At 59.3% G+C, this 113796-nt stretch carries 107 protein-coding genes and 1 tRNA gene (1 of these 108 cut by a window edge); 65 read left to right on the forward strand and 43 right to left on the reverse strand.

Features of this window, described 5'->3' with window-relative positions; genetic code table 11:
• The 3 genes from FOY56_RS14125 to FOY56_RS14135 form a co-directional block, all read right to left on the reverse strand.
• A protein-coding gene (locus FOY56_RS14125) for an ABC transporter permease (protein ID WP_146346507.1) crosses the window boundary here: on the reverse strand, nt 1-219 show its 5' end (the start). 543 nt of this gene lie to the left of the window's left edge; the window shows 219 of its 762 coding nt (coding positions 1-219); it begins with the start codon at nt 217-219; its stop codon lies beyond the left edge, outside the window.
• Nucleotides 216-1145, reverse strand: a complete 930-nt coding sequence (locus tag FOY56_RS14130) for an ABC transporter ATP-binding protein (protein WP_146346508.1) — start codon at nt 1143-1145, stop codon at nt 216-218. The genes FOY56_RS14125 and FOY56_RS14130 overlap by 4 nt, the downstream gene beginning before the upstream one ends.
• A 92-nt stretch (nt 1146-1237) precedes the next feature.
• Nucleotides 1238-1753, reverse strand: a complete 516-nt coding sequence (locus FOY56_RS14135; protein WP_146346509.1) for an SRPBCC family protein — start codon at nt 1751-1753, stop codon at nt 1238-1240.
• Between the two features lie 176 nt (nt 1754-1929).
• On the opposite strand from FOY56_RS14135, the gene FOY56_RS14140 reads away from it, so the two are divergent.
• Nucleotides 1930-2910 (forward strand): DMT family transporter, encoded by a 981-nt coding sequence (locus FOY56_RS14140; protein ID WP_146346510.1) that lies wholly within the window; start codon nt 1930-1932, stop codon nt 2908-2910.
• Here the strand turns inward: FOY56_RS14140 and FOY56_RS14145 are convergent.
• The 3 genes from FOY56_RS14145 to FOY56_RS14155 form a co-directional block, all read right to left on the reverse strand.
• The gene (locus FOY56_RS14145) at nt 2894-4210 is read right to left on the reverse strand and encodes a TAXI family TRAP transporter solute-binding subunit (protein WP_146346511.1); all 1317 of its coding nucleotides are present in this window, start codon (nt 4208-4210) and stop codon (nt 2894-2896) included. The two genes, FOY56_RS14140 and FOY56_RS14145, sit on opposite strands and share 17 nt — an antisense overlap.
• Nucleotides 4211-4322: 112 nt before the next feature.
• On the reverse strand, nt 4323-5183 hold the full coding sequence (locus FOY56_RS14150; RefSeq protein ID WP_146346512.1) for a crotonase/enoyl-CoA hydratase family protein: 861 nt from the start codon (nt 5181-5183) through the stop codon (nt 4323-4325).
• 63 nt (nt 5184-5246) lie between these two features.
• Complete coding sequence (locus FOY56_RS14155) at nt 5247-5894, reverse strand: scavenger receptor class F, member 2 (protein ID WP_246139499.1); 648 nt, start codon at nt 5892-5894, stop codon at nt 5247-5249.
• Between the two features lie 75 nt (nt 5895-5969).
• Here FOY56_RS14155 and FOY56_RS14160 point away from each other — a divergent pair, with 75 nt between their 5' ends.
• The 6 genes from FOY56_RS14160 (at nt 5970) to FOY56_RS14185 (ending at nt 13474) form a co-directional block, all read left to right on the forward strand.
• On the forward strand, nt 5970-6746 hold the full coding sequence (locus FOY56_RS14160; protein ID WP_146346513.1) for a uracil-DNA glycosylase: 777 nt from the start codon (nt 5970-5972) through the stop codon (nt 6744-6746).
• Entirely contained in the window at nt 6743-7342 is a 600-nt protein-coding gene (locus FOY56_RS14165; RefSeq protein ID WP_146346514.1) for a metallophosphoesterase family protein, read from the forward strand. The genes FOY56_RS14160 and FOY56_RS14165 overlap by 4 nt, the downstream gene beginning before the upstream one ends.
• Nucleotides 7339-7956 (forward strand): LysE family translocator, encoded by a 618-nt coding sequence (locus FOY56_RS14170; RefSeq protein WP_146346515.1) that lies wholly within the window; start codon nt 7339-7341, stop codon nt 7954-7956. Before FOY56_RS14165 ends, FOY56_RS14170 begins: the two co-directional genes overlap by 4 nt.
• 3 nt (nt 7957-7959) lie before the next feature.
• On the forward strand, nt 7960-8502 hold the full coding sequence (gene moaB / locus FOY56_RS14175; RefSeq protein ID WP_146346516.1) for a molybdenum cofactor biosynthesis protein B: 543 nt from the start codon (nt 7960-7962) through the stop codon (nt 8500-8502).
• Between the two features lie 106 nt (nt 8503-8608).
• Nucleotides 8609-10066, forward strand: a complete 1458-nt coding sequence (locus FOY56_RS14180) for an efflux RND transporter periplasmic adaptor subunit (protein ID WP_146346517.1) — start codon at nt 8609-8611, stop codon at nt 10064-10066.
• A 6-nt stretch (nt 10067-10072) separates the two neighbouring features.
• Nucleotides 10073-13474 carry an efflux RND transporter permease subunit gene (locus tag FOY56_RS14185; RefSeq protein ID WP_146346518.1) on the forward strand — a complete coding sequence of 1134 codons (3402 nt, stop codon included), beginning with the start codon at nt 10073-10075 and terminating at the stop codon, nt 13472-13474.
• On the opposite strand, the gene FOY56_RS14190 is transcribed toward FOY56_RS14185, so the two are convergent.
• Both FOY56_RS14190 and FOY56_RS14195 read right to left on the reverse strand, forming a co-directional pair.
• Nucleotides 13444-13890, reverse strand: coding sequence for an NUDIX hydrolase (locus FOY56_RS14190; protein ID WP_146346519.1), 447 nt, complete (start codon nt 13888-13890; stop codon nt 13444-13446). The two genes, FOY56_RS14185 and FOY56_RS14190, sit on opposite strands and share 31 nt — an antisense overlap.
• Before the next feature lie 6 nt (nt 13891-13896).
• Nucleotides 13897-14712, reverse strand: a complete 816-nt coding sequence (locus tag FOY56_RS14195) for a protein-disulfide reductase DsbD domain-containing protein (protein ID WP_146346520.1) — start codon at nt 14710-14712, stop codon at nt 13897-13899.
• Nucleotides 14713-14853: 141 nt separating this feature from the next.
• On the opposite strand from FOY56_RS14195, the gene FOY56_RS14200 reads away from it, so the two are divergent.
• Nucleotides 14854-15411, forward strand: coding sequence for a YqgE/AlgH family protein (locus FOY56_RS14200; RefSeq protein WP_146346521.1), 558 nt, complete (start codon nt 14854-14856; stop codon nt 15409-15411).
• On the opposite strand, the gene FOY56_RS14205 is transcribed toward FOY56_RS14200, so the two are convergent.
• The gene (locus FOY56_RS14205; RefSeq protein WP_146346522.1) at nt 15388-16365 is read right to left on the reverse strand and encodes an L-threonylcarbamoyladenylate synthase; all 978 of its coding nucleotides are present in this window, start codon (nt 16363-16365) and stop codon (nt 15388-15390) included. The two genes, FOY56_RS14200 and FOY56_RS14205, sit on opposite strands and share 24 nt — an antisense overlap.
• A 137-nt stretch (nt 16366-16502) precedes the next feature.
• On the opposite strand from FOY56_RS14205, the gene FOY56_RS14210 reads away from it, so the two are divergent.
• The 7 genes from FOY56_RS14210 (at nt 16503) to FOY56_RS14240 (ending at nt 23079) form a co-directional block, all read left to right on the forward strand.
• Nucleotides 16503-18206 carry an acyl-CoA dehydrogenase gene (locus FOY56_RS14210; RefSeq protein ID WP_146346523.1) on the forward strand — a complete coding sequence of 568 codons (1704 nt, stop codon included), beginning with the start codon at nt 16503-16505 and terminating at the stop codon, nt 18204-18206.
• Between the two features lie 3 nt (nt 18207-18209).
• Entirely contained in the window at nt 18210-19256 is a 1047-nt protein-coding gene (locus FOY56_RS14215; protein ID WP_146346524.1) for an MBL fold metallo-hydrolase, read from the forward strand.
• A 4-nt stretch (nt 19257-19260) separates the two neighbouring features.
• Entirely contained in the window at nt 19261-19713 is a 453-nt protein-coding gene (locus tag FOY56_RS14220; RefSeq protein ID WP_146346525.1) for a DUF6173 family protein, read from the forward strand.
• An 87-nt stretch (nt 19714-19800) separates the two neighbouring features.
• On the forward strand, nt 19801-21648 hold the full coding sequence (locus FOY56_RS14225) for a glycerophosphodiester phosphodiesterase family protein (RefSeq protein WP_146346526.1): 1848 nt from the start codon (nt 19801-19803) through the stop codon (nt 21646-21648).
• A complete protein-coding gene (locus FOY56_RS14230) occupies nt 21617-22204 on the forward strand; it encodes a hypothetical protein (protein ID WP_246139491.1) in 588 nt (195 codons plus the stop codon). The genes FOY56_RS14225 and FOY56_RS14230 overlap by 32 nt, the downstream gene beginning before the upstream one ends.
• Before the next feature lie 86 nt (nt 22205-22290).
• A complete protein-coding gene (locus FOY56_RS14235; RefSeq protein ID WP_146346527.1) occupies nt 22291-22425 on the forward strand; it encodes an aa3-type cytochrome c oxidase subunit IV in 135 nt (44 codons plus the stop codon).
• A 30-nt stretch (nt 22426-22455) separates the two neighbouring features.
• Nucleotides 22456-23079: a hypothetical protein gene (locus FOY56_RS14240; protein WP_146346528.1), complete on the forward strand. Its 624-nt coding sequence runs from the start codon at nt 22456-22458 to the stop codon at nt 23077-23079.
• Here the strand turns inward: FOY56_RS14240 and FOY56_RS14245 are convergent.
• The 3 genes from FOY56_RS14245 to FOY56_RS14255 all read right to left on the reverse strand — a co-directional run bounded on the left by FOY56_RS14245 (nt 23076) and on the right by FOY56_RS14255 (nt 24618).
• A complete protein-coding gene (locus FOY56_RS14245) occupies nt 23076-23405 on the reverse strand; it encodes an AzlD domain-containing protein (RefSeq protein ID WP_146346529.1) in 330 nt (109 codons plus the stop codon). The genes FOY56_RS14240 and FOY56_RS14245 overlap by 4 nt on opposite strands.
• Nucleotides 23395-24117, reverse strand: a complete 723-nt coding sequence (locus FOY56_RS14250; protein WP_146346530.1) for an AzlC family ABC transporter permease — start codon at nt 24115-24117, stop codon at nt 23395-23397. The genes FOY56_RS14245 and FOY56_RS14250 overlap by 11 nt, the downstream gene beginning before the upstream one ends.
• Before the next feature lie 84 nt (nt 24118-24201).
• Nucleotides 24202-24618 carry an acyl-CoA thioesterase gene (locus tag FOY56_RS14255; RefSeq protein WP_146346531.1) on the reverse strand — a complete coding sequence of 139 codons (417 nt, stop codon included), beginning with the start codon at nt 24616-24618 and terminating at the stop codon, nt 24202-24204.
• 248 nt (nt 24619-24866) lie between these two features.
• Here FOY56_RS14255 and FOY56_RS14260 point away from each other — a divergent pair, with 248 nt between their 5' ends.
• From FOY56_RS14260 to FOY56_RS14285, 6 genes are all read left to right on the forward strand, one after another.
• Nucleotides 24867-26048 carry an ABC transporter substrate-binding protein gene (locus FOY56_RS14260; protein ID WP_146346532.1) on the forward strand — a complete coding sequence of 394 codons (1182 nt, stop codon included), beginning with the start codon at nt 24867-24869 and terminating at the stop codon, nt 26046-26048.
• A gap of 69 nt (nt 26049-26117) precedes the next feature.
• Nucleotides 26118-27041 carry a branched-chain amino acid ABC transporter permease gene (locus tag FOY56_RS14265; protein ID WP_146346533.1) on the forward strand — a complete coding sequence of 308 codons (924 nt, stop codon included), beginning with the start codon at nt 26118-26120 and terminating at the stop codon, nt 27039-27041.
• Nucleotides 27041-28012, forward strand: coding sequence for a branched-chain amino acid ABC transporter permease (locus FOY56_RS14270; protein WP_146346534.1), 972 nt, complete (start codon nt 27041-27043; stop codon nt 28010-28012). Before FOY56_RS14265 ends, FOY56_RS14270 begins: the two co-directional genes overlap by 1 nt.
• A gap of 1 nt (nt 28013) precedes the next feature.
• Nucleotides 28014-28757 carry an ABC transporter ATP-binding protein gene (locus FOY56_RS14275; RefSeq protein WP_246139492.1) on the forward strand — a complete coding sequence of 248 codons (744 nt, stop codon included), beginning with the start codon at nt 28014-28016 and terminating at the stop codon, nt 28755-28757.
• A gap of 3 nt (nt 28758-28760) precedes the next feature.
• Nucleotides 28761-29462, forward strand: coding sequence for an ABC transporter ATP-binding protein (locus FOY56_RS14280; protein WP_146346536.1), 702 nt, complete (start codon nt 28761-28763; stop codon nt 29460-29462).
• A gap of 83 nt (nt 29463-29545) precedes the next feature.
• Nucleotides 29546-30700 (forward strand): acyl-CoA dehydrogenase family protein, encoded by a 1155-nt coding sequence (locus FOY56_RS14285; RefSeq protein WP_146346537.1) that lies wholly within the window; start codon nt 29546-29548, stop codon nt 30698-30700.
• A 21-nt stretch (nt 30701-30721) separates the two neighbouring features.
• On the opposite strand, the gene FOY56_RS14290 is transcribed toward FOY56_RS14285, so the two are convergent.
• The 8 genes from FOY56_RS14290 to cysG all read right to left on the reverse strand — a co-directional run bounded on the left by FOY56_RS14290 (nt 30722) and on the right by cysG (nt 39833).
• Complete coding sequence (locus FOY56_RS14290; RefSeq protein ID WP_186766335.1) at nt 30722-31621, reverse strand: glycosyltransferase family 2 protein; 900 nt, start codon at nt 31619-31621, stop codon at nt 30722-30724.
• Nucleotides 31611-32165 (reverse strand): dTDP-4-dehydrorhamnose 3,5-epimerase family protein, encoded by a 555-nt coding sequence (locus tag FOY56_RS14295; RefSeq protein ID WP_146346539.1) that lies wholly within the window; start codon nt 32163-32165, stop codon nt 31611-31613. Before FOY56_RS14295 ends, FOY56_RS14290 begins: the two co-directional genes overlap by 11 nt.
• 174 nt (nt 32166-32339) lie before the next feature.
• Entirely contained in the window at nt 32340-33119 is a 780-nt protein-coding gene (locus tag FOY56_RS14300) for an enoyl-CoA hydratase/isomerase family protein (RefSeq protein WP_146346540.1), read from the reverse strand.
• 12 nt (nt 33120-33131) lie between these two features.
• Entirely contained in the window at nt 33132-34259 is a 1128-nt protein-coding gene (locus FOY56_RS14305) for a CaiB/BaiF CoA transferase family protein (RefSeq protein ID WP_146346541.1), read from the reverse strand.
• A complete protein-coding gene (locus FOY56_RS14310) occupies nt 34256-36403 on the reverse strand; it encodes a 3-hydroxyacyl-CoA dehydrogenase NAD-binding domain-containing protein (protein WP_146346542.1) in 2148 nt (715 codons plus the stop codon). The genes FOY56_RS14305 and FOY56_RS14310 overlap by 4 nt, the downstream gene beginning before the upstream one ends.
• 12 nt (nt 36404-36415) lie before the next feature.
• Entirely contained in the window at nt 36416-37624 is a 1209-nt protein-coding gene (locus FOY56_RS14315; protein ID WP_146346543.1) for an acetyl-CoA C-acetyltransferase, read from the reverse strand.
• Nucleotides 37625-37662: 38 nt separating this feature from the next.
• Complete coding sequence (locus FOY56_RS14320) at nt 37663-38283, reverse strand: TetR/AcrR family transcriptional regulator (protein ID WP_146346544.1); 621 nt, start codon at nt 38281-38283, stop codon at nt 37663-37665.
• 113 nt (nt 38284-38396) lie between these two features.
• Nucleotides 38397-39833 carry a siroheme synthase CysG gene (gene cysG, locus FOY56_RS14325; RefSeq protein WP_146346545.1) on the reverse strand — a complete coding sequence of 479 codons (1437 nt, stop codon included), beginning with the start codon at nt 39831-39833 and terminating at the stop codon, nt 38397-38399.
• Nucleotides 39834-40007: 174 nt separating this feature from the next.
• Here cysG and FOY56_RS14330 point away from each other — a divergent pair, with 174 nt between their 5' ends.
• The 8 genes from FOY56_RS14330 (at nt 40008) to FOY56_RS14365 (ending at nt 46888) form a co-directional block, all read left to right on the forward strand.
• Entirely contained in the window at nt 40008-40670 is a 663-nt protein-coding gene (locus FOY56_RS14330) for a TetR/AcrR family transcriptional regulator (RefSeq protein WP_222434990.1), read from the forward strand.
• A gap of 34 nt (nt 40671-40704) precedes the next feature.
• Complete coding sequence (locus tag FOY56_RS14335) at nt 40705-41766, forward strand: C4-dicarboxylate TRAP transporter substrate-binding protein (protein WP_146346546.1); 1062 nt, start codon at nt 40705-40707, stop codon at nt 41764-41766.
• A 77-nt stretch (nt 41767-41843) separates the two neighbouring features.
• On the forward strand, nt 41844-42410 hold the full coding sequence (locus tag FOY56_RS14340) for a TRAP transporter small permease subunit (protein ID WP_146346547.1): 567 nt from the start codon (nt 41844-41846) through the stop codon (nt 42408-42410).
• The gene (locus FOY56_RS14345) at nt 42407-43714 is read left to right on the forward strand and encodes a TRAP transporter large permease (protein WP_146346548.1); all 1308 of its coding nucleotides are present in this window, start codon (nt 42407-42409) and stop codon (nt 43712-43714) included. The genes FOY56_RS14340 and FOY56_RS14345 overlap by 4 nt, the downstream gene beginning before the upstream one ends.
• Nucleotides 43715-43728: 14 nt before the next feature.
• Nucleotides 43729-44514 carry a cyclase family protein gene (locus FOY56_RS14350; protein WP_146346549.1) on the forward strand — a complete coding sequence of 262 codons (786 nt, stop codon included), beginning with the start codon at nt 43729-43731 and terminating at the stop codon, nt 44512-44514.
• Nucleotides 44511-45428, forward strand: coding sequence for a fumarylacetoacetate hydrolase family protein (locus tag FOY56_RS14355; protein ID WP_146346550.1), 918 nt, complete (start codon nt 44511-44513; stop codon nt 45426-45428). Before FOY56_RS14350 ends, FOY56_RS14355 begins: the two co-directional genes overlap by 4 nt.
• 91 nt (nt 45429-45519) lie before the next feature.
• A complete protein-coding gene (locus FOY56_RS14360; protein WP_146346551.1) occupies nt 45520-46029 on the forward strand; it encodes an OsmC family protein in 510 nt (169 codons plus the stop codon).
• 85 nt (nt 46030-46114) lie between these two features.
• A complete protein-coding gene (locus FOY56_RS14365) occupies nt 46115-46888 on the forward strand; it encodes an MOSC domain-containing protein (protein ID WP_146346552.1) in 774 nt (257 codons plus the stop codon).
• A gap of 7 nt (nt 46889-46895) precedes the next feature.
• Here FOY56_RS14365 and FOY56_RS14370 read toward each other — a convergent pair whose 3' ends face one another.
• Nucleotides 46896-50312 carry an indolepyruvate ferredoxin oxidoreductase family protein gene (locus FOY56_RS14370; protein ID WP_146346553.1) on the reverse strand — a complete coding sequence of 1139 codons (3417 nt, stop codon included), beginning with the start codon at nt 50310-50312 and terminating at the stop codon, nt 46896-46898.
• 123 nt (nt 50313-50435) lie between these two features.
• On the opposite strand from FOY56_RS14370, the gene FOY56_RS14375 reads away from it, so the two are divergent.
• From FOY56_RS14375 to FOY56_RS14385, 3 genes are all read left to right on the forward strand, one after another.
• Nucleotides 50436-50876, forward strand: a complete 441-nt coding sequence (locus FOY56_RS14375) for an Lrp/AsnC family transcriptional regulator (protein ID WP_146346554.1) — start codon at nt 50436-50438, stop codon at nt 50874-50876.
• Between the two features lie 90 nt (nt 50877-50966).
• Nucleotides 50967-51725, forward strand: a complete 759-nt coding sequence (locus tag FOY56_RS14380) for a transposase-like zinc-binding domain-containing protein (protein WP_146346555.1) — start codon at nt 50967-50969, stop codon at nt 51723-51725.
• Nucleotides 51722-52462: a hypothetical protein gene (locus tag FOY56_RS14385; protein WP_146346556.1), complete on the forward strand. Its 741-nt coding sequence runs from the start codon at nt 51722-51724 to the stop codon at nt 52460-52462. Before FOY56_RS14380 ends, FOY56_RS14385 begins: the two co-directional genes overlap by 4 nt.
• A gap of 128 nt (nt 52463-52590) precedes the next feature.
• Here FOY56_RS14385 and FOY56_RS14390 read toward each other — a convergent pair whose 3' ends face one another.
• Together FOY56_RS14390 and paaZ are read right to left on the reverse strand one after the other, a co-directional pair.
• On the reverse strand, nt 52591-54261 hold the full coding sequence (locus FOY56_RS14390; RefSeq protein WP_146346557.1) for a sulfatase-like hydrolase/transferase: 1671 nt from the start codon (nt 54259-54261) through the stop codon (nt 52591-52593).
• A gap of 169 nt (nt 54262-54430) precedes the next feature.
• A complete protein-coding gene (paaZ, locus tag FOY56_RS14395) occupies nt 54431-56461 on the reverse strand; it encodes a phenylacetic acid degradation bifunctional protein PaaZ (RefSeq protein ID WP_146346558.1) in 2031 nt (676 codons plus the stop codon).
• Between the two features lie 122 nt (nt 56462-56583).
• Between paaZ and paaG the strand changes: the two genes are divergently transcribed.
• From paaG to FOY56_RS14415, 4 genes are read left to right on the forward strand one after another with little or no spacing between them, the layout of a single operon-like run.
• Entirely contained in the window at nt 56584-57369 is a 786-nt protein-coding gene (gene paaG / locus FOY56_RS14400; RefSeq protein WP_146346559.1) for a 2-(1,2-epoxy-1,2-dihydrophenyl)acetyl-CoA isomerase PaaG, read from the forward strand.
• A 2-nt stretch (nt 57370-57371) separates the two neighbouring features.
• Entirely contained in the window at nt 57372-57821 is a 450-nt protein-coding gene (paaI, locus tag FOY56_RS14405; RefSeq protein WP_146346560.1) for a hydroxyphenylacetyl-CoA thioesterase PaaI, read from the forward strand.
• Nucleotides 57818-59128 (forward strand): phenylacetate--CoA ligase PaaK, encoded by a 1311-nt coding sequence (paaK, locus tag FOY56_RS14410; protein ID WP_146346561.1) that lies wholly within the window; start codon nt 57818-57820, stop codon nt 59126-59128. Before paaI ends, paaK begins: the two co-directional genes overlap by 4 nt.
• A 3-nt stretch (nt 59129-59131) precedes the next feature.
• Nucleotides 59132-59731, forward strand: a complete 600-nt coding sequence (locus FOY56_RS14415; protein WP_146346562.1) for a TetR/AcrR family transcriptional regulator — start codon at nt 59132-59134, stop codon at nt 59729-59731.
• A gap of 75 nt (nt 59732-59806) precedes the next feature.
• Here the strand turns inward: FOY56_RS14415 and FOY56_RS14420 are convergent, their stop codons facing one another.
• A complete protein-coding gene (locus FOY56_RS14420; protein WP_146346563.1) occupies nt 59807-60568 on the reverse strand; it encodes an SDR family NAD(P)-dependent oxidoreductase in 762 nt (253 codons plus the stop codon).
• 204 nt (nt 60569-60772) lie between these two features.
• Between FOY56_RS14420 and FOY56_RS14425 the strand changes: the two genes are divergently transcribed.
• From FOY56_RS14425 to FOY56_RS14435, 3 genes are read left to right on the forward strand one after another with little or no spacing between them, the layout of a single operon-like run.
• Nucleotides 60773-61519, forward strand: coding sequence for a 5-oxoprolinase subunit B family protein (locus FOY56_RS14425; protein ID WP_146346564.1), 747 nt, complete (start codon nt 60773-60775; stop codon nt 61517-61519).
• Complete coding sequence (locus FOY56_RS14430) at nt 61516-62538, forward strand: 5-oxoprolinase subunit C family protein (protein ID WP_146346565.1); 1023 nt, start codon at nt 61516-61518, stop codon at nt 62536-62538. The genes FOY56_RS14425 and FOY56_RS14430 overlap by 4 nt, the downstream gene beginning before the upstream one ends.
• Entirely contained in the window at nt 62535-63302 is a 768-nt protein-coding gene (locus FOY56_RS14435) for a LamB/YcsF family protein (RefSeq protein WP_146346566.1), read from the forward strand. The genes FOY56_RS14430 and FOY56_RS14435 overlap by 4 nt, the downstream gene beginning before the upstream one ends.
• A 119-nt stretch (nt 63303-63421) precedes the next feature.
• Here FOY56_RS14435 and FOY56_RS14440 read toward each other — a convergent pair whose 3' ends face one another.
• The 3 genes from FOY56_RS14440 to FOY56_RS14450 form a co-directional block, all read right to left on the reverse strand.
• Nucleotides 63422-65161 (reverse strand): hydantoinase B/oxoprolinase family protein, encoded by a 1740-nt coding sequence (locus tag FOY56_RS14440; RefSeq protein WP_146346567.1) that lies wholly within the window; start codon nt 65159-65161, stop codon nt 63422-63424.
• Nucleotides 65158-67215: a hydantoinase/oxoprolinase family protein gene (locus tag FOY56_RS14445; RefSeq protein WP_146346568.1), complete on the reverse strand. Its 2058-nt coding sequence runs from the start codon at nt 67213-67215 to the stop codon at nt 65158-65160. The genes FOY56_RS14440 and FOY56_RS14445 overlap by 4 nt, the downstream gene beginning before the upstream one ends.
• Before the next feature lie 63 nt (nt 67216-67278).
• On the reverse strand, nt 67279-68112 hold the full coding sequence (locus FOY56_RS14450) for a copper chaperone PCu(A)C domain-containing protein (RefSeq protein ID WP_146346569.1): 834 nt from the start codon (nt 68110-68112) through the stop codon (nt 67279-67281).
• A gap of 39 nt (nt 68113-68151) precedes the next feature.
• Here FOY56_RS14450 and FOY56_RS14455 point away from each other — a divergent pair, with 39 nt between their 5' ends.
• The 6 genes from FOY56_RS14455 to FOY56_RS14480 all read left to right on the forward strand — a co-directional run bounded on the left by FOY56_RS14455 (nt 68152) and on the right by FOY56_RS14480 (nt 74288).
• The gene (locus FOY56_RS14455) at nt 68152-69504 is read left to right on the forward strand and encodes a hypothetical protein (RefSeq protein WP_246139494.1); all 1353 of its coding nucleotides are present in this window, start codon (nt 68152-68154) and stop codon (nt 69502-69504) included.
• 101 nt (nt 69505-69605) lie between these two features.
• Nucleotides 69606-70913: an ABC transporter substrate-binding protein gene (locus FOY56_RS14460; protein ID WP_146346570.1), complete on the forward strand. Its 1308-nt coding sequence runs from the start codon at nt 69606-69608 to the stop codon at nt 70911-70913.
• 105 nt (nt 70914-71018) lie between these two features.
• The gene (locus FOY56_RS14465) at nt 71019-71945 is read left to right on the forward strand and encodes a branched-chain amino acid ABC transporter permease (protein ID WP_146346571.1); all 927 of its coding nucleotides are present in this window, start codon (nt 71019-71021) and stop codon (nt 71943-71945) included.
• Nucleotides 71942-72886 (forward strand): branched-chain amino acid ABC transporter permease, encoded by a 945-nt coding sequence (locus tag FOY56_RS14470; RefSeq protein WP_146346572.1) that lies wholly within the window; start codon nt 71942-71944, stop codon nt 72884-72886. The genes FOY56_RS14465 and FOY56_RS14470 overlap by 4 nt, the downstream gene beginning before the upstream one ends.
• The gene (locus FOY56_RS14475; protein WP_146346573.1) at nt 72883-73593 is read left to right on the forward strand and encodes an ABC transporter ATP-binding protein; all 711 of its coding nucleotides are present in this window, start codon (nt 72883-72885) and stop codon (nt 73591-73593) included. The genes FOY56_RS14470 and FOY56_RS14475 overlap by 4 nt, the downstream gene beginning before the upstream one ends.
• On the forward strand, nt 73593-74288 hold the full coding sequence (locus FOY56_RS14480; RefSeq protein WP_146346574.1) for an ABC transporter ATP-binding protein: 696 nt from the start codon (nt 73593-73595) through the stop codon (nt 74286-74288). Before FOY56_RS14475 ends, FOY56_RS14480 begins: the two co-directional genes overlap by 1 nt.
• Here FOY56_RS14480 and FOY56_RS14485 read toward each other — a convergent pair whose 3' ends face one another.
• Both FOY56_RS14485 and FOY56_RS14490 read right to left on the reverse strand, forming a co-directional pair.
• Entirely contained in the window at nt 74289-74690 is a 402-nt protein-coding gene (locus FOY56_RS14485) for a VOC family protein (RefSeq protein ID WP_146346575.1), read from the reverse strand.
• A gap of 14 nt (nt 74691-74704) precedes the next feature.
• The gene (locus FOY56_RS14490) at nt 74705-75136 is read right to left on the reverse strand and encodes a MarR family winged helix-turn-helix transcriptional regulator (RefSeq protein WP_146346576.1); all 432 of its coding nucleotides are present in this window, start codon (nt 75134-75136) and stop codon (nt 74705-74707) included.
• A gap of 106 nt (nt 75137-75242) precedes the next feature.
• Here FOY56_RS14490 and FOY56_RS14495 point away from each other — a divergent pair, with 106 nt between their 5' ends.
• The 9 genes from FOY56_RS14495 to FOY56_RS14535 all read left to right on the forward strand — a co-directional run bounded on the left by FOY56_RS14495 (nt 75243) and on the right by FOY56_RS14535 (nt 89237).
• Entirely contained in the window at nt 75243-76085 is an 843-nt protein-coding gene (locus tag FOY56_RS14495; RefSeq protein WP_146346577.1) for an FAD binding domain-containing protein, read from the forward strand.
• The gene (locus tag FOY56_RS14500) at nt 76082-78802 is read left to right on the forward strand and encodes a molybdopterin-dependent oxidoreductase (protein ID WP_146346578.1); all 2721 of its coding nucleotides are present in this window, start codon (nt 76082-76084) and stop codon (nt 78800-78802) included. Before FOY56_RS14495 ends, FOY56_RS14500 begins: the two co-directional genes overlap by 4 nt.
• 156 nt (nt 78803-78958) lie before the next feature.
• Nucleotides 78959-80413, forward strand: coding sequence for a 6-hydroxynicotinate reductase (locus FOY56_RS14505; protein WP_146346579.1), 1455 nt, complete (start codon nt 78959-78961; stop codon nt 80411-80413).
• A gap of 1 nt (nt 80414) precedes the next feature.
• On the forward strand, nt 80415-81257 hold the full coding sequence (locus FOY56_RS14510; protein WP_146346580.1) for a UPF0280 family protein: 843 nt from the start codon (nt 80415-80417) through the stop codon (nt 81255-81257).
• Nucleotides 81250-81831 carry an amino acid synthesis family protein gene (locus FOY56_RS14515; RefSeq protein WP_146346581.1) on the forward strand — a complete coding sequence of 194 codons (582 nt, stop codon included), beginning with the start codon at nt 81250-81252 and terminating at the stop codon, nt 81829-81831. The genes FOY56_RS14510 and FOY56_RS14515 overlap by 8 nt, the downstream gene beginning before the upstream one ends.
• Before the next feature lie 199 nt (nt 81832-82030).
• The gene (locus tag FOY56_RS14520; RefSeq protein WP_146346582.1) at nt 82031-83182 is read left to right on the forward strand and encodes an efflux RND transporter periplasmic adaptor subunit; all 1152 of its coding nucleotides are present in this window, start codon (nt 82031-82033) and stop codon (nt 83180-83182) included.
• A 3-nt stretch (nt 83183-83185) separates the two neighbouring features.
• Nucleotides 83186-86320 carry an efflux RND transporter permease subunit gene (locus FOY56_RS14525; protein WP_146346583.1) on the forward strand — a complete coding sequence of 1045 codons (3135 nt, stop codon included), beginning with the start codon at nt 83186-83188 and terminating at the stop codon, nt 86318-86320.
• A 242-nt stretch (nt 86321-86562) separates the two neighbouring features.
• Nucleotides 86563-88080: a phytoene desaturase family protein gene (locus FOY56_RS14530; protein ID WP_146346584.1), complete on the forward strand. Its 1518-nt coding sequence runs from the start codon at nt 86563-86565 to the stop codon at nt 88078-88080.
• A complete protein-coding gene (locus FOY56_RS14535; protein WP_146346585.1) occupies nt 88077-89237 on the forward strand; it encodes an FAD-binding oxidoreductase in 1161 nt (386 codons plus the stop codon). The genes FOY56_RS14530 and FOY56_RS14535 overlap by 4 nt, the downstream gene beginning before the upstream one ends.
• Here FOY56_RS14535 and FOY56_RS14540 read toward each other — a convergent pair.
• The 3 genes from FOY56_RS14540 to FOY56_RS14550 are packed head-to-tail and all read right to left on the reverse strand — an operon-like array spanning nt 89234 to nt 91581.
• Complete coding sequence (locus tag FOY56_RS14540) at nt 89234-89944, reverse strand: SGNH/GDSL hydrolase family protein (RefSeq protein ID WP_146346586.1); 711 nt, start codon at nt 89942-89944, stop codon at nt 89234-89236. The genes FOY56_RS14535 and FOY56_RS14540 overlap by 4 nt on opposite strands.
• On the reverse strand, nt 89941-90570 hold the full coding sequence (locus FOY56_RS14545; protein ID WP_186766336.1) for a TetR/AcrR family transcriptional regulator: 630 nt from the start codon (nt 90568-90570) through the stop codon (nt 89941-89943). Before FOY56_RS14545 ends, FOY56_RS14540 begins: the two co-directional genes overlap by 4 nt.
• Nucleotides 90571-90630: 60 nt before the next feature.
• Nucleotides 90631-91581, reverse strand: coding sequence for a formylglycine-generating enzyme family protein (locus FOY56_RS14550; protein WP_146346588.1), 951 nt, complete (start codon nt 91579-91581; stop codon nt 90631-90633).
• Nucleotides 91582-91989: 408 nt separating this feature from the next.
• Between FOY56_RS14550 and FOY56_RS23585 the strand changes: the two genes are divergently transcribed.
• The 5 genes from FOY56_RS23585 (at nt 91990) to FOY56_RS14570 (ending at nt 97982) form a co-directional block, all read left to right on the forward strand.
• Nucleotides 91990-92154 carry a hypothetical protein gene (locus FOY56_RS23585; RefSeq protein ID WP_186766337.1) on the forward strand — a complete coding sequence of 55 codons (165 nt, stop codon included), beginning with the start codon at nt 91990-91992 and terminating at the stop codon, nt 92152-92154.
• A 37-nt stretch (nt 92155-92191) separates the two neighbouring features.
• Nucleotides 92192-94102 (forward strand): SGNH/GDSL hydrolase family protein, encoded by a 1911-nt coding sequence (locus FOY56_RS14555; RefSeq protein WP_146346589.1) that lies wholly within the window; start codon nt 92192-92194, stop codon nt 94100-94102.
• Nucleotides 94099-95415 (forward strand): aromatic ring-hydroxylating dioxygenase subunit alpha, encoded by a 1317-nt coding sequence (locus FOY56_RS14560; protein WP_146346590.1) that lies wholly within the window; start codon nt 94099-94101, stop codon nt 95413-95415. Before FOY56_RS14555 ends, FOY56_RS14560 begins: the two co-directional genes overlap by 4 nt.
• A gap of 13 nt (nt 95416-95428) precedes the next feature.
• The gene (locus FOY56_RS14565; RefSeq protein WP_146346591.1) at nt 95429-96265 is read left to right on the forward strand and encodes a class I SAM-dependent methyltransferase; all 837 of its coding nucleotides are present in this window, start codon (nt 95429-95431) and stop codon (nt 96263-96265) included.
• Nucleotides 96266-96347: 82 nt separating this feature from the next.
• The gene (locus FOY56_RS14570) at nt 96348-97982 is read left to right on the forward strand and encodes a L,D-transpeptidase family protein (RefSeq protein WP_146346592.1); all 1635 of its coding nucleotides are present in this window, start codon (nt 96348-96350) and stop codon (nt 97980-97982) included.
• A gap of 12 nt (nt 97983-97994) precedes the next feature.
• On the opposite strand, the gene FOY56_RS14575 is transcribed toward FOY56_RS14570, so the two are convergent.
• On the reverse strand, nt 97995-98855 hold the full coding sequence (locus FOY56_RS14575; protein ID WP_146346593.1) for an NUDIX hydrolase: 861 nt from the start codon (nt 98853-98855) through the stop codon (nt 97995-97997).
• 33 nt (nt 98856-98888) lie between these two features.
• On the reverse strand, nt 98889-100076 hold the full coding sequence (locus tag FOY56_RS14580) for a GAK system CofD-like protein (protein ID WP_146346594.1): 1188 nt from the start codon (nt 100074-100076) through the stop codon (nt 98889-98891).
• A gap of 225 nt (nt 100077-100301) precedes the next feature.
• On the opposite strand from FOY56_RS14580, the gene FOY56_RS14585 reads away from it, so the two are divergent.
• The 4 genes from FOY56_RS14585 (at nt 100302) to FOY56_RS14600 (ending at nt 104267) form a co-directional block, all read left to right on the forward strand.
• Nucleotides 100302-101933, forward strand: a complete 1632-nt coding sequence (locus FOY56_RS14585) for a phosphotransferase (RefSeq protein ID WP_146346595.1) — start codon at nt 100302-100304, stop codon at nt 101931-101933.
• On the forward strand, nt 101926-102810 hold the full coding sequence (locus FOY56_RS14590; protein WP_146346596.1) for a GAK system ATP-grasp enzyme: 885 nt from the start codon (nt 101926-101928) through the stop codon (nt 102808-102810). The genes FOY56_RS14585 and FOY56_RS14590 overlap by 8 nt, the downstream gene beginning before the upstream one ends.
• Nucleotides 102807-103892, forward strand: a complete 1086-nt coding sequence (locus FOY56_RS14595) for an HprK-related kinase B (protein WP_186766338.1) — start codon at nt 102807-102809, stop codon at nt 103890-103892. Before FOY56_RS14590 ends, FOY56_RS14595 begins: the two co-directional genes overlap by 4 nt.
• Before the next feature lie 105 nt (nt 103893-103997).
• Nucleotides 103998-104267, forward strand: coding sequence for an amphi-Trp domain-containing protein (locus FOY56_RS14600; RefSeq protein WP_146346598.1), 270 nt, complete (start codon nt 103998-104000; stop codon nt 104265-104267).
• Nucleotides 104268-104283: 16 nt separating this feature from the next.
• Here FOY56_RS14600 and FOY56_RS14605 read toward each other — a convergent pair whose 3' ends face one another.
• From FOY56_RS14605 to FOY56_RS14630, 7 genes are all read right to left on the reverse strand, one after another.
• Nucleotides 104284-105384, reverse strand: coding sequence for an SGNH/GDSL hydrolase family protein (locus FOY56_RS14605; RefSeq protein ID WP_146346599.1), 1101 nt, complete (start codon nt 105382-105384; stop codon nt 104284-104286).
• Between the two features lie 3 nt (nt 105385-105387).
• On the reverse strand, nt 105388-106647 hold the full coding sequence (locus FOY56_RS14610; RefSeq protein WP_146346600.1) for an alginate O-acetyltransferase AlgX-related protein: 1260 nt from the start codon (nt 106645-106647) through the stop codon (nt 105388-105390).
• Nucleotides 106634-108478, reverse strand: coding sequence for a carbamoyltransferase family protein (locus FOY56_RS14615; protein WP_146346601.1), 1845 nt, complete (start codon nt 108476-108478; stop codon nt 106634-106636). The genes FOY56_RS14610 and FOY56_RS14615 overlap by 14 nt, the downstream gene beginning before the upstream one ends.
• Before the next feature lies 1 nt (nt 108479).
• A complete protein-coding gene (locus FOY56_RS23590; RefSeq protein ID WP_186766339.1) occupies nt 108480-108629 on the reverse strand; it encodes a DUF5989 family protein in 150 nt (49 codons plus the stop codon).
• A gap of 45 nt (nt 108630-108674) precedes the next feature.
• Nucleotides 108675-109088, reverse strand: a complete 414-nt coding sequence (locus tag FOY56_RS14620; RefSeq protein WP_146346602.1) for an SxtJ family membrane protein — start codon at nt 109086-109088, stop codon at nt 108675-108677.
• Between the two features lie 416 nt (nt 109089-109504).
• A tRNA-Ala gene (locus FOY56_RS14625) sits at nt 109505-109580 on the reverse strand.
• A 136-nt stretch (nt 109581-109716) separates the two neighbouring features.
• On the reverse strand, nt 109717-110046 hold the full coding sequence (locus FOY56_RS14630; RefSeq protein WP_146346603.1) for a TIGR02300 family protein: 330 nt from the start codon (nt 110044-110046) through the stop codon (nt 109717-109719).
• Nucleotides 110047-110147: 101 nt separating this feature from the next.
• On the opposite strand from FOY56_RS14630, the gene FOY56_RS14635 reads away from it, so the two are divergent.
• Together FOY56_RS14635 and FOY56_RS14640 are read left to right on the forward strand one after the other, a co-directional pair.
• Nucleotides 110148-110831 (forward strand): M48 family metallopeptidase, encoded by a 684-nt coding sequence (locus FOY56_RS14635; RefSeq protein ID WP_146346604.1) that lies wholly within the window; start codon nt 110148-110150, stop codon nt 110829-110831.
• A 58-nt stretch (nt 110832-110889) separates the two neighbouring features.
• A complete protein-coding gene (locus tag FOY56_RS14640; protein WP_146346605.1) occupies nt 110890-111537 on the forward strand; it encodes a GntR family transcriptional regulator in 648 nt (215 codons plus the stop codon).
• On the opposite strand, the gene FOY56_RS14645 is transcribed toward FOY56_RS14640, so the two are convergent.
• Entirely contained in the window at nt 111534-112505 is a 972-nt protein-coding gene (locus FOY56_RS14645; protein ID WP_146346606.1) for an SO2930 family diheme c-type cytochrome, read from the reverse strand. The genes FOY56_RS14640 and FOY56_RS14645 overlap by 4 nt on opposite strands.
• 11 nt (nt 112506-112516) lie before the next feature.
• On the reverse strand, nt 112517-113770 hold the full coding sequence (locus FOY56_RS14650) for a parallel beta-helix domain-containing protein (RefSeq protein WP_146346607.1): 1254 nt from the start codon (nt 113768-113770) through the stop codon (nt 112517-112519).
• Nucleotides 113771-113796 lie beyond the last annotated feature (26 nt).

The following is a 113796-nucleotide window of genomic DNA, read 5'->3' on the forward strand; positions in this document are numbered from 1 at the left end:
AATCGACTGGGTGATCACCGACAGCATGACCAGACCCGGCACGATGAAGGCGCCATAGCTGACCCCTTCGACCTGATCGATGCGGCTGCCGATGGCGGCGCCAAAGACGACGAAGTACAGCGATGTCGACAGAACCGGCGACAGGAAGCTTTGCATGAGCGTGCGGAAAAAACGCGCCATTTCGAAACGATAGATTGCGGCAACGGCTGTCCAGTTCATGGCTTACCCTCTGATACCAGTCCGACGAAAATATCCTCAAGACTGCTTTGCTGCGTATTCACATCGGTCAAAACCAGTCCCGACTGGGCGACATCGTTCAGCAGGCGCGTGATCCCTGTACGTTCGGCCCGAATATCATATGTATAGATCAGGCTGCGCCCGTCCTTGCCCAGGTCAAGATTGTAATCGGCCAGAGCAGCCGGGACAGCGTCCAAAGCCGCGCTCAGGTGCACTTCCAGTTGTTTCTGCCCCATCCGGCCCATCAGCGCGTCTTTGTCTTCGACCAGCAGCAATTCACCGTTGTTGATCACGCCGACGCGGTCGGCAATGGCTTCAGCCTCTTCGATGTAGTGCGTGGTCAGGATGATCGTGACGCCGTCTTTTTTCAGCTCGTCGACGATGTCCCACATGTCCTTTCGCAGTTCGACATCGACGCCAGCGGTAGGTTCATCAAGAAACAGAACACGGGGTTCATGGGCCAGCGCCTTGGCGATCAGCACGCGGCGTTTCATCCCGCCCGACAATTCCTTTATCGAGCTGTCCTTCTTGTCCCACAAAGACAGGCGGCGCAGAATGTTTTCGACGAGTGCATCATCAGTTGGTTTGCCGAACAGCCCGCGCGAAAAGCGCACGGTATTGCGCACCTTTTCAAAGGGCTCCAGTGCGACTTCCTGCGGCACCAGACCAATCAGGCTTCGGGCTGCACGAAAATCTGTCAGGATGTCATGCCCGCCGACAGTCACCGTGCCCGCGCTTGGGGTGGTAATGCCGCAAATGGTCGAGATCAGGGTTGTCTTGCCTGCGCCATTAGGCCCGAGAAGGGCAAGAATTTCGCCCTCCTCAATATCGAGTGAGACACCTTTGAGTGCCTCGAACCCGCCCGCATAGACTTTGCGCAGGTCCTGAATGGACAGGATCGCCGTCATGTTGTGCCCCCTTGAGATTTCGGGACACTAGATCACGACGCCAGCAAGGGCCACAGCACAGGTGCACATATGCCTGCGCAATGATGCAGGGATCAGGCGTTGCCCGTCAGCTTCTTGAACCAGCCTTTTTTCTCGCCCTGTTCCGACGCTTCGCCCTCTTCGGACGGGCCTTCGATCTGTTCCTGAAGGTTGGTAAAGAACTGATCGGCCATCTTTTTGGCAAAGCCGTCGATCAGGCGGCTGCCCAGTTGCGCCAGCTTGCCACCGACCTTTGCGTCAACCTCGTAACTCAGGGTTGTGCCACCGCCATCGGCAGGGGCAAGAGACACGATTGCGCCGCCCTTGGCAAAGCCTGCAGCACCGCCTTTGCCTTCGCCGGTAATGGTCAGCTTTTCGTTCTCGACCAGATCGGACATCACGACCTGACCTTTGAACGTGGCCTTAACAGGGCCGACCTTCTGGGTGACCGTTGCGGTGTATCCGTCTTGCGGATTGCCTTCGACGGACTGGGCGCCAGGAACGCAGGCTTTAAGGACTTCCGGGTCCAGAATGGCTGCATAGACCGTCGCAGGGTCGGCCTGAATAACGCGCTGATCGCTCATATGCATAGCAAGGACTCCTCGTCTCATTTTCAGTCGGTGTAATCGATCACAGAATGGGGGCACAGGTACATACGACCATTTGGTGAAAAGACTACGACCAAATGGCTATGTCGCAAACAGTCATTGCTCAGGCCCCTTACCGTGATACGGCTGAAGAATGCACCACGAGGGAGGGCAGCCACATGCAAAACAGCGCGACCGCCCGGCCCGGTGCCGGGATCATCTTTGTGCTTGTCGGGATGTTGTCGATCTCGGTCAACGATATGCTGATCAAGCAATTGTCCGGTGGCTATCCGCTGCATCAGGTGGTGTTCACCCGCTCGGCCATCGGGATCATGTTCGGCCTGTGCATGGTGCAGTTTGAAGGCGGCTGGTCGATTTTGAGAACCAAACAGCCGCTGTTGCATACTTTGCGCGGGCTGACGGTCGTGATCTCGAACATGACATTCTTCGTGGCGCTGGCTGTGTTGCCGCTGGCGGACGCCACCGCCTTGTTCTTTGCGGCCCCCTTGTTCATCACCCTGCTGTCGATCCCGATACTGGGCGAAAAGGTCGGCCCGCTTCGGATGGGGGCCGTCATTGTCGGGTTTATCGGTGTCGTCATCATGCAGCGCCCATGGGAAAGCGGCGAAGCCCTGCAGGTCAGCCGGGTTGTCCTGATGCTGCCTTTGCTGTCCGCTTTGACCTATGCGTTGCTGCAATTGATGACCCGCAAACTGGGTGCGACGACCAAGGCGTCAGCAATGTCGGTCTACATTCAGGCGGTGTTCATCGTGGTGTCGGTGGGGTTCTTTGTGGTTGCTGGTGACGGGCGGTTTGCCGAAGGGTCAGACAGCGCAAGTGTTCAGTTCCTGCTCAGGGCCTGGGTATGGCCTGCCTCAGGCGACTGGCCATACATGATCGGATTGGGTCTGAACTCGGCCATCATCGGATACTGCCTCAGCCAAGCTTACCGGCTGTCGGATGCGGCGACCATTGCACCGTTCGAGTATGTTGGTCTGCCCTTTGCCGTGTTCTGGGGCTGGCTGATCTGGGCCGACCTGCCGGATTGGGAGGTCTGGACCGGCATGGCCCTTATCATGGCGGCCGGGTTGTTCGTTTTCCTGCGCGAGGGTCAGAAAGCCCGCCGCATCGCGCGGGCCGAGGTCAAGGCCCGGTATTGATCGGCACGACGTTTGAATCGGTTTCGACAGGCAACCCGTTTTGCATCGCGCTGATGCGGGCGCGGACAAGGTCGATATGCAAACGCGCATCATATTGGTTGTGCCGGTAGGCGGGCGGCAGTTTGAGTTTGGCCAGACTATCGTCAAGGTTTGCCAATCTGTCCTCCATGTCAGCAAGGGCCGCCATCGACGGAGACTGTGTGAGCGTTTCTTCGATCTTTCGAATTTCAGGGTAGTGCTGCCAGACCCGCCTGCGCATCAGATAGGCAAAGGCCTGTGGCAGCGCGCGCAACAACGGCAGAACAATGAAAATGAACGGCAAAAGCAGCAACAGCATCCGGTTGACCTGCGCCGCCATCCAATACGGCAGCCAGTCATGCCATGCGGAGGGACCATTCAGGATAAGGTTTCGGGCCGAGTTGTTGACGGGCAAGCCCGTACCTTCGACAGATGGGAACGTATTTGAGTCTGCGATGATCCCGCGCCGGCCATGCAACTCTATCGCGGCCATGGTCAACCGGTTGATCAGCGCCGGGTGCAGGTTTGAATTGACCACCAGCCGGGCTTCCAAAGCCAAAAGCGTGTGTGCGTCCGGGGGCTGAACCGGGTCAAGCGACATGGCGCCTGCCGGAATGGTCACTGTATTGGCATGGGCCAGACGCCGCGACACAGCTTCGACATAGTCCAGTTCAAGATACATGACGGCAGGTTCGTTCTGGATATCGTCCAGATACGGCGCATCAACGGGCGCTACAAAAACAGCAATGTCAATCGTGCCATCTATCAGGGCGTCCACAGCGTCTTCGTACTTCAGGGACAAGCGCGTGTTGTCGGCGTCGGTCAGCCCGACGGCCCGTTGGAAACCGTCGAAGACCGTTGCCGTACCCGACCCGTCCTGACCTGCGCTGATCCGTAGTCCCCGCCACAGGGCCGGGTTTCTTGAGGCGGTCAAATCGGACCGGGCAATAAAAAACATCGGTTCGAAAAACAGCGTTCCGATGGCTTCGATCGTGTCGCTCGAAACGGGGATGCCGCCCTGCAGGATCGCTGCATCGACGTCCTGCGCCACCATCAGGTCGGCGTTGTCCTGCGACCCGGCGGTCTCGCGAACCGTCAGCCGGATCCCGTCGCGGGCCAGAATGCGGCGATAGTCTTCGGCGATTTCAGCATAGGCGCCGCCGTCGGGGCCCGCTGCCATTACGATCTGTTTGGGCGGGTGTAGGCGTATCAGAATGATTGCCAGTCCGGCCAGAACAACAAATGCTCCGAACAAGACCCAGGCCCGCATTAGATTTTGCACGACGACAATCCACCTGAATCCCAATTTCCGCAAGACATGCTAGACGACGATTGCCATATGGCGCAAGCGGCAGCCGGACTCTGTCGTGGTCCTTTCAGAACAACCTGCGATGTCACCGATTGCGGCGCGGCAGTTCTTCGTTTGCAGTCCAATCCCAGGTGCCCTGATCGCGTTCAGACACGGCCTGCTTCCATCCGACCTCTTCCGAGCGGGTCTTGAAGTTGATGCCTTCGGGTGAATGCCGCGTGATCCCATCGAAAATGGTCGCCAGCCGCTGTGTTTGCATGATGCCGGTTTGTTCGATGGCCTGATTAATCACCAGTTTCTGCATCGCCAGTTGGTTGATCGGCACGCCAGCCATCCGCGCGGCCAGCTCTTCGACGCGGTCATCCAGTTGATCGGTGGGCACGGCTTCCAGAACAAGCCCCATATCGGCCGCCTCGCGCCCGGTGATCTTGTCGCCGGTGAACAGCATCCGCTTGGCCTTTTCTGCGCCCAGCCGATAGACCCACATTGCCGTGGTCGGGCAGCCCCAGACGCGTGCGGGCATGTATCCGATCCGGGCATCCTCGGCCATGATCGTCAGGTCGGCGCATAGCGCGATGTCCGATCCTCCGGCGACCGCAAAACCATGCACCTTGCAGATCACCGGTTTCACTGCCCGCCAGAGCGACATGAAATGCTGGGTGTTCTGCCACATGAACCGATAATCCTTGATCGGATCCCAGGGCATCTCCTGAGTCACCTCACCCGTGCCGTTGCCTTCGGCGTAAAACGTCAGATCATAGCCTGCGCAAAACGCAGGACCATTGCCGGACAGGACAATAACATGGACATCGTCATCCGCATCCGCCCGCGCCACTGCGTTGGCCAGATCGACTGGCATCTCGTCATTGATGGCATTCATGACTTCGGGCCGGTTCAGCGTCACCCGCGCGATCCGGCCATCCCGTTCATAGCTTACTGTTGTCATGTTCTGGTCTCCCTTAAGGTGAGCAGATCATGCGCCACGCGGAACGCAAAGCACAACGCGCCGTCATTCCGGGTCGGGGGTCGGTTCGCAGGCGCCTTCAGCGGTGCAGCGAAAGCCGGGATCGCAAATTGCACCGCCATTGCATCGGGTCGCACCGGGGACAGAACACGCCCCACCCTCAAGGCATAACTCATTTGGGCGGCACCAGCGCCCCATCCCGCAATCGGCAGCATTCTGAGGCACGCAGCCCCGGATCAGTGAACATTTGAACCCGGGACGGCATTGCGATCCGGTTTCACACAAGAACCATCCGAGGCGGGAACATCCGCCCGTTGGCAGGCAGGTGGTGCCCGCCGGGCAGGTACGACCAACGCCACACAGGGTTTCTCCAAGCCCCACGCAGGTTCCGCGTTCGCATCGGGTGCCAGAGGGGCAGGTCTTGCCACCGGGGCAGAGTGTTTCGCCAGCGGCAAGGCAGGTCAGACCGTTGTTGACGCAACGCTGCCCAAGCGGGCAGGTTCGCCCGCCGCCGCAATACGTGACTCCCAAGCCGATGCAATATCCATCCCATGTACATTGCTGCCCGGCGCTGCAACACGAGGTGAAGCCGCATTTCTGGCTGCCGATGGGGCACGTGTCGCGTACACCCTGCGCGGTGGCAGGGACGGCCATTAAAAGGCACAGCATCAGGGCGGTCAGGCGCAGTATCATGGGCACAGGGTCGCGCCCTGCGCGCTTCGACGCAAGGGCGCTTTCCCTCGCTGACCGGAAGAGTAGAGTAGGCGCATGGATTCGGGGCTGGATTATCATACTGCACGTGCGCTGCTGGAGTGGCAGGTTGAACTTGGCGTGACCGAGACAATCGGTGAGACGCCACTCAACCGGTATGACTTGCCCGACAAGCAGAAAAAAGTGACGCCGGGGCCCGGTCCGACTGCGGTTCCGCAAGCTGTGAAACCGAAAAAGGATGAAGATCCGGTCGAGATCGCCCGCATATCTGCCAGCGCCGCGCGCACGCTTGAGGATCTGAAAACCGCCTTGGCCGGGTTTGATTTGTGCGACCTGAAGAAAGGCGCGCGCAACCTTGTTTTTGCAGATGGCGTTCCGGACTCTCGCGTCATGATCATCGGCGAAGCGCCGGGGCGCGAGGAAGACCAGCAGGGGCGCCCCTTTGTCGGGCGCGCAGGCCACTTGCTGGACCGCATGCTTGAGGCGATCGGCCTGAGCCGTGCTGAAAATGTCTATATCACCAATGTCTTGCCGTGGCGGCCACCGCAGAACCGCGACCCCAAGCCGGACGAGATCGCAATGATGAAGCCGTTTCTGGAACGCCATGTGGCGCTGGCCAAGCCGGACGTGCTGGTGTTGATGGGCAATATCAGTTGCCAGACGGTGCTGGGGCGCCGCGGAATCACCCGGATGCGCGGCAAATGGGATCAGGCTTGGGATCTGCCCGTGATGCCGATGCTGCACCCCGCCTATCTGTTGCGCCAACCACAGGCCAAACGGGAGACCTGGGCTGATCTTCTGGACCTCAACGCACGTCTGCGGGAGAAAATATGAAAATTCTTGCCTTCTCTGATGTTCACATGGCGCGCTCACGGGCCGCCGATCTGGTCGCCGCCAGCGCCGAGGCGGATCTGGTGATCGGCGCAGGTGATTTTTGCAACATGCGCCAAGGTCTGACCGAGGCGATGGAGATGTTCGCCGGGGTCACCGCGCCGATGATCGTCGTACCGGGCAACGCCGAAAGCCATGATGAACTGGCCAAGGCCGCCAACCCGAATATGACCGTTTTGCACGGCAGTGGTTGTAAGGTGTTGGGGCTCGAAATCTTCGGTCTGGGCTATGCCGTCCCGGAAACGCCGTTCGGCGGCTGGTCTTGTGATTTGTCCGAGGACGAGGCCGAGAGGATGTTGGCCAAATGCGAAAACGCCGACATCATGGTGGTCCATTCACCCCCCAAAGGTGTGGCTGATGTGACGTCGGCCGGTCTGTCCATCGGATCGGTTGCGATCCACGCGGCGATCGAGCGGGTTCAGCCAAAACTGGCGCTGTGCGGCCACATCCATGACTGCTGGGGGCGCAGTGGCAAGATCGGTGAAACGCTGGTCTGCAATCTTGGCCCGACAGTCACCTGGTTCGAGATTGACCCATGATCGACCCGCTTGTTCTTCTGACGTTCATTCCCGCAGCGCTGGCTTTGAACCTGACACCGGGGGCGGATATGATGTTCTGTCTGGGGCAGGGACTGCGGTCGGGGCACCGCCCGGCCATGGCTGCCAGTGCCGGGATTGCGGTGGGCGGGATGGTGCATGTGACGCTGGCCGGGCTTGGCTTGGGGGCAGCCGTGGCCGCGATGCCATGGGTTTTGGACGTCTTGCGCTGGGTCGGGGTGGCCTATCTGCTTTACCTCGCATGGGTGGCTGTGGCAGGCCGCGCGCCTGCGCCGGACACACCGCAAATTCCGGCCAGCCGCGCCTTCCGGTCGGGGCTGTTTGTGAATCTCGCCAATCCCAAGGTGATCCTGTTTGTGTTGGCCTTTATCCCACAGTTTCTGGACGATACGCAGCCGCTCCTGGCGCAGTTCCTGATTTTCGGGGCCATCTTGTCGCTGGGCGGGTTCGTCATCAACGGGCTGGTTGGCGTCTTTGCCAGCAGGGCAGGTCGTCGGCTGGTCCGCAATGCGCGCGCCACCCGCATTCTGGGCTGGATCAGTGGCGGGATTTTTGCCGCACTGGCGTTTCGTCTGGCCATCATGGAAAGGGCATAATCGATGTCGCGTATTGATGAGAGCAAAGATTTCATTCCGATCCGCATCGCGGTTCTGACCGTTTCGGACAGCAGATCGCTGGACGAAGACCGGTCGGGTCAGGTGCTGGTCGACCGGATCGCGGCGGCAGGGCATACTCTGGCCGACCGCAAGATTGTTCGCGATGAACGTGGCGATATCTCGGACCAATTGCGCAGGTGGATTGCTGATAGCTCTGTGGACGTGATCATATCGACAGGTGGCACCGGGCTGACCGGACGTGATGTGACTGTCGAAGCGCACCGGGATGTCTATGAAAAAGAGATCGATGCCTTCGGAACCGTGTTCACCATGGTGTCGATGCAAAAGATCGGCACCAGCGCGGTTCAGTCACGTGCGACCGGCGGCGTTGCGGGCGGAACCTATCTTTTTGCGCTGCCCGGCAGTCCAGGTGCCTGCAAGGATGCGTGGGACGAAATCCTGTCGCTCCAGCTGGACTACCGGCATCGGCCCTGCAATTTTGTCGAAATAATGCCGCGCTTGGACGAACATATGCGACGGAAATAGGCACTTGGTGCGTTTCAACCGTGTAACTTGATTGTGGTTTGGCATTTTTCTTTCGACCGCTAGTTCAATATAAGGCTGGTTGAATGTGATCTTGGAGTGATTGCGGATGCGTTTTTTGCGTCAAAGTCTGGTTGGGGTGTTTCTGGCGTCGCTGACAGTGGCGCTGCTGGTCTATGCCGGCCAGATGGTCATGTCCGCCGTTCAGGATCGCATGGCCGATGATCGCAGCCCTCCAAAAGCGCGGGAACGTGTCTTTGCCGTCAATGTCAAAACGGCCAATTTCGAGACCGTTACCCCGATTTTAGAAGCGTTCGGGCAGGTTCAAAGCCGCCGGACGCTGGAATTGCGGGCAGCGACCGGTGGACGGGTGATCTGGCTGTCGGAAAGCTTTGAAGAGGGCGGAGTCGTTGAAAAGGGCGATGTTCTGCTGGAAATTGATCCGGCGGATGCGCAATCCGCTTTTGACCGGGTGGCAAGTGATCAACTGGATGCGCAGGCAGAGGTGCGCGAGGCGGAACGTTCATTGCTGCTGGCGCGCGACGAACTGGCCGCCGCGCAGGATCAGGCCGACTTGCGGGAACGCGCCTTTAATCGCCAGAAAGATCTGCTGGCCCGGGGTGTTGGAACCGCCACTGCGGTGGAAGAGTCCGAACTGGTCGCGGCTTCGGCTCGCCAATCGGTTCTGACCCGCCGGATCGCACTGGCAGGTGCCGAGGCCCGTGTGGATCAGGCCGCGACCCGGCTGGCGCGGGCTGGCATTGCTTTGGCTGAAGCCCAACGGGATATGGAAGATACCACTGTGACCGCTGAATTTAGCGGCACACTGGATGGCGTAACTTTGGTTCAGGGTCGACTTGTGTCGGCCAATGAAAAACTGGCCGAACTGATCGATCCGAATGCGCTGGAAGTCGCATTTCGGGTGTCGACGGCACAATATGCCCGGCTTCTGGATGATACGGGGCACCTGATCAAAGCGCCCGTCACCGCCATGCTGGATGTGACCGGCGTAGAGCTTAAAGCCACAGGCCGGATCAGCCGTGACAGTGCCGCTGCGGGCGAAGGCCAATCGGGTCGGATGATCTTTGCCCGACTGGACAAAGCGCCCGGGTTCAAGCCCGGCGATTTCATTACAGTGGCAGTCGAAGAACCGCCTCTGGACAATGTCGCCCGTCTGCCGGCCTCTTCCCTGGATGCGGCCCGCACTGTGCTGGTGCTTGACCCCGAAGACAGGTTGGAATCGTTGCCGGTGGTGCTGGTTCGGCGTCAGGGCGATGACGTGCTTTTGCGTGGCGAGGGATTGGCCGGGCGTGAAGTCGTTCTGGGTCGCACTCCGCTGTTGGGGGCCGGTATCCGGGTGCGACCGCTCAGGGATGGCCCGGCGGCAACACCTGCCGAACCGGAAACGACAGAACTGTCCCAGGAACGCCGCGACAGGCTGATCGCATTTGTCGAAGCCAACAACAAGATGCCTGACGAGATCAAGACTCGAATTCTCACCGCGCTGGGCAATGATCAGGTGCCCAAGCGTCTTGTCGACAGGCTCGAATCCCGGATGGGAGGGTAAGCTGCCATGGCGCGCAACATCCCCGGCGCTGCTAGCGGTCTGCTAAGCTATTTCACGCGCCACCGCACGGCAGCGAACTTGCTTCTGGTGGTCCTTGTGGTCCTGGGTGCGGCGTCGATCCCGAATATGCGCGCACAGTTTTTCCCGGACGTGATCGTGGCGAATGTCACGGTCAGCGTGACCTGGGATGGCGCCGGTCCCGAGGATGTGGACGGTGCGATTGTTCAGATTCTGGAACCTGCATTGTTGGCCGTCGAAGGTGTCGAAAGCTCGGCCTCGGTATCGCGCGAAGGCAGGGCCTCGATCACGCTGGATTTCGAACCCGGCTGGGATATGGCCCGCGCGGCGGATGATGTTCAAACCTCAGTCGATGCAATCACAACCCTTCCGGATGAGGCAGACGACCCTGTTGTGCGGCGGGGGGCCTGGCGCGATCGGGTGACGGACGTGGTCGTGACCGGCCCCGTTGCGCCTGAACAGCTGGGGTTGTTCGCTGACGAATTCGTTACGCGATTGTTTGCTGTCGGTGTAACGCGCACAACGATCCGCGGGATCGCCGCACCGCAGACGATTGTTAAAGTGCCGACCGCCAAACTGATCGCCAACGATATCAGCATGGCTGAAATTGCCAGCGCCATTGCAGCCGAGGTCGACGCCGATCCGGCTGGTGATGTAAGCGGGGCCAATGCCCGCGTGCGGACCGGGGTCGAAAAGCGGACAGCCGAAGAAATCTCGGATATCGTGCTGCGGTCCAACGCTGACGGCTCAAAGCTGCTGATATCGGATGTCGCAACCATTCTGGTCGAAGGTGTGGATCGCAACCGCACCTATTACGTCGGACCTGACCCGGCGGTTTCAATCCGCATCGACCGGTCGGATCAGGGCGATGCGATCAAGATCCAGCACACGGTGGAAGAAGTCGCCGCAGAGATGCAACTCAGCCTGCCGCAGGGCGTGACGCTGGAGCTGATCCGAACACGGGCTGCAGCGATCACTGATCGTCTGAACATTCTGGTCGACAATGCGCTGGTCGGGTTGGTGCTGGTGGTTTGCCTGCTGTTTCTGTTCCTGAACGCCCGCACAGCCTTCTGGGTGGCGGCAGGTATCCCGGCCTCGCTTCTGGCCGCCATCGCGCTGATGTATGCCTTTGGTCTGACGATCAACATGGTCAGCCTGTTTGGATTGATCATCACATTGGGCATCGTGGTGGATGACGCCATTGTTGTTGGTGAACATGCCGATTATCGCGCCCGACGGCTTGGTGAACACCCCGTGGTCGCCGCAGAAAACGCCGCCCGTCGCATGTTCATGCCGGTGCTTGCAGCGACGCTGACCACTGTGATCGCGTTTTTTGGCCTGACTGCCATTGGCGGTCGGTTCGGAGATCTTATCAAGGATATTCCGTTCACCGTGATCGTGGTTCTGATCGCGTCGCTGGTCGAATGCTTCCTGATCCTGCCTAACCACATGTCGCATGCCATCGCGCATTCGGCCAAGGAACACTGGTATGACTTCCCGAACCGCATCGTGAACAGAGGCTTTCGGTGGGTGCGCGATACCGTGTTCCGACCGTTCATGGGTTGGATCGTCTGGGGACGCTATGTCGTACTGGCCAGCGCAATCGTGATTCTGGCCAGCCAGATTACCGTCTTTATCAGCGGCGAAGTGCAATGGCGGTTCTTCAATGCGCCCGAACGCGGGTCGGTCACCGGGAACTTCGCCATGGTCGAAGGCGCGACCCGCTCTGACACGCTGGAAATGATGCGCGAAATGCAGCGCGCCACCGATGCATTGGGCAAGGAATACGAAGAGCGTTATGGCCGCAATCCTCTTGACTATGTGATGGCTGAAATTGGCGGCAACGCAGGGCGCGGGCTGGCTGGGGCCGACACTAAGGATGCCGATCAACTGGGTGGGATCAGTATCGAACTGATCGATGCGGATCTGCGTCCCGAGTATTCCAGTTTCGCCTTTGTGGGTGAGCTTCAGGACAAGGTGAACCGTCACCCGATGGTCGAAACCATCAGTTTCAGGGGCTGGCGTTCGGGGCCGGGTGGCGATGCGTTGGACGTACAGTTTTATGGCGCCGGTGTGGACGAGCTTAAGGGGGCCAGCCTGGATTTGCAGACCGCGCTTGCCCAATATCCCGAAGTTTCCGCCATCGAAGACAATCTGGCCTATGACAAGGAAGAGCTGATCCTTGATCTGACCGCGCAGGGGCAGGCGCTGGGCTTTACCATCGACACACTGGGTCGTGCCTTGCGCGACCGGCTTAACGGGATCGAGGCTGCCACCTATCCCGACGGTCCGCGCAGTGCTGCGATCCGGGTGGAACTGCCAGAGGGCGAACTGACGGCCGATTTCCTTGAACGCACGCTGATGCGGGCACCGCAGGGAATCTATGTTCCGTTGGCCGACATCGTGAGCGTCGCGCAGCGCACCGGGTTTTCGACCGTGCGGCGCGAAAACGGCGTCCGGCTGATCAGTGTGACCGGAGATATTTCGGAAGACGACCCAACCCGCGCAACTGAAATCGAAGAGGCGCTGAAAAACGAAATCCTCCCGAAAATCGCCAGTGAACGTCAGGTTGAGTGGCGGCTTTCCGGGTTGAGCGAACAGGAAGACGACTTTCTGAACGATGCGCGTACAGGCCTGATCCTGTGTCTGACCGGGATCTACCTTGTTCTAGCGTGGGTGTTTGCAAGTTGGACGCGACCCCTTGTGGTAATGGCGGTCATTCCCTTTGGTCTGGTCGGCACGATCTATGGCCACAATGTCTGGGATGTGCCGCTCAGCATATTCACCGTGGTTGGTCTTTTGGGCATGACCGGCATCATCATCAACGACTCTATCGTTCTGGTATCGACCATTGATGAGTATGCCGAGGACCGTGGGTTGATTCCGTCGATTGTCGACGGCGCGGCGGACCGGCTGAGGCCAGTGATGCTGACGACGCTGACCACGGTTCTGGGTCTGGCGCCGCTGCTCTACGAAACCTCGCAACAGGCGCAGTTCCTGAAACCCACCGTGATTACTCTGGTCTATGGGTTGGGCTTTGGCATGTTCCTGGTGTTGCTTGTGGTTCCGGCTTTGGTGGCGATGCAGCGCGACTTCTCGCGCCCTCTGACGGCGTTGCGCCGGGCGCTGCACAGCCCCAATCGCGGTATGCGCGGTGTTGTTGTCGTCTCGGGGGTTTTGATTTTGGGCTGGCTGGCCGCCACAATGGGATGGACCCTTGTCAACGGTGCTTTGCCGGTCGAATTCACCACCGCGTTGCCAGCCCTAGGGGCCATTGCACCGCTGCGCGCCGCATTGATGCTGTTCGTGTCCGGCACGATGGGTATCATCCTGGTGGTGTATTTGTTCGCAGCGCTGCTTTACGGACGCGCGATGGCGCGGCGGGCCTGAACCCGGGCCAAGGCCAGATCCATGACCTCCAGCACGCTGTCGCTTAGGTCATAGTGGCCCGACCGCAGATCTGCGAAGGCGATCCACTTCGCGTCCAGCGCGTCGTCATCCGCCACCGGTGACCCGCTGTGATAGTCACACAGAACGGCAGCAAGAAGAAAATGTGCGGTGACGCTGCCGTTGTCGTCGTGCCGCAAGACGTCAATGTTTGTCAAATAGCCAACCGCTTCGGCCCGAACGCCGGTTTCTTCGTGCAGTTCGCGAACGGCGGCCTGCAGCGCGGTTTCACCCAGCTCCACATGACCGCCGGGGAACCCCCACAACCCCGCGTCCGGGTCTTTGCTGCGCTGAACCAGCAGAACATCTGTATCGCGAACCAGAACAGCAATCGCGGCAAGATGGGGGCGCTGAGTCACTACGTTTTACCCGGCTGAACAGCCGCGGATGTCGACCGAATGGCTTTTGCCAAGAACTGTGATGCGGATTTGCGACCGGTCGATGGCAAAGCTGCCGCCGGTATCCCGGATCAGTTCGGTTGAGGTGACCAGCACGTTGCCCGCGCGGTGTGTCGCGCTTTCGGCCGCCCATAGCCGTGGGTCGCCTGGTTCGATCACCGCGATCTCGGTGCCGCCAGCAGATGGCATGGTGATCCGTGCTTCGACCCGCATCCCATCGGGGGTCGGTGATAATGTGCAGGTGGTCGATTTCACACCCGCCTCCGAGGCCGTATAGGGCCGTTGTGCCATGGCTGCGACAATGGCCGGGTTGCGCCCGGCACCAGCGTCAAGCCGATGGTCAAAATCAACAGAACCGGGGATGCAGACGTCACTACACAGTCCAATATCCATACGGCCTTTCAACCGCACAGGGGTGCCGTCTTTGGATGGCGTAACCTCGACCGGTAAGACCAATTCATTCGAATACCCGATGGTGCGCAGCCCGTTTGTCAAGAATACTTCTGGTTCTGGCCAGGTGATCGCCACGGCACCGACGTTGCGCGAGCCGCGCCAGTTGAAGCTGGGCGGAATACCTGCATCACCCGGGGCACGCCAATAGGTCTTCCACCCTTGCGACAACGTCAGACGCAGCGCGGTCATATAGGTGCCGTCGCGGGTCATCCCGCCATCCAGCACTTCGACCTGCACAAGGCCGTCCAGTTCAGACCCCGCTCGAACGTCAGTCGAAGGGAAAACAAGGGCGGCGCAGGCAGCAAGGGTAAAGGCAATTGATTTCAGCATGCATCTTAGATGCGCATTTCGGGATGAAATGCCAAGTCACGTTCCGGTCAACATATTGCAATCTTCGCAGATACCGGTTCAGCCCTTGCACGGCCGCAGATGCAGCGCCATGTTTAAGAGATGGAAAAGCTGGACTGCACAATGAACCTGACCGGGAAACTTCTGATCGCAATGCCGAACATGGGCGATGTCCGGTTCGAACACTCGGTCGTGTTTCTATGCAGTCACGGCGCAGAGGGGGCGATGGGGTTGATCGTGAACAAGCCCGCCGCCGATCTGGTCCTGTCTGATCTTCTCAAACAACTGGACATAGGGCTGCAACGCCCTGACCGGGGACGGATGCCGATCCATTTTGGCGGGCCGGTTGAAACCTCGCGCGGGTTTGTTCTGCATTCGACCGATTATGACGCAAATCTGCATTCGATGAAGGTGTCCGACGGGTTCAGCATGACAGCCACGCTGGATGTGCTTGAGGATCTGGCGTCAGGGCAGGGACCGGACAGCGCCCTGTTGATGCTGGGATATGCAGGCTGGGGGCCGGGGCAACTGGAGTCCGAGATTGCCATGAATGGCTGGTTGACGGCGGATGCTGACCCGGACCTGATTTTTAGGTCGCCCGACGGACAGAAGTGGGAAGTTGCCCTGCAGCAACTCGGTATCAGCCCGCTAGCCCTGTCAGCAAGCGCTGGCCACGCCTGAGGGCGGCGACTGTCTGGGCGCGGCGGCGCGGCGCAGGCGATCATTGATTGCAGCGCCAAGCCCGTGGTCTGGGATCGGGGCAATGGCAATCGGGCGTTTCAGACTGTCCAGTTGGTGAAAAAACCCAAACAGATTAGCCGCTGCTTCGGCCAGATCACCGGATGGCGACAGGTTCAGGTCGCATGCCATGTCGCCAAACCCCAGCAGAACCTCATCCACCCTGGCAGTCACGGCGTTCAGCCGGACGGCAGCAGAGGGCGCATAGTGACTAAGCAACTGGCCGGGCGCAGTAAGCGGGTCGCCCGACGCAAGGCGGGCCAAAGATGTTCCCAATCGGGCTTCGATCGCTTCGGCGGGTACGCCGCCGGGGCGCAAAAGGGTCGGTTCGCCCGCCAGGCCGACGATGGTGGATTCGACCCCGACGCTGCAGGGGCCCGCATCCACGACAGCAGCGATTTTGCCATCCAGACCGGCCAACACATGGTCTGCCGTGGTCGGGCTGATCCGGCCTGACGGATTTGCAGATGGCGCAGCGACCGGGCCGTCAAACAATTCAAGCAACCGATGTGCCACCGGATGCGCCGGAACCCGAACAGCCAGCGTCTCAAGCCCCGCCGTCACCAGCGACGAAATTCCATGCCCTGATTTCAGCGGCAAAACCAATGTCAGCGGTCCCGGCCAAAAGGCGTGCGCCAGCAGATCGGCCTGCGGGGACCAAACCACATAACGCTGCGCGGCTTGCGTTGATGCGACGTGCACGATCAGCGGATTGAAACTGGGCCGACCCTTGGCCTCATACACCCGCGCCACGGCGTCACCATTGCGCGCATCGGCGCCCAACCCATAGACAGTTTCGGTCGGCAACGACACGACGTCACCGGCGCGCAACAGCGCTGCGGCCCGCGTCAGATCGGCTTGGCTGGTCCCAAGATGAAGGGTCGTCGGGGCATTCATGGCTATGACGCGGCGTTTTGGTTGCTTGTTTGGTGGGCGACGATAGGTAATCTTCCCAAGCTAATTCCATACCGGTGCCTGAGGCCGATGCCAAGTCTGGCGCGCACCGGACCGCTCAAGACAAAACGAGGAATGTCATGACATACCGTGCCCCCGTTCCAGATTATGAATTCCTGCTGCGCGAAGTGGTGGGGTTTGACCAGGTCGCTGCGACAGACCGCTTTGCCGAGGCAGACGGTGATCTGGTGACCGCCATCCTGACCGAAGCCGGCAAGATGTGCGAAGAAGTGATGGCCCCGCTGCAGCGCAACGGCGACCTGCACCCGGCCAAGCTTGAAAACGGCGTGGTCCGGACCTCGCCCGGCTATGCCGACGGGTTCAAGGCCGTGGCCGAAGGTGGCTGGATCGCGATGAGCGGGAACCCCGAATATGGCGGCATGGGTCTGCCCATGGCGCTGACCACATCCGTGAACGAAATGATGAGCGCGGCCTGCCTGTCACTGCAACTGGCCCCGCTGATGAGCCAGGGCCAGATCGAGGCGATGGAACATCACGCCAGCGATGCGCTGAAAGACCTCTACCTGCCCAAACTGATGAGCGGTGAGTGGACCGGCACCATGAACCTGACCGAACCGCAGGCCGGATCGGATGTTGGCGCGCTGACCTCCAAGGCCGTGCCAAATGGCGACGGAACTTACGCGGTGTCTGGTCAGAAGATCTATATCTCGTGGGGCGACAACGATTTTGCGGGCAATATCTGCCATCTTGTGCTGGCACGCCTGCCCGATGGCGTTCCCGGAACCAAAGGCATCAGCCTGTTTCTGGTGCCGAAGTACATTCCCGATGAAAACGGCAACCCCGGTGTCGCGAACGATCTGAAGGTCGTGTCGCTGGAACACAAGATGGGCCTGCATGGCTCACCCACCTGCGTGATGGAATATGCCGGGGCCAAAGGCTGGCTGATCGGTGAAGAAAACGGCGGCATGGCTGCAATGTTCACCATGATGAACAACGCCCGTCTGGGTGTTGGCGGTCAGGGCGTTGGCGCTGCCGAAGGTGCCTATCAACACGCGCTGGCCTATGCGATGGAGCGCAAGCAGGGCAAAACCCCTTCGGGCACAATTGTCGATCACGCAGATGTGCGCCGGATGCTGGCGACAATGAAAGCCGATGTGTTCGCATCACGCGCGATCCTGTTGGCCTGCGCGGTTGCCATCGACATGCAGACCGCAACCGGGTCCGCCGAATGGAAATCCCGCGCGGCGTTCCTGACCCCGATCGCCAAGGCGTTCGGTACCGAAACCGGCATTGAAGTGTCCGAAGTTGGTGTGCAGGTGCACGGCGGCATGGGCTTTATCGAAGAAACCGGCGCGGCACAGTATTATCGCGATGTGCGCGTGACGGCGATCTATGAAGGCACCAACGGCATTCAGGCGATGGATCTTGTCGCCCGCAAGATGATGGACGGTGGCGAAGCTGCCGCGCGTCTGCTGGATGAAATCGAAGATCAGGCAGAACGCGCCCGTGTGCAGTATCCGGACATGGCCGAAGCGGTCTGGCAAGCGACCGAGTCACTGCGTGAAACGACCGAGTGGCTGGTATCGCAGACGGATCTGAACGACCGGTTTGCCGGGGCCGTTCCGTACCTCAAGGCGTTTGCGCGGGTGCTGGGCGGGCACTATCATCTGGCCGCGGCAATGGCCGATCCGGGCAGCGCCCGTGAAAAACTGGCGCGGTTCTATATCGAAAGCCTGTTGCCGGAAACGTCGTCGCTGCTTGCGCAGGCTCAGACGGGTGCCGGAACTCTGTTTGCGCTTAGCTCTGACGATTTGGCGGCCTGATTCATGGATGGAGAAGCAGCCCTGACGATGCGCTACCCTTGGGAGGATGCTCCGGCCCACGGCGAAGCTATCGAAATCGCCGAAGGTGTGCTGTGGCTGCGCTTTCCGTTGCCGATGAAACTGGACCATGTCAACGTTTATGCCTTGGATGACGGCGACGGCTGGACGGTGATCGACACCGGGTTCAACTCTGAAAAGATGCGGGATTTGTGGCGCACGGTCATGGACGGTCCGCTCAAGGGCAAGCCCGTGAAACGGGTTGTTGTCACGCACCACCATCCTGACCATGTCGGGCTGGCGGGATGGCTACAGTCCGAATTCGGAGCGCAACTGATCACCACGCGAACCTCGTGGTTGTTTGCGCGGATGCTGACGCTGGACGTTCAGACCGAAATGACTCAGGAAAACATCGCCTTTTACCGGTCGGCGGGGATGGATCCTGACATTTTGGCTGAACGCATCGCCGAACGTCCCTTCAACTTTGCCGACATCGTCTATCCGATGCCCTCGGGGTACACTCGGATCAAGCAGGGCGACGTGTTCCGCATGGGCGGACGCGACTGGGACGTGCATATCGGCAATGGCCATGCCCCTGAACAGGCGACATTCTGGAGCCGGGATGACAATCTGGTCCTGAGCGGAGACCAGATCCTGTCGTCGATCAGCCCGAACATCGGCGTCTACCCGACCGAACCCGAGGCAGATCCGCTTGCCGACTGGCTGGAAAGCTGTGAACGGCTGGCGACACTGGCGCGGTCCGATCATCTGGCGCTGGGCGGACACAAGTTGCCGTTTGTCGGTCTGCCACTGCGTATGCGGCAACTGGCCGACAATCATCACAGCGCCTTGGACCGGATGCTTGATCATCTGAAAACGCCCGGAACGGCTGCGGATTGCTTTCTGGCAGTCTTCAAACGCCAGATCGGCAAGTCCGAATACGGGATGGCCCTGGTTGAAGCCGTGGCGCATGTGAACCATCTTTACCTGACGGGTGCCGTGACCCGCACCCGACGCGAGGACGGCGCCTGGCTGTATCAAAGCAAGGCCTAGCATCATGGATGACAAGATCAGAACAGCGGCGGAAGCGTCAGAAACAGACGCTATCCCGCGGGTTCACGAGGTCCACGCGAATCCCGACGCTGTGCCCAAGATGCGCGAAATTCCGGATCCGCTGAAACAACCGGTGTCCAAGAAAAGCCCGGCAAGATGGGCGTATGAGCGCCTGATCCTATACATTCGTAATTTCGAAGAACAGCTCGACAGTTCGCATGAGATCGCCATGGGCTTCACCGGCGGCGACGCCGGTGTTCTCAGGATCGAAGGTATGGGGTATTATGACCCCGATATCGTGACCTTTTATGGCAGTGATGCGAGCGGCGCGAAGACGCAGTTGATCCAGCATGTAAGTCAGCTGAACGTCATGCTGCGGGCTTTGCCAAAGCCGCAGGCAGAAACTCCGGCAAAGCGTATCGGGTTCCGGCTGGCAGCAGATCTGGAAGAACACTGACGCAGGTAGCTGCGTCAACTTGTCCCGAATTGGCTTGCGCTCGACCGCTCGGTTAGGTTGAATGGCTGAAAGTTTGGGAGGTCGCGTGTGTCCTATTTCGGCGCCGTCATTCGGTCATTTGAAGACGCCTGGTCCCGGCGCGGTTTCATCTTCTCCATCTATGTTGCCCTGCAAATTGCTGCCTATGCTGTAATCGCACCGGCGGTCAGCGCGGTGATCAATCTGGCGGTTTCCTTGTCGAATCAAAGCGCTCTGACGGATCAGGACATCGCGTTGTCGATTCTGTCACCCGGTGGATTTGTCGTGGCGCTGGCCGTGGTAAGTGTCCTCCTGTTGGCGGAAGTTGTCGGGTTTACCTTCATAGCGGCGGTTCTGCGGCAAGACAGCACCGGTCTACAGGCGGCCCGAACGGCGCTGGCCCTTGTGCTGTACAAGTCGCGGGCGCTTTTGACCTTTGCGGTGATATTCGTCGCCCGGGTTCTGGCCCTGGCTCTGCCGTTTCTGTTGGCCGCATTGCTGGTGGCGATGTGGTACCTGACCGAATTCGACATCAACTATTACCTGACCTTCAAACCACCCGAATTCAAATGGGCCGTTGCGATCATCGCCGTGATCATGATCGCGATGATCGCAGGCTTGCTGGTACGTCTGACAAGTTGGGCAATGGCGCTGCATCTGGTGTTGTTCTCAGATCTGGCGCCAATGAAGGCCTTTGCCGCCAGCACCGAGCAGATGCAGGGGCGCAAAGGGCGATTGCAGATCGAACTCGTGATCTGGTTGCTGATCCGCGTTGCCGCCACCCTGTTGGTCGGCGCTTTGGCAGGTTTCGTCTTGAACCTGATCCCGTTGCACTCCGGGTCGGGGTTGAAATTTGCGTTGTTGATCACCGCGTTGGCGGGGTTAAGCTGGATGATCGCGGGCATCTTGATCTCGGCTATTGCGCTTGGCGCGCTGGCGGCGCTTTTGGATACGTTCTTTGACGGACCGCGAAAACCACTGCCAGAAAATGCTCTGCCACCTGAAGGGTCACTGCGCAAAAAGCTGATCCTGACGGCAGCCGGGATCAGTGTAGTCGCTGTCGCAGGGTTCTGGTCCGGGGCCGCGCTTCTGGATCAGGTCAGGACCGAGGATCAGGTCGAGATTATCGGCCACCGCGGCGCTGCCGGGTTGAAGCCGGAAAACACCATGGCGTCGATTTTGCAGGCGATCGAGGATGGGGCTGACTGGGTCGAGATTGACGTTCAGGAAACCGCAGACGGCGAAATCGTGGTCATGCATGACAGCGACTTCATGAAGCTGGCACAGGTCAATCTGAAAATCTGGGACGCGACCATGGCGGATATCGCAGATATCGATATCGGAAGCTGGTTCGACCCCGCCTATGCCGACCAGCGCGCCCCGCTTTTGCGTGATGTTCTGGCCGCTGCCAAAGGAACGCCGTCACGGGTTCTGATCGAGCTCAAGTATTACGGTCATGACGTAGATCTGGAAAACCGGGTCATCGCCATTGTCGAGGATATGGGGATGGCGGATCGTATCGCCACCATGTCCCTGAAATACCCGGCTGTCCTGAAAATGCAGCAACTGCGCCCGGATTGGCGGGTTGGCGTTCTGGCGGCGACAGCGGTTGGCGATCTGGCGGGGCTGCAGGCCGATTTCGTTGCCGTGAATACCGGTATCGCCCGGGCCCCCGTGATCAACTCGGTCGGATCGGCGGGCAAGGATCTGTATGTCTGGACGGTGAATGACCCGCTTGAGATGTCGCGCATGATGTCACGCGGCGTCAATGGCCTGATCACCGACGAACCGGCTTTGGCGCGGCAAGTTCTGGCAATCCGCGCCGAGCTTAGCACGCCCGAGCGGTTGATCTTGTGGGTGTCACAGGTGCTGGGTCTGGATCTGAATGGAAAAACGTATCGCGATGAAAGTCCTTAAGGTTGCAAGAGTGATCGCTGTGTTAGCTGTTGGTCCGGCAACGGCTCAGGACAATGCTTTGGGGCGGACGATCGAAATACCGGCACACCAGGCGCTGTTTGCGGTGATAGATGGTGGGGCGGATCTGGCCCCGTTTGCGACCGACGGATGCAGCGGCGGGCTGTCCGAAAGCTGGGCACTGGTTGCGGATTGGTTTCCCGAATTCGCCGAAGCCCATGATCAGAAACCGCCGTGGGAAGCGTGCTGTGTGACCCATGATCACGCCTATCACAACGTCGGAGGGGCCGATTCTCCCGAAGACAGCTTTGCGGCAAGACTGGCAGCAGATGAAACCCTGCGCGCTTGCGTCAGGGCGACGGGGCAGGACCGGCAGGATGAAATCATCGACCTTTATGATGTCAGTGCCGGGCAAGTTACGGCGGCTTATGACGCGATAGCGGGGTCAATGTATCTGGCTGTGCGATTCGGCGGAGGGCCGTGTTCGGGGCTTCCATGGCGCTGGGGGTACGGGTATCCACAGTGCTCTGTGTTCACCACTCCGACAAAAACCGACTGATGCGACCCTCTGCCCGCGATTGACGTGGTGACAGATCGTCCGCTATTCGGTATCAAATCAGCGAAATGCGAATAGGAAGAACACTCATGGCTGAACATAAGCACGGCGAAATGGATACCTCGGTCCAGACGGCAACCTTTGACGGTTTCATCAAATTTGTGACCTGGTCGGTGATCGTGATCCTGGTCTTGGTTGTCCTGATGGCCATCTTCATCTCCTGATATCTGATGGTCTGATCGGAGTTTCTTGCCGTGCGACGACTGCTGTATCTCTGTGCAATTTTGCTGGCTGTTGTCGGCTGCGCCAGTCCGTCGCCGTTCGCGGATGATGCTAGCATTGCGGCTGTGTCGTATCGCGACCCGGGAACGTCATCTTTGACGCTCTATACGATGGTGAACAACCGGACCGGTGCGGGTGGGCATTCTGCGCTGCTGATCAACGCGTCCGAACAGGTGATCTTTGATCCCGCCGGGTCGTTTTATGCCGATATCGTGCCGGAACGGAACGATGTGTTGTTTGGGATCACCCCGGGCATTGAGCGGGCTTATCGCAGCGCCCATGCCCGCAGCACGCACCACGTCGTCTCTCAGACCGTTCAGGTCACTGCGGCACAGGCCGAAATCGCTTATCAGCTGGCGCTTACTGCGGGGCCTGTTCCCGGCGCAATGTGTGCTCAGTCAATTTCGTCTTTGCTCCGGAAGGTTCCGGGGTTCGAGCCGATCAATACGACGTATTATCCCGTCAAACTGCAAGAACAGTTCGAAACGATACCGGGCGTGCAGACCGAAAAGCTGGTCGAGGAAGATGAGCCGGATTTGAACGCAGCCCTGAAAAAGGCCAACGCCAAGCTGAATACAGCGCCGTCGCCGAACTAACCCAGCAGATAGAACAATCCGTAAAGGGTTCCGGCGCCGCTGAAGATGGCGGCGAACAAGTTCTTTGTAACGTATCCGACAACAACGGTCACCGCCGCGGCCATCAGGCGCGCCAAATCAGGCGTGCCGCCGGTGGCTGCGGGCCAGACCGTGGCCGGGGCAACCATCGCGGGGATGATCGCTACGGCCGTGTAACGCAGGTGACGCAAAAGCCAGTCGGGCATTGGCCGATCGCCGATCAACCCAAGAAACACAAACCGCAGTGTAAAGCTGCCGATGGCAAGGCCGACGATGATAATCCAAAGCTGTACAGTGTCACCGTTCATCCCAAAGCCCCTTTTCCCGAAGCATGACTTCGACACGGGCACCGGCCATCATGCCGGAAATCCCGCCCACGATCAGGCCCAGGTTAAAGGGCAACCCGGCAGCCAATAGTGCCACTGCGACGGCAACAAAAGCCGCCGCAACATGGGCCAAGGTGCGCAGCATCGGCGCAGCAATGGCCAGAAACGTGATGGGAAGCGCAAAATCCAAGGCCCAGCTTTCAGGGATCTGTGCACCTAGAACCGCACCTGCCAGCGAAGAGGCGTACCATGCGGGCACAATCGGGGTCATTGTTCCAAAGAAGAAACGGATCCGGGCAGCCAATGACATCTCCGGGCTGGTTTCGTAGTGCGCGATCGACAGGGCATAAGACTGATCGACGGTGAAATAGGCGATAAACGCACGTTGCCACAACGGTGCCGCGCCCAGATAGGGCGTCAACGACGCTGAATACATTGCCATCCGCAGGTTCACAGCCAACGCAGACGCCAGTGCCACCGCAGTTGGCGCCCCTTCGTTCAGCATTTGGATCGCGGTCAGCTGCGCAGCACCCGCGAACACGGTCATCGAAAATGTCATGGTCTCAAAAACCTGCAACCCGGCTTCGGTCGCAAGCACGCCAAACAAGGCCCCGAACGGCGCAACGATCAGAAGAAACGGCAAACCTTTGCGAAATCCGTCCCAATAGGCAGACGAAAGGGGAGAACGGGCCATCGGCTTTTCCTATGCAGACACCGTCGCTGTATCGCTGTGTTCTGGCCGGTGCAATCGCAGATCCGGATAGCGCAGCGGATCGGCTTATCCGGCAACTTCCAAACGTTCGCGCAGCGGCGCGGTGTCGCCTGCGCGCATCCGCCCGTTTTTCTGAACAAAGACGGCACGCACTTCGAACCCGGTCAGAACCGTGCGTTCGCCAACCCGCCCTTTGTATGCCAGGCGCAAAGTGCGGCTGGTCCAGTCTTCGATTCGCAGCTCAAGCGTCAGCACATCGTTTGCCGTCGCAGGCGTCAGGAATTGCGCGCCGACATCGACCAGGCCCAGCCCGTGGGCGCCGATTTCTTCACACAGCGCCAGATGACCGCCTGCACGCTTTAGTACGAAAGCGTGAAAGCAATGATCGAACCACCGGAAGTAGTTGGGGTAAAAAACGATCTGGGCGGGATCGCAGTGTCCGAAGCTGATCGGTACATCCATCGTGAAATCGGGTTGGGACATTGGTTGAAATCCAGTTTGGAAATAAGTGTCTGTGCCTGCAACTGACCTTAACCATCCGCAGGAGGCAACGCCGGATTTTGCCGCAGGAGCTGCCGATACGCTGCTGAACCGATGAACAGGAACAGACTGTTGCCCGGCACCAATCGAAAAATATCGGCATAATTCGTTGCGCTTGGCGCGCTCTCTGGGCAAGGTTAACGAGCAAAATCAAGAATGCTGGAACCAATACCGGCGATAGGGAGAATAACATGAAGAAATTTACCACACTGGCTTTGGCTGCCAGCCTGATGGCCTCGACCGCATTTGCTGAACCGGTCAAGATTGGCTTCGTTACAACGCTAACCACGGGTGCTGCCGTGATCGGCAAAGAGATGCAGCAAGCTGCCAATCTGGCAATGGATCACTTGGGCGGCATGGCTGGCGATACCAAGCTTGAAATCATCTATGCAGATGACGGGTTCGCCCCTGAGACCGGCAAGCAGGCCACCGACAAGCTGGTCAAACAGGACGATGTAGATTTCATCACCGGCTTTATCTGGAGTCATGTTCTGCTCGCGTCGCGCAAATCAGCGCTGGATGGCGGCAAATTCCTGATTTCGGCCAACGCCGGCCCCAGCCAGATTGCGGGCAAGCTGTGCGACAAGAACTTCTTCTCGACCTCTTGGCAGAACGACCAGACGCCGATGGCTATGGGCGAAGTGCTGAATCAGGTCGGTGTCAAATCGCTGTACATCATGGCGCCGAACTATGCGGCGGGTAAAAACATGGTGGCGGGCGTCGAACGCACGTTCTCGGGTGAGATCAAAGGCAAGGACCTGACCAAATGGGGCGCTGACGCCCAACTGGATTTCTCGGCTGAATTAGCCAAGGCAAAAGCATCCGGCGCGGATGGTCTGTTTGTGTTTTATCCCGGCGCTGCCGGTGGCGCGTTCATCAAGCAGTATCATCAGGCCGGTCTGAAAGATGTGCTGCCGCTTTACACGGTGTTCACCGTTGACGGGCTGTCGATCCCCAAACTTCAAGCCGCAGATTTCCAGTCGGTTCTGGGAAGCCGGTCAACCGGCGCATGGGACCCATCGCTGGACAACGCGGCCAACCAGAAGTTCGTTAGCGACTTCAAAGCCAAGTATGGCGCATATCCGTCGAACTATGCGGCGCAGTCTTATGACGCGATCAACCTGATCGCCAGTGCGGTGGAAAAAGTCGGTGGTGACATGTCCAACATGGACGCCGTGCGCGCGGCCTTGAAAGAGGCCGACTATGCGTCTGTGCGCGGCGATTACACCTATGGCGAAAACCACTTCCCGGTGCAGGATTTCTATCTGCGCGAAGTGGTCGCCGATGCGGACGGCACATGGACCACCAAAGTCGTTCAGACCGTCTATAACGATCACGTCGACAGCTATGCTGCCGACTGCAAAATGAAGTGATCTGAACCGGATCGTCTGCGCCGGCCGGGGTCGCCCCGGCCGGCTTTTTCAAGCCTTGGAGTCCGTTTCTTGGATCTTTCCCTGCTCTTTATCCAGACCCTGAACGGGCTTCAATTGGGGCTGCTGCTGTTCCTCGTTGCGTCCGGGCTGACGCTGGTTTTCGGGATCCTCGATTTCGTGAACCTCGCCCATGCATCTCTGTACATGCTGGGCGCATTCATCTGCGCGTCATTGACCTTTGTTCTGGGTAATTTCCTGTGGGCGGTGGTGGTGTCCTTGCCAATCACCGGAGTGATTGGTCTGCTGGTCGAACGGTTTGTGGCACGGCCCCTGTATTCTCGCGACCATCTGGATCACGTGCTTGGCACCTTTGGCCTGATCCTTGTGCTGGACACACTGGCGCATCTGATCTGGGGGCCTGCGGGTATTGCGGTGCCGCTGCCACCATGGCTGGATGGACAGATCCAACTGTCCGAAACGCTGGTGATCCCAACCTTCCGCGTGCTCATCATCGCCGCCGGGCTGGCCGCCGCGGGCGGGTTGTTCTGGCTGGTGAACTATACCCGTCTGGGCATGCTAATCCGCGCAGGCGCATCGAACCGCACCATGGTCTCGGCCCTGGGGGTCGACATCCAGACCCTGTTTGCTTTGGTCTTTGCACTGGGCGCGATGCTGGCCGGGCTGGCGGGCATGCTGATCGCCCCCATTACCGAAGCATCGATCGGCATGGGCAACAACATCATCATCACCGCATTTGTCGTGATCATCGTGGGCGGCATTGGATCGATGAAAGGCGCGTTTATCGCCGCCCTTCTGATCGGGCTGATCGATACGCTGGGCCGGTCGTTTCTGGACGATCTGTTCAAGCTGTTCATGTCGTCTGAGGCCGCTGAAACATCAGCCCCCGCCGTATCGGCGATGCTGATTTATATCATCATGGCACTGGTGCTGGCTTTCCGGCCCAGCGGCCTATTCCCGCCGAGGACACGCTGATGCAAAAGCTAACCCGACGCGGATGGCTGACCGTCATCGTCATGGCCCTGCTGGCCGTGCTGCCCCCGGTTTTCTACCTGACCGGCAACGCCTTTTATCTGGACCTTGCCACGCGTCTGACAATTCTCGCCATCGCTGCGGTCAGCCTGAACCTGATCCTGGGTTATGGCGGGCTGATCTCATTCGGGCACGCCGCGTTTGTCGGGCTGGGCGCATATGCGGTCGGCATCCCGGCCTATCACTGGCTGTACTACAGCTGGGGGGACTGGGCTGTGAACGGGCTGGTGCAGTTCCCGCTGGCGATCATCGTGAGCGCGGTGTTTGCATTGCTGACGGGCATCGTCTGCCTGCGCACGCGCGGCGTTTACTTCATCATGATCACCATGGCCTTTGCGCAGATGGTCTATTACCTGATCGTGTCGATCGAGGAATATGGTGGCGATGATGGGCTGGTGATCGATACGCGGTCCGAGCTGCCTTTGATCAACCTTGACGACCCTCTGCAATTGTTCGGCCTGTCGTATGTGTCGCTTTTGGTGGCGATGCTGCTGGTGCGAATGATTGTCAACTCGCGCTTTGGCATGGTGCTGCAAGGGGCCAAGGGCAACGAAGAACGCATGATCTCGCTTGGCTTCAACGTCTACGCCTATCGGCTGACGGCCTATGTGATCTCGGGCGCGATGGCGGGGTACGCAGGCGCGTTGCTCGGCAATTTCACAACCTTCATCAGCCCCGAAATGATGGATTGGTCACGCTCCGGCGAGCTGATGTTCATGGTGATCCTTGGCGGCGTGGCGACGACCCTGGGGCCGGTTCTTGGCGCTGTGTCCTTTATCGTGATCGAAGAAATCCTGTCGACCATCACGATCTACTGGCATCTGCCGTTCGGTCTGATGTTGATCGGAGTCGTGCTGTTTGTCCGTGGCGGGCTGGCCGGGCTTTTGACCGGTCGCGGCGGGAAGGATGACTGAGATGACGGCAGTTCTTGAAATCTCGGGCCTCAACAAGTCCTTTGGCGGCATCAAGGCGACGGACGATCTGAACCTGTCTGTCACGCCGCACGAACTGCACGCGATCATCGGGCCGAACGGGGCGGGCAAAACAACCTTGATCAGCCAACTGTCCGGAACGCAGCAACCAGACACCGGAACGATCAGGTTTCAGGGTCAAGACATTACCCAGATTGCGCCGCACAAACGGGCGCATCTGGGTATTGCACGGTCCTATCAGATCACGTCCCTGATCATGCAGATGAGCGTGATAGATAATATCGCACTGGCCCTGCAGGCGCATGACGGACACTCGTTCCGGTTCATTCGACCCGCCCGTGGCATCAAATCCTTGCGCGACCGTGCCATGTCCTTGCTGGACAGGGTCGGGCTGGCGGATAAGGCCGATCTATCGACCGCCGCCCTGTCGCATGGCGAACACCGGCATATGGAAATCGCGATTGCGCTGGCTTCGGAAGCGGAACTGATGCTGCTCGACGAACCGATGGCGGGGCTTGGCCTCGAAGCGTCGGCGCAAATGGTGGACTTGCTGCTTGGCATCAAGGGCAAGCATACCATCCTGCTGATCGAACACGATATGGACGCGGTGTTTGCGCTGGCCGACCGGATCTCGGTTTTGGTCTATGGCCATATCATCGCCACAGGAACCCCGGATGAAATCCGCAGCAACGAGGCGGTTCAGCACGCCTATCTGGGCGAGGAATAGACAATGCTGAACCTGCAAGACGTCACCACGCACTACGGCACCAGTCAGGCGTTGTTCGGCATGTCGCTGAGCTTGGAGGCCGGACAGGTCGCGACCCTTCTGGGACGCAATGGCATGGGCAAAACCACCACGATCAACACGATCATGGGCATCGTGCCCGCCAGCGGCGGGTCAATTAAGTTCGAAGGCCAGGAACTGGTCGGGCAAGCCAGTTTCAAAACCGCCAATCTTGGTCTGGGGCTGGTCCCTGAAGGGCGCCAGATCTTTCCCAACCTGTCCCTGATGGAGAACCTGATTGCCACCGCGTCGAACCATCTTGGCGTGGCAGATCCTTGGACAGTGGAAAAGGTGTTTGCGCTATTCCCCGAACTTGAGACCCGCACGTCGTCGATGGGCAATCTCTTGTCGGGGGGCGAACAACAGATGCTGGCCATCGGACGGGCGCTGATGACCAACCCCAAACTGCTGATCCTAGACGAAGCCACCGAAGGTCTGGCGCCACTGGTGCGCCAGAAGATCTGGCACGCCCTGACCGAAATTGCCGGGCAGGGCATGTCGATCCTTGTGGTCGACAAGAACCTCAAAGACCTGCTGCGGATTGCCGACCGTCACTTTGTCATCCAGCGCGGTCAGGTGGTCTGGTCTGGCGACAGTACCGCGCTTGAGAGCGACGCAACCGTGCGCGAAAGATACCTTGGGTTCTGACCCAAGGTTACATTTGACCTGCCCCACGCTGTGTCGGGTAACTTGTTCTCGAACGCAGGAAACTCCTGCGACGGGAGGATACCATGCAGTGGACAGATGACCACAAACAGCTTGATGAGCTGGTGACGAAATTCGTTGAAGCCGAGATCAATCCCCATGTGGATGAATGGGAGGCCGCCGAGGCCTATCCCGCGCATGAGGTCTTTGCCAAGATGGGCAAGCTGGGCTTGCTTGGCATCAAATACGACCCGGCCTATGGCGGCATGGGGCTGGATTTCACTTATTCCATGGTCATGGCCGAAGCCTTCGGGGCCGCGGCTTGCGGCGGCGTGCCGATGTCGGTCGGTGTTCAGACCGATATGTGCACTCCGGCTCTGGCCCGGTTTGGGTCGGAAGAGCTGAAACGCCAGTTTCTTGCGCCCTCAATCGCGGGCGAGATGGTCGGGTGTCTGGGTGTCAGCGAACCCGGTGCCGGGTCGGACGTGGCGGGTATCCGCACCACAGCGCGGCGGGATGGCGATGATTTCGTGATCAACGGGGCCAAGATGTGGATCACCAACGGGCTTCAGGCCGATTGGTGTTGTCTGCTGGCCAACACCGGTGACGGACGGATTCATGAAAACAAATCGCTGATCGTGGTGCCGATGGATGCGGCAGGGATCGACAAGCAAAAGATCGACAAGATCGGGATGAACAGCTCGGACACGGCGCAATTGTTCTTTGATGATGTGCGCGTTCCCGCGCGCCATGTCATCGGGCAGGAAGGCGCCGGGTTCACCATGCAGATGATGCAGTTTCAGGAAGAACGGCTGTTCGCCGCCGCCTCGGCGCTGCGCGGGTTGGACCGGGTGATCGACGCGACCATCGCCTATACCAGCGAGCGCAAGATTTTTGGCAAACCGGTGCTGGACAATCAGGTGGTGCATTACAAAATGGCCGAACTGCGCACCGAGGTCGAAGCCTTGCGCGCGCTGGCCTATTCAGCGGCGCAGCAATACATCGAAGGCGCAGATGTGACCCGACTGGCGTCGATGGCCAAGCTCAAGACCGGGCGCGTGGCGCGCGAGGTTACGGATTGGTGCATGCAATACTGGGGCGGCATGGGCTACACACGTGACAACATCGCGTCACGTGCCTATCGTGATACCCGGCTGATTTCGATCGCGGGCGGCGCGGATGAGGTGATGCTGGGCATCATCGCGAAATACGAAGGCACCTTGCCGCGTGGGGGGCGCTAAATCGCGAAGGTCGCCCTTTTCTCAACAGCGTGGTGTCAACGGATCAAACGACAGGGTCCACGACAGCGCGTCCTGCAGTTGAAGCGATCCGAAGCGGATCTGATTGGCAAAATGCGCAGGATTTGCAGCCATCATCCGTGCCACGGTCAGTTGTGGGGCCTCGTTGTCGACGGATAAGTCCAGTTTCAGCTGAGGTGGCCAGAACGCCGAAGACGCCGCCATTGCCGACAAATGCGGTAATGGCGGAGGTCCCCAAGCATCGCCTTCTTTCCATTTGGCCCGAAAGTGCAGGCCAGTGATATGACGAACGAACCCGATGGTTTCGGGTCCAAACCGGTTAACGATGCGTTTCCACAAATCCCAGTCGGCCGCCATCGGCAGCGTTTCGTCGAAGGTGCCGATTGATGTCAGGACCGAGCGCCGGATAGCCACGCAGTTTGTGGGCACAATGTTATGCGATTGCAGAAAAAACTGCCTGTGCGTGGCTACGTACAGGTTCACGAAGTAGGGCATGATGCGTCCGGCGTCGTCGATCCAGGCCGGGCGAGAGTAAGCCCACATGACATTGTCACGTTGAAAAACACCCGCCAAAAGCTGTAAATGGTCATGAAACATGAGGTCATCATGTTGGGCAAAAGCGATGGCAGTGCCCCGCGCCTCAGCCAGTGCCATATTTCGGTTGGCATAGCCTTGCGCTGTACCTTTGTCATAGCTCAGCCAGCGAACACGCGGATCCGTTTCGGCGTAACGTGCAACAATGTCTGCGGTTCCGTCTGTGCAGCCATCGCCCATGACAATCAGTTCGAAATCTCTGAAACTCTGGTTCAGAATGCTGTCCAGCGAGGTGCCGATTACGTCATCTCGCCCATTGGTCGGCAGAAATACAGTGAAAAACGGTGCCGGATTGTCCTTACCAGCCACCGGCAGACTCAATCTTATAAGGGATCAGATCCGTGTCCAAAGGCAGGCGATACTTGTCCGGGTTCTCATGATCATAAGGCATTGTCGGAAAGTTGACGACCCGGACATCCCCGGACCCGATGTTGATGTTGGCATGCCAGACAAATTTGGGGATGCTGACGATCCTTGGGTTTTCCTGAGACAGAATGATGTGGCTGACCTGACCATAGGTGGGGCTGTCGGCGCGGACGTCATAACAGGCGATCTGCATCCGCCCTTCCAACAGGAAGTACCGATCTTCATGCAGCTTGTGCAGGCCCCAACCCTTCGCCCAGCCTTGGCGAATGGTATAGGTATAGGCGAAGCTTATCGGGTCCGGGTGCCAGTCCCATCGCGTATCAAACAGTTCGGTGACCGTGCCACGGTTGTCGACATGCGTTGTGCTGCGGTGCTCGACAGACCCAAAAGGCGTGTCCGCGATTACGGTGCCCTCCGGTGTCACAGTCGCATGATCCCGACTTGCCCCCGAAAGCGTTTTGAAGAGGAGATCTGGTTCGTCTGACATAATTTTTCCCGGATAAATCTGTTTTGGAAACAGTATCGTCTGCGATGTACCCGCGCAATTGCGACCGGATGCCCGCAAGTAATCAAGCGCCCCGCCCGCCCAATAATCTGGCGGACAGGGCACTCACTAATGTATCTTGCTTTGGTCCGTTTCGCGGGCTTTGAGTGCCCGGTTTTACTTGCCCTTGAAGTTGGGTTTGCGCTTTTCGCGGAACGCAGTGACGCCTTCGGCAAAATCGGCCGATTTCGTGAGCGCAGTTTGTTCGATCCCTTCGGCGGCAATCGCGTCACCATAAGACATCTGATCCATCCGGCGCATCAGGCGCTTGGCGGCGGCAGCCGCCAGCGGGGCGGCAGCGGCAACACGGATGGCCATGGCGCGGGTCTGAGCGTCAAGCGTGTCTGGGGCGTGGATTTCGTTCACCAGTCCCATGTCCAGCGCCTCGGTTGCCGGGATCATGCGACCTTCAAGAATGGCCTGCATCGCACGGCGATAGCCCATTCCGCGCTGCAAAAGCCAGCAATTCCCGCCGTCGGGCACAAGGCCAATGGCCGCAAACGCCATATAGATCGACGCGTCATCGGCAATCGTCAGCATATCGCAGTTCATCGCCAATGCGGCACCGATGCCTGCAGCGGCGCCATGGACTTGCGCGATCCAGATCTTCGATGAAGCACCAATGCCGGTCAGGATCGGGCGGTACTCTTCTTCGATCATCTGGTGCGTCGGGCGGACGCCAGCGGGGGCTTCGTTCAGGTCTGCCCCTGCGCAAAATCCGCGACCGGCCCCTTTCAGGATCACAACACGGATCTTGGGGTCCAGTTCGACCTCGCTCACGGCCTGTGCAAGGCCCGCGCGCAAAGCCCCGTTCAGGGCGTTGAACGCGTCCGTGCGGGTCATTGTTACGGTTGCAATCGGGCCGTCCCGATCGATTTGAACCGGAAAGTCAGTCATGGATGTCGTCCTTCAGGTGAATGCGCCAGCCGCGCGCAGGCGGGCCAGCGTGTTGTCATCGCAGCCAGCTTCGGCCAGGACGATTTCAGTGTCAGAACCGGGTGCAGGTGGCAAACCCGGCGCGGCAGGCGGTGTGCGGTCAAACCGCGGGGCCGGGGCGGCTTGGGTGACGTCGGCTTGGGTCGTGAACGTGCCCCGGGCGGCAAGGTGCGGGTGATCGGGGGCTTCGCTCCAGCTGAGGATCGGGGCCGCACAGGCGTCGGATCCGTCAAAGATGTCTGCCCATTCATCGCGGGATTTCGTACGAAACACCTCGGCATAGGCATCGCGCCGGTCCGGCCAGGTACGTGGGTCGTTCTGAGTTGCGCGGTGATCGTCGGGCAACCCGGCAAGCCGCACGAGTTCGGCAAAGAACTGCGGCTCCAGCGGGCCGACCGACAAGAATTTGCCATCCGCGCACTCATACGCCCGGTAAAACGGCGCCCCGCCGTCCAGCAGGTTGCTTTCGCGCTGTTCCGACCAGAAGCCTTTGGCGATCATCGAATGGATCAGCGACATCAGCGCCGAGGCCCCGTCGACCATCGCCGCATCAACGACCTGCCCCTTGCCCGAGCTTTGGCGCTCATAAAGCGCGGACATGATGCCGAAAAGCAGGAACATGGTGCCACCGGCATAGTCCGCCCCGATGTTCAGCGGCGGGGTGGGCACGTCATCGGCGCGACCGGTGGCATGCAGAAACCCGGTCAGGCCCAGATAGTTGATGTCATGTCCGGCCATCTGCGCCATGGGCCCGTCCTGCCCCCAGCCGGTCATCCGGGCAAAGACAAGCCTCGGGTTCACGGCGTGGCAGTCAGCGGGCCCCAGTCCCATGCGCTCCATCACGCCGGGACGGAAGCCTTCGATCAGGACATCGGCGTTTGCGATCAGGGCCAAAGCGGCCTCGATGCCTTCTGCCGTTTTCAGGTTCAATGCGGCAGATCGTTTGCCCCGGTTGTTGATGTCCGTGGGGTCGGCTGATCCGGATTTCCGTTCAATCAGAACGACATCGGCCCCAAGGTCGGCCAGAAACTGGCCAGCCAAAGGGGCGGGGCCGATCCCCGCCATTTCGACAACCTTCAGACCAGAAAGCGGACCACTCATGCTGCCGCCTTCTGAGCGTCGCGCAGCTTGTCGAACGCCTCGGGTCGGATCGCGAACCGATCCCCATAAGCCTCGGCCAGTTCTGCCGCGCGGGTCCGGAACGTATCGATGCCCACGCCGCGAATGTACTGCAACGCGCCGCCGATATGCGCCGGGAACCCGATGGCAAAGATGCCGCCAAGGTTTGCCTCAACCTCGGTCCGCAAGACGCCTTCGTCAAAACAGCGCAAGGTTTCGATGGCCTGACGATACAGCAGGCGTTCAACGGCTTCGTCCACCGAAACATCGCGGTTCCCCTGCTGGAACTGGCCCAGACCATCCCACAGGGTTTTGCTGCCATCGGCGTGATAGTCATAGAACCCGCCGCCATAGTGACGCCCGCCCCGGCCCATTTCGACCATCTTGAAGCCTACAGCCGCTGTGCCATCCATCGACGCCGGAAACCCGTTTTCAACGCCCAACCGTGCATCCAGTGCAACATGCGTGTCATGTACCTTTTTCGACAACACCATCGATGTTTCGTCATGCACCGCCAGCGGCCCGATAGGCATACCTGCGATCCATGCGGCGCGTTCAACGGCCACCGGGCTCATCCCGTCTGTCAGCAGCAACTGGCCTTCGTCCAGATAAGTGCCGAACACGCGCGAGGTAAAGAACCCCCTGCTGTCATTGACCACGATCGGCATGTACCCGATCTGCTGGACATAATCGTATGCTTTGCGCAGCGTTTCTTCCGAAGTTTTTTCACCCAGAATGATCTCGACAACCTTCATCTTGTCGACAGGGCTGAAGAAGTGCAGGCCGATGAACCGGCTGGGATCAGGGCAGCTTTCTGCCAAAAGCGAGATCGGCAGGGTCGAGGTGTTCGAGCCATAGATGCCGTCGTCGGACAGTTGCTTGAAGGTTTCAGGGATGACCTTTTCCTTCAGGCTGATGTCTTCGAACACGGCCTCGACGATCAGATCGGTCCCGGCAAAGGCGGTGTCATCGGTTGCGGGTGTGATCAGCGACAACAGTTGTTCTTTACCCTCCTCGGTCATCCGGCCACGTTTGATCGCTTTGTCGGCCAGACCGGCAGAATAGGATTTTCCCTTTTCGGCCTTATCCATCTCGGTGTCTTTCAACACCGATGGCAAGCCGCGCGACGAATGGGCCCAGGCGATGCCCGACCCCATCATGCCGGACCCAAGGATGGCCGCATTCTTGGCCTTCCAACGGTCGCCCTTGGGGCGCACCTTGCCGCCCTTGATGGCCTGCATGCCAAAGAAGAACGTGGTGATCGCGGCCTTGCATTCGGGGGTGGTGATCAGCGCACAAATTCCCCGGCTTTCGTTGCGCAGGGCGGATTCAAACCCCATCCGCATTGAGTTTACAGCGACGTCGAGGATCTTTTCCGGCGCTGGCATCAGGCCGCGTGTCTTGTTGACCAGCATGGCGCTGCCCATCGTGGCCACCTGACGGATACGCGGATGTACCGCGTCGCCACCGGGATAGCGGAAGCCTTTCTTGTCCCATGGCTGAGTGTGGGCGTCCGGATTGGCCTTGATCCAGGCCTTGGCCGCCGGGATCAGGTCGTCCTGCGTGGCGACAACTTCGTCCACCATACCGGCCTTCAGCGCCGCCTGTGGCTTTACCTGTTTGCCTTCGGTCAGATAGGGCAGAGCCCTTTCCAGACCCAAAAGGGCGGTCAGACGGACGACCCCACCGGCACCCGGCAACAGGCCCAAGCCAACTTCTGGCAGGCCGACCACCGCATGGGGTTCATCGACGACAACGCGATGATTACACGCCAGACACAGCTCGTATCCGCCGCCCAAGGCTGCACCGTTGATTGCGGCCACGACCGGCACGCCCAGCTTTTCCAGATCCCGATAGGGGCGCTTGTTTTCTTCGATATAGTTGAACGTCTGCTCGTCGGCGGTTTCCACCGCCAGGATCACATGCAGATCGCCGCCCGCAAAGAACGTCTTTTTCGCCGAGGCAAAAACGACCCCGGTCAGTCCGTCCTCACCGCGCAGCTTGTCCATCGCCCAGTCCATTGCCGGGACAAAGCGTTCGTTCATGGTGTTGGCCGACTGTCCGGTCATGTCCATGGTGATGGTCACGATGCCGTCGGCATCCTTTTCGTAACGAAATTCTTCCATCTTGCCAGTCCCTTACAGCCGTTCGATGATTGATGCGATGCCCATGCCGCCACCGACGCACATGCAGATCAAAGCGCGTTTCTGGTCGCGCCGCTCAAGTTCGTCCAGCATGGTGCTGACAAGGCAACCGCCCGTCGCCCCCAGCGGGTGACCCATGGCAATCGCGCCGCCAACCACGTTCAGCTTTTCGTCCGGCACGTTCAGGTCACGCTGCAGACGCAGGGCGACGCTGGCAAAGGCTTCGTTGATTTCCACCAGATCGATGTCATCGATGGTCAATCCGGCCTTTTTCAGCGCCTTTTCAGACGCCGGTCCCGGCCCGGTCAGCATGATCGTCGGGCAGGTCGCCGTCAGCGCGATCGATACAACGCGCCCGCGCGGGTCCAGCCCCATATCCTTGCCGGCCTGTTCGTTGCCCAGCATGATCAGCGACGCGCCATCCACAATGCCCGAGCTGTTGCCGGGCGTGTGCACATGGTTGATCGCCTCAACCTCGGTGTATTTCTTCAGGGCGACAGAATCGAAGGCCATCTTGCCCATCTGTTCAAAACTGGCCCGCAACGCGCCCAGTTTTTGCATGTCGGTATCAGGTTTGATGAAATCGTCACGTTCCAGAATGGTCACGCCGTTTTCGTCGCGCACCGGCACGACCGACCGGTCAAACCAGCCGCTGTCACGGGCGTGCGCCGCGCGTTTCTGGCTCTCCAACGCGAACGCGTCGACATCATCGCGGCTCCAACCCTCCAGCGTCGCGATCAGGTCGGCCCCGATCCCTTGCGGTACAAACCCGGTCTGGATCGCGGTTTCGGGGTCTTCGGCAAATGGGCCGCCATCGGCCCCCATTGGCACGCGTGACATGCTTTCAAAGCCTCCGGCGCAGACCAGATCCTCCCACCCGCTGGCGACTTTGGCTGCAGCGGTGTTGAACGTATCCAGACCCGAGGCGCAGAACCGGTTGACCTGCGCGCCCGGCACGCTTTCGTCCCAACCGGCCTTTTGCAGGGCGATCTTGGGCAGGACGGATCCCTGCTCCATCACTGGCGCCACGCAGCCCAACATCACGTCATCAACGCGGCTGGTGTCGAAGTCATGTCGCGACTGCATTTCATTCAGCAATGTGGTGACAAGGTTGATCGGCTTCACTTCGTTCAGTGATCCGTCAGCTTTGCCCTTGGACCGCGGCGTGCGGATTGCGTCATAGATATAAGCGGTTTCGGTCATCTGGGTCTCCTCCCGGTATGGCGAATTCATGTGTCTGGTCAGGCTGCCTTGAAAATCTCGATACGGGGCAGCGGTGAAATCTCGGTCGAGGCCAGAATGCGGGCCTCGTCGCGGGGCAATCCGACCGAGCGCAACAAAAGCTCGGCCGTGTCGGTTCCGGCCTGCCGCCACGTGCGGTTGCCGTTCAGGATCAGTGTCATCGCGCCAAAGGTTGCACCGCCAAACGTGGCGGTGATCGACGCGACTTGTTCGGGGGCAAATTCGAACCGGCCCGAGGCCAATCCCTTGCGCAACTCTTCTGCGGGGGCATAACGCCAGTAGCTTCCAAGCCTGGGTTCGCCCATCGCGTAGCGGGCAATGAAGCGGCCCCAATGGGGTTCTTCATGAACCCGGCGCAGGCAAAGACGCACGATATCGGACAGTTTCTGGGCCGGATCGTACACATCGGCGACCGAGGCCGTCAGGTTTTCGGCCATTTCGTCGGCCATCATATTGCAGACCGCATCATACAGCCCGCAGACATCCGAGATGTTATTATAGATCGTACCGCGGGCGATCCCGGCCTCTTTCGCCAGATCACTCACAGCAACCTGCGTCCCGCCACGATCAGCGAACAGCCGCATGGCGGCGTGCAATATGCGATGTTCGGCCCCTGTCATCGACTCGGTTCTCCTCACTCCCGTCGCGACAAATTGAACATCAGTGTTCAAAGCGCGTCAACTGCGAGCAGGGGATGACAAGGTGAAACGCAGCGTCACTTGGCGTTTCGCCGTTACTCAGGCGGTCGTGCGACGTCCAGCGTCAGGGCATAGGCCGTCCGGTCCAGGCTTTGCCAGTTCAACTGATCGCGCAGGGTGACCACGCTGCCGATCACGATGATGGCTGGTCCCTTGAGTTCGGCCTTCTCTACACGTTGCGCAATATTGGAAAGCGTTCCGGTGACGGTTTTCTGACTGGGCCGGGTGCCGTTCTCAACCACGGCGACAGGCGTTTCGCCAGTCATGCCGCGTTCCAGAAAGCCTGCGCTTAGCAAGCCAAGACTGCCCAGACCCATATAAACGGCAACGGTTTGCCCATCGCGGATCAGGATATCCCAGTCCAGATCCAGCACTCCGTCTTTGCCATGTGCCGTGATGAATGTGCAGGATTGCGCGTGATCGCGGTGGGTCAGGGGAATCCCGGCATAGGTGCTGCAGCCGGAGGCCGCTGTGATGCCGGGCACGACCTGAAACGGGATTCCGGCTTCGGCCAGTTCAGCGATTTCTTCGCCGCCGCGCCCAAAGATATAGGGGTCACCCCCTTTCAGACGCAACACACGCTTGCCGTCGCGGGCCAGACGCACCAGCAGTTGCGAGATGCTTTCCTGCGCCATCGTGTGGTCCTTGGCCTTTTTGCCAACGTTTATCCGCTCGGCCTCGCGCCGCACCAAGGACAGGATGTCGTCGCCCAAAAGCCGATCATATAGCACCACGTCAGCACGCTGCATCAGGCGTAGGGCGCGAAAGGTCAGCAACTCAGGGTCACCCGGACCTGCGCCCACAAGGTACACTTCGCCCGCCGTGTTTTCGCCACCCGTGGCGGTGGTCAGCAAGTCGTCAGTGATCTGGGCTTCGGCGCGCGCCAGATTCCCGGCCAGAAAGAAATCCCCAGCGGGCCCATCAATCATCCGTTCCCAAAAATGCCGCCGCATCCGTGCGTCCGGAACGGCGTCGAGGATCTTTTGGCGAAACCCACCGACAAATTCGGCCAGACGCCCATAGGCGACGGGAAGGGTCGCTTCGATCCGGGCATGCAGGATTCGGGAAAAGATCGGTGCTGCACCGCCCGTCGAAATGGCCACCACGACAGGTGAGCGATCAACGATGGAGGGCGTGATAAAGTCGCCTTGTTCGGCTTCATCGGCGACATTGCACAGGACCTTGGCGGCTTTCGCCAGACCCAGCAGGGCAAGGTCACGGTCTGCGTCACCAGAGCTGCCCCAGGCCACCGTGCAGCCAGCCAAATCGTCGGCTTCAGGCAGTCTGCGATGCAGGTCGACGTTGTCGCGGGTGTTCAGGGCCAGAACAGAGGCTTCGGGCTCTGGATCATAGATCCTGACATGGGCCCCGGCCTCAAGCGCGCGTTCTGCGCGGCGGGCAGCTGTCGAGGTGCCCCCGTCAACAACGACCACCCGGCCACGAAGGTTCAGAAAGATCGGCAGAAAGTCCATGGCGCGCCCTTGGTCGAAAAACAGCTACCTGTGGTCATTTCTTATTCCGTCGGCACTGGCAAGGTTATCGCCTGAATTCGCGACAATGGGGCAGAATCGGCGTGCGGGTTGACAGAATCTTTGGCTTAAGAAATCCTGACTGAGTGATCAGTCAGGATTCCGGGGGGAGGAAATGTGCCACAGTCCACCGCACGACATGCTGAGACAGACCGCGGCGAACGCCGGTCGGATGCTATTCTGGATGCGGCGGAACAGGTCTTTGCGTCATCCGGGTACAAAGGTGCCACAATGCGCGAGATCGCCGAGCTGGCCGGTGTTGCGCAGGGGTTGATCCATTACCATTACAAGAACAAGGAAACCCTGTTCGAACAACTGGTGGCCCGACGATCAGAGCAGATCAATGGGCATCGGATCGCCCTGTTGGATCGATTGTTGTCTGGTCCCGGTCAGCCTGATCTTGAGCAGATCGTCGAAGCGTTGTTCCGCCCCACGATTGAAACCGGTCTGGATCTGGCCCGGGATGGCGGCGCGTTTGCCCGGCTTTTGGTATCGTTTGCCAACTCGTCAGATCCTCGCGATCAGAAGGTTTTGGAAACGCACTATGATCCGGTTGCCACGCGATTCATCGCTGCATTTCAGCAAGTTGAACCCGCTCTGACCCGCGCCGATGCGGTCTGGGCTTATATGTTCGCGATTGGTGTTGGCATGACGATGATGTCCAAGACCGGGCGCCCGGCGCGCCTGTCAGACGGAGAATGCGACGATGGCGATGTCGAGGCTATGCTGGCCCGGATCGTCCCCTTCATTTGTGCCGGGGTGCGCGCGCTGAAAACATAATTCAACGAAACATCATCTATTTAGGGAGGATAGGATGAACAAAGTAATCAAAGGGGCAAGCCTTGCGGCGGCCTTGGTTCTGGGCGGGTTGACCGCTCAGGCAGAGACAATGAATGTGACCATCGTGGCGGGTCACCCGCCGGTGTTTCGCTGGGTGAAGCATGCCAGCCAGACCTTTATCCCGGCTGTAAATGCCGCGCTGGAAGGGTCGGATCACAGCATCGAATGGTCCGAGCAATATGGCGGATCGCTGGCCAAGGTCGGCGATGAGCTGGAGTCGGTCGAAGAAGGTCTGGCCGAGATCGGCTTGGTCTCGAGCCTGTTCGACCCGGCCAAGCTGGCGGTGCAGAATGTCACTTACTTCACGCCTTTCGTGTCCAGCGATTCAACGGCGGTGTCGGGGTGGATGGACCAGTTGCAGGAAACCAATGCCGACATGAAAGCGGCCTGGGCCGACAACGGTCTGGAATACCTTGGGGGTGGGATCGGGATCGACGATTATCTGTTGATGACCACGTTCCCGATCAATTCTATTGCGGATCTGGATGGCCGCAAGATCGGCGCGCCGGGGCCTGCGGTGAACTGGCTCAAGGGCACGGGTGCCGTGGGCGTGTCGGGTAACCTCACCACCTATTACAACGAGATCAAGACCGGCGTGTATGACGGTGTCATCGTGTTCGCGTCTGCGGCGCTGCCCGGCAAGCTTCACGAGGTTGCGCCCTATATCACCAAGGTGGGGTTCGGCGCGCAATACGCCGGTGGTCTGGCGGCCAACAAAGACTGGTTCGACGGGCTTGACCCGATGGTTCAGGACGCTCTGAAGGCTGCTGCCAAGGCCGATGCCGACGCCTATCAGAAAGATCTGGATGCCTCGGTGGCCAAGTTCCTTGGCCTGATGCAGGATCAGGGCGCAACCGTGACCGAAGTCGATCAGGCGTTCCGCGAAGAGTGGGCGGCAGGCATGGACAACGTGGCGCAGGTGTGGGCCGAAAAGCTGGACAGTCAGGGCATTGCCGGGTCTGCGGTGTTGAAATCCTATATGGACACAATGCGCGCTGCGGGTGCCACGCCGGTCCGCAATTGGGATCAGGAATGACATCGCGCCCGCCCCGCAACACGGGGCGGGCGCCGGTCTTGGTCAGACCATGATTTCTGTTTGCCGGAGGCCTTGTGATGGTTAATACGCCGGACGTCCCGTCCGATGATGACGGGCTGCCGCGCTGGTTCACGACGCTCCGCTCTGGTGTCGATGTGATCACCGGAGCGCTGAACGTCGTCGGCACCTTGCTGATTATCGTCATCATGCTGCTGGTCAATTCGGATGTGATCGGGCGCGGTGCCTTTAATGCGCCGGTTTCCGGCGTGCCCGAGATGGTGTCGATGTCGATCGTGGCCATCGTGTTTCTGCAGATTGCGCAGACGTTTCGAAAGGGCCGCCTGACCCGGTCCGAAGCGATTTTGACCTTTGTCGGCGCGCGGGCTCCTAAGCTGCGCGACCTTACTGAGGTCGTGTTTGCTGCTGCTGCCGCCGCGCTGATCTGGATAATCTTCTGGGCGTCGCTGCCGCTGTTTCGCAAAGCCTGGGTGCGCAACACGTTCGAAGGCACGGTCGGCGATTTTACCGCTCCGATCTGGCCTGTGAAGCTGGTCATCCTGATCGGCTGTGCCGCCTTGTTTGTGCAGATCATTCTCTATGGCCTTGCAGCGCTTCTGCGTTTGATCGGGAGAGGCCGATCATGAGCGCCTTTGACATTGGTCTTGTGTCATTCGGTGCCATGGTGGTCATGGTTTACCTTGGCTTCTGGGTGCCTTTCGCGCTGATGCTGTCCTCGTATTTTGGCGTCTGGGCGATCAAGGGCTCGCCGGTTCTGGCGGGCAAACTGCTGGCGCTTGCTGCATCGGAAACGATCTCAAGCTATTTCTTCGGGGTCGTGCCTTTGTTCGTCCTGATGGGGTATCTCGTCTCGGTGACCGGTATGGGACGGGACGCGTTTGACGTTGCTAACCACCTGTTCCGAAGGATGTCCGGCGGACTGGGCATCGGAACGGTCGGGGCCAATGCGATCTTTGCGGCAATCACCGGCATTTCCATCGCCTCGGCAGCCGTTTTCACCCGGATTGCGGTGCCCGAGATGATCCGCCACGGGTATTCGCCGCGCTTTGCAGTGGGTGTCGTTGCCGGGTCGTCAGTGTTGGGGATGTTGATCCCACCCAGCCTGTTGCTGATCCTCTATGGCTTATTGACCGAACAATCCGTTGGCGACCTGTTCATCGCCGGCGTCATCCCCGGCATTTTGCTGGCGTTGATCTTTGGCGGCGGCATCTGGCTGACCGCCCGGCTGCGCCCGCAATGGCTGGGAGATGGCCACACCACCGCCGCCCAATCCACGTTGTCGCGTGTCGAAGTGATGCAAAAGGGACTGCCCATTGCGTCCCTGATCGGGCTGGTTCTGGGCGGCATCTATGGCGGCTTTTTCACCCCAATCGAAGCTGGCGCCGTGGGCTGCGCCGGGGCGATCCTGATTGGCCTGTTGCGCCGCAGCCTTGGCTGGCGAGACTTCTGGCAGGTGCTGACCGACACCGGTCTGATCACCGCTTCGATCAGCTTTCTTATCATCGCGGCGCAAATGTATTCGCGGATGCTGGCGTTGTCCGGGGTTCCGACCGGGTTTGGCGAATTCGTGGCTACGGCCGAAATCGGATACTGGGGTGTGATCTTTGCCTATGTCGGCCTTGTGATCCTGATGGGCACGATCCTTGATTCCTCGTCGATCATGCTGATCCTTGTGCCCCTGATGCTGCCCGTCCTGGTCACGATGCAGGTGGATCTGATCTGGTTCGGCATTATCACCATCATCGCGGTCGAAATCGGGCTTTTGACCCCGCCATTTGGCATATCCGTCTTTGTTATCAAGTCTGCTCTGACCGATCTGGACATCCCTCTGGGCGAGATTTTTCGCGGCGCGGCCCCGTTCGCGCTGATGATGCTGGTGCTTCTGGCGCTGGTTCTTGCCTTCCCCATCCTTGCAACTGCTCTTGTCTGAGAAAGGAGCCTGAAATGCCCCGCCGTTTTGTCGATCTTTCTGTCCCGCTTGAATCCGGGATCGTCTCTGACCCGCCGATCATGCTGCCCGAGATTGAATACATGACCCACGACCAGACCGCCGAGCAGGTCATGATGTTCTTTCCGGGTCTCAAGAAAGAAGACTTGCCGGGCGGCGAGGGCTGGGCTGTCGAACGTCTGACCATCGCGACCCACAACGGCACCCATCTGGACGCGCCGTATCACCACCATTCGACGATGAACAACGGCGAGCGCGCGATTACCATAGACGAGGTGCCGCTGGAATGGTGCATGAACCCCGGCGTCAAGCTGGATTTCCGCCATTTCGACGATGGATACCTTGTGACAGCAGCGGATGTGGAGGCCGAACTGAAGCGCATCGGTCATACGATCAGCCCCTTGGACATTGTCGTGGTCAACACCTCGGCCGGGGCGCACTACGGTCAGCCGGATTACCTGATGAAAGGTTGCGGCATGGGGCGCGAGGCGACCATGTACCTGCTGGAACGTGGAGTCCGTGTGACTGGCACCGATGGCTGGAGCTGGGACGCGCCCTTTGCCCTGACCGCAAAGCTTTGGGCCGAAACCCATGATCCGTCGATCATCTGGGAAGGCCACCGGGCCAGTATGGAGATTGGATATTGCCACATGGAGAAGCTTTCAAACCTTGAAAGCCTGCCGCCCACCGGGTTCGAAATTTCCTGCTTTCCCTACAAGATCAAGGGCGCAAGTGCCGGGTTCACCCGGGCTGTGGCGATCTTTGAAAGGGATGAGGCATGAGGCTGGCAACAGTCGTTTACGAAGGCCGCGAACGGGTCGTTGCAGCGTTGGACAATGACCACCTGCTTGATCTGCATCTGGCCGCCGAACTGGCGGGCGAAGATGCAGCCTGGTTCGTCGACATGATGGCGGTGATCTATGCCGGGGACCCAGCGCTTGACGTCGCACGCGGTCTGATCAGCGATGCCAGTGATCGGGTGATCCTGAAAACGGATGAGGTCACGTTCCGCCCGCCGCTGATGCCGGTTCAGTATCGCGATTGTCTGGTGTTCGAGGACCACCTGAAAAATTGCATGAAGGCGCTGGGCCAGAAAGACCCTCAACTGCCGCCGATCTGGTATGAGCAGCCGATCTATTACAAGGGCAACCGACTGTCCTTTATCGGCCATGGTCAGGATGTGATCTGGCCGGAGTATTCCGAGTTTCTGGACGTCGAATTGGAACTGGCAGTGATCATCGGGCGCAAGGGCAAGGATATCGCGCCCGAAGACGCGCCCGCGCATATCTTTGGCTATTCGATCCTGAATGACGTGTCGGCCCGCGATGCCCAGATGAAGGAAATGCCCGGCCAGCTTGGCCCCGCAAAAGGCAAGGATTTTGACACTGGCAACATTCTGGGTCCGTTCATCGTGACGGCAGACGAAGTGCCACATCCCGCCGCATTGGACATGGAGGTGCTGGTAAACGGGGTGCGCTGGGGCGGCGGAAATTCGGCCACCATGCAGCATAATTTCGGCCGGATCCTGTCGCATATTTCGGCCTCGGAAACGCTGTATCCGGGTGAAGTGATCGGGTCGGGAACTGTTGGGACCGGATGCGGCCTTGAGATCGGCAAGCGACTTGCGCCAGGAGACCGGTTTGAGTTGGAGATCGAGAAAATCGGCGTTTTGTCAAACCGGATCGTGAGATCATGACGCAACAGTCGTGTGAGGCGAGAATTTTCGTCGAAAATTCTATGCCAAACTCCTGCGGAGTTTGGTGGCACACGTTGAAGAGGTATTGGAAATGACGGACGCAGTTACACCTGACACGATCACAAAAGCTATCGTGCAGTTCGAGTGCACCGGTCGGGCGGTTGGCAAGATGCGCAACGAACTGGATGTGTACATGACCCACCCGATGCAGGAAGGGCCGTTCACTCTGGCGACGGACGAAGGCTCGTTTCATGGCGGGGACGCGACCGCGCCGCCGCCGCTGGCTTTGTTTGTCGGGGGGCTGACCGGGTGCATCATGACGCAACTCAGGGCGTTCGCCAAAAGAATGGGCGTGCCGTTGACCGATCTGTCCGTTGAAACCCGCGTTCAATGGGATTGGGAGGCTCAGGGCAAAGTGTACGAAACGGCCCCCAAATCGTTCGAAATCGATATCCTGATCGACAGTGAAGCACCGATTGAACACCAGTTGGAACTGGTGGCTGCAGCCAAGAAAGGGTGTTTCATTGAACAGACTCTTGGTCAGTCAAACACCATCCGGCACAGGTTGAAGTCAGCAGATGGATGGATTGACGCGGGCTGATCCCGGTTCGATGGGTTGCTAACGCTTCCGGTGATCGCCAAACCCGGCTAGGCTCACGACATATGGCCCCCGGTGGAGACAGACGATGCAAGGCACGGTTCAATCGCTTTATCACTATCCGGTAAAGGGGCTCACCCCGCAGCGGATGCCAAATGTCGAATTGGCACCGGGCCGCGGGTTTCCGTTTGACCGGGTCTATGCCTTCGCGCGCCATGACAGCGGTTATGATCCCGACCAGTTCCGACCCTTGCCAAAGAACCGGTTTCTGGTGCTGATGACCGATGCTGCCTTGGCGGGGCTGTCAACGTGGTTTGATCCGAAGACCGGGCAGCTGACGGTCAGCCAGGACGCGCGCACCATTCTGGATGCCGATCTTCAGTCGCCCGAAGGGGCCGCGCAGGCTTGCGATTTCTTCGCATCCTACCTTGGTTTGCCAGAAGGTGAGCATCCGGTTCTGGCAAGCGGCGGCGACAACAGGTTTACCGATGTGTCGGTCGTGTCCACCGCCATGATGAATGCGGTGTCGCTGATCAATCTGGAGACGGTGCGCGATTTTGAGAGCCGCATTAGCCAGCCGGTTGATCCACTCAGGTTTCGCGGGAACATCTATTTCGAAGGCTGGTCAGCCGGGTCCGAGCTGGATCTGGTCGATCGCGAGATCACCATTGGTGACGTCCGTTTGCGTGTGTGCAAACGAACCCGCAGATGTCCGGCGACACAGGTCAATCCCACGACCGCCGAACGGGATATCGATGTGCCGGCCCTGATTGACAAGGAATACGGACATTTCGACATGGGGATTTATGCCGAGGTGCTGACCGGCGGTCAGATCGCACCGGGATCTGTGATCTCGCTTTAGGGTCGGATCAGGGTTTGCTGATCATTGCGGCGTTGACCCGCGCCATGACCTGCTCTGCGGACTCGTGGCGCACAGGGCCATATCCCCGGATCTCCATCGGGGCTGCAAGCAGGTCAATTGCGGTGTCGGGGTCGCGGTGTGTTTCTACATAGCTTAGCACCGTTTCAAACCACGCCAGAAGCGCGCGATCCAGCTTGCGATCGGTGCTGTACCCGAAGGGATCGAACGCGGTGCCGCGAAGCGCTTTCATTCGGACGAGCAGGCGAAAGGCCGGAGTCACGCCGACCCGAAAGCCGTGTTTTTGGGGGCGACCACCCGTGTCCCTGCCTAAAGGCCAAATCGGCGGCGCAAGGTGATACCGGACGCGGTAATCGCCTTCGAATTGCTCGGCCAGTTTCGCATCGAACCCGGTCTGGGTGTAGAGCCGCGCAACTTCGTATTCGTCCTTATAGGACATCAGTTTGAACAGGGATTTTGCGGCCGCAATGAGGGGTGCGTCGCTGGTTGAGGTTGGCAATGCCGCGCGCAGCTTGGCAATCCGGTCGCGAAAGCGTTGGGCATAAGCGTCGTTCTGATAGGCGGCCAGATAGGTGGCGCGGTGATCCAGAATGGCGTCCAGTGTTTCGGGCAGGGTAGGCGTTTCGGTCAGATGAGAAGCCAGCCTTTCGGGACAAGCCGCCATTACTCGCCCCAGATCGAAGGCGGTTGCGTTTTTCTCGATCGCGACGCCGTTCAGCAGGATCGCTTGCTTCAGGGCGACCTCGGAGACCGGGACCAGCCCTTGTTGCCAGGCCGCGCCCAACAGCATGATATTGGCAAAAACCGCATCCCCCATCAGGCGTTCGGCGACCCGGTTCGCGTCAAAGGCCAGAACGTTGTCTGCGCCGACCGTCTGCCTGATCAGGTCCTCGCGCGCGTCGATTTTCAGGTCTGCATCTCGGTGCAAGACCAGATCGCCGGTTGGCATCTCGGCCCGATTCAACACGACGCGCGTGCCGTTGCGATAGTGGATTGACGCCTTGGGTGATGATCCGACCACTGCATCACAGCCGATCACGCCATCCGCTGCGCGGGTTTCCAGCCGCACTTGATGGATCGCATCGGGGGATTTCCCGACCCGAACATAGCCAAGGACCGTGCCGAATTTCTGTGCGAATCCGGTAAAATCGAGCACGCTTGAGCCCTTGCCCTCCAGATGCGCGGCCATGGTGATCAACGCACCGACGGTGACCACGCCTGTGCCGCCGACGCCTGCGACCAGCAGGTCGAACGGGTTGGTCAAATCTGGCAATTCGGGCGCGGGAAGTGCGGCTTTCAAAGCGTCCAGATCCAGCCCGGCGGGTTTTGGTTTTCTGCGCTCGGCCCCTTCGACGGTGACGAAGCTGGGGCAGAACCCGTTGAGACACGAAAAGTCCTTGTTGCAGGACGACAGGTTGATTTTGCGTTTGCGGCCCAGTGGCGTTTCGAAGGGCTCGACGCTCAGACAATTGCTTTCGACTGAACAGTCACCGCAGCCTTCGCAAACCAGATCGTTGATCACCGCAAAAACCGGTGGGTCGTCCATCTTGCCACGCTTGCGCCGACGGCGTTTTTCGGTGGCGCAGGTCTGTTCATAGATCAGGACGGTGACGCCGGGGATGTCGCGCAGTTCGCGCTGAACAGTATCCAGATCTTCGCGCGGGTGAAACGTAGAGCGTTGGGGGAAGTCAGATCGGTCGAACTTGTCGATATCGTCTGACACCAGCGCGATGCGGTCAACGCCCTCGGCGCGGCAGGATTGTGCGATGGCGGCCACGCTGACCGGTCCGTCGACAGGTTGGCCGCCGGTCATGGCGACGGCATCGTTGTACAGGATCTTGTAGGTGATGTTGGCTTTGGCCGCGACGGCCTGGCGGATCGCCATCGACCCCGAATGATACCATGTGCCTTCGCCGAGGTTCTGAAACCGGTGCTTTTTGCCCGCAAAGCGCGAGGCAGCAGCCCAAGTCACGCCTTCACCGCCCATCTGGGCAAATCCCAGCGTGTCACGGTCCATCCATCCGGCCATGACGTGACAGCCGATCCCGCTCATGGCCTGACTGCCGTCGGGAACTTTGGTTGATGTGTTGTGGGGGCAGCCGGAGCAGAAATAGGGCGTGCGTGTCGCGCCGGGGACGGACAGGATCGGGGCAGGCGTTTCTGTCAGGATGCGGGCCTTTTCAAGCAGACCTTCTTCCGGAAAGAACGGGCTCAGACGTTCGGCCACCACGGGGACCAGCGTCAGTGGGCTGAGTTCACCGGTCCATGGTAACAATGGGTCGCCCGCTGCGCGGTGCTTGCCGACCATCTTCTTGGGCTTGGCACCGGGCCAGTCATAGAAGTATTCCTTGAACTGGCTTTCGATGATGCCGCGTTTTTCTTCGATCACCAGCACTTCGTCTTTGCCGGTCACGAAATCCAGCGCGTCGCGGCGGGCCAGCGGCCAGACCATGCCGACCTTGTAGATGTCGATGCCCAACCGGCGACAGGTGGCTTCGTCCAGACCCAGCAGGCGCAGCGCCTCCATCAAATCCAGATGCCCTTTGCCAGTGGTGACGATACCGAACCGGGCATCGGGGATGTCATAGATATGCTTGTCGATCGGGTTGGCTTCGACGAATGCTTCGACTGCGGCCAGCTTGTGTTCGATCCGGGTTTCGATTTCGGGGCTGGGCATGTCGGCGGCGCGGACGTGAAGGCCGCCCTGCGGCGCGATGAAGTCTGGCTGTTGGAACGTGCGATCGGGGCGCAAGTCGACCGACCGACCGGATTCGACCGTTTCCGAGATCGCCTTGAACCCGACCCATGTGCCGGTGAACCGTGACAGGGCGAACCCGTATTCGCCGAATTCCTGATATTCATCGACCGAAGCCGGGTTCAGGGTGGGCATGAACCAACTCATGAAGGCCACATCGGATTGGTGTGGCATGGAGGATGAAACGCAGCCATGATCGTCCCCGGCGACGACCAGAACGCCGCCCATCGGGGAGGATCCATAGGCGTTGCCGTGACGCAGTGCGTCGCCTGACCGATCCACGCCGGGGCCTTTGCCGTACCACATGGAAAACACGCCTTCGACGTCGCAATCGGGGTCAAGCGATGCTTGTTGCGCGCCCAGAACGGCGGTCGCGCCCAGGTCTTCGTTGATGGCGGGCAGGAAATCGATGCGGTCATCTTCCAGCCGTTTGCCCAGTCGCCAGAACTCCTGATCCAGAGCCCCCAGGGGGGAGCCGCGATACCCGGACACGAACCCGGCCGTATTGCGCCCGGCGTCGCGATCACGGCGGGCCTGATCCAGCATGATCCGTACCAACGCCTGTGTTCCCGTCAGAAACACGCGGCCTTTCGTACGATCATAGCGGTCGCTCAATTGATAGGTGTCGAAGGTGGGGCTGTGGCTGGTCATGTCGCTGATCTCCCGGAGTCGGAAGAGCATCGCATGCCGTACTTGGAAGAGGTGACCAGACTTGCTGGTAAATTCACTCAATGTTGGGTAATTTGTCCGAAATTTGAAGAATGATGGAATGTAATGCCGATCATGGATCGAATTGACGAACGTCTGCTTCGTGAACTTCAACACGATAGCCGGATCTCGAACGCCGATCTGGCTGAGCGTGTCGGGCTGTCCGCCTCATCCTGCTGGCGGCGCGTGCGGGCGTTAGAGGACAGCGGGGTTATCACGCGTTACACGGTCGATCTGGACGACGCAAAACGCGGGCTTGGATTTCGCGCCATTGTCCATGTGCAACTGGCACGCCATGCGGCGGACGCAGTGCAGGCGTTCAGTCGGGCCATCCAGACCAAGGAAGAAATTCGCGCCTGTTATGCCACGACGGGGCAGTCGGATTACCATCTGCATGTGGTCTGTAAGGATCTGGAGGCCTATAATCGGTTTCTGGAAGACTTCTTGTTTCGCACACCTGCGGTGGCGAGCGCACAGACCAACCTGATCTTGAGGACTCTGAAATAATGAGCATGTTGCAAAACCGTGTTGGGGTCGCCTTCGTTTTGACGAGAACGGCCAATATTCGGGTTGAATGGTATCTACTTGGAGACCCGAATGGCCAATGCAAACCCAACGCAATCCGTTGATCTGAATAGATTTCGACACTTTCTAGAGCTGTTGCCGCAGCCAAGCGCGAGCCAGATAGAGGACCTTCTGGGCAACGCCCTCTCGATCCGGAGCACGCGCGCGGCATTTGCCGAGATCGAAGCAAAGCCGGAACGCGAGCAAGCCTGCCCGCATTGCGGCTCGGATCGGTGCCAGAGATGGGGGCAGACTCGGACCAGCGTTCAGAGGTATCGCTGCTCAGATTGCGAGCGGACCTACTCGGGACTGACCGGTTCTCCGATCTGCGGCCTGCATCGTCATGATCTCTTCTTCGAAGCAATCCGCAACATGTTCTCGGGTCACCGGCTCTCCTGCCGCAAGCTTGGGCGTCGGCTTGGCAGATCGAAAGACACGATCTGGCGCTGGCGTATGATGATCCTGGATGGACTCGGTGTGGCTTCCGATGGGGCCTGCGCCGGCATCGTAGTGACCGACGTGGCCCTGTGCACCGACGGAGCGGCTGCCTATTCAAGGTTCAGCAACAAGACCGGCATGACGCACCATGTGGTTTCCAACAAGCCCGGGCGGGGCGTGATCCAGCGCGCGATCCACATACAAAAGGTCACCAGCCTCCATGAGCGCTACTGTGAATTCATCAAGCTTTTTCGCCGACCCGCCTCGAAATACCTCGAGCGATACTTGCACTGGGTCCTGCTCAGATCGAAGCTGGAGCCCGAGGCGGCCTTTGGGCGAGTCATGGACTCATGAGGTTTTCTGCGCTTTCCCTTGTGCTGCTTGCTCTGATGCTCATTCTGGTATCTTCGGCGCAGGCCCAGAGCACCAGTGCGGTGACAAGTTGCTTCGTGCGTCCGGCCCTCCCAGTGGGCCTCAGGAACCTCGGCGATCCCGTGGCGGTTTCCGGCCTCGTGCCCCAGGTTCGGATGCCATACGAAGGTGCTCTGCAACTCGTGCTGGCGCCCGACCGGGACAATGGCAGCCAAGCCTGGTCTCCCACGGGTGATTTCACCTCCACGGTGGGCCCATATGACCCCGTTTCCCGGCGGCTCTACGTCTGGGGCTATTTCATGGTCGGGTGGATCGAGGTATTTCCACACTCTGGAACCTGGCTATTTGGCGAAAGAGGGAAGATCCACCCTCGTCTCTTTGACCCAGGGGATGACGGCAAAGGCGACTCCGTGAGATTTGTCCAAAGAAGCGACATCCTTGGGCTTCAGTTCTACGAGGGATGGACGCCAGTGCACTGGCTCACTGGCCGGCAAACCTACCGGTTTTTCCAGATTGCCGGCACGCAGATGCGGCGCGTGCCCGAGCTTGAACATCGGAACCTGCGCTATCTCGGCGACGATCTGGTGGCAGGGATGGCCGTCTTCCTGCCCAGCGACGTGTCCTGGCCAGATCGTCGAGGCAAACTGGTGTGGTACGACGGGACCAGCGTGATTGAGCCTGGGCCCGAAAACGCCATACCCGACACGCCCTGCGAGTAACCGACACCAAGCATGCCCATATGCGGCGTGCTGGAGTCGTTTCAGCAGCCAGATAGAAGGGGCGAGAAACCCGCCCAACACGATATCGCAACATACCCGAAATAATCAGGTGGCCCCGTGTCTTCGTCTTATCCTTTGGGGCCAGCTTTCATATCTGACGCTTTGCGGCCCTGGTATTTGGTGATCAGATCTGGATCCATATCGCTTTCTTCATAGGCTCCGATCACGACGCCCAACCGACTGGTTTTGGGGCGACCTTTGATCAACTGCTCGGGCGATATTCCAAAGCGTTGCGACTGGCGGCGGGTCCATGCGAACAGCTTGTCATACATATCGTCGATGACTGCTTTGTGGTCTGCGCTGTCGCCCAGATCCACCAGCTCTTGCGGGTCGTTTTCCAGATCGAACAGGATCGGGCGATATCCGCCTTCGCAATGGATCAGCTTCCAGTGTTTGTTGGCGATCATGAACATGGTGGCGTCTTGGACGCTGGACTTAAGCTTGGTGGCGATGGGCGACCCGGAGTAATCGTATTCGCAGATAACATAGTCGCGCTGCGTGTCCGTGGTTTCACCATGCAGGATGGGCAGCAGGCTTTCGCCTTCGAGGATGTGATAGGCAGGTTCGCCCCCCGCAACGTCGACAAAGGTGGGCGCAAGGTCGATGGATTCGACCAGCGCATCGCAGACGGTTCCCCGTGTGGCGTCAGCCTCGGGCGAGGGATCATAGATGATCAGCGGCACCTTGGTCGAGCTGTCGTGGAAGAACGTCTTTTCGCCCAGCCAGTGATCGCCCAGAAAATCGCCGTGGTCGCTTGTCAGCACGATCATGGTGTCCTGTATGCGACCGGTGTCTTCCAGCCATGTGAACAGGCGGCCCATCTGGTCATCGACCTGTTTGATCAGCCCCATATAGGCGGGGATCACGGCGTTGCGGACATCATCGCGCGAAAACGCTTCGCCCACCCGCGCGCCCATGAATGCCTTGAACACCGGATGCGTGTTTTCGCGCTCGGACTCGTCACGGATTGGCGCCTGGACGTGTTCGGGGCCGTACATGCTGGCATAGGGTTCGGGCACGATATAGGGCCAGTGCGGTTTGATATAGCTCAGGTGGCAGCACCATGGACCATCATGGCCTTCCATGAACTCCATCCCCCGGCTGGTGAGGTAGGGCGTTTCACTATCGGGTTCCGCGATGTTCGCGGCTTCGGTCGAGTTCTTGAGGAACCAGCCAGACAGAACGTTGCCGTTATCATCCAGCCCGGAATTGGCATAGTCATGCCAAGGGTTGTCGCTGTCATAGCCCTTGGCCTTGAGGTATTTGTTGTACTCTTTCGCGCCGTTTGGATCATAGGCGCCATCCGGTCCTTCTGGCAGCATGCCGTCGTCGCGTTCGAACACGTCAAACCCGCATTCGGCGACGCGGGCGCCGATGATGCTATCCGGTTCCAACCCAAGCCGGCGCATGCCTTCGGCATCGGCCTTCATGTGGGTCTTGCCGACCAACCAACAGGACATCCCGTTGTCACGCAGGTGATCACCCATGGTGATCTCACCGACTTTCAGAGGGACGTTGTTCCAGGTCGCGCCATGCGAGTTCACGTAGCGCCCGGTATAGGTGCTCATCCTTGAACTGCCGCAGATTGGGGACTGGATATAGGCGCGGGTGAACCGCACGCCCATCGACGCCAGCCGGTCGATGTTGGGCGTGTGCAGGTGTTTATGACCATAGCAGCTGAGGTAATCCCAGCGCAGTTGGTCAAACATTATGAACAGAACGTTCTTCGCTTTTGCCATTTGTGGCCCCTCCCTCACGGGCAGCGTGTTTGCGCTGCACCGGCCCTGGTTGATCGTTGGCGTGCTGGCCGACCGTCACCACGGACGGCGGGCACAGCCAAAGTTCTGTACCATCTTAAGCCGGTCTGATGAAGCTTCACAAGTGAACCAACGCGAGAAGCCTGAAAAATCAGATCGCGTTCATGGTCAGCAGTTCGTATTCCGCGACCTGCTCGTCGTCCTGATTGGTCAGGGTCACGTGCCAGCGGACCTCGCCGTACTCATCATTGCGCTTGGTCTTTTTCTTGACCGTCAGGCGCACCTTGATCGAGTCGCCTGCGCTGACCGGTTTCATGAACCGCAGCCCGTCGAGGCCGGTATTGGCCAGTACGGGGCCTTCGTTTGGTTCGACAAACAGACCGGCGGCAAAGCTAAGCAGCAGATATCCATGGGCCACACGCCCGGGAAAGAACGGGTTTCGTTTGGCCGCAGCGTCATCCATGTGGGCATAGAACGTGTCACCGGTGAAATTGGCGAACAGTTCGATGTCATCCAGCGTGATTTCGCGGCTTTCGGTGTGCAGGGTTTCGCCGATGTCCAGTTCATTGAACCGGCGGGTGAACGGGTGCGCCGGGGCTTTGACCTCGGTCGCGCCGGGCACCCATGTTCCGCCAATGGCGGTCAGGATGTCGGGGCTGCCCTGAATGGCGGTACGCTGCATGTAATGCTTCACGCCGCGGATGCCGCCCATTTCCTCGCCGCCACCTGCCCGGCCCGGGCCGCCGTGGACCATGTGGGGCATCGGCGCGCCGTGCCCGGTGGATTCTTTCATCGACACGCGGTTGTTGAAATAGAGCCGCCCGTGGAACGCGCCTGCGCCCAAAGCAACCTGCCGCGCAACATCAGGATCATTGGTGATCACCGACGCCACGAGGGAGCCCTGACCGCGATTGGCAAGGGTTATGGCATGGTCCAGATCGCGGTATCCCATGATGGTCGACACCGGGCCGAAGGCTTCGGTGTCGTGGACCCGCGTGGCCGTGTCAGGGTCGATGCAATGAAACAGCATGGGCGGAACGAATGCGCCTTTTTCGGCGTCGGCCCCGTCTATTTCGAAAGCGTCGGGGTCACCGAACACCCGTTCGGCTTCGCGTCCGATTTGGGCGGCTTTTTCCAGAACATCGCGTTTCTGCGCGTTGGACACCAAAGCGCCCATGCGGGTTGTTTCCAGCCGGGGATCACCGATCTGGGTTTTTGCCAAACGTGCGGACAGGGCTTCGATCACGGCCTGAACTGATGTCTCGGGGGCGATAATGCGGCGGATCGCGGTACACTTCTGACCGGCTTTGGTTGTCATCTCGCGGTGGACTTCCTTGACGAACAGATCGAACTCGGGCGTGCCCGGTTCGGCGTCGGGGCCAAGGATAGACGCATTCAGGCTGTCGGCCTCGGCGGTAAACCGGACCGCATTTGACAGGATATGCGGGTTCGATTTCAGTTTCAGTGCGGTATCAGCAGATCCGGTGAACGCGACAACATCCTGACACATCAGATGGTCAAGCATGTCGCCCAGCCCGCCGGTCACCAGTTGCAAAGCGCCTTCTGGCAGGATGCCGCTGTCCAGCATCATCCGCACGCAGGCCTCGGTGACATAGCATGACGCGGTGGCCGGTTTCACAATGGCAGGAACGCCGGCCAGCAGCGTTGGGGCCAGCTTTTCCAGCATGCCCCAGACCGGAAAGTTGAAGGCGTTGATGTGTACGGCCACGCCTTGCAGCGGGGTGCAGATGTGTTGGCCTAGAAACGCGCCTTCGCGGCCGAACTGTTCGATTTCGCCATCCAGATAGACCTGCCCGTCCGGCATTTCCTTGCGACCCTTCGAGGCATAGACGAACATCGTTCCGATGCCGCCGTCGACGTCAAAGGCGTGGTCGGATTGCGTGGCTCCGGTATTGAACGACAGATCGTAAAGGGCTTGCTTGTTGGCGTTCAGATGCAACGCCAGCGCCTTGAGCATCCGGGCACGATCATGGAAGGTCAGCGCTCGCAGGGCAGGGCCACCTTTGGATCGTGCGTGATCCAGCATGGCCTGCACATTCAGCGCGTCATTGCCTGCTGTGGCGATCACTTCGCCGGTGATTGCGCTTGAGATATTTCGCGCACCGGCACCCGGCGCGATCCACTGTCCAGCGGCAAAGCTGGCGACGTCAAGAATGCTCATCTGATCCTCCTCCGATGACCGGGCGATCCCGAATCCCGGGGGCCAAAGTCTTAAAACTTTATTGACCAACCGGTCGGTCTATGCAAGGTTTTTCCCGAACGCGATACGGAAGGGGAGGTCCGATGACGGAAACGATTCTGGTTCAAGATCACGGCAATTGGGTCGAAATCACCCTGAACCGGCCCGATCGCCTGAACAGCTTTAATGAAGAGATGCATCACGCCCTGCGCGCCGCGATTGAGGCCGCGCGGGACGACGGGGCACGAGCCATTCTGCTGACAGGTGCCGGGCGCGGGTTCTGCGCCGGGCAGGATTTGGGGGACCGCGATCCGCGTAAAATGGAGGGGCCGCCTGACCTGGGAAAGACTGTGCGCACGTTTTATGCGCCTTTGGTTCGGTTGATCCGGTCGCTCGACTTCCCGGTGATCTGCGCCGTCAATGGGGTCGCGGCGGGAGCGGGCGCCAACCTGTCGCTGGCATGTGACGTGGTTATGGCAGCCGAAAGCGCCAAGTTCATTCAGTCGTTCAGCAAGGTCGGGTTGATCCCGGACACCGGCGGCAGCTGGCACCTTCCGCGCCTTCTGGGCGAGGCGCGCGCCAAGGGGTTGGCGTTTACGGCCGAACCGCTGACGGCTCAGAAAGCGGAAGACTGGGGGCTGATCTGGAAGGCTGTGCCAGACGCGGACCTGATGCTAGAGGCCCGCGCGCTGGCGGTGAAACTGGCCAATGGTCCGACTTTGGGTTTGGGGCTGACCAAACAGACCATTCAGGCCGCCGCCGTCAACACGCTGAGCGATCAGCTTGAGATCGAAGCCGATGCGATGAAAATCTGTGGCGAAAGCGCGGATTATGCCGAAGGCGTAGCCAGTTTCCTAGAAAAACGGGCGCCGGAGTTCAAAGGCGAATGACGATGACACCGCAAGACCGGGCAGACCGATCAACGGCCGCCATGTGGGCGAACGATAATGCCTCGAAATGGGCGGGGATGACGATTGTCGGGGTCGGGGAGGGCCGCGCCACGCTAGAACTGACTGTGATGCCCGAGCAATGCAACGGCCATTCGATCTGCCATGGCGGCGTGATCTTCATGCTGGCCGATAGCGCCTTTGCTTTTGCCTGCAACAGCCGCAACCAGTCGACTGTGGCGCAACACAACATGATCAGTTTCATAGCCCCCGGCAAAGCCGGCGACCATTTGACCGCCGTGGCTCAAGAGATCAGCCTGACGGGTCGCAGTGGGATTTATGATGTGAAAGTAATCAATCAGGACGGCACTGTTGTCGCCGAGATGCGGGGCATGTCCCGTGCGATCAAGGGGCAATTGTTCGACGACGACACCAGTGAAGGAGGAGCGACATGAAGGATCTGAGCCCCAAGAAAGGCGATCTGGACCCGATCGAAATCGCGTCGATCGACGCAATCCGTAACCTTCAGCTGGAGCGGCTTAAATGGTCGCTGCGGCATGCCTATGACAACGTGCCGATGTACAAGACGCGTTTTGATGAGGCAGGTGTGCACCCGGACGATCTGCAATCGCTGTCGGATCTGTCAAAGTTTCCGTTCACCTATAAGAACGACCTGCGCGACAATTATCCCTTCGGTCTGCTTGCCGTCCCACGGGAACAAATCATTCGAATTCACGCATCGTCCGGGACGACGGGAAAGCCGACTGTTGTGGGGTACACGAAGCAGGACATCGACAACTGGGCCGACCTGATGGCCCGGTCGCTGCGCGCCTCGGGGTTGCGCAAGGGTGATATCATTCACAACGCCTATGGCTATGGCCTGTTTACAGGTGGATTGGGCGCGCACTACGGGATCGAACGTCTGGGCGCGACGGTCATCCCGATGAGCGGCGGGCAGACCGAAAAACAGGTGACCCTGATCAACGACTTCCAGCCGGACGGCATCATGGTGACGCCGTCTTATATGCTCAACATCCTGGAACAGTTTCACAAGTCGGGTCTGGATCCGCGCGAATGTTCGTTGAAGGTGGGTGTGTTCGGGGCCGAACCCTGGACTGACGCGATGCGTAAAGAAGTCGAAGAGGCGTTCGACATGCACGCGGTCGATATCTATGGCCTGTCCGAAATCATGGGGCCGGGTGTGGCCAACGAATGCGTTGAAACCAAAGATGGCCCGGTGATCTGGGAAGATCATTTCTATCCCGAAATCATTGACCCCAAGACCGGAGACGTGGTTCCGGATGGGGAAATGGGCGAACTGGTGTTCACGACGCTGACCAAGGAAGGTCTGCCGATGATCCGCTATCGTACGCGCGATTTGACCCGGCTGCTGCCCGGCACGGCGCGGTCGATGCGGCGGATGGAAAAGATCACGGGTCGGTCGGATGACATGATGATCCTGCGGGGCGTCAATGTTTTCCCAACCCAGATCGAAGAACAGCTGATGTCCACCGGTGGGTTGGCACCGCATTTCCAGATCGAGCTTTATACCTCGGGCCGGATGGATGCGATGCGGGTCTTTGTCGAAATCAACCCGGATGCCAATGACGAACTTAGCAAGACCGCCGCTGCGCGAATGCTGACAAAGCGGATCAAGGACAATGTCGGTGTGTCCACCGAGATCGTCGTGGGCGATCCCGGTGCCGTTGCCCGGTCGCAGGGGAAAGCTGTGCGGGTGGTCGACAACCGGAACAAGGAATAGACCTTGGCCAGAACCATCGCGAAAGATCATTCAGAAAAACGGCAGCAGATCCTCTCGTCGGCAGCGAAAGTGTTTGCCGAACAGGGGTTTGATCGCGCGTCGATGACCGTTCTGGCGCGTGAATGCGGGATCTCGAAGGCCAATATCTATCATTACTATGACAGCAAGGACGCGATCCTGTTCGATATCCTCGACACCTATCTGTCAGAGCTGCGGGATCGCATTCTTGGTGTCGACCTTGATGGTCTATCGCCCGACGACAGGCTGCGGCTGGTCGTTCAGGAGGTTCTGAACGCGTATCAAGGCGCAGATCATGAGCACAAAGTTCAGATTGATGCGCTTTCCGCGTTGCCAGAGGATCAGCAAGCCCGGATGCGGGCCTATCAGCGCGACATGGTCCGTTTCATGGGCGAGTGTTTGCGCGACGTCGCACCAGAGGTGTTCACGCCTGATCCCGCAAAGCTGCGCGGGGCCACCATGTCTGTGTTCGGGATGCTGAACTGGTATTTCATGTGGAACGCGGGGGCCGGGTCAAAAGAACGGCAGGACTATGCCCGGCTGGTCTGTGACATGACCCTGAACGGGGTGCGTGGTCTGACGTAGCGTGACGGCGAAAAGCGGGCGTATCTGATGGAAAGACCCGACCGCCTGACGGTCGGGTCAAGAGTTGGAAACAGCTTATTTGGGCGCCATCCGGATCGCGCCATCCAGACGGATCACTTCACCGTTCAGCATCGGATTACTGACAATGGCGTCGACCAGTTTGGCGTATTCCGACGGATCGCCCAGACGGTTCGGGAAAGGCACCTGTGCGCCCAGCGAATCCTGAGCTTCTTTCGGCAGCGATTCCAGCAGAGGTGTCAGAAACAGACCCGGCGCGATGGTCATGACCCGGATGCCGTGACGCGCGAATTCGCGGGCGATGGGCAATGTCATTCCGACCACGCCGCCTTTGGACGCGGCATAGGCCGCCTGACCGATCTGCCCGTCAAAGGCTGCGACGGATGCTGTGTTGATAACCACACCGCGTTCTTCGCCCTCGGGTTCGACCGCGACCAAAGCGGCAGCCCATTTCGACAACACATTGAACGACCCGAACAGGTTGACGTTCACCACCGACGCAAAGGCACTTAGCGGCAGGGCTTTTCCGTCGCGGTCCACCACTTTGGCGGGCGGGCCGATACCTGCGCAGTTGACCAGGATACGTGCCTTGCCATGAACCCCTTCGGCTTCGGCCACAGCAGCTTCGACCACGGCTTCGTCCGTGACGTTGACCTTGATGAAATGACCTCCGATTTCGGCGGCTTTGGCAGCGCCCAGTTCTTCGTTCATGTCAAAGATCGTGACCTTGGCCCCGGCCTTGGCCAGATGCTCGGCGGTTGCGCCGCCCAGCCCGGATGCGCCGCCTGTAACGATCGCCGCCTGTCCGTCGATGTTCATACTGATGTCTCCTCTCCACTGCGTCCGATGCCTTGCGGCGCGGATTTCAATTGTGGTTATGAGGTATAACGGTTGGTTTTGGCAATCTCGTTTTGGAGTGACGTGACGTGGCAGACCGTAACGCTGAATATCATCGACGGGTTGCGGATGCATCGCGACTGGCCTACCCCTGAAAGGGTTATCAACGGGTGAGGCAAGACCAAGGTGAACCGGCCCAGTTTTCCGATTATCAGGCACATCGGGTTGAACGGCCTTTTGGTCACGTTTGCCGATACGCTGACCGAACCTTCCAACCGCGCGGCGCTTGCGTTTCGCGAAGCTGTTGAACACGCCAGCCTTGCCGGTGTTGAGGAAACATCGACCTCGCTCGCCTCGGCCTTTGTTCGGTTTGATCCGTTGCGATTGCCGCATGTCCGGTTGGAGGATGCGTTGCAGGCCCTGCTTGATGAACGCGATTGGTATGATGCCCCCTTACCCGGCGGGCGTCGCCTGTGGCAGGTCCCGACCGTCTATGGCACCGACCTTGCGCCACAACTGGCAGAAGCCGCCGAGGTTGCAGGCGTGTCCCCGGAACAGGCGATTGCTGAATTAAGCAGCACGCGTGTGCGGGTTCTGACCATCGGATTTGCGCCCGGCCAGCCCTATATCGGGCCTTTGGGTGAAACATGGAACATCCCACGCCAAAGCGGCCTGACGCCCCGTGTACCCGAAGGGGCGTTGGTGGTGGCAATCCGGCAATTCGTTCTGTTCACAGCGCCGGCCCCGACCGGATGGCGGCATGTGGGTCAGACGGCATTTCGCTGTTATCGGCCCGGCGCCGAACAGCCATTCGCCCTCACACCCGGAGACGAAATGCTGTTTGTCCCTGTGTCATCCGCAGAATTGGAGCGCATCCAAAATCGGAACACGTCTGGCGATGGTGGCGCCCTGATCGAAGAGATCCCGTCATGACCGGGTTTCTGGTTCACAAGATTGGCCCGGCCTGCACGATTCAGGATCAGGGGCGTCCCGGGTATCTGGACAAGGGGCTGTCGCGAAGCGGCGCGGCCGATCCGCTTGCGCTTGCCGAAGGGGCATCGCTGTTGAAGCAGGCCCCTGCATTGGCCGCGTTGGAAATGGCCGGGTTGGGCGGCGTTTTCGAGGCTGAAAGCGATATCCGCATTGCGTTGACCGGTACGCAGATGCAGGTCGACCTGGACGGCGCAATACTGGCGTGGAACGCCAGTCATCAGATCAAGACCGGCCAACGTCTGACCATCGGACCCGCACGGAACGGCGTCTATGGCTACCTTCATGTTGGCGGCGGCTTTGATACCCCCTTCACACTGGGATCGCGGTCCTTTCATCTGGCAACGCGGATCGGCGCGCCCGTGGAAAGCGGTGACAGGCTTCCTGTGGGCCCGGATAAAACCAGCATCACCGGCGTTTGTCTGGACGTGTCCGACCGGTTCTCAGGTGGCATGGTTCGCGTCTTGCGCGGATTGCAAACGCCTCTGTTCCCGCAACCGGTTCAGGAGCGGTTCGAAAGCACTGTGTTCCTGCGCGGCCAAAGGGCCAACCGGATGGGCGTCGAAATGACCAGTTCGGGTGACGGGTTTGTGGCCAACGGCCAGCTTAATATCCTGTCCGAAGTGATCATACCCGGCGACATCCAGATGACCGGTGATGGCAAACCTTATGTTTTGTTGCCCGAATGCCAGACGACAGGCGGATATCCCCGTATCGGTACGGTTCTGCCCTGCGATATGGCGCTGATTGCGCAGGCACCGGCAGGCGCCGAAATCCGCTTTCGGTTCGTCGATATGGACGAGGCTATCGCGGCGCAAAAAGCCTTTGCGGCGACGTGTGCCGCGTTGTCGGGCAACGTTCGACCGTTGTTCCGGGATGTGGCTGACATTTCCGATCTTCTGACGTACCAATTGGTGAGCGGTGCGATTTCGGCCACTGGGGATATGGAGGATTGGGGATGACCCACACTGTGGATCTGAATGCCGACATGGGCGAAAGCTTTGGCCCATGGAACATGGGGGACGATGCGGCATTGCTGGACATCATCAGTTCCGCCAACATCGCCTGCGGGTTTCATGCCGGTGATTGGGATGTCATGGCCAAAACCATGCTGGCTGCATCGCACAACGGTGTCGGGATCGGCGCACATCCGGGCTTTGCCGATTTGCAGGGATTCGGGCGGCAACGGATGCACGTGCCAACGGCCAGCCTGCAGAACATGGTCCGCTATCAGTTGGGCGCCGCGCGCGGTATGGCGCATGCCATGGGCACCTCGGTGCGCCATCTAAAACTGCACGGTGCGCTTGCCAACATGTGCTCCGAAGATGAAACGATGGCTCGCGCCTGTTACGACGCGGCGTTGTCGGTCGATCCCGATATCATCATCATGGTACTGGCGGCCACGGCGCAGGAACGTGCTGTACGTGACCTTGGCTGTGCGTGGGTGGGCGAAATCTTTGCCGACCGCGCTTACAACGACGATGGCACTCTGGTTGACCGGTCTCTGCCCGGTGCGGTGATCCACGACGCTGACATTGCAGGTCCGCGCATCGCTGGCATGGTGCAAGAGGGTGCCATTATCACAACCACCGGCAAGCGCATCCCGACCGACATTGGAACAATCTGCTTGCATGGCGATACACCAACAGCCGTGGCGCTGGCCCGGTCTGTGCGTTCCAGCTTGTCAGATGCAGGGATCGAAATCCGGATGTTTGAAGCGCCCTAGCGCGGGCCGTAGAAGCGCTGTCCCGCCTTGTAAGAACGCGGACTCATCGGGCGGGTCTGCTGCATCTTCTCTTTTCAAATACTCAAAAATCATGGCCTGCCTCGGGGCGATCCGCCAGATTAATGCGATCTGCGCTGTGCTGTCGCGTCGGCGTCAACCACAAGTGGCTGACCCTTCAGGATAACTCCGAACAGTGCTGCGGCCTGCTCGGCTGTGTACCGTTCAAGTTGGACATCCCGTAACACGGCCTCGGGCGGTCGGGTAAACGGATCGCCGTATCCGCCACCGCCGGGTGTGCGTACATGGACGCGGTCGCCGGGGGACAACGGGATGTCCTGTTCCTTGGACAAATGCTCCGGAACATACGCCTCGTCGCCACGCCAGACCGTGACTTTATTGACCTCGCCATCGCGTCCACCCAAAACGCCTTGCGGGCCAAACCGCCCGTGATCCATGACGAAACTGGCCCGTGCCGCGCCCCGGCGCAGTTCGACTTCGTAATCCAGCCCAAACCCGCCCCGGTGAAGTCCCGCGCCGCCAGAGCCTTCGTGCAGGCTATAACGGTGATACAGCACCGGAAACGCCTGCTCCATGATTTCGACCGGGGGCGCCTTTGAGATGCCGATGGTTGAACAGCCGTTGGACAATCCATCGTGATCCGCATTGCCGCCGTACCCGCCGCCCGAGATCTGGTACATCACGAAATCGCGCCTTTTTGCCGGATCGTTCCCGCCCAACGCAAAGTTCCCGCTGGTTCCGGCAGGGGCGGCCGTAACCCGGTCGGGCAGCGGTGCAACCAGCGCAGCGAAGACAGCCTCGGCAATGCGTTGCGAGACTTCAGCCGCGCAGCCCGACACCGGTCGGGGGTATTGCGCATCCAGGAATGTGTCGTCGATCCCGATGATTTCAAGCGGTTCAAAGGCGCCCGCGCTCATTGGGACTTCGGGGAAGATGTGGCGCATGGCCAGATAGACCGAGCTATAGGTCGTCGCCCGAACCGAATTCATCGGACCCGCACAGGGCGCGCTGGATCCGGAGAAGTCAAAGGTCAGCCGGTCGCCTTTCCGGCAGACCGCCAGTCGAATTTCCAGCGGTTCGTTGACAACTCCGTCGCTATCGATCCAGGCCTTTGCAGTATAGATGCCTTCCGGGATCTCGTGAATGAACGCCTTCATTTGAACCGCCGCCCGGCGCCGCAGTTCGGCGATAGACTGGGTGACCGTGTCATCGCCATAGCGATCCATCAATTCATTCAACCGCTGTTCACCCACCAGAAGGGCGGCGGCCTGCGCTTTGACATCGCCGATCCGCTGATCGGCAACGCGGATGTTGGACGTGATGATGGAATAGATCTCGGGGTCCAGATCGCCCTGTTTGAACAAACGCACAGGCGGCAGGCGCAGCCCCTCTTGCTCGACCGCCGTGGCGCTGGCCGAAAAACCGCCCGGGACCGCGCCGCCGGTATCAGGCCAGTGACCGGTGTTGGACAGCCAACAGTAAATCTGACCATCGCGATAGAAGGGCATCGCAAAGCGCACATCCATCAGATGCGTGCCACCCAGATACGGGTCGTTGACGATATAGATGTCGCCGGGTTTCGGGGCAGCGACTTTGCCGTCGCGGATCATCTCGACCAGTGTCCGGGTTGAATACTGCATGGTGCCGACAAACACGGGCAACCCGCCGGCACCTTGTGCAATCAGCGACCCGTCTTCGGCAGAATAGATCCCGTCCGAGCGGTCATTGGCCTCGGCAATGACAGGCGAGAACGCGGCGCGTGAAAAGCTGAGGTCCATCTCGTCACAGACCTGCTGCAGACCGGCCTGAATGACGGACAGAGTGATTGGGTCCAGTGTCATGCGGCACCTCCGATTTCGATAAGGATGTTGCCCTGACCATCGGCTGCCGCCACATCCCCCGGTTCGATCAGAACGGTGGTGTCCATTTGCTGGATGATGGCCGGGCCTTCGATCCGGAAGCGTTCTGGCAGGTGATCGCGCCAGTAGACCGGCGTGTCGTGCCAGTCGTCAAAGAACACGTCGCGCCGGGTCATCAGGGCCGCATCCAGCGTTTCTCTGCGCTCGGCCGGGTCGATCAGGGCCGACAGATCCAGTTCGGCTCGGGTGCCGATAACCGAACAATTGGCGTTCACAACATTGGCGCGGATGTCGGCCAAATCGACGCGGAATCGGTTGAAATAGGCCTCTTCGAACAACTGCCGCAGGGTGGCGGGGGCGACATCCGGTCGGTCCAGCGGGACGCGCAGCAGGTGGGTCTGGCCGATGAACTGCATATCGACGGAATAGATCCGTTTGATATTGCGGATCTCGATGTTTTCCTTGGCGATCAAGGCCTCGCCTTCGGCGCATTGAGCGGCGAAAACGCTTGGCAAAAGGGTGCTGTCCAAACTGTCGAGCGGTGTGTTGACGGTGCGGACAAAGTCGTGGCGCAGATCGGCCACAACGCAACCGATGGCGTTGGTTATGCCGGGGCGCGGCGGGACCATGACACGCGGGATGCCCAGTTCGCGGGCAAGCGCGCTGGCGTGCAGCGGCCCGGCGCCGCCAAAGGCGAACAGGGCGAAATCGCGCGGGTCCGCCCCCAGCGAGATGGACACCATTCGGATGGCCCCTGCCATTTTCATGTTGGCGATGCGGATCACGGCAGCGGCGGCACCGGTGGCATCCAGCCCCAAAGGTGCGCCCAATTCCCGTGCAAAGATCTGGCGGATATGGTCGAGCGAGATGCCGCCGTCGACTGCGTTCAGCCGTGACGGATCAAGTCGCCCCAGCACCATGTTCGCATCCGAAATCGTCGGCTGCGCCCCGCCGCGCCCATAGCAAATCGGGCCCGGCGCGGCCCCGGCGCTTTCCGGGCCGACTTCAAGCAATCCGGCGGGGTTTACCTTGGCGATTGACCCGCCCCCTGCGCCCACTGTGCGCACATCGACCATGGGCACATGGATCGGCATGGCGTATTCGATCTCAATCTCGTTCGATACCGTGGGTTCGGCGTTTCGGATCAGCGCAACATCGGTTGACGTGCCGCCCATGTCATAGGTGATCAGGTTGCCAAGCCCCGCCTTGCGCCCGGTATAGGCCGCCGCCATCACGCCAGAGGCCGGACCGGACATGACTGTTTTCGCAGCCTCTTGCGATACACGGCGCGCGCTGACCATGCCGCCATTGCCATTCATCACCAACACTTCGCCAGTATATCCGCCTTGGCCCAGTTCGTCGGTCAGGCGCTGAATATACCGGTCAAGCAGTGGCTGTACCGAAGCATTCACGGCGGCGGTCACGCCGCGTTCGAATTCGCGGCTTTCCGACAGCAATGAATGGCCCATGGTGATGTGAGTGTTGGGCCAGATGTCGCGCAGGATTTCGGCCGCGCGCAGTTCGTGGGCCGGATTGGCATAGGCGTGCAGGAAATGGACAACGACGGATTCGCATCCGGCGTCGATCAGGGTTTGACTGGCTTTGCGAACGGCCTCTTCGGTCAGCGCGGTTACAACAAGCCCGGCGGCGTCCATACGCTCAGGGACTTCAAGCCGCAGATCGCGGGGGATCAGCGGGGTGAATTGTCCCTTCATTCCGTAAGGCTGCGGGCGGGTGCGGCGACCAAGCTCAAGCACATCGCGAAAGCCTTGCGTGGTGATCAGCCCGGTCCTGGACAGCTTGCGTTCCAGGACGGCATTGGTCGTGGTGGTGGTGCCGTGGACAATCAGATCCAGGGCAGCCAGGTCGACGCCAGCGGCCTCAAGTGCATTCAGAACGCCGTATGCCTGATTGTCGAGCGTGCTGGGCACTTTCGACAGTCGCACCCGGCCGGTCTTCTGGTCCAGCTCGACCAGATCGGTGAATGTTCCGCCCACATCGACGCCAACAACTGCGCCGGGTGTTCTATCCGTCATGACCGCTCCGGTATTTGAGAAACTCGTTTGTATGCAAATGATGTTCCCAACCGGGAAGCACTGTCAATCGGAAGTGATGATGGCGTTGGCCGTCACAGGTGTATCGCCCACGACATAGGCCCTGTGGTCATTTGTGTTCAGCGTGACGCGCACGTCATGTTGGCCAGGGGGCAATGGTCCGATCCGGGCGGTCGGCGCATAGAGGCGCTGGAGCTTCAGCCCGTTCAGATAAAGATGTCCGTGGCCGGTACCCGGTACGTGCAATCCGTCGGCCATGTCGGGTGTGAACTCAAAGTCCTGTGCCAGCACTTCGACGACCCATCCATCGCCATCGGGCCGCGTGGTCAGGGTGATCCGAGGGGCAGGCTCGCCTTCGCCGACCCGGCAAATCCCGCCGATTCCGAACAGGCCGAAATCATGCGCCTCTCCGGTTTCGGTGGGGGCCGACAACCGGGCCTGAACTGATTGATTGCCGGCGTGTTCGAACTCCAGCGTGATTGGGATGATTTGCCCGTCGGACAGCGACCCCGAGACGGACTTCAATCTGATGAAGGCCCCGTCTGGTGCGAGGGTCGGCGCACTGCCACCGGGAATCGCCAGTGTCGAAGCGGGGCCATCGATCAGTGTCGACCCGGCCGCAGGAGCGTGGGCGGCAATCAGACGATCTGGTCCGTCATGGTTTTCAATCTTCAGAAACACCGCAATATCACCCGGTGCGTCTTCGATTGGGGCCGCCGTCGCATTCGACAGGTGCAGGTCACGCCGATCTGGTCCCGTGAGCAGAAAATAGGCGCCCAAGGCCAAGGCGACCAGAAGAGTAAGGGCGACAATGGGTTTTACGGCTTTCATCCGGGCCTCGGCATTCTTTACACTGTGGATATGACTGTTTCTCAGCATTGTATCCGGATCAAGGCCGCGTTGCTCGCGGCGGGGTTTTTGCCACTATTCTCAGCGCAGGCACTGGCCCATGCGTCGGATCAGGGGCTGACTCTGCTGCTTCCGACGGATCTTTACATATCCTCCGGTGTCGCGGCGGTGATTCTGACGGTTGTTCTGTTGGCGGCCCTGCCTGACCGGGCGGCAGAGGCAGCGTTTACATCGGTGGCGTTGGTGCGCTGGTGGCGACCGAGATTGCCAGTCGTGACCAGTTGCCTGTCGGCGTTGCTGTTCCTGTGGTTGGTGTCGGTGGGCCTGACCGGATCGCGCGACCCGCTGTCTAATCCGCTGACGCTAAGTATCTGGACGATCTGGTGGATTGCACTGGTCAGTCTTCAGGGGCTGATCGGCAACCTTTGGAAATGGATCAACCCATGGGCTGGGCCGGTGGCCGTGCTGCGTCAGTTGGGGTTTCAGCCGTTCCTGCGTCTGCCGGTGCAGATTGGGCACGGGATGGCCATCGTGACTTTTCTGGGCTTCGGATTGTTTTTGATGGCAGATATTGCCCCGGCGGATCCCGGTCGTCTGGCCAATTTTGCCGGTTGCTATTGGCTGTTCACGCTTTTGGCCATTTTGGCCTTTGGTCCGCGATGGATGCTGCGCGCCGAAGGGATCTCGGTCTTGATGCGCAATTATGCGGGTATTGCACCGTTTGGCCGGAAACGGCGCACGCTGGCGGTGGGGCTGTGGGGCTGGAAGGTGTTGCAGGCCCGCGTGCCGCCCCTTGGATTGGCCATTTTCATGGTGATCATGCTGGGCAGCGGCAGTTTTGACGGGTTGAACGAAACCTTCTGGTGGCTGGGGTTTTTGGGCATCAATCCGCTGGAGTTTCCGGGTCGGTCCGCTGTCGTCACCCAAAATGTCGTGGGGCTGCTGCTGGCCAATGCCATCCTGTTGGGCGTTTTCGCGATTACGATCTGGTTTGGCCTGCGTCTGATCCGGTCAGATATGCCCCTGACCCGGGGCATCGCCATCTTTGCACCATCAATCCTGCCGATTGCGCTGGGCTATCATATTGCACATTATTACGCGAGCTTTCTGGTCGAAGGGCAATACGCGATGGTTGCCCTGAATGACCCATTTGCGACCGGAGCCGACCTTTTGGGGCTGGGTACGTTTTATGTCACCACGGGGTTTTTCAATACACCTGACAGCGTGCGGCTGATCTTTCTGACTCAGGCCGGTGCAGTGGTTCTGGGCCATGTTCTGGCCGTGCTTCTGGCCCATGCGTTAGCCGTACGCCATTTCGGGACCAACGCCCGTGCGGCCATCAGTCAGGCACCGCTGGCGCTGTTCATGATCGGCTATACATTTTTTGGGCTTTGGTTGCTCGCGTCGCCCCGTGGCGTATAAAAAAGCTCTAATTGGTTGGACAGGTGTCGAATTTGTTTGCACACTAACAGATATAGAGGCCGAAACTGGCCCGACCGATTTTCCAGCATGGGGGAAATACGATGACCAGCAAGACCAAGACTTCGAATACCACAACGAATACCACAACACGCCGAGGTGCGCTTAAGACGCTTGGACTGGGGGCAGGGGCTGCGGCCACGCTTCCACTGTGGGCGCGGTATTCCAGCGCGCAAAGTGCTGAACCGATCAAGATCGGGTTTCAGGTTCACCGCACCGGTATCGGCGCGGCGTATGGGCGGTGGTATGACCGTACCTCGACCGCAGCGGCCAAGGTGATCAACGACATGGGCGGAATCAATGGCCGCCCGGTCCAGATCATTGCCGAAGATGACGGCACGGACCCAAAGCGCGGCGCCGAGGTGGTGGAAAAGTTCGCCACTCAGCACAACTGCGATATCGCGTTCGGGACCTTGTTCAGTCATGTCGTGATCGGGTCAGCCCCGCGCGCCGGTGAGCTGAAGATCCCATATTTTGTTGTGTCCGAGGGCCATCACGTGGCCAGCGGCATGCTGAACCGCTATACGCTGCAACCCGGCATCACCGATGTGAAAAGCCAGGTGCAGGCAATGGCACCGTTTGTGTCGTCGAACCTGGGCAAGAAGGTCACGATGATCTTCCCCGATTTCGCCTTCGGCCATGATCACCGCGACTATTTCACCGCAGCGATCGAAGCGCAGGGTGGTGAGGTTCTGGCCCATATCGCAATCCCGCCAACCGAAACGTCATTCACCAAATACTTCCCCAAGATCCCGCGCCAGACCGAAGTGATTTATCACGTCATGGTTGGCCCTGCGGTTCTGACGTTCGTCAAGGAGTTGGGTGAATTCTTTGGCCCGAACCGGCCCGAGATGTTCGGGTTCATCGATTCGCTTGAAGCGGTCGATATCGCCAGCCCGGGTCTTGAGTTCCTTGAGGGCAGTTATTTCTGGGAAGGTATGCCGCGCTATGCGCAGGCCGACCAAACGCCTTATGACAAGTTTTATCGCGAACACGTCGGTGTGGATGAAAACGGGGCGTCGGTTTCCGATCCCAAGGATATCTCGACCTTCGCGCATATGTTTGGGTGCTGGGAAACCCTCTTCACGGTCAAGCAAGGCATGGAGGCCGCCGGGTATCAGGGGGTCGCAGACCGCGCCAAACTGATCGAAGCGGTCGAGGCGATGACGGATATTCCGATATCGAACGAGCATCCGCAGGGCACCAAGCTGTTTAACGGCAAGACGCACCAGGTGTTCGGGCCTCAGTACATCTCGAAAGTGAACGAGGGAAAGCTGATCCTGCAGCACACCACGTCGATCGAAGATACGCTGTATCCCGACGAGGTGGATTATACGACGCAGCCTCTCTGACCATCGGTCATGTGGCAGCCGACGGGCTGGGGCTCTGCCCCAGACCCCGGAGTATTTTGAAAGAGATGAAAGACAGGACAGCTGTCTGTTCAGGTCGGGTAGGTCATGGAAATCGGTCCTTATATTTTGCTTGCCTCGCTTGAAGGCGCGGTAACCGCGGCCGTTCTGGCCCTGACGGCGGTTGGCCTGTCGCTGGTTTTTGGCGTCATGCGCGTGGTGAATGTCGCGCATGGCGAATTCTTCATGTTGGGGGCCGTGCTGGCCTGGTGGGTGGCGCAATCTGTTGGCGGTCATCCGGCCGTCGGGTTTGCCGCAGCGTTGGTTATAGCGCCGTTGCTGGTCGCCGCGATCGCGGTGGTGGCGGACATGACGGTGCTGAAACGTATAGAATACGACCCCGAACGTACAATCGTCGCCACGATTGGTATTCTGTACATTATCCAACAAGTCACGCTGATGACCTATGGCCCGGACGCCCGCCCGGTCGAGCCGCCGTTCAACACGCGGCTTGCTATCCCGTGGTTCGAATTTGTCGATGGCAAGTTTCAGATGTACTGGCCCTGGGGGTTGAGCACGACGTCTTACAAGCTGTCGGTCATTGCTGCAGCCGGGGTCGTTCTGGTTGGAGTTTGGTTGATGATGGCGCGGACGAAGATCGGCCTGTTGATGCGTGCCACACAGCTTGATCGCGAAACCGCGCTGGCCTTTGGCATCCCGGTCGAACGGATCTATGCTATCGTCTTTGGTATGGGCGCAGGGCTTGCGGCCCTGGCCGCCGTTCTGATCGTGCCGATCCAGCAAGCGCACTACCTGATGGGGGGCGATCCGTTGCTGTTGTCCTTTATCGTGGTGATTATCGGAGGTCTGGGCAGTCTGCCGGGTACCGTGCTCGCGGCCATTTTGATCGGGCTGTCCGATGGCATTATATCGGTCTTCTTTTCACCCACCCTCGCCAAGATCCTTGCCACGTTGCTGGTGGCACTGGTGTTGGTCTTCCGTCCGCAGGGCCTGTTCGGGGTCAAGACACGATGAGCGACCGGCAGAAGACGGTGTTGCTGCATGGCGGGCTGCTTGCGCTGTTGCTTGGGCTGCAATTTGTGCTGCCGGCCTATCACCACGGAAACCTTGCCCGGATCATGGTGCTGGCCGTCTACGCGATGGGCTATAACATCATGTTTGGCTATACCGGGTTGCTCAGCCTTGGCCACGCGCTGTTCTTTGCGGCGGGCATGTATGGAATGGGGATGTCGGTTCAGTTGCTGGGCGCGACCCCGGCACCGGCGATGATTGGCGGCTTGATCGCCGGGGCAGTTGTCGCGGCGGCGCTGGGCGCGCTGGCGCTGCGCACGGCGGATGTGGCGTTCATGATCGTGACGCTGATGTTCGCGCAGGCCGGGTATCTGGCCGTGCTGTATTTCGGGTCGGTCACGCGGGGTGACGAAGGGTTTGTGATCCAGCAGGCGCAGCGAATGATGATGGGGATCGACCTGTCGGACGCGACCAACCGGTATTTCGCGGCGTTTATCCTGTTCGCGCTGTGCCTGATTGCCGTTCTGTGGCTGGTACAAAGCCCGTTCGGCAAGGTGCTGGTGGCGATCCGCGAGAACGAAGAACGCGCCCGGATGTTGGGTTATGATGTGTTCCGTCACAAGCTGATCGCCGTGATCCTGTCGGGCACGATGTCAGCAGCAGCAGGCGCGGCGTATGGGCTGTTGTTTGGCTATGTCGGGGCGACATTCGCATCCGTGCAATATTCGATCTTTCCTTTGCTCTGGGTGCTTCTGGGCGGGGCCGGAACCGCGTTGGGGCCGTTCATCGGAACGCTCTTCATGTTCTACCTGATCGATCTGTCGTCGAACGTGACCAGCGCCTATATGCTGATCGCGGGCGTGGCCTTGGTGGTGCTGACCTTGTTCGCGCCGCAGGGCCTGATTGGTGAGGTACGGTCGCGGATCTGGCGGTGGCTGCCATGACATTGCTATCGACCCGCGCGATGACCAAGAATTTCGCGGGCCTCACGGCCGTGAACGCGGTGGATTTCGATCTGCCCAAGGGTGAGATCCGCGCTTTGATCGGGCCGAACGGCGCTGGCAAGACGACATTCGTCAGCCTTTTGTGCGGGCGGATTGAACCGACTTCGGGCACGGTTGAGTTCGATGGGGCCGACATTTCGCATCTGCCAGCGCATAAACGCATCAATCTGGGCATGGCCTATACGTTTCAGATCACCTCGGTGTTTGCGCGCCTCAGTGTCTTTGAAAACGTCGCTCTGGCAGCGCGCAAACGCGTGCATGGAACAGCTCAGGTGGCCCAGGCTGTACACGCGGCGCTGGATCAGGTTGATCTGAATGACAGGGCCGAACAGATCGCGGGTGATCTCAGCTATGGCCATCAGCGCCTGCTGGAGATCGCCATGGGGCTGGTACAAAGGCCCAGGTTGTTGATTTTAGACGAGCCGACCCAAGGCCTTACGGACAGCGAAATCGACGCCTTCAAGGCGCTGGTGCGGGGGCTGAAAGATACCACAACCATTCTGCTGATCGAACACAACATGAGCGTGGTCATGGAAACCGCAGATCGTATCACCGTGCTGAATTTCGGAGAAATTCTGGCCGAAGGCACGCCCACTGAAATCCATGCTGACGCCCGCGTTCAGGCGGCTTATCTGGGGACCGGGTGATGCTGGAGCTGGACAAGATCAACGCAGGCTATGGCGGGGCTCAGATCCTCCGGGACGTCTCGCTGAGCGTTGCGCCGGGTGAAATCGTTTGTCTTTTGGGCCGCAATGGTGCTGGCAAAACCACGACCATGAAAGCGATCATGGGGCTGGTGCCTTTGATGTCAGGTGCTGTCCGACTGAATGGAGCCGACCTGAGCAGCCTGCCCGCGCATAAGGTGCCGGGCCACGGGGTTGGGTATATCCCGCAGGGGCGGCGGCTGTTTTCTGAACTGACGGTGGCGCAAAACCTTGAGATCGGGCTGATGGTGCGCAAGTCAGGCGCCGACGTTCTAAACGGCGTACTGGATCTGTTTCCGCGTCTGCGTGAACGGTTGGACCAGAGGGCGCAGACCCTGTCCGGGGGCGAACAGCAGATGCTGGCGACGGCACGGGCCTTGTGTATCGAACCTTCGTACCTGTTGCTGGACGAACCCACTGAAGGCCTGCAACCATCAATGATCGAGGCAATCCGGCAGGTGATCGTCGTCATGCGTGACCGGGGTGTCGGAATCCTGTTGGTCGAACAGCGTATCGATGCGGTGCTTTCGGTGGCCGACCGCGTTGCGTTTATCGAAAACGGTCACAATCTGGAAACGCTGGACGCTGATGTGCTGCGCAAGGATCACAGCGTGATCGAACGGCATCTGGGCGTCTGATCAGGGTCCGGGCCAGATCAACTCCAGCCGCAGACCACCGGGCTCGGCGAACATCATGTGCTTGCGCGGGCCATCCCCAACCGGTTCGGGCATAAATTCTATGACAACACCGGGCCAGTCTTTGACGGTTTTGGAGAGCCGCTCCAAATCCGAATCGCTGGCGACCTGAAGCGCGAGGTGATGCAGGCCGACATTCGTTTTGCGATCAAAAGGCACGATGTCTTTGGTCTGATCCACCTGCCAAAGCGTTAGGCGAAGTGATCCATCGGTGACCGAGTTTCGCGGATAGCTGTCATCGCGGGCAATTTCTTCCCACCCCAGCGCGCCAACAAGAAAACCTGTGGTTTCGTCGAGATCCCGAACGGCAAGGCCCAGATGGTTCAGTCCAAGGGTGTCGGCCATGCTTGTGTCTCCGCTCAGGTCAGTTTGTTCAGAAGCGACAGCAGGGTGTCCTGCTCAGCTGGTGTCAACGGTGCCAGGGTTTCGCGGGTGACGTTATGGGCCTCAAGGACCAACTGTTCAAACGCGTCCCGCCCGGCAGGGCTGGGCGTCAGGAACATGCGACGTTGATCGTTGGGATCCGGAAAGGACGTCACAAAACCCTTCTTGCGCAGCCTGTCGGCCACACCCTTGATCGTCGCGGCATCCATGGCCGTCGCCCGCCCCAGTGCGTTTTGCGTCACCTGTCCCAATTCGCACAGCTTGGCGAGGGTGGCGAACTGAGTCGGTGTCAGATCGGGGATCATCTGCGCAAAGATCGCCAGATGTCGTTGGTTGACCCGACGCATCACGAACCCGACCTGATCGTCCAGGATATAGTCGCTTCTTCCGGCTTCGGGTCCGTTCATAGCGTCTCCTTCAGGCTTGGTTGTTGACAGAACCGGTGCGGCTGTCTCAAAATCCGTTTGTACACTAACAAATACCCCACACCCAACAGCGTGAGGAGATGCGCGTTTGAACGCTTATTTCCGCCCGGACACATTGGCCGAGGCACTGGACGTCCTTGAGACTGAATCTGTCACCGTTGCGGCGGGCTGTACAGACCTGTTCCCGGCGACCGAACGCCCGACCTTGCCGGGGTCGATTCTGGACATCACGGCGATTCCGGGCTTGCGCGGCGTTCAGCAGACTGCGGATGGCTGGCGGATTGGGGCGACGGCGTCGTGGGCCGACATCATCCGGGCCGACCTGCCGCCGGCGTTTGATATGCTGCAACAGGCCGGGCGCGAAGTTGGGTCGGTGCAGATCCAGACCGCAGGCACGATCGCGGGAAATTTGTGCAACGCATCTCCTGCAGCTGATGGCGTGCCGCCGTTGCTGGCATTGGATGCGTCGGTTGAATTGACGTCGAAAACCGGCACGCGGTGCCTTCCACTGTCGTCCTTTGTGATCGGGGTCCGGCAAACGGCTTTGGTCCCCGGAGAACTTGTCAGTGCGATCACCATACCCAACTCGGCGGGCGAAGGGGCAAGCCGGTTTCTCAAACTGGGGGCCCGACGGTACCTTGTGATCTCGATTGCGATGGTGGCGGTTCGCCTGTCTGTTCGATCCGACAAAATCGCGTCGGCAGCGATTGCTGTCGGGGCGTGTAGCCCAGTGGCGCAAAGGCTGGATATGCTGGAAGCCAGGTTGATCGGACTGCCGGTTGGCGGGGTTGCCAAGGCCATCACCGGTGATGTCGTGTCGCCATCCCTGTCCCCGATTGATGACGTGCGCGGGGATGCAGGATATCGTGAAGATGCCGCCATTGAGCTGATCCAACGTGCCGTCACACGGGCGGTGGAGGATGTGTCATGAAAGACCTACCGGGCATCGCCCTGACCGTGAATGGCGCACAGGCGCATCTGGACGTTCATCCGGGCCGTCGCCTGTCCGAAGTTCTGCGCGAGGATCTGGGCCTGAAGGGCACCAAGGTTGGCTGTGATGCGGGCGATTGCGGTGCGTGTACCGTCTTGATCGATGGCGCTCCGGTGTGTGCGTGCCTGACACCCGTGGCGCGCGTGCAGGGCGCGGAGGTGACGACTGTTGAGGGCATCGCCACCGTTCCGGGCCTGCAAGAGGCGTTTCTGCGTCATGGCGCGGCGCAATGCGGGATCTGCACGCCCGGAATGCTTGTTGCGGCCTCGGCTTTGCTGAGCCGGACAGATACGCCGTCGCGGGCCGACGTCGAAGACGCTTTGGGCGGTGTGTTGTGCCGCTGCACAGGCTATGCCAAGATTATCGACGCCGTGTTGGATGTTTCCGGGGCAGGGGATCCGTTGGTCCCCGAAGCAGGCGCTGCCATTGGCGCACCGGTTCGCAGGTTGGACGGTGGTCCGAAGGTGGACGGAACCGAAGTGTTCGGTGCTGATTTCGCCCCCGAGGGTGCCTTGCTGGTCAAAGCGATCCGCTCGCCCCATTTCGCGGGCGGGTTTTCGTTCGGCGATATCGATGCCTGGGCCGAAACCAACCAGGTGCGGGTGTTCACGGCGCGCGATATCCCTGGACGCAATCGGTTCAGCGTGATCCCTGCGTTTGTTGACCAACCGGCATTGGCCGATGGGGTCGTCCGGATGCGGGGCGAGGCGGTTGCCGTGATCGCAGGCCCCCCCGACGTGGTCGAGCATTTGGATCTGTCCGGGTTTCCGGTACAATGGGACCAGCAAGACCCGATCATGACGGCAGATCAGGCCACGCCGAACGGTGCGCAGCAAGTGCACAAGGACCGAAATGGCAACTTGCTGATCGCAGGCAAAGTCCGCTGCGGTGATCCGGAACAGGCGCTGGCAAAGGCCGCGCAGACCTGCAGCGGGCAGGCCACGACAGGCTATGTTGAACACGCCTATATCGAACCCGAAGCAGGCGCGGCCTGGATGCAGGGAGACACTTTGGTCATCCATGCCTGCACGCAAGCGCCGGTCATGGATCGCGATGAACTGGCGGCGATTCTAGGTCTTGAGCAAAGCCAGGTACGGATCATCCCATCTGCAGCCGGGGGCGGTTTCGGGGCCAAGCTTGACCTGTCGCTGCAACCCCTGATCGGTCTGGTGACGCTGAAAACGGGCCTGCCATCGCGAATGGTTTACACACGTCGCGAAAGCATGTCGTCGACGACCAAGCGACATCCTGGTCAGATGACGGCGCGGGCCGGTATCGATGCGGCCGGTAAACTGACGTCGATGGTGTTTGACGGAGATTTCAACACGGGCGCATACGCCAGCTGGGGACCGACCGTGGCCGTGCGGGTGCCGGTTCATGCCTGTGGTCCATACCGCATCCCGAATTACCATGCCGAAGCCCGCGCCATTCACACAAATGGTCCGGTGTCTGGCGCGTTTCGTGGCTTTGGTGTTCCACAGGCCGCGATCCTGCAGGAAACCTTGTTTGATGATCTCGCATTGGCCGCCGGGATCGACCGGCTCGCGTTCCGCCAGATCAATGCGTTGCGCGACGGTGACCGGACCGTGTGCGGGCAGGAACTGTACGGGGTGGGCATCGAAGACTGCCTGGAGGCACTGGAAGGCCCATGGGCAGATGCCCTTGCAGCTGCGCAGGCGGCCAATGCCAGCAAGGATACCATCAAGCGCGGGGTTGGCATTGCGTCCTGCTGGTATGGCTGCGGAAATACCAGTTTGCCAAACCCGTCGACAATCCGGTTGGGTCTTACCCGACACGGGCATCTCCGCCTCCATCAGGGGGCTGCCGATATCGGTCAGGGGGCAAATACGGTCATTGCTCAGATCTGCGCCGATGCCATGGGCGTCGCTTTATCCCAATTTGAGCTTGTCGGCCCGGACACGGCTGTGACACCGGATTGCGGCAAGACGTCGGCGTCGCGTCAGACATTTGTCACGGGCAAGGCCGCGATGTTGGCCGGTCAGGCCCTGCGGGCAAAGATTCTCGGACAAACCAACATGGGGGCGGGGGCCAGGATCTCGTTGCAAGGAGATTGCATTGAAGTCACCGACGGATCCCACAACCGGAGGATTGATCTGAGTGCGCTGCCCGAAGACCAGCATGGCTATGTGCTGAGTGTCGATGAAACCTATGATCCGCCAACCGGGGCGTTGGACGAAAATGGGCAGGGCGTTCCTTATGCGGTCTACGGATATGGCGCGCAGATCGCCGAAGTGGACGTCGATCTGAAACTGGGTACGGTGACAGTGATCCGGATGACAGCGGCACATGATCTGGGGCGCGTGATCAATCCGCTTCTGGCCGAAGGGCAGATCGAGGGTGGCATCGCTCAAGGGTTGGGACTTGCGCTGATGGAAGAATACCTGCCCGGTCGCACGGAAAACCTGCATGATTATTTGATCCCGACGATTGGGGATATGCCTGAAATTCGATCCATCCTGATCGAGAAACCGGACCCCGAAGGCCCGTTTGGTGCCAAGGGATTGGGCGAACACGTGCTGATCCCGACGGCACCTGCGATCCTGAATGCGATCCGTCATGCCAGCGGTGCCCGGATCGACCGGGTTCCGGCTTTGCCACACCGGGTTTTGCGGGCAATCCGGAGGGCGGGTTCATGATCCCTTTCGATTTGACTGACCTTGCAAGCAGAGTGCCGACCGCAGGGCGCGGGCGCATCTGGGCGCAAAGCGCTCAGATGCGCCCGCGCCCTGCTTCGCTGAACCGTTTCGCAAAGGCCGCACCCTATCGGATTGTGGCTATGTCGGAGATCTCCAATGGCTGAAGCCCGTCCGCGTCCAGACAAGATCCGTTGCGATGCCTGCCCGGTTATGTGCTTCATCGCGGACGGCAAGGTTGGGGCCTGCGATCGCTATGCCAATCAGAATGGCCGGATCATTCGTTGTGATCCCCTGACTGTTCTCGACCGGCGCATCGCGTCCGGCGGGGAAGTAAAGCCGTTTCTCAAGGCCGATTGGGATGGCAAGCTGGCCGCAGGTGACGACCTGTTCGTGACAGCTGTCGGGTCCGGAACGACCTATCCCGATTACAAGCCAGCCCCGTTCCTGGTCAGCCGCGATGTGGACGGGGTCGATTTCGTCACTGTGGTGACCGAAGCGATCTTTTCCTATTGTGGCGTGAAGGTGAAAATCGATACGGACCGTCATTTGGGCGCGGAAGGCGCGACGATACGGTGTCGGGGCGAGGCTGTCGGGCTGATGATCACATCGGAATACGGCTCTCAGATGATGTCGTTGGGCGGGGTCGATCATCTCACCGGCGGCTCCAAACCCGAAGGGCGCGTGACCTGCGATGCGCTGATGCGTCTGTGCAACCGTGAATCTGTGGAACTGGCCGTCGACGGCGGCGCGAGTGTTGTCGTTCAGGCTGGGCAGCCCCCGATTGTTGACGGTACGAAAGAAGAGCGGATGCGCGTCGGCTGCGGGTCGGCCACGATCGGTATGTTCGCGGCCCAATGGGACGGATTGGTCGATGAGGTCGTGGTTGTCGATGATCACATAACCGGCGTCGTCAGTGAACACCAGGCGGGCAAGGTACTGGGCTGGCCGGACACTGGTATCAAGATCAAAGGCCGCCGTTCGACCCCGGGGCGGTATTTTCAGGTGGCTGAGCCGGGGCTGGGTTGGGGCGGCACCGATATCCAGGATCCTCTGACCATTCTTGGCGACTGGAACCCGAAAAAAGGCGCACGCCCTGGAATGACACTGTTGATGGTTTCAACAACTGGCGAACAGTTCGGGTTTTATATTCTGGATGACAATCTGGTTCCGCAAAGCCGTCCTTTGCCCGAGACGCTCAAACCCTCCGTGGATCTGATCGAGGAAAACTGTGAACCGGCGCTTTGTACCGTGATGTTCATGGGGGGGGCCGGTGGGTCCTTGCGATCGGGCGTGACGCGAAACCCGGTGCGCCTGACCCGGTCGGTTCAACAGCGCAAAACGGTTGTGACCTGTGGCGGGGCCGAAGCGTATGTCTGGCCGGGCGGGGGCATCACGATCATGGCCGACGTTACCCAGATGCCGGATAACGCGTTCGGCTATGTGCCCACACCTGCCATCGTTGCACCGTTGGAATTCACCGCCTCGCGGGACGAGTTCCGCGCCCTTGGTGGGCATGACGCCTCGGTGCGACCGGTGGAAGACGTGCTGGAACATGGCGGTGAATACGGTGCCGACGTCCGGGCCGTTGCCCCGAAGCCGATCAAGACCTGAAATGGGTGTGCAGGCTGCATATCTGCCGGATGGGCGGCGGTTGCACCTGAACCACGGGCCGATTGATCTGATCATCGATGCAGAAGGGCCGGGGCGCGACCGCGCCTTGCGTGCCGCGCATGATCGCATGGTCACAATTCTGGACGAACTGGTGCCGGAATTGCCATCTCTGCGCACACCGGTGGCTGATCATCCGAAACTGAACGGTCATATCGCTTTGGGCATGCTGGCCGCTACTGCTCCCTTTGCTCCTGCCTTCTTGACCCCGATGGCGGCGGTTGCGGGTGCGGTGGCTGATACCGTGCTGGCGGCTATGACTGCGGCAGGGGATTTGCGTCGCGCCTATGTCAACAATGGCGGTGATATCGCGGTTCATCTGTCCGGAACGGAAATCTTTACGGCAGCGATTGCTGCGGGGCGTGCAGATCGCGTTGAGATCCCAGCGGGCAGCGCTGTGCGCGGTATTGCGACGTCGGGTTGGCGCGGGCGCAGTCAGTCGCTGGGAATAGCTGACGCCGTGACTGTGTTGGCAAAGTCGGCGGCAAGAGCCGATGCTGCGGCCACCATGATCGCAAACGCGGTCGATTTACCGGGATCGCCCAAGGTCATGCGCGGCAAAGCGAATGATCAAAGACCTGACAGCGATCTGGGTGATCGGCTGGTGACCGTGGATGTGGCGGCTCTGACACCCGAAGAAATTGCGATGGCTCTGAGCCGCGGTCGGAGTTTTGCCGAAACCTGCTTGTCGCGTGGCCTGATCGCGGCTGCGCATCTGACGTTGTGCGGGGAAGCGACAAGTGTCGGCGCTCTGCAAGAACCCATCAAGGAACAGCTTCATGCCTGATTTCACCCTGCGTAAGACACTGACCTTTATCGAGGATATCCATCACGAAGGGGGCGCCGCGCCGCTACAGCCACGTCGGCGTGCGGCCATTGTGGCCATTGTGAAGAACCCGTTTGCAGGCGGTTACACCGAGGATCTGCAATCGGCGATGGACGATCTGAAGCCGCTGGGCCTCACGATGACCGACCAGTTGATCAACGCGATGGGGGGAATCGAGGGGATCGATGGCTATGGCAAGGCGGGGCTGGCCGGCGAGAATGGTGAACTTGAACACACCGCGCTGTGGCATGTGCCGGGCGGCTATGCCATGCGGGCGCGGCTGGGCGCGGCAAAGGCCATCGTTCCCTCGTCAATGAAGGTTGGCGGTGTCGGGTCCCGCATTGATATCCCGCTGGGCCACATCAACGCAGCTTATGTGCGCAGCCATTTTGACGGAATGGAGGTCAGCGTGCCGGACGGCCCGCGGGCGAACGAGCTGATGTTTGCCCTTGCTATGAGCCGAGGGCCGCGGATCCACCACCGCATGGGGGGGCTGGCCGTCGCGGACGTGCAGGGTGAGGACGGTTTGCGCTGAAGCCGGTTGTCTCACGGTCTGGACGACGGATCGAAAAAGATGGACGCGCGCCTGCGACAGTCTAGTTCAGGATTGATCGTTGGGACGGCTTGTGAAAGTTGCGCGTTGCTGCGATCTTCTCAGCAAGATACGGAAAGCCGCGTAGATTGCGCGATTTACCGAAATCTCCGACCAGAAAACCGCCAGCGAGGCTTGCAGCATGCCACGACCGCCCCTCTTTTCGTCCCGCCGTTTCGGATCTCAGCTGGGGGCTGCGCTGCTGGTTGCCGGTCTGACGCTGCTTGGCCCAGCCCACGCGCAGGATCAGGCTCCTCCGAAAGTGTCCGTTGCAGCGGCCTATAGTCAGGAAATTACCGAAGAGGCGAGCTATATCGGTCGGGCCGAGGCCATCGACGAAGTCGATATCATTGCGCGGGTCAGCGGGTTCCTTCAGGAAAAAATGGTCACGGACGGCGCCCATGTCGAAGAGGGCCAGAAGCTGTTCAGGATCGAACCGGATCTGTATCAGGCCACGCTGGATGCCCGCGAAGCGGATCTTGACCGGGCCAAGGCCAATCTGGAGCTGGCCAAGGTCGAACTGGCACGTAAGGAAGAACTGTTGCGTCGCGACGCAGTTCCGGCCTCTGAAGTCGATATTGCCAGGGCCAATGAACTGGTTGCCGAGGCCGCGATCAAGTCTGCCAACGCGGCGATCCAGCAGGCTGAACTTGATCTCAGCTATACCGAAATACACGCGCCGTTTCCCGGGCGTTTGGGCCGGGTGCAGATCAGCGTTGGTGATGTTGTTGGGCCCGGAAACCCTCCGTTGGTCTCGCTGGTCCGCGAAGCTCCGATCTATGTGGTGTTCTCACTTACGGAAAAGCAACTTGTTACCATTCTGGAAAAACTGAACGAAACAGTATCGACGCTGGGCGGCTCTGATCGCAGCCCGGATGTCTTTGTGACCCTGCCAAACGGGACCAATCTGGAAGAAACCGGGCGGATCGTTTTTGGTGACAACCGGATCGATCCTTTAACGGGTGCAATGGCACTGCGGGCGGCCTTCAAAAACGAAGAGGGTCTGCTGATTGATGGGTCGTTCCTGAACGTGCGCATTCAGGCTTTGGAGCCTGTCGAACGTGTTCTGGTCCCGCAGGCAGCTTTGCAACGCGATCAGCGGGGCGATTTCGTGCTGGTGGTCAATGACAAGCAACTTGTCGAACAACGTTATATTCAGACCGGTGATACGGTCGATGCGGCGATCATTGTGCTGGATGGGCTGCGCGAAGGCGAGGCTGTGATCGTCGAAGGGCTGCAACGGGTCCGTCCCGGCGTGGCCGTGGATGCGGTGCTTGCCGGAACCGGAGACTGACGCATGTTTTCTTCGGTGTTCATCAACAGGCCAAAAATGGCCCTCGTCATTTCGCTGGTCCTGACGATCATGGGCGCGATCGCTTATGCGGTGCTGCCCGTCGCTCAGTTTCCTGACCTGACGCCGCCGGTGGTCAATGTCTCGGCCAGCTATACCGGGGCCAACGCCGAAACCGTTGAAAACACTGTGGCTGCTCCGATCGAGGCGCAAGTCAACGGCGTGGACGACATGTTGTATATGACGTCGACGTCGGCAGACAACGGGTCGTATTCGTTGTCCGTGACGTTCGAAGTTGGAACAGATCCGGATATTGCATCAGTCAACGTGCAGAACCGGGTCGCACAGGCAATGGCGACATTGCCCAGTGAAGTGACAGCATCGGGCGTGGTGACGCAGAAATCGTCGACCAACATGCTGATGGTTGTGACGTTGTCTTCGCCCAACGACACCTACGATAGTGTCTTTCTGTCCAACTATGCGTCGATCAACCTGAAAGACGCGTTGGCGCGGGTGGCCGGGGTCGGCAAGGCCGACGTCATGACGGACCTGAGTTATGCCATGCGGATGTGGATGGACCCGGATCAGATGGCCGCGCTTAGCATCACGCCGGGCGATCTGATCAATGCAATCCGCGAACAGAATATAGAAGTTTCTGCCGGCCAGATCGGGGCACCGCCCGCGCCTGACGATCAGACGTTTCAATACACGATCAAGACCAAAGGCCGCCTGACGACGGTCGAAGAGTTCGAAAACATCGTCGTTCGGACCGGGGAATCGGGGGCCATCGTTCGGGCCAAGGATATCGCCCGGGTCGAACTGGGCGCACAGTTTTACAGTGCTTCGGGTTACTATCAGGGCCACGATGCTGCCGTGCTGGGTATCTATCAGGCGCCGGGGGCCAACGCGCTTGCGGTCTCTGATCTGGTCACTGCCGAGCTGGAGCGGCTAGCGCGCTCATTCCCGGATGACGTCGAATATGAAGTGCCGTTCAACACGACCGATTTTGTCGAACAGTCCCTGAACGACGTGGTTTCGACGCTGATGCTGACCTTTGTGTTGGTGATTTCAGTGGTCTTCCTTTTTCTGGGAAGCTGGCGTGCGACGATCATCCCGGCCATTGCGATCCCTGTGTCGTTGATCGGCACATTTGCGTTTCTGCTGGCCTTTGGCATGTCGTTGAACACCATCTCTTTGTTCGCATTGGTTTTGGCGATTGGTATCGTCGTTGATGACGCCATTGTGGTTGTGGAAAACGTCGAACGCATCATTGCCGAGGAAGGCCTGCCCCCGGCGGAAGCCACGCGCAAGGCGATGGGGCAGATCACCACGCCAGTGATCGCGACAACGCTGGTGTTGCTGGCCGTCTTTGTGCCCGTGACCTTTATGCCGGGTATCACAGGGCGGCTGTTTTCCCAGTTCGCGGTCACAATTTCCACAGCCGTGGTGATATCTTCGGTCAACGCGCTGACCCTGTCGCCCGCATTGTGTGCCTTGGTCCTGAAGCCGCGGTCCGGCCCGCCGACTGGATTGCTGGCCGTCTTTGAGTCCGTCATTGGCACTGTGCGCAGTGGGTATTTGTCAGTCGTCAAGCGCTTGCTGCGGGTCCCTGCCGTCAGCCTTGCGATCATCGCAGTCGTCGGATTCGCTGCCATGGTGATTATGGGCAATACATCCAAGGGGTTCATCCCGCTGGAAGACAACGGCTACCTTTTTGTTGATGTGCAACTTCCCGATGCGGCCACTCTGACGCGGACAGAAATAGTCACGGCGCGCGTCAATGACCGCATTCGTGAAATTCCCGGCGTGGCGAACACGGTTCTGGTGAACGGCTTTTCGATGCTGAACGGTTTGGCCGTGAATGGCGCGATGTTGATCGTGAATTTGGAGAATTGGAGCGAACGACAGACCCCCGAGTTGAGCGCGAATGGCGTTCTTGACCAGATTTTGGGTGTGGCATATGGCGAATCCGCCGCGTCTATTGTGGCGTTCAACCCGCCACCTATTCAGGGTCTCGGCATGTCTGCCGGGGTCGAGATGGAAGTGCAGCAAGCCGGCGGCGGCAGCCCGCAGGATTTGTCGGCTGCGGTCGGATCCTTGGTCTATTCCGCCAATCAGGAAGCGGAAATCGGCCAATCCTATACGACGTTCCGGGCCAACGTCCCACAATTGTTCGTCGATCTGGATCGCGAAAAGGCCAAAACCCTGCAGGTGTCAGTCGCAGAAGTGTTCCAGACCATGCAGGCCCACCTTGGGTCGTATTACGTGAATGACTTCAACCTGTTTGGCCGTGTCTATCGTGTGATGATCCAGGCCGAAGGCACCTATCGTGACAAGGTCGAAGATATCAGCAATCTCTACGTCCGGTCCGAGCAGGGAAAGATGGTGCCATTGGGGACTTTGGTAGATGTCGAAAACGTTCTGGGTCCGGTTTTGCTGAAACGCCACAACCTGTTCCGGTCGGCGACGGTCACGGCGATCCCAGCTGAGGGCATGTCGACAGGGGACGCAATCACAACCATGACCGAAGTGTCCAAAACCGCATTGCCTCCGGGGTATACGTTTGAATGGACCGGCACGGCACAACAACAATTGTCGTCCGGCGGGTTGGTGCAGGTGATTTTGGCGATGGCCGTGTTGTTCGGATATCTGTTTCTGGTCGCCCAATACGAAAGCTGGTCGATGCCTGTGGCCATTCTGCTGTCTGTGATTGTCGCCCTGTTTGGCGCGGTGACTGCGGTCTCAGTCGTGGGGAGCGATATTAACCTCTACACCCAGATCGGGATGATCATGTTGATAGGGCTGGCATCCAAAAACGCGATTTTGATCGTCGAATTCGCGATGGAGCAACGCGCCGAAGGCAAAACGATCATCGAAGCCGCAGCAGAAGCCGCGCATCAGCGGTTCCGAGCGGTGATGATGACAGCGTTGTCTTTCTTGTTGGGCGTTGTGCCGTTGCTGGTGGCCAGCGGGGCTGGTGCGGCCTCGCAAAAAGCCATCGGTGTTGCGGTGTTCGGCGGCATGCTGGCCGCCACCGTCATCGGTGTTGCTGTGGTTCCGGTGTTGTATGCCGTCATGCAAAGCACGCGCGAATGGATCAAAGGCGATCATCGCAAGTCGCCGGACACCCCCTCCAGCTAAGTCTGCTCTGGCAAGGGCCCGTCGGTTCGGCGGGGCTTTTGCTGTTTCCCCAGCAAGTGCTTTTGGGCGCATAGCGCCCTGTGCGACGCGCTTTTTCCGATCCCGATCCAGTGCTTTGCGTCCCCGGCACCCGCGCCGGGGCCGATGCTGATCGTAACGTCGCGACGCTTACGTCAGGCTTGACGAAAGTCGTCCCGGCCATCTAACTTAACACTGTAAAGATAGATGGGAGGCATGCAGCCGTGAAAGATTTTGACGCCATTGTCATTGGGGCAGGGAATGGGGGCCTTTCGGCTGCTGTCGCTTTGCAACGCGGCGGGATGCAGACCTTGCTGTTGGAGCGACACAACATTCCCGGCGGCTGCGCGACCTCATTCGTGCGCGGGGATTACGAATTCGAGGTGGCGCTGCACCAGCTCTCGGGGTTGGGAACCGAGAAACAACCAGCCGTTCTGCGCCATGTCTTTGACAGTCTGGGCGTGACTGACAAAGTCACGTTCATCGAAGAGCATCACCTTTACCGCTACGCCGTGCCCGGGGTGATTGATATCACCTTGCCAGCCAGCGTTAGCGGGATCGTTCAGACCCTGAGCACCGAATTCCCCGAAGAAGCTGACGCGATCCAGAAGTTTATGGACCTTTGCGAGGTCATCACGCTCGAAACCTATATGGCGCTGCCAAATGCCCGCCGGTCTGGTGACCCGGACGTGCTCAAACGAAACTGTCGGAACTTCGTCAAATACGGGTTGAAGAGCACCCAAGACGTGATGGACGAGTTCTTTATCAGCCCGGTTCTGAAAGCAGTGCTCGGCGGCTATTGGGGCTATGCGGGGCAACCGCTGGATCGGCTGCCGTTCAGCGATCTTGGTGTGATGCTTTATGCCTATGCCGCGATGAAACCCTGGCATATCGAAGGCGGATCGCAAGCCTTGTCGAACGCGCTTTTGGAGAGCTTTCTTGAGGCCGGCGGCGATGTGCGCTTCAACTGTGGCGCAGAAAAGATCCTGACCGAAGGCGGCGGTGTCAGCGCGGTGCGCACTGAACATGGCGATGTCTTCACCTGCAATCAGGTGGTGTCGAATGCAAGTTCGGTTCTGACCTACAACCAGTTGCTGGATCGTCCTGAACTGGCAAAAAACGCACGCGAAGATTTCAAATCGCGCCGCATGGGGGTGTCGGGTTTCGTGCTGTACATGGGCCTTGATTGCACGCCTGAGGATCTGGGGCTTGAGGCCGCAACGAACTTCATCGCAACCACGATAGATGACAAGCAGCAGTACGCGCGATCCAAAGGGTTTGAAGACCCGCTGGGATGTCTTTTCACCTGCTACACGGTGGGCGACAAGACGATGGCGCCACAAGGCAAGTCCGTCGCCGCATTGATGTGCCTGCAATATGGTGAGCCGTGGGACAGCATTGCGCCCGAAGAGTATGCTGCGACCAAATTCGCCTATGCCGAAAAGCTGATCGCGTTGGCCGAAAATGTGATCCCGAACTTTCGCCAGCACATCGAAGAAATCGAAATCGGCACGCCGGTGACCATGATGCGCTATCTCAATACGCCGGGCGGTGCGATCTATGGTTTTGATCAGACCATCGCCGAACACGGTGCTGTGCGTGATCGGGTACGCCCGGTTGATGGTCTGCATCTGGCCGGGTCGTGGACCGGTATGGGCGGCTTTCAACCCACATACCAAGCGGGGGCGGCAGTTGCGGCCTCTATCTTGCGCAAACAGAACACCAAGGGAAACGCAGCATGACCGGCATGGATATTCGCAGTGTGATCGACGGTTTTGATGCGGCGCGGTCCCGGATCGAAGACATGGTGCAGGATGGTCAGGACTTCGCTGATGTCCCAGCCAAGGTGGCGGGCCGGATCAACGCCCTGCACCCCAAGCGTCTGAACCTTGTGGTGTCAGATGTGATTGTGGAAACCGCAACGACCCGGACTTTGCGCCTGACCAGCCCCGACGGCGGTCTGCCGCCGTTCCTGGCCGGGCAATACGTCAATCTTTTTGTGACCGTGGATGGAGTGAATACATCGCGCCCCTATGCAATCTCGTCTGCGCCGCAGGACCGGGGGCATTACGATCTGACCGTGCGCAAGATCGGGCAGGGCTTTGTCAGCCCTTACCTTGTCGATCAAATCCAACCGGGTGCCCATCTGACGTCAACCGGCCCTATGGGATCGTTCTATGTCAACCCGATCCACCATGGTCGCGATCTGGTGTTTCTGGCAGGCGGGTCCGGTGTGGCCCCTGCGATCAGCATGATCCGGGACATCGCCGCGCGACAGCTGCCGGTCAGGTTCCATCTGATTTATGGGTCGCGCAGGTCGGACGACGTGATCTTTGATGCCGCGTTGCGCGATCTGGAAGATCAGCATGACTTCCTGACGGTCACCCGCGTGATGTCAGAGCCTGAAGCCGGGTATAAGGATCGCACCGGTTTCATTGATGCTGCGTTGATTTCTGACCTGTGTACGCCGCTGGACCGCAAAACGGTCTACCTGTGCGGCCCTCCCGCGATGAACACATTTTGCGGGGCCGAATTGCGCAAGACGGGTATGCCGGACAAACGGGTTCACATCGAAGCGAATGGTCCGCCGGTTGCCCCCCAGTTGCGTGAGGGCTGGCCTGACACAACGTCGGTTGATCAATCGGTGACAGTAACTGTGAGCGGGCGCGGATCATTTCAGACAACGGCAGGAGAGCCGCTGCTGAACGCGCTGGAACGCAACGGGTATGAGGCTGAAAACGCCTGTCGGTCGGGCGAATGCAGCCTGTGCCGGGTCAAGGTCTTGTCAGGTGAGGTGTTCAGCCCGTCCGAGGCAAAGTTGCGCCAGTCTGATCGACGGTTTGGCTGGGTGCACTCGTGCGTTGCCTATCCGTTATCAGATATCGAGATCCTGCTTTAACGACCGGTGTCTTGCAGCGGTTCATCAAGAATCGCCGTGCAGACACGATCCGCCCATTCGGCATAGATACGTGGTCCCGGATGAAACCCGTCCGGGGCCATATGCGTTTCGTCCAGATCCAGATCCAGCGGGACGTACCGGCCTTCGGGCCGGGCATGGATCAAACCCTTGAGTGCTGCGTCAAACCGGTCGCCGCGTTGTCCAAGAAGTGCCCGCAGCGGGTCAGGCAGCAACGGGAACCGCCCGATTGGGGGCAGGGCCGTCCAGTACACGCGCCGCACGCTGTGCCTTTGGGTGAGCAGCGTCAGAATGACGTCAACGTTTTTGGCCCAGATCCGTTGCGGAACGCCGTTCTTCACATCGTTGATACCCAAGGACAGCACCGCGATGTCGGCCTGTGCCGGGGCCAGATCCTGAAGGGTTTTTACCCCCCAGACCGTTGTCGCGCCGGATGTCGCCTCTAACTGCCAGGACACTGTGTGATGCAGGGACAGCCCGGCCACAAGATGGCCAGCCAGCGCATCTTGTTGTCTGGTTACACCTACACCGGCAGCCGATGAATCCCCGAACACCAGCAGTTTCAGATCAGACCCGGCCCCGGTTGCCCCGGCACGGGCGCCATCGGGTTCGGGCAAACGTTGAGCAACCCTGATGACCTGTATGGCTTGCGCGACCGCCACCGGATATTGCGTCAATCTGCGGATCATTTCAGTTGCTCTGTCGAAGGGGATCCGGTGAGGGCCCGCAGCACTTCTCGGTGGCCGCCGGGGGGCAGATCCACCAGGCCTTCACCGATCAGCGACGCCAACCCATGCACCATGGACCATGCGCCGATCGTCAGGGTGTCGGCGCGCTTTGTATCTGGAACCAGTTCTCGAAAGGCCTGATTCAGCAGGGCATAGGGCCGGGTCGCTTCTTCGATCAACTGGTCACGGCTGCTTTCAGCGCGCTTCGGGACCGGATCAAGGGTCGATATCATCAGCCGATAGATCTCGGGGTTGTTCAGCGCAAAATCGACGTAAGCCGTGCCGAAATCCAAAATCTGGCTGCTTGGGTCCTGATCGCTTGACCTGCAAGCCTCCAGCGTGTCGGCAAGTTCGCGAAACCCCGAGGCACAGATGGCGCGCAACAGGGCTTTCTTGTCTGCAAAGTGGGAATAGGGTGCAGCCTGACTGACACCGACCCGGGCCGCGACGGCGCGCAGGGAAAGCTTGTCTCGCCCCTGCTCGCGCAGAATTGCGCGTCCCGCAGTCACAAGCGCCTGTGCAAGGTCTCCGTGGTGATAGGTGTTTGCCTTTTGCCCCAGCGTCCCGATCCTTTTGCTGCGTTGCAACAGTGTGCTGTTTCGCCAAGGCAAGCGCAAGCAAGCCGGAGCGTCAAGGTCACCGGAAAATCAGGCAGGCCAGACGACCCTGAACCCCTGATGCGTGGTGGTGCTGTCTGGCGAAGTTCCGGACCGCGCTGCGATGCGATAGCGAAAACAATAGCTTTTGTGGCACAAAAACGACCCTCCTTTTGACAATCGATACCCCTTCATCTGTTTCAGCCTGTCCTTGACCTCTTTGCGCAGCGACCGGACGCGATAGGTTTCGGATGTCCATTCCCAGACGTTGCCGACCATGTTGAAAAGACCGTACCCGTTGGGGTCAAAGCTGTGGGCGGGTGCTGTGGTGTCATGGCCATCCAGCAGCAGATTGGTGTCGGGGAACCGGCCCTGCCAGATGTTGCAGGGCTGATAATCGGTGTCGTTCGGTTCTTGCACGCCCCACGGGAAGGCCACGTCGCCCAATCCGCCCCGCGCAGCATGTTCCCATTCGGCTTCGGTGGGCAACCGCCCTCCGGCCCATCTGGCAAAAGCTGTCGCGTCGTTCCATGACACATGCACAACCGGGTGGTCGGGATGCCAGGTGTCTGGCCCGGTTCCCGGCCCATTGGGGTCGCGCCAGCTTGCACCTTCGACCACGCGCCACCATTCGACACCGGCCACAGCGCGGGTGGGCCCCACGCTGTCCGGGACCTGTGCCCAGAACACGAAGGACCAGCCAAACCGTTCCGCTTCGGTCACAAACCCGGTTTCTTCGACAAACACCGCGAATTCGGCGTTTGTGACGGTTGTTGCCCCGATGCGGAACGGTTTGATCCTGGCCTTGCGCAAGGGGCCTTCGCCGTCGATCAGAAAAAACGGCGTATCGGTTCCGATCAACCCAATGCCGCCGGGAACCAGAACGGCGTGGTCGGGAACGCGCTCGGTCGTTGACGCGTCCGGCGTGTTGGTTGGTGCACAGGATGGCCGGTTGGCCGCAGGCAAACAGCACGATTTGGTTTCAGGATCGTCAGAGGTCATGTCAGCGGTCATCTCAAGGTTCGGCCAGTGCGGTTCGGTTTCAGGTCGGCCAGGCACCCGAATTGGTAACAGTGCCCGCTGCAACATGGCATAATCGAGCGATCCGTCACGCTCAATCAAAAGACGCAGGTTTGGTCGTTCTGGATCAGGCTGGAGCCTACGTCGGCATTCCGGTTTTTTGACCCGCAATTACTGGTTAGAATGGAAGCGAGGCCTTAGACCTGAAAGGTGCTGACCTTTCGTTTGATCCAACCTGAGGACGTGTTTGCGACCTGGAATCTGGTTATGACATCAAAAGGATCTAAGGTATCCGATCGCTCAAATCGGGTGTGGCGATTCAACCGTTGTCTGAATGGAGCCAGCCGACTAACGTGCTTCACAGGAACGTGAAGAACCACCGGAGCCGGAATGTCTGACGAAGAATTGGTACAGCCCGAAATCAGTGAAACTGAAGCCTCTGGCGAAGACCGAAAACCGGCTGAAAGCCCTGCGCAGACCTCACGAATGGAGCGTCTTAAGCGCAAGTTGAAGAAGTTGCAGGGCAAGGACCCGGATATTTATCCGATGTGGTAAGCCCGGACATGTGGCACGAGAGCAGGAGACGGTTCCCGTGACATGGACACAGGGTGGCCTTGGCGAACTAGACGATGATGCTTTGCTTCCCTGTGATATTCGCGCGGGATTTCACAAGCCATTTGCTGAATCGGTTATGGATCACGGGTTCGGAGAACCGGTCAGCTATCGGTTCAACAGCAAAGGGTATCGTGGCGAAGACCTGGACCCCGATGCAGCTTTTCGTATTTGTGTCGTCGGAGAAAGCCATGCCACTGGCCACGGTGTCGCGATCGAACAGTCCTTTGGCCACAGGCTGAAGCTGCACATCGCGCAGGCGCTGGATCTTGAAGCGGCTCGGGTGAACTGCCTGAACTTTGCGGCAAGCGGTACGTCGGCAGACTATTGCACGCGCACGATTTATCGCCAGCTTACCCGGTTTCCCGCCGATCTGGTTGTTTGCAACATGCCGGTTCCGGATCGGGTCGAGTATTTCCACGGCAGCGAACCCAAGACTTTGAACCTTCGACTGCTGGATCCTGCACGATTGGAAGACGCCCCCGAGCCGCTTCTGGCATTTGCCGATTTTTATACACCTCAAATGGGCGACGTCGGATTGCTCAAGAACCTGCTGTTGATACAGGAGTTCTGCCGGCAACGCGGCATTGGCCATGTGCAAGCCCTGCAACACAGGCTGCGCGCCGGGCCGCGCGCCAAACATGTGTTTCCTTTCCGCGCGCCACTGGATGATGCGGGCTTTCTGGACAATCAACTGTTCAGCATACGGCCTGACAAAGCAGCGGATGGAAAGCACGCCGGTCCGCGCACTCATGCGGGCTATGCGATTGCGGTTTTGGACAAGTATGCGCAGGCATTGTCTGGTCAGCGCGATCCGGAACGGGCGCGCAGGTTGGTGCAATACGTCGAGAAGACCAAGCAGACCGACCCCGATTGGGCATTCTGTCAGGACGCCGTGATGGATGTCCGTGGTCCGGTCAGACGTCGCGCGCCGGCGCCCGGGGCGATGGGACAAGGACTGGCGGGGGTGCAAAAGTCGGATGTGCGGCCTGATCTGCATGTCCCTTTAACCGAAACCTGTTCTTACGCCGCCGACACGTTCGGCGATGTGACCTATCGCTTCAACAGCAAAGGGTACCGGGGGGAAGAACCGGACCCCCAGGCCAAGTTCCGCATATGCGTGATCGGCGATGACGACGCGTTCGGCACCGGCATGGCTTTGGAGCAGACTTTCGGCCATGTTCTGAAAGCCGAAATCGCGGTCGCGCTTGGGTTACCTCGCGATCAGGTGACCGTCGTCAACTTGTCGGCCACAGGGCAGTCGGCGGATTACTGTGTCCGAACAATCTTTCGCCAGCTGACAGGTTTCCCGGTTGATCTGGTGATCTGCAAATTGCCTCCACCCCAACGTGTCGAATACTGTTCGGGCGAGTCTGGCTTTCAATCGATGGATGCCGCGTCTGTCACCGCGCAGAACATTGATGAGGTGCCGATCCCGCTTGCTGCCTATGCCGGTTTCTATACCGAGGATATGGGGCAGGTGGCCCAGATCAAGAACATGCTGATGCTGCAACAGTTTTGCACGCGGCAGGGATATGGCCTTGTTCTGGCCAGTGAAAACCTGCCGCTGGCCACCCGCCGCAGCGCTTTTTTGACCGGGTTTGATGCCGCGTTAGACCCGGCGCACATACTGGATGATCAGGTGTTCCGGATCCGGCCTGACAAGGCTGCAGATCAGATCCATGCCGGGCCGCGCACGCACAGGGCCTTTGCAATCGCGGTTCTGCAACAATACGCGAACGGCCTTCCTGACACGGGGGAACACAGCTTGGCTGCACGGCTGCGCAAGCATGTGACACACCTTATCGAAAGCGACCCTGACTGGTCTTTCTGTCAACAACAGGTGGCTAGGACCAAGGCCGACGCAACCGACACGGCGGAACATGCATGACGTCGACTGAAACAAACCCCAATGCAACCCAGGATACTCCGTTTGATTGGCGGAATTGTTGGTACCCGGTCGCCTTCCTGCAGGATCTGCCACGCGATACACCGACTGGGTTTACGATCTATGACGAGCCGCTGATGCTCTATTTCGACGGGGCAGGTCAGCCGGTTTGCCTGGAAGACCGCTGTCCGCACAGGGCCGCGCGTTTGTCGGACGGACATGTCCGGGGCGGTCGGATCGAGTGCATGTACCATGGCTGGCAATTTGACGGCGAAGGCACCTGCCACCACATTCCCCAATGGGTCGAAGGCACGCCTCTGCCGATCAAATCCTGCGTTCGCTCCTATCCGGTTATCCAGCGGCGCGACATCGTCTGGATCTGGGCGGGTGATCCTGACAAGGCCGACCCGGATTTGCTGCCCTGTGACGCAGACATTGCCGATCCGGATTTGCATGTGGTCACGTTCCAGATGGATCTGCCCTATGATCAAAGCTATCTGATCGAAAACGTGATTGATGTGGCCCACATCCATATTGCCCATGACGGCGTGCGCGGTGGCGGCATGCGCGAAGCTGCGAAACCACTGAAGTTCGAGATGTCAGACGTCACGGAAAAAGGCTTCAGCAGCCGGTTCCGGTCACTGGGGTTGGAACGCGACCGGGACAGCGCAGACTTACAGGGCGCGCTGGTCGAATTCGTCGCGCCGAACCTGATCCGCTATGCCTCAGAATACAGTCAAAGCGATCTGGTGGCGGGGTTAGAGCTGTATTCGCTGCCGTTGGGCAAGGATCGCTGCCGGTTGCTGTATCGCAAGTTCAGCAACTTCAACGGCTGGCGCGAACGGATCAAGCCCCGCTGGATGGAGCATCAGGTTCAGTGCATGATCCTTGAACAGGACATGAGCGTCGTGGTCGGGCAGGCCGAGGCGACCGAGAAATTCGATGGTCCGCTCAAATCGATGTGGCTGCCATTGGCCACGTCTGATCGGCTGGTCGTCGAGTACCGCAAGTGGCTGGACCGCTTCGGCACAGCGTTACCGTTCTATCGCGGCTTTACCACGCGCAAAGACGCCGCAGCGCCAGGTCGTCCGCCGCCTATGGGCCGGTCGCGTCAACACACCGCAATCTGTTCAACCTGCAGCCGCGTTGTGCGCCGGATCGAGCAGGCCCGCATAGCGTTGCGCGTTTGGGTCGCGGCCTGCGCCGGGCTGGGCGTGCTGGCCGGTGGGGGATCTGCCGCTGTTGCCCCTGTCATCGGCGCGGCGTTGGGGCTGGGCGGTCTTGCCGCGCTCAAACGGTTCCGCAAGCGGTTCTGAAAAGGAGAGCAGGATGACAGACCCGGCCCGAAACGAAACCGTCCGCACGTTTTATGGCGAGATGCCGTTCAACTATTGGAGCGATGTGTCACAAGCGGCAAACAGCGTGCGCAGCAATCCGTTACAGGCCTATTGCGACCTTGATGATCTGTTGGAAGGCATGCAAACTCCGTCTGTTCTGGAAATCGGCTGTGGCGCGGGGTGGGCATCGAATTCACTGGCGCTTCACTATGGGGCCAATGTCACGGCGGTCGATTTCACGGCCACCGCGCTGGACCGTGCACGAGAGGTGTCGGCCCATCTCGGGCTTGAAGCGCAGACACGGTTCATCGAAAGCGATTTGTTCCGGTTCGAGACCGAACAGACATTCGACCTGGTTCTCAGTATCGGCGTTCTTCATCACACCCATGATTGCCGAAGGGCTTTCGCCAAGGCGGCCAGTTTTGTGAAACCCGGCGGATACCTTTTTGTGGGTCTCTATCATCTGTACGGGCGGCGTCCGTTTCTTGGCATGTTCCACGACATCCTTGCAACCGAAGGCGAAGAGGCAGCGTTTGACCGCTACGCCGCGCTGCACAGCCAATCGCAGGACGCAACGCACGTTAAATCGTGGTTTCGCGATCAGGTGCTGCATCCCCAAGAGACCCAACATAGCCTGGAAGAAGTGATGGGCTGGCTTGACGACGCGGGCTTTGCGTTGCTGTCCACGAACCTCAATGGCTATGATGACGTATCGGATCGCGCGAACATGATCGAAACCGAGAAGACGTTTGAGGCCCTGTCGAACCAGCGGAACCGCATTGAAGGCCGCTATTTTCCGGGCTTCTTTACGGTTTTGGCACAGCGATGAAGGGTCACGGGATCGACTTGTTTCCAGCTATGCCTGGGTTAAGTGGTCGGACTCGGACAATGGGCAGAAAAGGACGGATGCTATGCTTCCCAAGCTGACAAGACTCGTATTGGCATGTGGTGTGGTCCTCGCTTTGGCGGCCACACCCACCCTTCTGACAGCGGGACCGGTAGAAGATCAGATCCGCGCGGTCACAACGTCGTTCGCGGGGGGGCGATCCGGGGAAGTCGGTGGTGCGGCGCTGGAAGCTGAGGCGGTGCTGCCGGGCCTGTATGAGAAGCGGGATTACGCTCCGGTCTGGTTTGGGCGTCCTGGAGTCGAAGACTTGTTTGGCGAGTTGAACCATGGCATCGCGCAGGGGTTCCACCCCGGTGATTTTCACCTGCCCTTGCTGTTCGATCTGCATGACGCGGCGCAATCGGGGAGGCCACAGGACATCGCGGCTTTTGATGTGGTTGCAACCGACGCGGCGATCACGCTGATCCACCATGTCGTGTATGGCAAGGTGGATCCCGCAGCATTGGACAGCAATTGGAATTTCGCGCGGACAGTGATTCAGAACGACCCGGCGGACGTGCTGAACGATTACCTCGATGGCGAAGGGTTCAGTGCCCTGATGCGCCGGATCGACATCGATAACCGCCAGTATGCTGACCTTGTCGACGCTTTGGCGCGGTACCGTGCCATCGCGTTGGACGGGGGCTGGCCGATGGTGCCCGACGACACGGTCCTGAAACCCGGCATGTCCGCACCTGCTGTTGCCGTATTGCGTAAGAGACTGGCAGTCGAGGGGGGATTGACCCAGACCGGCGTCGCCCCTGTCGCCACAGAGGGTCAAGACCCGATACTGGTGTATGACGATCTGCTGGCCGAAGATGTGCGGTTGTTTCAGGCACGCCATGGTCTTCAGGCAGATGGGGTTGTCGGGGGTAAAACATTTGCATCGTTAAACCGTCCGGTAGCTGACCGCATCGACCAGTTGCGGCTTAGCCTGGAACGCGGGCGGTGGCTGATGCGCGAAGTCGAAGATGAATTCGTGCTGGTCAACATCGCCGGCGCGCGCACTTTTCTGGTCAAAGCCGATGGCACGGTCTGGACGACGCGATCGGTAACCGGATCAGCGTATCGCCAAACCCCGGTATTTCGCGATGAGATCCAATACATGGAGTTCAATCCGACCTGGACTGTCCCCAACTCGATATTCCGCAAGGACAAGCTGGCGAAGATCCGCAAGGATCCCGGGTATCTTGCGCGAAACAACTATTACGTCGTGCGTACCAGCGACCGAAAGGTGGTCTCGGCGTCATCCGTCAACTGGAACGCCAGCAACCCCGGGGTTACGCTGGTTCAGCGCCCGGGCCCCAACAATGCGCTGGGCGCGGTCAAGTTCATGTTTCCCAACAAGTTCGCGGTGTACCTGCACGACACCAACGATCGCAGTCTGTTTGATCGGAACGAACGTAACCTCAGTTCGGGTTGCGTCCGGTTGGAGCATCCGTTCGAGTTTGCCAATCTGTTGATGGAGGGCGACCCCGAATGGAGCCAGGCCAGAATGCAGGCCATTCTGGACAGCGCCAAAACCACCCGCGTTGACCTGCCCAAACCGATGCCGGTCTTGCTGACCTACTGGACGGCTTGGGTCGAAGGTGCAGAGGTTCACTTTCGCGAGGACCCGTATCAGCGGGATGGAGCTGTTCTGAAAGCGCTGAACCGTTAAGGCCTGAACGGGTCAGATCGCGGCGACCATTGCACGCACTTGAGGTTGGTTCAGAAGCGTCATGGCCTCGGGTTTTGAGACCCAGCGGCGGACCCGGTGGTTCTCTTCCCAATCGCTGTTCGGGATGACGTGTGTAACCTCCATTGCATAGACGGTTACGTGGCAGTCTGCGCCCCATTTCTGATAGGTGTATGCGCCGATAGCTGCAGGTGTGATGCGGCCCAAAACGCCGGCCTCTTCTCGGGCTTCAACCGCGGCAGAGGCGGCAGGCGACAGCCCCGGTTCAACGATTCCCTTCGGCACGACACAATGGCGGCCACTGCTGGACCCAACGATCAGAATTTGCGTGTCTGGTCCTGATCCCCGATACGGGACCGCTGCGGATTGGGTGTAATAGTATGCTGGGCGTTCACGACGATCTGACCCGTTTGGTGCCGGGTAGGGAAACAGATCCGGCAGGCTGTCCGGGTCAATGATCTGACCCAAGTTTGCCTGACCTTTGTCCAAGACGAGATGGACCAGGGTGCCGGGTTTTACCTTCAGGTCCAAAGAAAAGGACCGCAACAGCGCGGTCACGGATTTGGGCCGCGCAACCAGCAAAATTCGCTCGGACATGGACGGGAAGACGGGCGAGCGGTCCCATGTTCCAATCCCACTTGCCGTCCAGCCCCCGGCTTTCAAAGCCTTCTCGGCCGTGACGCGGGCCCGGTGCCCGGGTTCGGCCAAGCACCGGTCAGGGCGCAGATCCGCGCACGCCATCCACGCGCCGGTCTTCTGGGCCTGGCGTTTCCCTTTGGTGCGCAATGGTCGGTCGGCTTTCGGGGCGTTCCAGGTCTTGTCCGCCTTACCGGCCGAGAGCAGCAAAAGTTCCATTTGATTGCGTCCTGAGCCAGGTGGCAAAGCTAGTCAGGTCAACGACACTAAAGCTTCGCACAATTTCTGTGGATCATAGCGGGTGGGCGTTTCAGCAAAGCCGAGATCGGTAGCCACACATTGCACGCCATGGGTTTGTTCAACGTCGCGCCGGTCCGATTTATCAACGGCTCCTTTATCGCATAAAACATGTGTCATCAGGTCGCTTGACGGGCACTTTGAACCGGCATCCGACCGTAATGCCGAAAGGATGGCCCCAACCTGATCGGCCAGCGTCATTCCGGGGCATTCCGGATCAGTTCCCAAGCTTGGAACATACAGTTTTGGTACGGCGCGTTTCGCGATGGTTTGGCCCACCGACAGTGGCAGCAAGTTCGCGATCACACTGGTATACAGGCTGCCGGGCGCATAACAGATCAGATCGGCCTGCTCGATCAGGCGGCGGTTGCGCTTGGGCAGGGGGCAGGTGTCGGCGCTGATTTCCTGACTGTCCCGGGCCAGGAACAGGCGCTTGATCGGCTGCGCCAACGGGGGCACCTCTTTGCCGGACAACTCGCGCTGCCCGATGATACGCGATCCATCCGCAAGGTCGGCTCCGATCTGAAGGTTGTCGTCGACGATGGCCCGTACCGTTCCCTGTACGCCGACCATCTTGGACATCAGAAACAGCACCGGTTCCAGGGCGCGGCCATTGGCGAAATACCCTCCCGTCAGGATGAGATTGCCGACGCTGGCGTGGCGAAAATCGAAGTCATCCGGTTTCCTGTCGTCAAAGGCTTGCAACTGGACAAGGATCAGGTTGCGCATCGGCTGCGGAATGGCTTGCATCAGGGGATGAGTACCTGTGCAGAGCGCGCGGTATTCATCGTTCAGCGTCCGAGACCCGCCTTCGCGCGGCAATCTGTACGAAAACAGGCGAAAAATGTCCGGTTGGCCCAGCACGGTTTCATCCGCAAGCGCCATAAGACGGCTGCGCAAATCTCCGACGGCGGGCATGTCGAAGGCCAGTCGCAAGACCTGACTGCTGCCGCCGCTGTCGAACGGCGTGATCAGGTGGGATGAATTGTGGGAATAGGTTTTCAACCGCCGCGCCACACCGTTCAGCGCGCTGCCACCCGAAAAGAACAGCATTCGCGCTCCAAGGGTGGGCATTGCCTTTGCCCGGGCGACACGCAACGCATCAGGCGTTTCCACGACACGCGAGATTTTCAGGTCTGACATATGGTAGTCTCCGGCAGGTCCTGACATTGTCACTGACCTGTACCAAAGTCCCTGTACACCCTTGTGACCCCGCCAATGGTACATTTTTTACCTGTGACCCGGTCGAAAAGTCCGGGCTGACCTTTCAAATCCGGAGTACGACTGGTGCTGGCTCAGAAAATTACCGTGGCATGCGTTTGACTTCTCTTTGTCAGCCCCGTGTGAGCGTGGTGATGGGGCAGGTCCATGGGTAAGCTGCCTCGCGCCATTGATGAAAACCTGCATTTTCTGTGCGCCGAGATTGACGGGCAATTGTCTGCTGTCCAGGCGTATTTCCAGGATCCGGGCGAGGCTATGGCGCAAAAGGTGATCCTGCGGGCGGGCTATTCCTATAACCTTTCCGCAAACATTCAGAACACCAGCGTTCAGGGCCTGTCCCGCAGAAAGGTCAGCCACACCACCCAGTTGCTGTTGCGCAACGTCGACCTGATCGCCCGAAATCTGGATCTGATCAGCCGCAAGGCCCGGCGCGCTTTGGCCCATGCTCAGGATGTCGGCGATCCAGCGTCCTTGTGTGCCGATGCCTATCCGAAGGTCATCAAAACGGTGCGCGCTAGCCTGAAACAGATCCAGCCCGCGTTGGCGCGCGCCGATAGCAGGGCCGCAGTGCGGATCGGGCAGAGCCGGGACAAGCTTGATGATCTTTATGATCGGATATTTCGCGAACTGACGGCGGCGATGCGGGAATCCAAACGGACGGACGATCTGGCCAACAGCCTGTTGGTGGCCAATGAAATCCGGCGGATGGGCGATGCCTTGCAGGCGATTTCAGAAGCAATCTTGTCGGTAAATGTTGGTCAATCCGTACAGTTTGAGCGGTATTTCTCGATGAAAAGCCTGTTGCCCGACCAAAAAGACAACACCCCGAATATCGAGCCTTTGGCCGAAACCCGGTCAGGCAGTGCAATTTCGTCGGTCCGCTCGAAAGACGCATCCGGCGAAACGGTTAACGCTGTGTTCAAGGACGGAGAACTGAGTAAGGTCAAGGATGAGCGGGCCGGGGTGAAAAGCTGGCATTCGATCTATCCGGGGCTGGCGCCTAAGATCCTGTCGTATGAAAAAAGCGGCCAGTCTGCTGCTCTGCTGATCGAACATTTGCCGGGCCACACGTTTGAGCAATTGGTTCTGAACGAAAGCGACGATGTGCTGGCGGATGCGCAAAAACAACTGTCCAAGACCTTGCGGGACGTCTGGCGCAGCACTCGGATGGACGAACCTGCCGAGATGAACTCGATGCAGCAATTAGGGCGCCGCCTGCCCGAAGTCTATCGCGTCCACCCCGAGTTTCGCTCGGCCCCGTCGCGTATCGGGAGCGTGCGTCTTGATGGGTTTGATGATCTCGTGACAGCTTGTGCGGCACGCGAAACCAAGCTGTCGGCTCCGTTTTCGGTTCACATTCATGGTGATTTCAATCTGGACAATGTGATCTATGACCCGGCAGAAAACCGGATCCATTTCATCGATCTGCACAGGTCGCGATACATGGATTATGTGCAGGACGTTTCGGTGTTCATGGTGTCGAATTACCGGCTGCAGATACAGGATGTGCCGTTGCGCAGACGGCTTGCTAAAGTTGCCTGTGACACGCATGCGGTCGCCGCTAAATTCGCCCGCACGCAAAAGGACTCAACCTTCGAATATCGTATGGCACTTGGGCTGGCGCGCAGCTTTGCGTCTTCGACACGGTTCGTGTTTGACAAATCGCATGCCCGGCGGATGTACGTGCGGGCGCGGTTTCTTTCAGAGCAAGCACTGACCTGTCCCGAAGGGCGCGAAACCCGGTTCAAATTACCCATCAGGGAGCTGTTCTTTGACTGAACTCAGGATCGGGGTCATCGGCATCCCTGGAAAATGGTCGACAGAAGCGTTGGCCGATGCAGTCGAAGCGCGCACCGGCTTTCGTCTGGTCGTCGACATGGGGCAAGTTGCCTGGAATCTGGACAGCGGTGCGTTGTGGTATCAGGGCACTGATCTGGGGGACCTTGATGGGCTGATCATCAAGAAGATCAGCGAAATCTATAGCCCACATGTGCTGGATCGGCTTGAGATGCTTCGCATGGCCGAAGCGCGCGGCGTCAGGGTGTTTTCCCGGCCCCAGAACGTGCTGCGTCTGATCGACCGTCTGGCTTGCACGGTATCCTTGCGCGCGGCTGAAATACCCATGCCTCCGACTGTGGTGACTGAAAATGCCGAAGCGGCCCATAGCGCGTTAGAGCGGTTCGGTGTCGCGGTGTTCAAGCCGCTGTATTCGTCCAAGGCGCGGGGCATGTGTGTGATCGACGCAGCAGCGCCTGACGCCAGTGCACAGATATCCGCTTTCGCGGCTCAGAACCCGGTCATGTATATCCAGCAGAAACTGGAACTGTCAGGGCAGGACCTTGGCATGGTGTTTCTGGGTGGTGAGTATCAGTGTACCTATGCCCGGGTCGGCCAGTCGGGCAGTTGGAACACGACGATCCACAGTGGCGGCAAATATGCGGCTTATGCACCCGAGCCTGACCTGATCAATCTGGCCCGCAAGGCGCAGGCCCCTTTCGGGCTGGATTTCACGACCGTGGACGTGGCTTTGACACAGACCGGGCCGATCGTGTTCGAAGTGTCGGCATTTGGCGGGTTCCGGGGTGCAAAAGAAGCATGCGGCGTGGATGCCGCCAGCCTGTTGGTAGACCACGTGATAAGGCGGGTAGTGACATGAAGAAAGTTTCAGATGTAGTGGCCGGACTTGACCGGACCGTGGCGACCCAGACACTGACGGTTACGACGGTGCAGATCCGCGTCCTGATCCGCTGTGATGAACCTATGGCCGCGATGTTGAGACACTATTTCGCCGAAGCGCTTGCCGACGACAGCCCGACCGATGACCCCGTCGATGCGACGGTCGAAATCCTGCAGGGACAGACCCTGGCGGAGGACCCAGACTGGGTCGAATGGGTGCGCGAGCAGGGAAAGACCAATCGCAAGGATGCGTATCACGACCTTGAAAACGGGCGCCTGATCCGCAAGGTGCGCACTGGCATGACTTTCCTGCAATCCCCCGAAGCTCAGCTTGCGTTTGGTCCTTGCATGGAAAACCCAAGTCAAGTTGTGAACTTCGTTAACACCCAGATCCTGAACACGTGCAAACGCGCTGGATGGGAGATTTGCCACGCTGCTGCGCTGACAAAAGGTGACCGGGGGCTGGCCATTGCGGGGTTGTCGGGCGGTGGCAAATCGACCTCGGTTCTTCGGCTGATGGATTTGAATGGCACGCGGTTTGTGACCAATGATCGCCTGATGGTGCGCAGAACTGCGGATGGGGCCAAGGCTTTGGGCATCCCGAAACAGCCTCGGATCAATCCGGGGACAATCCTGAACAACCCACGTCTGGTGCCGATGCTGTCAGATGACCGTCGGCAGGCGCTTGCGAGCATGCAAAAGGACGCACTGTGGGAGCTGGAAGAGAAACACGATCTCTTCATTGGTGAAGTCTATGGCGAGGGTCGCGTACACTACACCATGCCGCTGACCGAGTTCTGGGTGCTGAACTGGACCCGCAACAGCCATGAGCCGACCCGCCTGCTGGACGCCGATCTGACACAGCGCCCCGATCTGCTTGGGGCCATCATGAAAAGCGCCGGGCCGTTTTATCAGCCACCAAACGGCGTTTTTCCGAAAGGTCAGGAGCCGTTGGACGCCAACGCGTATCTGGCCCAGTTGGGCGATGTCCGTGTGCGCGAAGTTGTTGGTGGCATCGATTTTGACGCCATCTATCGCGCTGGGCAGGGGGTCTTTGCTTGATTGATCAGGTGCGGTTCTTTTCGTCTGGTGGCGTTGTGGGGTTGAGTTCGGATACCCTGAGGGTCAATCATTTCAAGCCATATACACACCCATGGGAGGTTCGGAATGCAGAACGGTGACGGTAGTTTTCGCCATGAATCCCTGCAGAACCAGAAGTCGATCAAAGCCTTGCTCGACGCGATCACCAAGGGGATCGGTAAGGGGGAACTGGCGCTGAGCGATGACAAAGGTGAATTTGTGCTGCGCCCGAATGACCTGATCACGTTGCGGATCAAAGCCGATCGAACAGACGGTGCAAGCCGACTGGATCTGCGGATGACCTGGACGGAAGCCTCTGATGCCCCGATCGAAAAAGGCGCGTTGAAGATCCGTTAAAACTTGTGGTCGCGGTCTAGAACCCGTCCAATTCTTTCAGCTTGTCATGCATGTACCCGGCGATCTTTTCTGATCCTGCTGCAGTCGTGTGCAGTTCGTCGTAGAAATCAGTTTCCAGATCGAACTCCAGTTCGGCCATCAGGTCGAAACAAATGGCGTCCGAGGCTTTGCATCCGGCAAGAATAGCATCGGCCACCCCGCGTTCGATGTCATAAATGTCGATGCCGTTCAACGGCCCGTACCGGTTGACCAGCGTGCTCTGAAACCCCGGTTCGATGTTGGTGACGCCCAAAACCTTGCCGTCCTGACGGGTCCAGGCGGTGCTGCGTTGGGTGACAAAGATGGGTTCGGCCCCAATTGCGCGCGTGAGTTCGGCCAGGTCTTCGATCCGCGCTGTCAACTCGGCCAGAGCATTGCGGGTTTCCGCATTGCTCAAGACCTCGGGGGCAAGTTTGGCGGTGTCGGAGAACGGCGGGTTGATCGCAAGGTTCACCCGTTCAAACGAATGCGCGATCTCTGGGGTCAGATAGGCCTGCTTGGTGATCAGATACAGTTGATACAACGCGGATTTTTCGCGGATGAACAGTTGAAGTTTCAGACGTTCGCTTTGAGCTTCCAACACATCGAACGTCTTGTTTTCGGCCAGGATCAGGGCATCGTTGATCCCGACATAAAACAGGATGTACCGGGTTTTCAGGCCGTCGATCAGGTTGAACCATGATCCAAAGTTTTCGATATGGCCGAAGGTCGTCTGCCCGTCGATCCCGGCATTCGCTATTGAAACCTGAGTTCCGTCTTGGGCAAACAGGGCGTTCAGTGACGCCTGATACGTCTGGCTGTCATCCAGAAACCGCTGGTCTGTGGTGCTGCCGCCAACCGTTATGATGTCGATGTTTCCGACGTCGGTCTCAAGACCCCGAAACCCGTTTTCATCGCGGCTATAGACGATTGTCGCCGGGGTATCGGAAATTGGGTTGTCCCGCTCGATCCGCAGATCACGTGGCTTGGTGAACTGATGCAGCGCATGCACATCGGAAAACCAGGTGCCAAAGGCAAGCTCCAGGATCACGACGACACCCAGAAGAACTAGCAAATTGATCAAGATCGTTTTTAACATGCGTCAGTTTCCCAGGCCCTTGAGCCAATTTGCAATCTTCTGACCTGCGATTTCATGTCCCGAGGCATTCCAATGCGTATCCCCCCAGAACCAGGGGATTTCCCCGGACTCAGCCTGCGATTTCAAGGGGTCGGTCAGGTCCAGGAAGCTGACATCATGGGTCGCGGCCCATTGGGGCAGTCTGTCGGGAAGATCAGACAGATTATCATTGCGGTTTGAGATCGCGCTGTCGGGTGGGAACACACACAGGCTTTCCAGAACGCGGTATTTTGAGGGAACAAAAACAAGCCGGTAATCCGCGCCTTTGTCGTTCAGCATCGCCCTGAAATCTTCAATTGCCTGCGTGATCTCATCAAATTCGCCCTCAACACCGTCAAAGGACTGCCGTGTCCACAGAAACGCATAGGTTTGATCGCCGATCTGGCAGGTGTGATATTTCGCGGGTGGATTGCTTAGATCAACCAATTTCGACCACATCAGATTTGCAATCGAAACACCTGTAGTGTCGGTTGCTGACGGTTGCTGCGTTGCCTGCCGCCGATAGGTTTTTGAGTCGAGCAGGTCATTGCCCTCGAACAGAAGCTGAACCACCGTTTTGCCCTCAAGGGGCAGGTCAGCCTGGGCGATCATGTCGTGTTCGGCCTGGATCGACAGCCCAAGCAAGGCCGCCTGCATGACCGGGATGCCCAGGTCATCTTCAATAACTTCGGCAACGGTCTGTTCGAACGGGACAGCAGCGCCCAGAACAATCGAGTCGCCCAAGATGATGACCTCGCCCTGGGCCTCCTGACCGTTTCGAAACCCGTGGTCATCCGTGCTGAATGCAAAGGGAATGGGATCGTGGGGGAGTTTCAGTCGGGCTGCAATATCCTGACCGGTTTCGCCCTTAACGTCGACATTGGGTTGAAGCGACCATCCGATACTCTCACCCGGCGCTTTTGGCGGCATTAGCAAGGTCGTCCAGTCGACCACTCCAAACCGCCCCAAAAGCTCCAATGCGATACAGAAAAAGGTGACAGGCAGGATCGCCGCCCAAAGTGACAGCAAGGCCGTTCGGCTGCGTGCCAGACGCGCGAAGCTTAGGGCGGCTAGGATCAGGACCAGTGCTACCAACACATGACGCAGCCGCCACAACCCGAACAGGGCACCTTCGACTTTGGACGGTGAAGCCGTTGTCATCAAAACCGCTACACCCAACAGGGCCGACGCGGCGGCCAGTCCGACGCAGACCATGCGTCGGTGCTTTGGGTCAGTCCAGCTCATATTTGTTCTTGTAGTCCTCGGCCAGCGCGCTGTCCTGATTTTCCTTGCGCAGGATACAGTTGCCAACGACCAGCCATTCGATATCCGTGCCCATGAAGCAGCGGAACGCGTCTTCCGGGGTGCAGACGATCGGTTCGCCCCGGACATTGAACGACGTATTCACCACGAGGGGGCAGCCGGTGCGATCTTTGAACGCCGAGATCAGCTGATGATAGCGCGGGTTGGTGTCAGCATGAACGGTCTGGATCCGCGCGGAATAGTCGATATGCGTGACAGCCGGGATTTCAGAGCGCACGACATTCAGCTTTTCGATACCGAACAATGCGTTTTCTTCGTCGGTCATTTCGCGGCGGCGGTCTTCTCGTACCGTATCGACCAGCAGCATATAGGGGCTGTCGTGGTCCAGATCGAACCATTCAGCCATGTCTTCGCGCAGAACCGACGGGGCAAAGGGGCGAAAGCTTTCGCGGAACTTGACCTTGAGGTTCAGGAGTTTCTGCATGCTTTCAGATCGCGGATCACCCAGGATCGAACGTCCGCCAAGGGCGCGCGGCCCAAACTCCATGCGCCCGTTGAACCAGCCGACGGCTTTGCCATCTGCAAGGGCATCCGCGGTTTCGGTCACAACTTGGTCCATCGGGCGGCTTTCAAAGACCGCACCACAGGCGGTCAGGCGGGATTCGATATTCGCCTGATCATAATCGGGGCCAAGATAGCTGCCCTGCATCGCGTCGCGCTTTGTGGTGTCGCGATGTCGGTCATGGCCCAGTTCGGTGTGATAGGCCGCATAAGCGCACCCAAGCGCGCCGCCAGCATCCCCGGCAGCGGGTTGAATCCAGATGTTCTTGAACGCGCCATCGCGCAGCACCTTGCCGTTGGCGACACAGTTCAGCGCGACGCCACCCGCCAGACACAGGTTCGGGATGTCGTATTCGGCGGCCAGACTGCGGGTCATGCGCAGAACGACCTCTTCCGTAACCGCCTGAACCGAGGCGGCGATGTCCATGTGGAAATCATCCAGCTGATCGGTATCAGGTTCGCGCACGGGGCGGCCAAACAGGTCTGCGAACTTGTCGTTCGTCATCGTGAGGCCGGTGGCGTAATTGAAATAGCTCTGGTCCAGTCGGAATGTGCCATCCGGTTTCAGATCCATCAGCTTGTCAATGATCAGATCCTTGAACCGGGGGGTGCCATAGGGGGCAAGGCCCATCACCTTATATTCGCCGCTGTTGACGCGAAACCCGGTGTAATAGGTGAAGGCGGAATAGAGCAGGCCCAGCGAATGTGGGAAATGCAGCTCTTTGACGATCTCCAGATCCTTGCCCCGACCGATGGCCACAGTCGAGGTGGCCCATTCGCCAACCCCGTCCAGCGTCAGTACGACCGCCTCGTCAAAGGGCGAGGGGTAAAACGCGCTGGCGGCGTGGCTGAAGTGATGTTCGGCGAACATCATCTTGTCGGCCAGCTTCACTTTTGGCGCAAGTTCGCGCAGTTCTTTCTGGATCAGGTCCTTCTGGAACAATTTTTCCCGGATCCAGACCGGCATCGCGATGCGGAACGAATTGAAACCTCGTGGGGCGTTGGACACATAGGTTTCCAGAAGCCGCTCGAATTTCAGGAATGGCTTGTCGTAAAACACCACGTTGTCGAGTTGCTCGACCGTCAGACCAGCTTCGTCCAGAACATATCGGATCGCCTCGATCGGGAACCGGGGATCGTGTTTCTTGCGCGTGAACCGTTCTTCCTGAGCGGCTGCCACGATCTGGCCGTCCACCAACAGCGCGGCAGCGCTGTCATGATAGAATGCCGAGATACCAAGGATCGCAACCATATCAGAACAAGGTATAGATGAACGGAGCGACGGCAGAGCCCTGCGTCAGGACAATCAGCCCGCCCAGCAGCACCATCATGATCAGGATTGGCGCCAGCCAGAATTTCTTTCGGGCCCGCATAAAGCTCCAGAGTTCGCCAATGAATGACATTACAAATCCTCTCCCGGACAAATACTGTTTCGCACACGCAGTGCTTTAGAACTGGTTACGCATCGACGTCTCAGCCGTGTCTTGTTTTGTGATGTCGATCCAATAGCTGTCCACGTCCGGATCGAACTTTTGGTTCAACGGGTCTTTTTTGACGGCCTGAAAGATCAGACCGATGGGTGTGACCGTCACAAAGAACAGGATGCCCATTACAATCGGCGAGACAATAAGGCTGAGCAGCATTCCGAACTTGAACCACAGGCGGTTCAGCGGGTTCAGAAGGTCAGGTTTGACGACCGCCAAGACCGCGAACACAGCAGCAATCGCCAAGGCCCACCATCTGGGTGACCCACCGCCCCACAGCGGAAACAGCGCGATGATGGCAAAGACCGCTGCAAATACATAGCCAAACGACTTGTCCGATCCCATGCGTACTTCGGTGTTGCCTTTAAGTTCAGACATGTGTCGGTCCACTTTCCTAACTTGGCAGGTCTGGCGACCTGATACCCCGGGCATAGCCTTAGCCGCTTGGTAAGGAAACTGTCGAAGTTTATGGATGCGATCAAGTTTTAGAGTGGGATTGTCGATCCGGGGGATACAAACACCGCAGTGCTTTACTTTAGGGCAGATGTCAGAGGACAGTGGCCCGAAATACGTCCGACCGGTCTTTGGGTGTGCCGCATAGGCCTGCGGTTCGCCGATTCTGCCAGCTTGGGTTGAATGGCGCCCCATTTTCGCCGAGCGTTAAGGGCGAACCGACCACCATCGCAATTGATATCCGCGTCAGTCCAAGGTTGGAAATGGCCCTTCGGATGCCTGATCACGCGTGAATTTCGGCGAGGCCACAGTGCGACGATAAAGGAATGAAAAGGGGAGTTTGGTGGAGCCTAGGGGGATCGAACCCCTGACCTCTTGCATGCCATGCAAGCGCTCTCCCAGCTGAGCTAAGGCCCCGTCCGCCGTTTGCGGTACCCGCGTCGTTTAAGTAACGGCGCGGGTGAGTGCAAGCCAAAAAACGCAAAAAAAGTCGTTGCGATTTGGGTGGAAACTGTTTGGTCCGGGCAACCTTGGATTGCCCGGCCCGATGGGATCAGGAATCGTCGTCGTCTGCAGGAACGTCGGCGATTTCTTCCAGCGGAACGCTGTCTTCGTCGTCGTCATCGTCCAGAACGTCATCGCCCAGATCAACGTCCAGCGAATCGTCATCGTCCTCGAGAACGGTCTCTTCCTCGGCCTCGGCCTGTTTCGCCTTGGCCGATGCCGCATCTTCTGCATCTGCGGCGATCATGCGGCTTTTACCGACGTCTAGTTCCACCACCTCGTTGGTGTAGGGGCTGACGATCGGGTTCTTGTTCAGGTCATAAAAGCGTTTGCCGGTCGTTGGGCAAAGGCGTTTTGTACCCCATTCTTCTTTGGGCATGTGAAATCCCCTTGATATCTGGTGAGTCTTATCGACGATTCCGGTCACCTGACATATGCAGTAAGGACTGTCAAAGCCTTTGCGCATATAGGACCGCTCACTTGGGTAACCACATTCTTCCTGGCACACCTCCTGTGTCCCTGACTTTGCGCCGGTCCGGGCGTGCAAGACGGATCAGCCTGCGGATTTCTCAACTGGACGGACGGGTTACGCTGACCCTGCCCAATAAGGTGCCCGAACAGGAAGCGCTGGATTTTGCCCGGACCAAGGAAAGCTGGATTCGCAGCCATCTTGAGGCGCAGCCCGACACGCTTGTGCCGACAATCGGGGCGGATATTCCCGTCGAAGGGCAGGTGCGGCGAATCGTCGAGGCGGATGGGCGGCGTGTGGTCCTGTCACCGGAGAAAGTTGCGGTGCCGGGATCGTCCGCGCCCGCGCGGTTACAATCCTGGCTGCGCGAGCTTGCGCGGGATCGGTTGGCCTCAGCTTGCGATGGGTATGCCGAGCGATTGGGGCGTCCGTATCAACGCATCACGCTTCGCGATACCCGGTCACGCTGGGGATCGTGTTCGTCCGAGGGCGCATTGATGTTTTCCTGGCGTCTGGTGCTGGCCCCGCCCGAGGTGCTGGCTTACGTCGCCGCGCATGAGGTCGCGCATCTGGCCGAAATGAACCACTCGCCAGCGTTCTGGGGTCAGGTTGAGCGTATTCATGGACCGTATGATTCTCAACGGCGCTGGCTGCGCGACAACGGAGCCATGCTGCACCGGTTCAAGTTCAGCTGATAATGGGCGCGACAGTTGCAGCAATTGACCTGATCGCAATTTGTGATCACATACGCAAATGATGCAATCTCGTACAACTGAAGCGGTTCCAGCCGCCCATGACCGGGTCTATCGGACCCTGAGAACCCGCATAATGCACGGCGAAGTGGCCCCCGGGCAGGCCTTGACCCTGCGCGGGATCGGCAAAGAGTTTGGTGTTTCCATGACCCCCGCGCGTGAGGCCGTGAGGCGATTGGTGGCCGAGGGCGCATTGTTCCTGTCATCATCAGGTCGGGTCTCGACCCCCGAATTGACACATGACCGGATCGAAGAACTCGCCGCTTTGCGCGCACTGCTTGAGGTCGAACTGGCCAGCCGGGCCTTGCCGCGGGCGCATATGGCGCTGATCGAGCGGCTTCAGACTATCAACGGTACGGTGGCCGAAGCGGTCGTGAAACGCGACGCGGTTGGGTATATCCGCTCGAACCTTGAATTTCACCGCACGCTTTACTTGCGCGCACAGGCGCCGGCCATTCTGGCGATTGCCGAAACCGTCTGGTTGCAGCTGGGGCCAACGATGCGGGCTTTGTACGGCAAGTTACGGCGGACCGAGCCGCCGCATTATCACAAGCTGATCATTGCGGCATTGAAAGCGGGGGACGAGCCGGGGTTGCGTCTGGCGGTGCGTTCGGACGTGACGCAGGGGCTGAAGCTGCTGATCCGCTAATCGAGTGACCTGATCCATGCCCGGATCAGATCCACGCCGTCCGTATCGATGACCGAGCGCCCGATTTCCGGCATCATCACGCCCGGGTCCTCGGATATCATCCGATACAGCAGGATTGACCCGTCAGGATCACCAGGCGCGATGTCGACATGTAACCCGCCCGATCCACGGCCTGCGGCAACCGGCGGTTTATCTATGCCCAGATGAACCGCGCGATCTTCTTCCCAATTCAGATACAAACCGGACGTATCTGCAGGCAGACCCGGCGCGTGGCAGTGCCCGCAATTTGCATCCAGATAAGCCCGGGCGCGCGTGTCCAACGCAAGCGAGGCATCCCGATAATCCGGTGTAACCGGTGCATCGGGTTCTGTGCGATCCAGAACGCCATGCTGAACCAGCCGCGCAAGTTGATCACCCATGTTCAGGTTGCGAACTTTTGGGCCGATCGGGCGGAAGTCTTTTGCGCCGTCGACATGGCATGCTTTGCACTGATTAAAGTTCGGGACTCGGTAATTGATCGTACCAAACTGGGTCGCAATCACCAGATCCTTGCCCGCGATCTTTAGCTTTGCCTCGGTGCCCTCGTCATTCCAGACGTAAGGATAGGCGGTCCAGCCGTCTTCCTGGTGTAACAGAACCCGGGTTTCGACCTTTTGCGCGCCATAGTGGAACGTCTTGATTAAAGCCGACCCCACCGGAAAATCCAGCACGCTATCGGTCTGATAGTGGGCCGGGCCGGGGGCATAGATCCAGCGGGATTTGTCTGCGTGATCTGTGAAAAGCGGAGATGTAATGTCGTATGGTGCCAGCGCCGCGGTGGCTGACATCGTCGCCATATCCTCAAAAAAACCAAATTCAGACAACAGGCGCGGCGGCTTGGGGGCAAGGATCGCTGCGTCATTCACATCGGCTGACGCCCCTGTTGCCAAAAGGGCCAGACAAGCAGCCAGAAGGGTTTGGAACCTCATGCGACAATTTCCTACAGTTCGGTTTTTGAGACGTCCTTGCCACGGATCACCACGCGGGCGGGGGGCAACGGCTGCAGGTCGCCTTTGTGCTCGGTCGGATCGTTGGTCACGCCATGCAGCCAAGTCAGTCCGAAATATCCCATAAAATCGGCATTGGCATAAGGTTCTTGTCCGCCGTGATCGTTACTGTGGATCGAATGGCGTTCGTCTCGTTTCATCCCGAAGGTCAGATACTGCGTCAGGGTCATGACCCCGTCATAGACGATGTTTGGAACCGGGACGCCGACAATCTCGCGAATGACATTGCCAAATTCACTGTCATCCGGGTTGGTTCCGCTTGGGCCGAACGTATTGTCGTGAATGTGTACGCGGCGGGGATGAGTGATATAGTCGTCATCGTCGGTTTCCTCGACGAAAGAGCCGAAGATCACGTTCACCGTGTCATTGTTTTCGAAGCGGTTTCCAAACACTTCGACGTCCGCTGTGGCCATGATCAACATGCCGGTGCCTGCGGGAACAATGGCCACGATGTTGCCTTCTGGGGCAAAATTCCCTGTGTTGTTGTTGATCGACACGTTGTCGAAGACCCGGACATTGTGACCGTTCTTCTGCGGCAGATCGGGTAGGTCGAAAATCAGGATGCCGCCAGTGTTATTTTCCAGATGGTTGTCATGGACGTCGGCGTAATTGCTGTTCTCGATTTCCAACCCGGCAACGTTGAATTCGCCCCGGCTGTTGCGGACGATGATGTTTTCGGACTGGCCGACATAGATACCCGCATCACTGGCAGCGATGGCAACGGCCCCATCGATCAGCACGTTTTTTGACTGCACCGGATACAACCCATAGGCTCCGTTTTCCGGATCAGGCCCGCCGGTCCATTCTGCGCGCACCCGGATCATGGCGATTCCATCGACGCCTTTCGATTTGATGCCATCGCCCTTGGTGTCTTCCACGGCAAAGTCCTTGAGGATCGCGCCATCGCCGGTCACGATCAGACCCTCTGACCCACCGGTCTGGCCCTTGAAGCTCAGGATCGACGTATCCATCCCGGCCCCGCGCAGGGTCACGTCATCTACGGCCAGCGACAGCTGATTTCGTATCTGGTAGGTGCCTGCCGCCAAAACGATCTCATCGCCGGGTTCGGCCAGGATCAGAGCTTCTTGAAGCATTTCTTCGGCATCCGGGCCCGGAGAAATGTCGATGATTGCAGCCTGTGCAGGAAGGGCCATCAGCGCAAAGCCCCACAAGATCATTCGGTTCATGTCAGTCTCCCTGTGGCTTTTGGCCC

It is taken from the genome of Falsiphaeobacter marinintestinus (assembly GCF_007923355.1).
In the GTDB taxonomy this organism is placed as follows: Bacteria; Pseudomonadota; Alphaproteobacteria; order Rhodobacterales; family Rhodobacteraceae; genus Phaeobacter_A; species Phaeobacter_A marinintestinus.

What these genes read in the sequence shown, in the direction of transcription:
- FOY56_RS14130 (WP_146346508.1), bottom strand. Translation starts at nt 1,145, where the DNA reads ATGACGGCGATCCTGTCCATTCAGGACCTGCGCAAAGTCTATGCGGGC.
- FOY56_RS14135 (WP_146346509.1), bottom strand. Translation starts at nt 1,753, where the DNA reads ATGCATATGAGCGATCAGCGCGTTATTCAGGCCGACCCTGCGACGGTC.
- FOY56_RS14140 (WP_146346510.1), top strand. Translation starts at nt 1,930, where the DNA reads ATGCAAAACAGCGCGACCGCCCGGCCCGGTGCCGGGATCATCTTTGTG.
- FOY56_RS14150 (WP_146346512.1), bottom strand. Translation starts at nt 5,183, where the DNA reads ATGACAACAGTAAGCTATGAACGGGATGGCCGGATCGCGCGGGTGACG.
- FOY56_RS14155 (WP_246139499.1), bottom strand. Translation starts at nt 5,894, where the DNA reads ATGATACTGCGCCTGACCGCCCTGATGCTGTGCCTTTTAATGGCCGTC.
- FOY56_RS14160 (WP_146346513.1), top strand. Translation starts at nt 5,970, where the DNA reads ATGGATTCGGGGCTGGATTATCATACTGCACGTGCGCTGCTGGAGTGG.
- FOY56_RS14165 (WP_146346514.1), top strand. Translation starts at nt 6,743, where the DNA reads ATGAAAATTCTTGCCTTCTCTGATGTTCACATGGCGCGCTCACGGGCC.
- FOY56_RS14170 (WP_146346515.1), top strand. Translation starts at nt 7,339, where the DNA reads ATGATCGACCCGCTTGTTCTTCTGACGTTCATTCCCGCAGCGCTGGCT.
- moaB (WP_146346516.1), top strand. Translation starts at nt 7,960, where the DNA reads ATGTCGCGTATTGATGAGAGCAAAGATTTCATTCCGATCCGCATCGCG.
- FOY56_RS14180 (WP_146346517.1), top strand. Translation starts at nt 8,609, where the DNA reads ATGCGTTTTTTGCGTCAAAGTCTGGTTGGGGTGTTTCTGGCGTCGCTG.
- FOY56_RS14185 (WP_146346518.1), top strand. Translation starts at nt 10,073, where the DNA reads ATGGCGCGCAACATCCCCGGCGCTGCTAGCGGTCTGCTAAGCTATTTC.
- FOY56_RS14195 (WP_146346520.1), bottom strand. Translation starts at nt 14,712, where the DNA reads ATGCTGAAATCAATTGCCTTTACCCTTGCTGCCTGCGCCGCCCTTGTT.
- FOY56_RS14200 (WP_146346521.1), top strand. Translation starts at nt 14,854, where the DNA reads ATGAACCTGACCGGGAAACTTCTGATCGCAATGCCGAACATGGGCGAT.
- FOY56_RS14205 (WP_146346522.1), bottom strand. Translation starts at nt 16,365, where the DNA reads ATGAATGCCCCGACGACCCTTCATCTTGGGACCAGCCAAGCCGATCTG.
- FOY56_RS14210 (WP_146346523.1), top strand. Translation starts at nt 16,503, where the DNA reads ATGACATACCGTGCCCCCGTTCCAGATTATGAATTCCTGCTGCGCGAA.
- FOY56_RS14215 (WP_146346524.1), top strand. Translation starts at nt 18,210, where the DNA reads ATGGATGGAGAAGCAGCCCTGACGATGCGCTACCCTTGGGAGGATGCT.
- FOY56_RS14220 (WP_146346525.1), top strand. Translation starts at nt 19,261, where the DNA reads ATGGATGACAAGATCAGAACAGCGGCGGAAGCGTCAGAAACAGACGCT.
- FOY56_RS14230 (WP_246139491.1), top strand. Translation starts at nt 21,617, where the DNA reads ATGGAAAAACGTATCGCGATGAAAGTCCTTAAGGTTGCAAGAGTGATC.
- FOY56_RS14235 (WP_146346527.1), top strand. Translation starts at nt 22,291, where the DNA reads ATGGCTGAACATAAGCACGGCGAAATGGATACCTCGGTCCAGACGGCA.
- FOY56_RS14245 (WP_146346529.1), bottom strand. Translation starts at nt 23,405, where the DNA reads ATGAACGGTGACACTGTACAGCTTTGGATTATCATCGTCGGCCTTGCC.
- FOY56_RS14250 (WP_146346530.1), bottom strand. Translation starts at nt 24,117, where the DNA reads ATGGCCCGTTCTCCCCTTTCGTCTGCCTATTGGGACGGATTTCGCAAA.
- FOY56_RS14255 (WP_146346531.1), bottom strand. Translation starts at nt 24,618, where the DNA reads ATGTCCCAACCCGATTTCACGATGGATGTACCGATCAGCTTCGGACAC.
- FOY56_RS14260 (WP_146346532.1), top strand. Translation starts at nt 24,867, where the DNA reads ATGAAGAAATTTACCACACTGGCTTTGGCTGCCAGCCTGATGGCCTCG.
- FOY56_RS14270 (WP_146346534.1), top strand. Translation starts at nt 27,041, where the DNA reads ATGCAAAAGCTAACCCGACGCGGATGGCTGACCGTCATCGTCATGGCC.
- FOY56_RS14275 (WP_246139492.1), top strand. Translation starts at nt 28,014, where the DNA reads ATGACGGCAGTTCTTGAAATCTCGGGCCTCAACAAGTCCTTTGGCGGC.
- FOY56_RS14280 (WP_146346536.1), top strand. Translation starts at nt 28,761, where the DNA reads ATGCTGAACCTGCAAGACGTCACCACGCACTACGGCACCAGTCAGGCG.
- FOY56_RS14285 (WP_146346537.1), top strand. Translation starts at nt 29,546, where the DNA reads ATGCAGTGGACAGATGACCACAAACAGCTTGATGAGCTGGTGACGAAA.
- FOY56_RS14295 (WP_146346539.1), bottom strand. Translation starts at nt 32,165, where the DNA reads ATGTCAGACGAACCAGATCTCCTCTTCAAAACGCTTTCGGGGGCAAGT.
- FOY56_RS14300 (WP_146346540.1), bottom strand. Translation starts at nt 33,119, where the DNA reads ATGACTGACTTTCCGGTTCAAATCGATCGGGACGGCCCGATTGCAACC.
- FOY56_RS14305 (WP_146346541.1), bottom strand. Translation starts at nt 34,259, where the DNA reads ATGAGTGGTCCGCTTTCTGGTCTGAAGGTTGTCGAAATGGCGGGGATC.
- FOY56_RS14310 (WP_146346542.1), bottom strand. Translation starts at nt 36,403, where the DNA reads ATGGAAGAATTTCGTTACGAAAAGGATGCCGACGGCATCGTGACCATC.
- FOY56_RS14315 (WP_146346543.1), bottom strand. Translation starts at nt 37,624, where the DNA reads ATGACCGAAACCGCTTATATCTATGACGCAATCCGCACGCCGCGGTCC.
- FOY56_RS14320 (WP_146346544.1), bottom strand. Translation starts at nt 38,283, where the DNA reads ATGACAGGGGCCGAACATCGCATATTGCACGCCGCCATGCGGCTGTTC.
- cysG (WP_146346545.1), bottom strand. Translation starts at nt 39,833, where the DNA reads ATGGACTTTCTGCCGATCTTTCTGAACCTTCGTGGCCGGGTGGTCGTT.
- FOY56_RS14335 (WP_146346546.1), top strand. Translation starts at nt 40,705, where the DNA reads ATGAACAAAGTAATCAAAGGGGCAAGCCTTGCGGCGGCCTTGGTTCTG.
- FOY56_RS14340 (WP_146346547.1), top strand. Translation starts at nt 41,844, where the DNA reads ATGGTTAATACGCCGGACGTCCCGTCCGATGATGACGGGCTGCCGCGC.
- FOY56_RS14345 (WP_146346548.1), top strand. Translation starts at nt 42,407, where the DNA reads ATGAGCGCCTTTGACATTGGTCTTGTGTCATTCGGTGCCATGGTGGTC.
- FOY56_RS14350 (WP_146346549.1), top strand. Translation starts at nt 43,729, where the DNA reads ATGCCCCGCCGTTTTGTCGATCTTTCTGTCCCGCTTGAATCCGGGATC.
- FOY56_RS14355 (WP_146346550.1), top strand. Translation starts at nt 44,511, where the DNA reads ATGAGGCTGGCAACAGTCGTTTACGAAGGCCGCGAACGGGTCGTTGCA.
- FOY56_RS14360 (WP_146346551.1), top strand. Translation starts at nt 45,520, where the DNA reads ATGACGGACGCAGTTACACCTGACACGATCACAAAAGCTATCGTGCAG.
- FOY56_RS14365 (WP_146346552.1), top strand. Translation starts at nt 46,115, where the DNA reads ATGCAAGGCACGGTTCAATCGCTTTATCACTATCCGGTAAAGGGGCTC.
- FOY56_RS14370 (WP_146346553.1), bottom strand. Translation starts at nt 50,312, where the DNA reads ATGACCAGCCACAGCCCCACCTTCGACACCTATCAATTGAGCGACCGC.
- FOY56_RS14375 (WP_146346554.1), top strand. Translation starts at nt 50,436, where the DNA reads ATGCCGATCATGGATCGAATTGACGAACGTCTGCTTCGTGAACTTCAA.
- FOY56_RS14380 (WP_146346555.1), top strand. Translation starts at nt 50,967, where the DNA reads ATGGCCAATGCAAACCCAACGCAATCCGTTGATCTGAATAGATTTCGA.
- FOY56_RS14385 (WP_146346556.1), top strand. Translation starts at nt 51,722, where the DNA reads ATGAGGTTTTCTGCGCTTTCCCTTGTGCTGCTTGCTCTGATGCTCATT.
- FOY56_RS14390 (WP_146346557.1), bottom strand. Translation starts at nt 54,261, where the DNA reads ATGGCAAAAGCGAAGAACGTTCTGTTCATAATGTTTGACCAACTGCGC.
- paaZ (WP_146346558.1), bottom strand. Translation starts at nt 56,461, where the DNA reads ATGAGCATTCTTGACGTCGCCAGCTTTGCCGCTGGACAGTGGATCGCG.
- paaG (WP_146346559.1), top strand. Translation starts at nt 56,584, where the DNA reads ATGACGGAAACGATTCTGGTTCAAGATCACGGCAATTGGGTCGAAATC.
- paaI (WP_146346560.1), top strand. Translation starts at nt 57,372, where the DNA reads ATGACACCGCAAGACCGGGCAGACCGATCAACGGCCGCCATGTGGGCG.
- paaK (WP_146346561.1), top strand. Translation starts at nt 57,818, where the DNA reads ATGAAGGATCTGAGCCCCAAGAAAGGCGATCTGGACCCGATCGAAATC.
- FOY56_RS14420 (WP_146346563.1), bottom strand. Translation starts at nt 60,568, where the DNA reads ATGAACATCGACGGACAGGCGGCGATCGTTACAGGCGGCGCATCCGGG.
- FOY56_RS14430 (WP_146346565.1), top strand. Translation starts at nt 61,516, where the DNA reads ATGACCGGGTTTCTGGTTCACAAGATTGGCCCGGCCTGCACGATTCAG.
- FOY56_RS14435 (WP_146346566.1), top strand. Translation starts at nt 62,535, where the DNA reads ATGACCCACACTGTGGATCTGAATGCCGACATGGGCGAAAGCTTTGGC.
- FOY56_RS14440 (WP_146346567.1), bottom strand. Translation starts at nt 65,161, where the DNA reads ATGACACTGGACCCAATCACTCTGTCCGTCATTCAGGCCGGTCTGCAG.
- FOY56_RS14445 (WP_146346568.1), bottom strand. Translation starts at nt 67,215, where the DNA reads ATGACGGATAGAACACCCGGCGCAGTTGTTGGCGTCGATGTGGGCGGA.
- FOY56_RS14450 (WP_146346569.1), bottom strand. Translation starts at nt 68,112, where the DNA reads ATGCTGAGAAACAGTCATATCCACAGTGTAAAGAATGCCGAGGCCCGG.
- FOY56_RS14460 (WP_146346570.1), top strand. Translation starts at nt 69,606, where the DNA reads ATGACCAGCAAGACCAAGACTTCGAATACCACAACGAATACCACAACA.
- FOY56_RS14465 (WP_146346571.1), top strand. Translation starts at nt 71,019, where the DNA reads ATGGAAATCGGTCCTTATATTTTGCTTGCCTCGCTTGAAGGCGCGGTA.
- FOY56_RS14470 (WP_146346572.1), top strand. Translation starts at nt 71,942, where the DNA reads ATGAGCGACCGGCAGAAGACGGTGTTGCTGCATGGCGGGCTGCTTGCG.
- FOY56_RS14475 (WP_146346573.1), top strand. Translation starts at nt 72,883, where the DNA reads ATGACATTGCTATCGACCCGCGCGATGACCAAGAATTTCGCGGGCCTC.
- FOY56_RS14480 (WP_146346574.1), top strand. Translation starts at nt 73,593, where the DNA reads ATGCTGGAGCTGGACAAGATCAACGCAGGCTATGGCGGGGCTCAGATC.
- FOY56_RS14485 (WP_146346575.1), bottom strand. Translation starts at nt 74,690, where the DNA reads ATGGCCGACACCCTTGGACTGAACCATCTGGGCCTTGCCGTTCGGGAT.
- FOY56_RS14490 (WP_146346576.1), bottom strand. Translation starts at nt 75,136, where the DNA reads ATGAACGGACCCGAAGCCGGAAGAAGCGACTATATCCTGGACGATCAG.
- FOY56_RS14500 (WP_146346578.1), top strand. Translation starts at nt 76,082, where the DNA reads ATGAAAGACCTACCGGGCATCGCCCTGACCGTGAATGGCGCACAGGCG.
- FOY56_RS14505 (WP_146346579.1), top strand. Translation starts at nt 78,959, where the DNA reads ATGGCTGAAGCCCGTCCGCGTCCAGACAAGATCCGTTGCGATGCCTGC.
- FOY56_RS14510 (WP_146346580.1), top strand. Translation starts at nt 80,415, where the DNA reads ATGGGTGTGCAGGCTGCATATCTGCCGGATGGGCGGCGGTTGCACCTG.
- FOY56_RS14515 (WP_146346581.1), top strand. Translation starts at nt 81,250, where the DNA reads ATGCCTGATTTCACCCTGCGTAAGACACTGACCTTTATCGAGGATATC.
- FOY56_RS14520 (WP_146346582.1), top strand. Translation starts at nt 82,031, where the DNA reads ATGCCACGACCGCCCCTCTTTTCGTCCCGCCGTTTCGGATCTCAGCTG.
- FOY56_RS14525 (WP_146346583.1), top strand. Translation starts at nt 83,186, where the DNA reads ATGTTTTCTTCGGTGTTCATCAACAGGCCAAAAATGGCCCTCGTCATT.
- FOY56_RS14535 (WP_146346585.1), top strand. Translation starts at nt 88,077, where the DNA reads ATGACCGGCATGGATATTCGCAGTGTGATCGACGGTTTTGATGCGGCG.
- FOY56_RS14540 (WP_146346586.1), bottom strand. Translation starts at nt 89,944, where the DNA reads ATGATCCGCAGATTGACGCAATATCCGGTGGCGGTCGCGCAAGCCATA.
- FOY56_RS14550 (WP_146346588.1), bottom strand. Translation starts at nt 91,581, where the DNA reads ATGACCTCTGACGATCCTGAAACCAAATCGTGCTGTTTGCCTGCGGCC.
- FOY56_RS23585 (WP_186766337.1), top strand. Translation starts at nt 91,990, where the DNA reads ATGTCTGACGAAGAATTGGTACAGCCCGAAATCAGTGAAACTGAAGCC.
- FOY56_RS14560 (WP_146346590.1), top strand. Translation starts at nt 94,099, where the DNA reads ATGACGTCGACTGAAACAAACCCCAATGCAACCCAGGATACTCCGTTT.
- FOY56_RS14565 (WP_146346591.1), top strand. Translation starts at nt 95,429, where the DNA reads ATGACAGACCCGGCCCGAAACGAAACCGTCCGCACGTTTTATGGCGAG.
- FOY56_RS14570 (WP_146346592.1), top strand. Translation starts at nt 96,348, where the DNA reads ATGCTTCCCAAGCTGACAAGACTCGTATTGGCATGTGGTGTGGTCCTC.
- FOY56_RS14575 (WP_146346593.1), bottom strand. Translation starts at nt 98,855, where the DNA reads ATGGAACTTTTGCTGCTCTCGGCCGGTAAGGCGGACAAGACCTGGAAC.
- FOY56_RS14580 (WP_146346594.1), bottom strand. Translation starts at nt 100,076, where the DNA reads ATGTCAGACCTGAAAATCTCGCGTGTCGTGGAAACGCCTGATGCGTTG.
- FOY56_RS14585 (WP_146346595.1), top strand. Translation starts at nt 100,302, where the DNA reads ATGGGTAAGCTGCCTCGCGCCATTGATGAAAACCTGCATTTTCTGTGC.
- FOY56_RS14595 (WP_186766338.1), top strand. Translation starts at nt 102,807, where the DNA reads ATGAAGAAAGTTTCAGATGTAGTGGCCGGACTTGACCGGACCGTGGCG.
- FOY56_RS14600 (WP_146346598.1), top strand. Translation starts at nt 103,998, where the DNA reads ATGCAGAACGGTGACGGTAGTTTTCGCCATGAATCCCTGCAGAACCAG.
- FOY56_RS14605 (WP_146346599.1), bottom strand. Translation starts at nt 105,384, where the DNA reads ATGTTAAAAACGATCTTGATCAATTTGCTAGTTCTTCTGGGTGTCGTC.
- FOY56_RS14610 (WP_146346600.1), bottom strand. Translation starts at nt 106,647, where the DNA reads ATGAGCTGGACTGACCCAAAGCACCGACGCATGGTCTGCGTCGGACTG.
- FOY56_RS14615 (WP_146346601.1), bottom strand. Translation starts at nt 108,478, where the DNA reads ATGGTTGCGATCCTTGGTATCTCGGCATTCTATCATGACAGCGCTGCC.
- FOY56_RS23590 (WP_186766339.1), bottom strand. Translation starts at nt 108,629, where the DNA reads ATGTCATTCATTGGCGAACTCTGGAGCTTTATGCGGGCCCGAAAGAAA.
- FOY56_RS14620 (WP_146346602.1), bottom strand. Translation starts at nt 109,088, where the DNA reads ATGTCTGAACTTAAAGGCAACACCGAAGTACGCATGGGATCGGACAAG.
- FOY56_RS14630 (WP_146346603.1), bottom strand. Translation starts at nt 110,046, where the DNA reads ATGCCCAAAGAAGAATGGGGTACAAAACGCCTTTGCCCAACGACCGGC.
- FOY56_RS14640 (WP_146346605.1), top strand. Translation starts at nt 110,890, where the DNA reads ATGATGCAATCTCGTACAACTGAAGCGGTTCCAGCCGCCCATGACCGG.
- FOY56_RS14645 (WP_146346606.1), bottom strand. Translation starts at nt 112,505, where the DNA reads ATGAGGTTCCAAACCCTTCTGGCTGCTTGTCTGGCCCTTTTGGCAACA.
- FOY56_RS14650 (WP_146346607.1), bottom strand. Translation starts at nt 113,770, where the DNA reads ATGAACCGAATGATCTTGTGGGGCTTTGCGCTGATGGCCCTTCCTGCA.